Source organism: Stenotrophomonas sp. CFBP8994 (genome assembly GCF_034044835.1).
Lineage (GTDB): Bacteria > Pseudomonadota > Gammaproteobacteria > Xanthomonadales > Xanthomonadaceae > Stenotrophomonas > Stenotrophomonas rhizophila_A.
In genome coordinates this window covers 1-115,343 of the sequence record NZ_JAXCWT010000006.1, presented here as the reverse complement: position 1 = coordinate 115,343, position 115,343 = coordinate 1, and the positions used below count along the sequence as shown (strand labels likewise).

The window sequence follows — 115,343 nt, the reverse complement described above, 5'->3', positions numbered from 1 at the left end:
CACCAGCCACGCATCCGTTGGCTCCAGCCGCCGCAGGTGGTAGTGGCGGCCTTGGTCACCGGCGAACTCCCGGCGCCAGGGTTCCTCAACCAACCGCGCGCCGAGCCCTTCGGGCAGGCTTGCAGCAGTCTCATGCACCGACATGCCCGGCAATGCCGGTCGCGCCCATCCACCCTCGCTGGCGTGATGATGCAGCTGCACCTTGGCTTCCTGCTCCAGAAGCCCTTTGAACATCTCGTCCTCGACCAGATAGACGAACAGCACCACGTAGAAGCCGTACAGCACCGCCACCAGCAGCGCGAAGCCTGAGAAGGCCAGCATCAGGCGGCGGCGCAGGCGACGACGCGGACGCGGTGCGGCGCTCACGTGTCCGCCTCCAGGCGGAAGCCCACGCCATGCACGGTCTTGAGCAGGGGCACCGGGAACGGTTTGTCGAGCACCTGCCGCAGGGTGTACAGGTGCGTGCGCAGCGGATCGGACTCGGGCGGGCTGGCGCCCCACAACCGCTCGACAAGCTCGCTTCGGGTCAGCGTCCGTGGCCATGCTTCGGCCAGGAGCAGCAGGAGCTGCAGGGCGGTGTGGTGGAGTACCAGTGTCTGGCCGTGTCGCTGCACCAGGTTGCTGCGCCGGTCAATGCTGAGGGTGCCAACCGTCAGCAGGTGCGGGGTGCCTGCGCGGTGGCGCTGCGACAGGGCCACACACCGCGCCACCAGTTCGGCACCGGCAAACGGCTTGACCAGGTAGTCATCGGCACCACTTCGGAACCCGGCCAGCTTGTCCTCCAACGCATCACGCGCGGTCAGCATCAACACCGGCACGTGCCGGTCGCTGCGCGCGCGCAGCTGCTCGCACACGCGCATGCCATCCAGGCCGGGAAGGCCCAGGTCCAGCACCAGCACATCGGGCGGCTCGGCCAGTGCCTCCTGCAGTCCGGAAAGGCCATCGGCGGCGAAGCGGCTGTCGATGCCCTGGCCGGCGAACAGCAGTTCGAGGTTGGCGCGCAGCACCGGGTTGTCCTCGATCACCAATAGGCGCAGGGCAGGGCAGGTTGTCATGTCAGCTGTCGATCCGTTTCAGCAGGTCACCAGCCTGTTGCATGCCGGGCGAGGCGTCCAGTACCTCCAGCACCAGTGTCCGTGCCCGGCTGCGGTCGCCCAACCGCAGGTGCGCCTCGGCGATGCCCAGTTTCAGCTGCGGCTCGGCCATGTAAGGCATGGCCAGCTCCATGGTCTGCAATGCAGGGCGCAGTGCCGCGAGGTCCACATCCGCCGCCTTCGCCTGGTAGAAGCCCAGCATGCCGATCAGCTCGACGTGGTAGGACGCAGGATCCTGCTTCAGCGTGCGGGCCGCACCGGCCGCATCACCGCCGCGCAGGCGCTCGACCAGCGCCATCGAACGCTCGTCGCGCCCGGGCGTACGTGCCACCGGGGTCCGCCCCAGGCCGCGTACGATCGCCTCGGCCACGCCGACGGTGGAGTAGGGGTTCTGGCCCGTGACCAGGCGCCCATCGACCACCACGTGCGGCATCATCAGCGGCGCTTCGCTCCACTCACCGCCGCGTTGGCGAAGCGCGTCCTCCAGCAGCCACGGGAATTCCTTCGCCCATTTCTTGCCGAACAGAGCTTCCTCCTCGTTGGTGAAGCCGGTCAGCTGCCGGCCTGCGACCAACGGGCTGCCGTCCGCAAGCCGCACCTCGGCCAGTGCGGCAGGCCCGTGGCACACCGCCGCGATCACCGCGCCGCTGGCCCATGCGGCGCCGATCAACTGCTGCAGTGGCTGCGAGCGGGGCAGGTCGAACATGGCCCCTTTGCCGCCCACCACATAGACCGCGCGGTAATCGCTGGCACGCAGCCCGGCGATGGGCCGGGTGGCGGCAAGCTGCGCCATGGCAGCGCCATCGGCCAGCAGCTGTGCGTTGAACGGTTCGTCGGGATTGTATTTGTCGGGCTCGACCGGGCCACCCTGGGGGCTGGCCACCTCGACCGCCAGCCCGTTGGCCTTGAAGACCAGCCAGGCCTGCGAGAGCTCGTCGAATTCATACCCGGGCCGGGTCTTGCCGGCATCGCGGCCCTCGCCACTGAGGACGATCAGGACCTTGTCGGCCGCCAGTGCGGCGGGCGGGAAGAGCAGGGCAGCGCCCAGCAGCAGGGCAGGAAGGAAGCGGTGCATGGCAACTCCAGATCGGATGGTGATCTGGAGCATGCACCCCGCCCTTCAAGCAGACTTCAAGTCACGGTTGTCGCGTCAGTTGGCGCTGTCGCCATGGCGCACGGCAAAGATGATTTCCTTGCGGTGCATCTCCGCCAGCTCCGAGCGGGCCACCACGATTTCATCGTCCATATCCCACACGACCTCCTTGAGGTCGCCACGCAGCTCGCGCTTGGCCGACATTTCGTCATCCCAGGCGCTGCTGTCGGTGACCACGGTGACGGTGTCGGGCTCGACCTTGATGACCTTCAGCAGGCCGTAGGCCTTCTCGCCCGGCTGCTGGAATTCGGCAAACTCCGAAAGCACCGCTGCATACAGGTCACCGACCTTCGGGTCGTTCGTCTCAGCGGCCTTGTCGCCGCCACGGGCGCACGCAGTGAGAAGGCTAAGCGAGGTGAGCAGCAGGGCAAGGAAGGCAAGCTTCTTCATGGCTATCCATAATCTGAAGGGTAGAAAGTGGCGGCATTCTACCTCACCCGCTGTTGCGCACGACCCGCTTGCGGTACTCGCGCACGTTGTCGCCACGGATCCGCGTTTCCTGCGTGCCCGTGATGGTATCCACCTGCCGGTCCGAGCCGGTCACCGGCTTGGCCTCCACCGTGGTCTCACGCTCGAACGCATGCGACTTGTCGGTGTTGCGGTAGTACCGGTACAGGCCCCAGTACAAGGCGGTTGCGCTGGCGGGACCCGCCAACAGCAACCAGAGACCACTGTCATCGCTCATGAGGCAGCTACCAGGAACCAGAGGGTGATGGCTTCAACGATGGTGCCGGTGGTGAGCGCGGCCAGCAGCAGCTTCCACTGCTGCACTGGCACGCTGCCCATGGTTTCACCGGTACGGCCGTTGACCGCGATGTAATGCAGCATGCCGCCGTTGCGGCCAGGCTGGTGGTACGAATACAGCCACACCGGCAGGTACATGGAGACCCAGCGCGAGCCGTGCAGGTCCACGCGTTCCTGCTCCCAACGCACGCCGCGGTCGTAGCGGCGCACCGAACCTTCCACCTGCGCGCGGGCGATGGAGAGCAGCTGGTCTTCCAGCCGTGGCTTCATCTTTTCCACGTCCAGGTTGCGCTTCTCGGACGAGAAGCCCAGCAGGTACGAGGCGTTCCACTTCAGCGCATTCTTGGTATCGAACGGCAGGATCGCATTGATGATGTTGTTCGTGTTGGCTTTGGTATCCAGGTTGCCGCGCTCGGCCGACGATTCCAGCGGCAGGTCATCCACGGTGAAGTCCACCGCACGGTCCACCTGGTATACATCGGCGTCGTAGTAGGTCTTCTTCTTGTCACCTTCGCCGCGGGTGTACTGGCGGGTCTTGATTTCACCCTTGCCGGACACGCTGGCGCTGACGTTGCTGTCCACGATCATGTAGGGCATGTACACACCCACCACGTTCTCGGGCGTGAACTGGTCCTTGAAGGCCTTCAGCGCGAAAAGCCGGCGCTTGTCCACGAACTGGCGGATGCGCGCCACTGCATCGTCTTTCGTGATGCGGAAGGGCAGCACAGCATCGGGCACCGCACCGTTGGCGACCTGCTCGTTGACCCCGAACACATGGCGGCACCAGTGGCAGCGCGCGGTCATGGTGGTTTCGGTGTTGATGGTCACTTCGGCGCCGCAGCCGGTGCACTTGAAGCTCATCAGGCTGGCGGTGCCGGCCTCGATGTCGCGCGCGCCCGACGCGATGATGGTGCCGCGCAGCTGGTCCAGGCCTTCGCCCAGCCCGAACTCCTGCTCGACCAGCGCGCCATGCCATTCGTTCCGGCAGAACTGGCAGACCAGCACGTCGGTGCCCAGCTTCAGGCGCACATCGGTGGAGCCGCACTTGGGACAGCGGTTCAGGCCATCCTTCAGCTCCTCGGCACGGGTATCGAGCGCGACCGGATCGGGCGCCTCGATCTCGGCGCGGATCGGGTCGGGCAGGGTGGCCGGGTCAAGCGGGAAGCTGCCCGGCAGCGGCGGCACATCGCGCGGCGAGCCGGGGCCGGTCACGGCGTCCGGCAACGGCGGCGGGCCCCCGGGTAGCGGGGGCGGGGTTCGGGGGTCGGACATGGTTATCGTGTGTCCGCCTTACAGACCCAGTGCCTTGGCCTTGAGCGCGTTGTAGTCGTCCTGGGTGATCAGGCCGAGGTCCAGCATTTCCTTGGCCTTCTGCAGCCTGGCCACCGGGTCATCGGCCGCAGGGGCCGCCGGGGCGACCGGCTGCTGCATCGCGCCGGCGCCGAACATGCCGGTCGCCATGCCCACACCGACCAGGCCCGCCGCGCCGCCATTCTCACCGGCCGACTGGATGCCCTGGGCCACGCTGGCCTGCAGGTTGGAATTGCCACGCCCACCCGACAGCGCATCGGCGCGCTGCACCGTCTTGAGCAGTTCGCGGGTATTGGCGTCGTATTCAATGGAAACGATGGCGGTCTTGACGATGGCCAGGCCACGGTCGGACTTCCACTGGTAACCCTGCTCAACCGCCGCCGACAGGCTCTGGGCAAAGCCCAGCGAATCCTGCTGCAGCTTGGTGATGCGGTTGCCCTTGCCGGGATCGTTGGTATACAGGCTGAAAGCCGGCGCGAGCGAGCCAACGACTTCATTGAACAGCTGGCTGGCCGCGGCGTTGTCCAGGTCGGTGAAGTCGAACACCTTGCCCGGCTGCAGGTAGCTGGCCGGAACGAAATTCTTCACGAACAGGATCGGATCGACGATCTTCAGCGTGTACGAGCCACGCGTGACCGCGCCGACCTGGGTGTTGAGGAAGCCGTCGTCCCAGTAAATTTCCGACTGGGTACCGAAGCGGTTGTCGGGCAGTTCCTTCAGCGAGACAAAGAACGCCGCCTGCTGGCCACCCGGCTGGCCGCCGAACTTGAAGCGCTCCCAGCTCTGCTTGATGAGCGGGGTGACGATGCCGTCGCCGGCGAAGATCGACTGCGAGTTGAGGTCATCCGACCGCCACTCGTAGCCACCCGGTTCGGCGACGAAGCCGGTGATGGCGCCATCCTGGAACAGCAGCAGGCCGTAGCCTTCCGGCACCACGATCCTGGAGCCGTTGGTGATGATGTTGGACGAGCCGCTGGTGTTGGAACCGCGACCGGCATTGGTGCCCTGCGGCACGGCGGCGAACAGCGCCGCGGTGGCCGGCAGGCCCGCCGGCACGGTGTAGAAGTCCTTCCACTGGTCGGCCAGCACGCCGCCCACTGCACCTTTCACTGCCTGGATGAGACCCATGACCCGCTCCCTGAGATCCAACGACGGGCGGGGTGCCCGTCACGATGGAGGGACTATAGCAGCGGGGCATGGTCCGGGGATGGGCGTTTCCGGCAGTGGAGGCCTTACGGCAGGTCGCACTTCATCTTACCGTCGACGTAGTACGGCTTGGGTACGTTCGGGTTCTCGCTGGTCTTCTCGAAGACCACCTCAAAGGAGGCTGCATCCGGCGTGCCCTTGCGCTCGGTGCAGGCGTCCTGCAGCTTCTTCTTGACCGCGGCGATGCCCGCGTCGCGGTTGGCGCCGTCGGCGCTGTTGGTCAGGTTGGCGACCTCCGCGAAGGCGAGGGGACTCATGCCCAGCAGGCATCCGGCAAGAACGGCAGCGTGCAGCTTCTTCATTGCGACTCCTTTGCAGTGTTCGATTGCTTCCCTCGATCAAGCCGAGCGGAACGATTGATGCGCCGGGCGTTGTTCCTGCAGCGCGCTGCTAGGATAAGCAAGGCAGGTTAAGGCTTCGTGGTCGGTGCTGGACGGAAGGAGTAATGCAGGATGCTTATCAAGGTGATGGCGTGGTTGCTGGTGCTGGCGGCGGCATTCTTCGCGATGGTTGGAGCCGCGCCGTTCGGTGGCGGCGCGTTCTTCCCGGTCGTTTCACTGCCAGCCGCTTCGTTCATGGCGTGGCGGGGCCAGGTTGTGGCGCCGTTGCTGGTGGTGTGCTGGGCCGTTATCGGTTTCTGGATTTCGGTACTTCCGATGGAGCAGATATTTGATGGGTGGGGGATCGTGGGCTGGCTTGCGGTCTGGACTGCGGTATTGTTCGTTGGGGTTGTTCGGGGTCGGCCGGTAGATCACGACCAACGGTCGTGATCTACCGGGCGATGTGCGCGGAAGCGGGGCGGCGCCATCATAGAATGTCAGAATCGTGCGCCCATCAAGGCAGGGGTACTGGTATGGAGAAGGGCGTGGAGTTCTTCGTTGACACCATTACGTCGGGTCGCAATGGTGAGAGAAATTTCGTCGGCTACGTCAACGCGGGCGGATCCGTTTCGCTTGGGGACATGTTCCGCGTTGCCTACTTCATACCGCGGACAGTGGAGGACGTACGTATGGGCCGTCCGCTCTCAGCGCCCATCAATGTGAGGTCCGTCTCCCTGGAAGTAGCAAGCATTGAGGTGATGAGGCGTAGTCTCCAGCAGCTTAATCACGGTATTACGGCGATAGTGAGGCTTGTTGGTGAAGGCGGCGACCTCATCGTCGAGGGTGATCGCTTAGGCACTGGTGAGCCGTGACGAAGATCAGTTTCAGTAAACTCACTGCTGGTCGGTGGTAGGTTTTCGGCCTCGATTCACTCCGGTCGCTCGCGGCGGCGGCGCTCGTAAAGCTTCATGTCGGCGCGGTTGATGGTGTCGGCGACGGTTTCGGAGGGGCGGCTGATGGCACAGCCGCCTGAGAAGCGGACCGGTGCGAGGTGGGCGCGCGCCTGGTAGGTCTCTTCCAGTACCTGCAGCCGCTCCATCCTGGCGCCGGGTACGAACACCAGGAACTCATCGCCGCCCAGGCGAACCACCACCTCGTTTTCCTCCAGCGGGCTGGAAAGGAACGCCACGAACTCGACCAGCACCGAGTCGCCGTGCGCATGCCCCTGGGTGTCGTTGATTTCCTTGAAGTGGTCCAGGTCGAACACCAGGCAGCCCCACGCTTCCAGTTGCTGCTGCGCGAGTTCGGCCAGGTAGCGCCGGTTGAACGAGCGGGTCAGCGGATCGCGGATCGCCATTTCCAGCAGCTGGCGCTCCTGCAGGTGCTGGGTGGTGATGTCCTGCGCGTGGCCCAGCACGTACGGCGGGTCAGCTTCGGTGTCGAGTACGTTGTGGTACGCCCAGTAGCGGCGTGAGCCATCGTCGGCCACCAGCTCCATCAGGCCGGAGTCGCTCTGGTTCTCCGCGACGCGTTGCAGGTAGTACTGGAGCTGATCCTGGCGTTCCAGCGGAATGATCTCTGCCAGCGAACGACCCAACAGCTCGGCTTCGGGGCGGCCCAGTGACAGCGAGGCTGCAGGATTCACGGACGTGATCTCCCCGGACAGCGTGTGCGTGCAGATCAGGCCCAGGCTGTGCTGGAACAGGCGGCGGTAACGCGCTTCGCTCTGCGCCAGTGCATCGACGGCGGAGCGTTGTTCCGTGACGTCCTGGATGGCGCCGATCAAGCGTGCGCCGGTCGCGTCCTCAACGCGCTTTCCTACGATATGCAACCAGCTGCGTTCGCCAGTAGCGGTGATTGCGCGAAGCGTCAGGTCGATGGGCGAGCCATCGGCGGCACATGCGGCGATCGCTGCCTCCAGCTGCTCTTGGCCCGGTTGCGGGTAGAAAGACAGGGCGGCACCCACATTCGGATCGAAGTCCTCGGGTACGCCATGGATCAAATGGGTCTCACGGGTCCAGGACAGCGTATTGGTGTCCAGCGCCAGCTCCCAGCCGCCCACCTTGGCCAGTGTATTGGTCTGCTCCAGGAAGGCTTGGCTTCTCAGCAACTCCTGGTGCAGGCGTGCACGTTCGGTCATGGGTTCCTCCGCAGCATCTGCCGCCATCGTAGGCACCGGGCCGGAAGCGGTTGGTGAAGCTGCTGCAGAATTACGAGGATGTAATGTTATACTGTCACATTACGCGCCCAGGCCGGCATCAGGCCTCCCCTCCAGATCTGTGACGCCTTCCTCTAAATGAAACGCCTTGCCTTGGTGACGGCCGTCGCCGCCGTCGTTTTTGCCCCCGAATCCCGCGCCCAGTTGTCCGATTCCGCACTCACCCTCGGCAAGGTCGACGTGCACCAGCACACCGAAGGCCAGCTCACCGCCCACCAGGTGCTGACCTCCGTGGACGTGCTTGGCGCCGACCAGATCGAAGACAAGAACGTCTCGCACAGCTGGGAACTGCTCGGCCAGATGCCCGGCATCCAGCTCACCGAAACCCGCCAGGGCGCCGAATCGGGCAAGGTCAGCTTCCGCGCCTTCAATGGCGAGGGCTACCTCAATGCGATCAAGACGCTGATCGATGGCGTGCCCAGCAACGTCAACAGCGGCAACCAGCGCTTCATCGACATGCTGTTCCCGCTGGAAATCAGTTTCATCGAAGTGGTGCGTGGCACCAACGACCCGCGTTATGGCCTGCACAACATTGGCGGCAACGTGAACTTCGGCACGCGCCAGGGCGGCAACTACACAGATGGCCGGTTCGGCTACGGCAGCTACAACACCCGCGATGCGCAGTTGGCCATCGGCCGTGAGAGCAACGGGTTTGCGCAGAACTACTTCATCGGCACCCAGGCGTCGGACGGGTACCGTGACCATGACAGCTCACGCAAGTACGCCATCGGCGGCAAGTGGTTCTACGGTGACCTGGACGACGGCATGCGCATTGGCCTCACCGCACGCGCCTACCACCACGAAGCCGAGGAGCCGGGCTTCATGACGGCTGAAGAACTGCGGACTGACCGCCGCGGCTCACAGTTGCGAAACGCCAACGATGGCGACGACCGCGACATGCGCCAGATCGGCGTGCACATGGACCTCAAGCTGGCCGACACCCTGTTCCTGGGCAGCAAGCTCTACTACAACCGCTACGAAGACGATCGCCGGGTGACCTTCAGCGACCTGCCCACCGGCAATGCGCCGCGCCAACGCCGCGTGTGGGACGAAAAGCAGACGGGCATGCTCACCACGCTGACCTGGCAGCCCGGCGCCACGCTTACGCTGGAAGCCGGGGTAAATGTCGAGCACCAGGACAACGGCTACATCCGCGAGCGTTTCAGCTATGCCGAGCCCACCGATTTCAGCGTCGCCCCGGCACGCGTGCAGAACAACGACCGCCACACCTTCGACAACTACGGCGCGTATGTGCAGGGGATCTACCAGCCCATCGAGGCGCTGAAGATCGTGCCGGCCTACCGGGTGGACCGTTTTGATGGTGACACCCGCCTGCCGGGCGGCATCACCGGCCCGCTGCAGCGCTACGGCACCATCGAGCAGCCCAAGCTGAGCGTGGTCTATGCCTTCACCGACAGCACCAATGTCTACGCCAACTGGGGCCGGACCTTCCAGGTGCTGACCGGCTCCACGGCGCCGGCTTACCTCACGCCGGGGCAGGGCGCCATGAGCCCGTCCACCAACACCGGCATGGAGCTGGGCATGAAGTTCAGCCCGTTCGCCGGCAGCCAGGCGCGCATCGCGGTATGGCAGCAGGATGCGGCCAACGAGGTCTCCAACATGCCCGCCACCGGCACCACCGTGACCCTGGGCAAGACCCGCCGCCGTGGCGTGGATGCGCAGATCAGCGCGCAGGTGGGCGAGAAGTGGACGGTGTGGGCGTCCCACGCGTACCAGGAGGCGAAGATCGAGCGCGATGGTCGCGATGCCAGCGTGTCGCTGGAGGGCCGCGAAGTCGCCGCCACCCCACGTTACATCAGCAACATCGGCCTGGATTACCAGGCTACCGAAGCACTGCAGTTTGGGCTGCAGGGCAGGGCGCAGGGCGATTACTACCTCGAAGAGCGCAACGTGGCCGGCAAGTACGGCGGCTTTGCCGTGCTCGACCTGAGTGCCCGCTATGACATCAACCCCCGCTGGAGCGTGGATGTGCAGATGAAGAACGCCACCGACCGGAAGTACGACTATGCGTGGTACGACAGCTTCTTCTGGGAGCAACCGCAGCCGATGTTCTCACCGGCTGCGGGGCGTTCGCTCCATATCGCCTTCAACATGAAGCTCTGATGGATCAGAACCGCGCAGTAGCGCCGACGAAGAAGGTGCGCGCACCGCCGTCGTAGTTGTTGCCTTCGTCGATGGTGGAGACGTCGCCGGCGTTCAGCACGCCTGCGCGCAGGGTCAGGTTCTCGTTTACGTTGAACCCGGTCACCAGGTCCCACGTGGTGTAGGCCTTGGCGAACGTGGAGCTGGTGCTGGAGACCAGCTGTTCGCCGATGTGCTGCGCGCTCAGGTTCAATGACCACGCCTCGGTCACCTGCCAGTCCAGTGAGGTGTTGGCGGTGATCTTCGGCACCACCAGCAGGCTCGCGCCGGTGGTGCGGTTCTTCGATTCCAGCATGCGGGTGGCGTTGGTGGTCCAGCTCAGGCGCTCGTGCAGGGGCACGGTGAGGCTGGCTTCCACGCCGCGGGTGCGCGCCTTCTGGATGTTCTGCGCAACGGTCCACCAGAAACCGTTGACGAAGCTGGAGTCGTAGCCGGCAATCTCACGCAGCGGCACCTGCTCGATCTTGTCGTCGAAATCGGTGAGGAAGTAAGTGGCCGAGGCCGACCAGCCGCCGCGGTCGAAGCCGACGCCCAGCTCGTAGTTGGTGCTGGTTTCCGGTTCCAGATTCGGGTTGCCGGCCATGTAGCAGCCGGTGGTGCCATCGGCGCTGACCGAGCGGTTGGTCCAGCCTTCGACGGTGAGGCTGCGGCAGCCGTTGCCGCCGGACTGGGTGGCGGCACCGGCGCTGCCCTGCTTCAGGTTCGGCGCACGGAAGCCCTGCGATACGCCACCGCGCACGGTCCAGTCATCGGACGGGTGCCACACGCCGTAGATGCGCGGGCTCAGGTTGTCGTCATAGTTTTCGGTGTTGTCCCAGCGCAGGCCCAGGGTGAGCGTGAAGCGCTCATGCAGGGTGATGTGGTCTTCGGCGAACAGCGCCCACGAATCGGCCTCGTTGGTCGGGCTGATCCGACCGCTGCCGCTCCAGGTCACCGGCACGGTGCCGATGGTGTCGGTGTTCTGCAGTTCTTCGCGCTTCCACTGGCCACCCACGTTCAAGCGGTGCTCGAAGCCCAGGTGGAAACCGGTGGCGAAGGCGGTATCGAACACGGTTTCCTTGGCGTGGTTGCCCACCGGGCTGCCCTTGTCCTCGTAATCGTTCTGGGTCAGGGTGGATTTCGAGGTGCTGGCATCGCCATAGCGGCCGTCATGGGTCACGACGTAGCCGGTATGCACCAGCTTGGACAGGCCCCATGCGCCGACATCGCCGCCCCCACTGTTGCGCTGCACGCCATGGATGGCTTCGAAGCCCACGGTGTGGTCGCCGTTGATCGCCCAGTTGAGCAGCGCGTTGGCGTTCTCGCCCTTGGTGCCCGGGGTCTGGCCACGGCCACGATCGGATTCGCGATCGGTCACGTTGGCGCCGATGCGCAGGCCCAGGTTTTCCGTGAGCGGGCCGCTGAACAGCGCGCCCATCTGGGTGGTGTTTCCGCGCGTGGACGAATCGGGCTTGCTGTAGTTGAAGGTGACCGAGCCACCCCATTCCGGGGCGATCTTGCGGGTGATGATGTTGATCACCCCGCCCATGGCGTCGGAGCCGTACAGCGACGACATCGGGCCACGCACCACTTCGATGCGTTCGATCATGTCCGGCGACAGCCAGTTCAGATCCTGCGGGCCCAGGTCATCGCGGTAGTTCACGCCGGAGGAATTGCCCTGGCGGCGGCCGTCGATCAGGATCAGGGTGTACTGCTCGGGCAGGCCACGCAGGCGGATCTTCGACTGCGCACCAGACAGCGCGTAGCCACCGGTCACGCCCGGCACCGTGCTGAGCAGTTGGCCGATGCTGGTCACCGGCTTGCGCTCGATTTCCTGGCGGGTGATCACGCTGATGCTGGCCGGGGCGTCCTTGATCCACTGCTGGGCACCGGTGGCGGTGACCACGACGGTGTCGAGGTCTCTGGCGTCGGTCGCGGCGTCGCCGTGGGCGTGTACCTGTGCGGACAGGGCCAAGGCAATGGCCGCGGTCAGGGCGGCCAGCGAAGGGGCAAGCGTGGGGGGTGCAACGTGCATCGAGCAAACTCCTGGAAAAGAGGGTCCGCTGGCGATGGCTGGGACATCCGTGTGGTGCTTCTGAAATCGTTCACAATGCTATCACGAATCATTCGCATGTGACACATTCGGACACGTACGGGTAGCGCCGGCCGTTGGCCGGCCTGCGGGGGATCTGCATCGGGCGATGAAGTTCGTCTTGGGCCGGCCAACGGCCGGCGCTACCGCGCTCGCGGACTTTCCGCGGTCACCACGGGGTACTGCATCACCAATCGGTGGGCGCGTAGTCCTTCAGGAACTGGCCCCACACGTGCTCACCCGTGTTGAAGCCGTGGATGATCGGGTCGACGATGCGCGCGGCGCCATCAACGATGTCCAGCGGCGGGTGGAAGCGTTCTTCCTCCACCTTGCGCGCGGCGATCTCTGCCGGATCCTCATCGGTCACCCAGCCGGTATCCACGGAATTCATGTGGATGCCGTCGTTCTGGTAATCGGCCGCCGAGGTGCGCGTCATCATGTTCAACGCGGCCTTGGCCATGTTGGTGTGCGGGTGGCGGGTGGTCTTGAAGTTGCGGTAGAACTGCCCCTCCATCGCCGACACGTTGACGATGTGCTTGTCGCGCTCGGGCGAACGCAGCATCAGCGGCTTCAGGCGCGCGTTGATGATGAAGGGTGCGATGGCGTTGACCAGCTGGGTTTCCAGCAGCTCCACCGACGGCACTTCGGCCATCAGCAGGCGCCACGAATTGCGCCCACGCAGGTCGACCTGCTGCAGGTCCTGGTCCAGCCGGCCTTCGGGGAACAGGTGCTGCTGGCCCAGCAGTTCGTCGGCCAGCAACGGCACCTGCGAGAGTTCGGCGGCGCGGGTCAGGCCATCGGCCCCCACCAGCGCCTGCTCCTGCAGCGACGGCACGTTGGCATCCGAACCCAGGCCCAGCATCTCGGGGCTGCGCAGCCCTTCGTACTGGCCCACCAGCTTGCGGATCGTTTCCGGCAGGTCGTGCAGGGCGGCGGTTTCGCCGGCCATCATGTGCGCGTAGAACTGCGGCGGGCGGCGCACGGTCTGGCAGGCGTTGTTGATGATGAAGTCCAGCCGCGTACGGGTGGCCAGCAGTTCGTTGCAGAACGCTTCCACGCTGGGGGTGTGGCGCAGGTCCAGGCCGTACACCTGCAGGCGGTGGCCCCATTCGGCGAAGTCGGGCTCTTCGGCATAACGTGCCGCCGAATCGCGCGGGAAGCGCGTGGTCACGATCAACTCGGCGCCGGCGCGCAGCAGCTTCAGGCCCGCCTGGTAGCCGATCTTGACCCGGCCGCCGGTGAGCAGCGCCACGCGGCCGCGCAGGTCGGCGGTTTCGGTGCGCTTGATGAAATTCAGCTCGGCGCAGGCCGGGCACATCTGGTCGTAGAAGTGGTGCAGCTGGGTGAACTTCTGCTTGCACACATAGCAGTGGCGCAGTTCCGGCGAATGCACCGGCTCCGGCGTGGCTTCTGCGTTCTCACCGTTGTGCGCGTCGTGCAGGCCGGCCTTGTGCGGCGGGAAGTAGTTCGGCGTGCTGAACACCGGCTTGCGGCGCAGGGCGCGGATGCCGGTCTGTTCCAGCAGCGCTTCGGCCTTGCGGACCTTTTCCTGGTGGCGAACCTTGGCCTGCTGCTTGAGCATCGCCCGGCGTGCCTTGGGTTCTGGGTGGTAGACCTTGGCCACGACCTGGTGGAAACGCACGCGGTCGTCTTCCGGCAGCGTGTCCAGCACGGCGCGGTCGGCCTCGATCGCCTCCAGCAGGTCCAGCGCGGCGCGCAGGCGGTCGGTCAGGGGCAGCTCGTCCTGGGGCAGGGCGTCGGCGGGAGAAGAAGCGATGGCGTTCACGTTGGATCCGGAGGTAGCGGCGGGAGGGCGGCCGGCAAGGCCGTCAACCGCGGGGGAGCGGCCCCTGCCGTTGCAGGGCAGGGGCGCTCGGAGGGCCGCTATTCTCCCCGATCCGGGGGTTTCGTGCAGGCGGGGCCTGAACCGCCGGGTCATTCCGCGTCTTCGCCGCCCCGGGCCGCGGTTGGGTCGTGCGCGGCCTTGGCCGCCTTGGCCTCGTCCTGCAGGTGCTGGCGGACCTTTTTGGCCTGGTCAGCCGTTACCGCGCCGGCCTTGTTGCCGAAGTCCTGGCGGATGAAGGTGGCCAACTGCGCGATCTCGGTGTCCGACAGGCGTTCGGCGAACCCGGGCATGCCCAGGTTGGACGGACGCACGGCGGTGGAGGGCAGTTCGCTGCCGGCCAGCAGCAGGCGGATCACCGAGGTCGGGTCATCGGCCAGCACGGTCGGGTTGCCGGCGATGGCCGGGAACACATCCGTGTAGCCCTTGGCATCGGTCCGGTGGCAGGCCGCGCAGTTGTCGACGAAAAGCTCGGCGCCGCGGCTGTCGTTGATGCCGGTCTGCAGCTTGCGCGCGGTGGCATCGCTGGTGGTGTACGCAGAAGGATCATGCGCACTGGCCGGCAACTGCTTCAGGTACACGGCGATCGCCTTCAGGTCCTCGTCGGTGAGCTTCTGCGTGCTGTGCCGGACCACGTCGGCCATCGGCGTGCCCACCACCGCGCTGTGCGCATTGCGGGCGGTGCGCAGGGTGTCCACGATGTCCTGCTCGGACCAGCGGCCCAGGCCATCGGCCGCGTTGCCGCGCAGGTTCACCGCGTTCCAGCCGTCAATCACCTGGCCGCCGGAGAGATACGCCGTGCCCGATTCGTCCAGTGCCTTTTCCTGCAGCGCGAAGCCACGCGGCGTGTGGCAGCTGCCGCAGTGGCCCAGGCCCTGTACCAGGTAGGCACCGCGTGCTAGCTGCGGGTCGCTGTAGTGGCTCGGATCAAATGCCACCGCTTCCGCGTCGGGGGCGAAGGTCTTGCGCCAGATCGCCAGCGGCCAGCGCATCGACAACGGCCAGGTGATGTCCACGCCCCGGTTTTCCTGATGTACCGGCGCGATATCGCCGTGCAGGAAGTAGGCGTGCAGCGCCCGTACATCGTCATCGGTGATGCGCGCGTAGGAGGGGTACGGCATGGCCGGGTACAGCGTGCGGCCGTCGGGGGCGATGCCGTGCCGCACCGCGCGGTCGAAGTCGTCCAGCGAGTACGCGCCGATGCCGGTTTCCTTGTCCGGGGTGATGTTGGTGCTGTAGATGTTGCCCAGCGGCGAGGCCACCGGCAGCCCGCCGGCAAACGGCTTGCCGCCCGGCTTGGTGTGGCAGGCGGTGCAGTCACCGGCCGCGGCCAGGTAGCGCCCGCGCTCGATCAGCGCCGCATCGGCGGTCGGCCCGTCTGCCAGTACCCGGGTTTTGGTGGGAATGTAGGCATAGGCCAGCGCGGCCAGCAGCACGACCAGGCCGATCACCACGATCCAGAGAAGAAGCTTTTTCATGCGCGCCTCCTCAAGCCTGGACCAGGGGGCCCGGATCGGGCAGGTACTTCTCGCGGATGGCCTTGGCCGCCCAGTACGCCAGCCCGCCTACCAGACCGGTGGGGTTGTAGCCGTTGTTCTGCGGGAAGGCGTTGGCGCCGATCACGAACACATTCGGCACGTCCCAGCTCTGCAGGTAGCGGTTCAACGCCGAGGTCTTCGGGTCTGCGCCCATGATCGCGCCGCCGCAGGTGTGCGTGCTCTGGTACTTGGTGATGTTGTAGTGCTCGCCGTTCTTCTTGGCGTCACCACTCATCGACAGCGGATTGAGCGTGCGGCTCATCTGCATGGCCTGGTCCACGAAGAACTGCGATGCCTTGATCTCGTTGGGGTGCCAATCGAAGGTCATGCGCAGCAGCGGGCGGCCGAAGGAGTCCTTGTAGTTCGGGTCCAGGCTCAGGTAGTGCTGCCGGTAGGACATGCACGCACCCTGCACCTCGTAATAGAAGTTGTGGCGGAAGTTGTCGGCCGCGGCCTTCTTCCATGCCGCGCCCCAGTTCGGGGTGCCGGAGGGCACGTTGATGCCGCGCACCGGGCCGGCGCCGGGCTGGCGCGCCCAGACCAGGCCGCCGCCGACGAAGCCGGCCTTTGCGTTGTCCAGCTGGTTGCCGTTGAGGTCGTCCATGGTGGTGCCCGCGCCCCCGATGCCGATGAAACCGTTGGCCTGCACGTCCTTGTCGAAGAACAGCACCACCCGGTTGAGGTTCTGGTAGGAGTAGTTGCGCCCCACGGTGCCGGTGTTGGTCTGCGGGTCGTAGGCTTCACCGATGCCGGAGACCAGCATCAGGTGCACGTTGTAGAGCTGGAACGCGCACAGCAGCACCATATCGGCCGGCTGCTCCACTTCACGGCCCTGCGCATCCAGGTAGGTCACGCCGGTGGCCTTGGCCTTGGTGCTGTCCAGGTTCACCCGCAGCACCTGCGAATGCGTGCGCAGCTCGAACTTCGGGCGCTGGCGCAGTACCGGCAGGATGCAGGCGTTCGGGCTGGCCTTGGAGTAGTTGAGGCAGCCGTAGTCGCTGCAGAAACCACACGCATTGCACGGGCCCAGCTGGCAGCCGTACGGGTTCACATACGGCCCGGAGGCATTGGAAGCCGGAATCGGGTAGGGGTGCCAGCCCATTTCCTTGGCCGCCTTGTAGAACTGCTCGCCGCCGAGGTAGTTCGGGTTCGGGCCGAGCGGATACTCGCCCGAGCGTGAGCCTTCGAACGGATTGCCGCCTTGCTGCACCACGCCGTTGATCACGCCGGCCTTGCCGGAGGTGCCGCACACCAGCTCGAACATGTTCAGATGCGGCTCCAGTTCGGCGTAGGTGACCGGGAAATCCTGGATGGTCATGTCCGCCGGGATGAAGTTCTTGCCGTAGCGCTCTTCCACGTTGGTGCGCAGGATCAGGTCTTCCGGCAGCGGCCGGAAGTGCGCGCCGGACCAGTGGCTGCCCGCGCCGCCCACGCCGGTGCCGGGCTTGAACGAGCCCATCTGCCGGTAGGGCACGGCGGTATCGGCCAAGGTGTGCCGCACTGTCACCGTTTCCTGGTTCAGGCTCTGCAGGTACTTGCGGTGTACCGAGCCTTCCAGCTCGTCCACCACCTTCGGGTAGGCGAAATCAGGCTGGGTATCGCGGTCGCCACCGCGTTCCAGCGCCACCACGTGCAGGCCGGCATCGGTGAGTTCCTTGGCCAGGATCGCCCCGGTCCAGCCCATGCCGACGATGACCGCATCCACTTTCGGTTTCGTGATTGCCATGCCTCAGCCCCTCCGCCCGGACAGATCCACCGGCGGCAGGGGGTAGGCCTTGTCGCGGACGCTGATCCAGTCTATGTAGTCCGCGCGCATGCCTGGGTAACCGATCATTTTCCAGGCGGCCATATCCTTGTTGGCGCCGTACTTCGGATCAGCGAAGTAGCCGTTCTTCACTTCGCCCAGCAGGTTGGAGAAGAACAGCTTGCTGGAGATCGCCTCCAACTCCAGCTTGCCGCCCTCGGCCGCCTTGAGCAGGGTTTCCTGCTGTTCGTGGCTCAGCTGGGCGAAGGTCTTGCCATCGAACTGGCTGCGGCAGTGCGCATCGAAGGCATCAATGCCGACCTTCAGGATGTCACGCAGGGCCAGCTTGCCCTGGTAGCCGAACTCGCTGGGCGCTTCCAGGAAGGGGCCCTGCATGTACCAGATGGCGCCGGCCGCGTAGGGGGTCTGCATGTGGCGGTCGAGGAACTCGGGTACGCCCGATTCCACCGCGCCGGGGCCGGTTTCATCGGAGGGGATCAAGCGGTCGCAGGCGGCGGTGATGAACGCCCACTCGGCCGCGTTGAAGAATTCGGGGGTGTAGTCCTTGGCGGCCGGGGTAGCCGGGGTGCCGGTCCCGGTGGGGGTGCCGGGGGCGCAGCCGGGCAGGGCGGCGGCGACGGGGAGCAGGGTAAGACCCTGGAAGAAGCGGCGACGGGTCAGCGTCGGCCGGTTCTGGTCGGCATCATCTTTCATTGTGTGGCTACCTGGCGGGTGGCTGTGGCTGAGCATGGCGCGGGTCCTGTCGCGGCAGCGTGCTCGCCGAATGCGGCCGGCCCTTCCGCGGCTGGCATGAATGAGACCATTGTGTGGATGTGCGACTGTTTCCGTAATGGCAATATGGGAAAGGAACTCTTGCCAAACTGGAAACATCGGCGTGATCGACGACCTCAACGAGCTGCGCACCTTCGACCGCATCGTGCATGGCGGCAGCCTGTCCGCCGCCGCGCGCGACCTGGGCATCTCGCTAGCCGTGGTCAGCAAGCGGCTCACCGCACTGGAGCGTCGCGTGCAGGTGCGGCTGTTGAACCGCAGCACGCGACGCGCCTCGCTCACCGATGAGGGCAGCCTGTTCCACCTGCACTGCCGCCGCGTGCTGGATGCGGTGGAAGCGGCCGAGGCGGCGCTGGAGCAGCGCCAGGACGTGGTGGCCGGCGTGCTCAAGCTCACCGCGCCCAATGGATTCGGACGCCGTCATGTGGTGCCGGCGGTGCGCAGCTTCCAGCAGGCGCATCCCGGGGTGCGCGTGCACCTGTCGCTGCGCGATGAGCTGGTGGACCTGGTCGGCGAAGGCGTGGAGCTGGCGCTGCGCTATGGCGCGCTGGACGATTCCCGCCTGGTGGCGCGCGAGCTGGCGCCGAACCGGCGCATCCTCTGCGCCTCACCGGACTACCTGCAACGGCGTGGCACGCCGTCGAGCATCGACGACCTGCACGGCCACGATCTGATCGCTTCGGGCAGCCCGCCGGTATCGCAATGGGTGTTCGCGCAGCCCGGCGGCACCATCGCGTTTCCATTGGACGCCAGTACGCTCTGCGACGATGGCGAGGCGGCGCAGATACTGGCGGTGCAGGGCGCCGGCATCGCCCGCAAGTCGATCTGGGACGTGGCCGATGACCTCGACGCAGGGCGCCTGAAAGAAGTGCTGCCCAACTGCGCGCTGGCGACTTCGCCATTGAGTGCCGTGTACGCCCCCGGGAAGCAGGTCGCACCCCGGGTCCGTGCGTTCCTTGGCCACATGGTGCAGCAGCTGCAGCTGTCGGCCGGCTGGCGGCATGCCAACCGGACGATGCCCGCCATTGCACTGACCGGGACTTAATCGGCCTTGCGCTCAACCGGCGTCAATGCCGGTTTCTGCCAGCTGCGGTCCAGCACGGCCTGGCCAGGGCTGTAGTTGCGCAGGATCACGTAGAACGGTCCGGCCGGCGCCGGCAGCCAGTTGGATTCCTTGTCCTTGCCGGGCGACGCCTGCTGGATGTACAGGGTCAGGCCGCCATCGGCATCCCGCTTGAGCGTGGGCAGCATGGCCGAGTTGATCAGGTAGCGGTCCAGCGGGTTGTCCACCAGCAGCTTGCTCTTGCCGTCGTACAGGGTGACCGACCAGAACGCGTTGGTCGGCGGCAGCTGGTCCTTGGCGAAGCGCAGCACGTAGTCGTGCTGGCTTCCATCGGCGGGCCTGCCCTGCGCATCCACGAAGTAACTCTGGTAGTCGGCCTCTGAAGCGGAGTTGCCGTAGATGCCCAGCTTGGCGCCGGCAAAACGGTACAGGTAGTTGTCCTTCAGCGCCGCGCGGGTGCCGAACATATCCGCACTCGAGACCTTCTCGGTGTTTATTTCGGTGGCGATGAACTGTTCCAGTGCCTGGTTGGCATCTGCGATGCCTGCGGTGATGGCCTCGCGGTCGGCCGGCGGCAGCGCGGCTGCATCGAAGGGCTTGCCTGCCTCAATGCCGATTCCCGCGAACCGTTGGCGAAGCGCGGCTTCGCTGTCCACGGTGGGCGCGAACTGCAGCAGGAAGTTGAGGTAGGAGAAGAAGCCCAGGCCATTGGCCTGTTCCGGGTCATACGGCGGGAAGGTGATCGGCGGGGCCGGCGGCGGTGCCGGCGTGCCCAGGAACGCGCTCAGCGGCTGCACCTTGTACTGCGCCTGCAGGCGCTTGACGTTGTCCAGGTCCGACGGCGAAAACAACTGGGTGCGGAACAGGCCATAGGCCAGCTGGGTTTCGGCGCGGAACACTTCGCGCACGCCCTTGGGTGTTTCGCCCTTCCAGTCCGGCCCGGCGACCAGGAACACGCTGGCCTTGCCGTCGGTCGCGGCGCGGTTGATGTAGGCGAAGTTGTAGGTATACAGGTCGATCAGCTGCACGGAGAAGTAGCGCTTGGCATCGATCGCCGGCACGCTGATGACCAGCGGTTCGGCGCGCAGGTCCATCCACAGGAACGAATACGGCGTGTCCGAGTTGGGCGTGATGATCGAGGTGTCCTTCGGGGTGGCCACCTGGGCGACGTTGCCGATCTGGTTGAAGCCGGCGTGGAAGTTCGCACCCTTGGCATCCACGGCCTGCTGGTACATGGATTTGTAGCCTTCCACGATCGGGTAGCCCCAGATGTAGGCATCCTTGGCGGTCGCGCGCAGCTCGCTGACGCGGGTGGCATCAGCCGCGGCCGGGGCGGCGGGCTGCGCTGCCGAGGCAGGGTCGGGCGCTGGGGCGGCGCTTTCCGGTTCGCGCTTGCCGCAGGCGACCAGCGCGCAGAAGCTGATCAACAGGGCAGCCAGGTGGAGGCCGGCAAGGAACGGTGATCGCGTCTGGTTACGGGGCATGGCCATATCGTTCGCCTCCTGCGGCAAGGGATGCGGAGAGCATGACGGCGCGCTCATCCGCACTCCACCGAAATAGGTGCAGGCCGGCTGGGTAAAACTACTTAGCCCGGATCAGACCCGGGCAAGGCTGGCAATGGCGAGAATGACGGTCGCGGTGGTGACCACGGTGAAGTACAGCCATCCCAGCCCGACGAACTTGAGCGTGGTCACCAGCCGGGATTGTGCGTACACCCGCCGTTGCATGAGCCAGAGATACAGCGGCATCCACAGCAGCAGCGCCGTGATCAGCAGGCCGATGACAACCCCCGCGCCAGGCACGGCGGCAAGCTGCCCACCCAGCATCGACAGCAGCAGGATGCCCAGCAGTGCCACGCACAGGAACGCATGGCTGTACAACGCCACCACCAGGTGCTCCAGGTACAGCCTTCCACTGCCCAGGTAGAACACCTTCAGCAGCACGGCAAACAACGGCACCAGCACGAACAGCGCCGAAGGCACCGAGCCGAAGAACGCGTTGACCAGCAGCTGCGGCCGTTCGCTGATGCGGGGCAGGTTCTTGCGGATGATCTCGGCTTGGCCGGTCAGCCAGCGGTTGGCGAACCCGGGCAGGAAACCGATCTCGACCGGGTCTGACTTCTGTGTCGCCATGTCCTGCACGGTGAACGGTTTGGCCGCGACGGGCTTGCGCGCGGACGCGACCGGTGGATGCTCCTTCAGTTCGCGCTCGCGCTTTGCGGCCTGCCTGTCCACCTTGGCAATGGCACTGTCGATCGGCGCGCGAAGGGACTCGGGCATCGCCTCACGCGATTGCTGCAACGGCGCCAGCAGCGCGCGGCGGACCTGCTGGACCTCGTCGTGGGTGGTGGCATCACGGAACGCACCCGGCACTTCCGGCGGGCGGGGCGTCTGGCTTACCAGGGCACCTGCGTCCACATGCACCGCCAGCCGCGCCACGAAGAAGGTCAGCACGCTCAGGATCACGAACAGGCGGATCGGCGGGATGTAGCGGGTACGGTGCCCGGCCAGGTAGGCGGCCGCCAGGCGGCCGGGCAGCAGCAACTGGTGCAGGGTGCGGAAGATGCGCCCGTCCAGGTGCCAGAACGATTCGAACACCTCTTCCACCGCGTGCCCGAAACTGCGCACCGGGCTGTGGGCGGACTGGCCGCATTCATGGCAGAAATCGCCCTGCAGCGGGGTGCTGCAGTTCTCGCACGCGGCAGGGTGGGCAAGGGCGGAGTGCATCAGTGCGCGGAGCCGGGCAGGAAAGGCGCCTACGATAGTGGGGGCGGGGTGCCGGTGCCAGTGCCGGCATGCATCAATCACTGGGCGGGGGTCGGTAGAAGTACCGAAGCAGATCCGGGGGCCATCGGCCATCCTCAAACGCACGTTCGCGCACTGCGGATGCTGTTCCCGTTCGCCCTGTTCGCGGCGGGGTTGCTCGGTTACGAGCAGGTGCGCCAGCGCACTTCCATCACCTTGTTGCTGTTGGGGGTTTGCCATGCCTGTTTCACCACGTTGCACCCGCCCGCTGCGCCGGCGCCATGGTTTTGTGTCGCTGTTCCTGGCGGCAGCGCTGGCAGGACTGTGCCAACCGGCGTGGGCGCAGGATGCCGATGCCCTGGCCAAGAAACTGTCCAACCCCGTCGCGGCACTGATCAGCGTCCCGTTTCAGTACAACTACGACGACGGCTACGCCAATGGCGGTTATCGGCATACGCTCAACATCCAGCCGGTGGCGCCGTTTGCCATCTCCGAAGAATGGAATGTCATCTCGCGCACCATCCTGCCGGTGGCCTACCAGAAGGACGTGATTCCCGGTACCGACCAGGCCGGCCTGGGCGACGTGACCCAAAGCTTCTTCTTCTCGCCGAAGGAAACCGGCCCTTCCGGCGTGGTCTGGGGCATCGGGCCAGCGCTGCTGCTGCCAACCGGTACCGATGACCTGGGCGCCGATACCTGGGGTGCCGGTCCCACCTTCGTGCTGCTCAAGCAGGACAAGAGCTGGACCGTGGGCGCGCTGGTGAACCACATCTCGGACATCGCCGGCAGCGGCTCGCGCCGGCGCGACATCAGCAACACCTTTGTCCAGCCGTTCCTGGCCAAGGCCTTCCCGGGCGGCCGCACGCTGGCCTTCAACATCGAGTCCACCTACGACTGGAAGGCCAGCCAGTGGACCGTGCCGCTCAACATCCAGTACTCCAAGGTGAGCAAACTGGGCAGCCAGATGATCAGCTACCAGGGCGGCGTGCGCGCCTACCTGGATGGCCCACGTGGCGGGCCGGACTGGGGGGTCCGGTTCACGGTCACGTTGCTCTACCCGAAGTAGAGTCGGCTCACCCCCTTACGGAACGCCGACCATGCCACTGACCGACAAGCAACTTGCCATTCTTCGGGCCATCGAGGCGACCGATCCTGTGTCAGCCGACGATGCGACTTGGGCCGTCGCCGAAGGTCTGGCGGTGCAGGCCGAAGACAGCGATATCGACCTGACCCCTGCTGGCAAGGGCGCATTGGGCGAGGCGTAATACCGGCACGCCTTTCGCGCGCACTGCATCCCGGCTGCACGCGCGCTCCACACCGCGCTGCCTACAGTGACTGCCATTCCACCGACGGCGCCCATAGCGTGAACCTGCAGACCTCCATGCCCCTTCCGCTCCCGCGCCGCCCGCTGCCGGACAGCTGCCAGTTCGAACTACTGGATGTGAACGCGCTTCAGGACCCGTGCAGCGGGCGCATCGTGCACCTGTACTCGATGGTGGCGCGCTGCCTGTCGTGCGAGGTGGTGTTCAAGGCGCAGGAAGGCGAGGGCTTCGTCAGCACCTCGGCCGCACGCGTGCTGCGCTGCCCGTCCGGTTGCGGCCAGCAGTCGCTCAGGGGCGCCGCGCTTCGCCAGTGGGGCGCGCCGGCAACGAGCGGCTTTGGATCGACACCGCTTCCACAATCTGTTCGGGCGTAAACGCGCAATGTCCTTCGCCGCTGGGCGGTAGCGTCCTTGGCTGGGGCGTCGCGCCAGCCTTGGCGGCAAGTGCCGGGTAGACCGGCTCGAAGCGGGGCGTCACGGAAGGGTCGTGGAGGTTGTACTGCAGCAGCAGCGGCCGGCGCAGCGCACCGGTCAGGCGCAGGTCGCGGTCAAGCTTCGCGTTTGCCTCGGGATCCGCGGCAATGCGCCGGACGCCGGCGTTGAACGCTTTGTCGTCGCCAAAGCCGGCATATACCGTGTCCTTGTTGCTGACTGGAATGCCGCCGCTGATCTTGACCAGCTGCTGGAACACCAGGGCATGCAGGCTGACGGTGCCAGCCAGCTCATCCACCTTCAGCTCCAGGCGTTTTGCCAGTACTGCGGCTGCCTCCGGGCGGGACTGCACGGCAGCGGTGATGGCGTCGACCATCTCCCCCTGCGGCAACGTCGCAGTGGCAGGCGAGCTCAACCCACCCTCGGGCAGGCCTTTGGCGCCAGGGAAGAAGTACTCGAACGCCACCAGCGAGGTGAGCACTTCGGCGGCCAGCACATCGCCGGGCAGGTTGGCGCCGCACATCGAAATGCCACCGCTGTAGTGCTCCGGCATCCGCTCCAACGTACCGATCGCCACCGCGCCCCCCATCGAAAAGCCCAGGATCCAGCTGCGTTTCGTGTCTGGATGGCGGGCCACGAACTGCGCGCGCAGCCGCTCAAGGTCATCGATGGCCCCGCGCACGGCCCAGCCCTGGTCGGCGTACCCACTCTGCGCCACCGCATAGCCGGCCTTGACCAGCGCCTCGCTCCACGGGTTGCCCGGCCAGGGGTCCGGGCGCGGCGTCCCGACCGGCTCGAAGCCATGGGCGTACATCACCAGTTCGCCGTTCCAGTGGGCCGGCACGTCGATGCGCCAGGGGGCGCCCTGCAGCGTGCCCGTTTCGCTGTGGGTTTCCGGCGTTACCGGGGCCTTGGCCCAGCTCGGCGGAAGGAGCAGGGCGGTGCACAACCCCAGGCACAGCGAGACGGTCGCAGCAGTACGCATCCAGATCATCCTCGGTCAGGTGCCGGCGCAAGATCGACCAGCAGCGTGGGAATCAATTCGGAAACCGTGGGGTGGATCGGCACCGCCCAGCGCAGCTCATCCAGCGGCCGGTCGGCACTGATCATGTCGAGGATGCCGTGGATGGCCTCATCGCCGCCAGTGCCAAGGATCGCCGCGCCCAGGATCCGCCGTGTTTCGGCATCGGCCACCACCTTCATGAAGCCCTTGGACTCCCCCTTTTCCACCGCACGGCCGACGCGGGTCATGGGTCGCTTGGAAAACAGCAGGGGGCGGCCGGACTTCATCGCCTCGGCCTCGGACATGCCCGCCCGGCCCAGCGGCGGGTCGATGTACAGCGCGTAGCCGGGCACCCGGCTGCTGACCCGGCGGTCCTCGCCATCCAGCAGGTTGGCGGCGACGATCTCGAAGTCGTTGTAGGCGGTATGGGTGAACGCCCCACGGCCGTTGCAGTCACCCAGCGCCCAGACACCGGGGGCAGAGGTCTGCAGATGGTCATCCACCGTGATGTACCCACGTTCGTCGCGCTCGATGCCGGCGGTGTCCACGCCCAGATCGTCCGTATTGGGCCGGCGCCCGATGGCCATCAGGACGTGGCTGCCAACCACGCGCGCGTCCTTGCCGCCGGCCTGGAAGGAAACGGCGATGTCTTCTTCCACGCGCTCGAACGCGACCCTGTCCGCGCCGGTGTGAATTTCGATGCCCTCATCCTCCAGGATGCCGCGTACCGCCTCCGATACATCGGCGTCCTCGCGCGCGATCAAGCGATCACCCCGCTCGATGATCGTCACCTGCGCGCCGAAGCGCCGGTACATCTGTGCGAACTCCAGCCCGATGTAGCTGCCGCCCACCACCACCAGATGGGCGGGCAGGGCATCCAGCGCCACGATGCTGCTGTTGGTCAGGTACGGAACGTCCTGCAGGCCGGGCATCTCCGGCACCGCTGCACGCCCGCCCACGTTGATGAAGATCCGCGGCGCGGTAAGCCGCTCGCCGTTGACCACGATGGCGCCGGGCCCATCGAAGCGGGCGTGGCCACGGATCAGCTCCACGTTGGCCATCCCGGCAAGCCAGTCTTCATTGCCCTTGCGCGAATCCATGATCACTTTGCGGGCGCGGGCCTCGACCACGGCCATATCCACGCTGACCGGGCCGGCGCTGAAGCCGTACTCAGCGCCACGCCGCGCCATCTGCGCGGCATACGCGCTGGCCACCAGCGTCTTGGTCGGCTTGCAGCCGGTGTTGACGCAGGTGCCGCCCACCAGGTGACGCTCGATGATGGCCACGCGCATACCGGCCGCGTCCAGCCGCCCGGCCAGTGATGGTCCCGCCTGGCCTGTGCCGATGATGATGGCATCGAAGGCGCGGGCGGCAGCGGCGGGACCCTGCGCGGAAGAGGGGTTGGACATGGCAAGACCCTTGTTGTGTGTACCAATGGCCATTCAATACACTCGTTGGCGTGAGCGCCACGCAGATCATCCGCCAGTACACCGAAGCAGAGGCCAAGGAACTGGCCCGGGACTGGCTTGCCGTCTTCGGACGCGACCGCCAGGGGATCAACACCAAGGCCTTCATGTGGCATGTCTTCAGTTCGGGGCGCTATCCCAGCCTCGCTGATGCCGAGGCCGAGGCGGAGTACCAGCAACAGACCGGGGTGGCGTTCGTCGTGCTGTCCAACGACCGCAATGCCGCCTACCTGACCGGCGATCTTCCGGTGAAGCCAGCCTGGTCGGACTGTTACGTGTTCCCCCCCAATCTTGCCTGGACCATGGCATTCACCCACGAAGCGGGTTGGCTGGGTCCGTACTTTGCCCGCCACCACGATTTCGTGAGGCTGGAAGCGGACAACCAGGCCATGCTGCGCAAGGCGCAGGAACGCGCGGCGGCGCGCGCGAAGGGATGGTGCGATTAGGTGCACGTTGTATGATTTTCGTTCGATCACCACGGAGAGGTAGCGTTGAAAAAACTGGTTACAGGCGTGCTGCTTGCACTGATTCTCACCGGGTGTGCCAAGACGCCTGAGACCCCGGACTCCAAGCCGCTCGCCGAAGCGCCGTTGGCTGCCCCGCAGGTGACAACCAAGGCCTCGGCCCTGGGCGGCCAACGTGGCGACGGCGCGCCCTATGAAGTGGTGGGAAGCGAAGTCTGGAATGTTCCCGACCCGGTTTCCGGGCGGACGTACCAGGTTTTCGTTGCGCTGCCGGCCTCCTACGCGGACAGTCCGGCGCGCAGATACCCGGTCCTCTATGTCACCGATGCCGACTACGCGTTTCCGCTGGCGCGGCAGATCGGCCGGCGATTGAACGTGGAAGGCCCCAAGCTGGAAGAGTTCATCCTGGTGGGCCTGTCCTATTCGGTGGGTGACGAAGGCATGCCCAGCCGCCGCCGCGACTACACCCCGACACCCAACGGCCCCAGCAGCGCACCGGCCGACGCGGTGCATGGGGGCGCCGCGCCTTACATCGCCTACCTGCGCGAGCAGGCACTGCCGTTCGTCGCCAGCCGCTACCGCACCGACGAAAGCCGGCGCCTGCTGCTGGGCCATTCCTACGGCGCGTTGCTGGGCACCCAGATCCTGTTTACCGATCCAGGCATGTTTGCGGGCTACATCGTGGGTAGCCCATCGTTCTGGTACGACCGCAATGTCATGTCGCGGTTCGAGAAGGACTACGCAGGCAGCCACAACGATCTGAAGGCATCGGTGTACATGTATGTCGGCGAGCGCGAAACGCCGGCCTTCGGCAACGACGCGGACATGGTGGCCGATGCGAAGAACATGCAGGCCGCGCTGCGCGCGCACAACTACCCGTCACTGCGCCTGAAGCTGGATGTGCTCAACGACGAGGACCACCTGAGCGTGGCCCCGCGCGGGCTTACGCACGGGCTCAAGTACCTGCTTGGCAAGCAGCCGGGCGGCTGACGGGATTACGGCCTGTGCGAATGTGTTGCATGCGCCGGCGGGTGTCCATTCTGAAACCGACGTCCGCGCTTGGCCGCTCACTCGCGGTGAAGCTTGATGCCCACGTCGCGTGCCGTTTCAGAGATCAGCTACAGCTCGAAGTCGCCGGCGTTACATGCGTGTCAATTCGTACCCGGGCCGAGTAAATCTACGGAGAGCGGCCAGCATCAAGGCGCTGATTGCTGCCACGGGCAGCGAACAGGCACAGCCCGGTGCACACGCCCCACAGCGTGGCCAGCAGGACGATCGGGCCCAGTGCGTAATCGCTGCCGCGGTAGCCCACCACGATGCTCATGTCCCACGCCACCAGACCGGCAACGACCACGCTCAGCACCAACAGCACGCGCGGGATCCACAACGCCAACCCACCGCGCGGCTCCTGCCAGATCCGGCGGGCAGCCAGCACGAACAGGAGCGTCACCACCGGGATGCCAACCCACACCAGCTGCTGCATGAAAACGCAGAGGAATGCCAGTTGTGCCCACGCTGGCACCAGCAGCAGGAACGGTGCATGGCGCGCCACGGCGTTTCTCGGGGCGGTATGGCGGCGCAGCAGAATGAAGCCCGAGACCAGTCCTGCGAAGATCAGGAAAGGCGTGGCCATGAACATGGAGAAAAAGCCGGTGAAGTCGGAGGCGGCGGCAGGCCCTGAGGCCGTGGCCAGAGCAAGGGCAAATAATGCTCGTTTGGTTCGATCCATGAACGTGGTGTTCCCTGTTGCTTTCGGATTGGGGCAGGACGATACCAGATCGCCTCATCGAAGCCGATGCTGCCTGGCGTTCCGGTCAATCTTCCCCCATGGGCTGCAAGGCAATGCGCTCGCCGCGCCTGAGCCGTTGGGTGGCGGTGAGACGGGCTGCTAAGGTTGGACCGGCCGGTCAGGCTGGGCCCGGCCAAGTCAAGGCCGGGCCGGCCGGCCGGCCGGCGCCACCTGCGGCCTTGGAGGGTTAGGTGTATAGTGTCTAAAATATTGGACACCGAGGGAGTCCGGCATGATCAGTCATCTTGCTCAAGTGGGCGATTCCATCAAGGAGCGGCGGTCGGAGCTGGGGCTTTCCCAGGCGCTGCTTGCAAAGCTGTCCGGGCTGACCAGGCAGACAATCAACGGCTTGGAGAGTGGCAAGCTGAAGGACCTGGGTTTCAACCGGGTATGCCAGGTGATGAACGTGATTGGGCTCAGCCCGGGCGTGCCTTCAATTGGCCCCAGAAGCGCCAAGGAAGCCCTCTGGATGGCGGCCAACACCGCCAATGTGAGCTACAAACGCGAAATCAATCCTGAGCAGCTCGCACACATACTTGCCACCGGCGATCTGAAGCGCGAGTTCATTGCCCATGTTGCCACTTTGCTCGAGGAAGCCCCGATCCCGTTACTGGTAATGGCGGTGGAAGAGGCCGCGGCCAAAGAGCGCGTTGCTCCGCAAACAATCTGGAAGAACGTGGCATCGATGGCGGATAGTCTCGACCTGGTTCGCAACGGCCTATTCAAATGATTCCACCGCACGATCTTCCGGAAAAGACACTGCCTGATGGGCCATGGAAGGCGCTCTTCGCGAACGCCATGGTGCTGATCCAGGAAATTCAGGCGGTAGGGGGAGGCGATGGTCCTTTCTGGACTTTTGGAGGGGGCACCGTCCTGATGTTCCGATACGACCATCGGGCCAGCAAAGACATCGATATTTTTGTCCCGGACCCTCAGTACCTCGGATACGTAACACCCCGGCTAAATGACACCGCCGCCGCGATGACAGCCAACTACGTCGAGGATGCGAGCTCCTACGTGAAGCTTGAGTTCGCAGAGGGCGAGATTGACTTCGTGGCATCGCCCAACTTGATGGGCGATGCTTGGGAGTGGTGGAATATCGGTGGCCACGCGGTTCGAGTTGAGCGGCCTGCGGAGATCATCGCCAAAAAGATGTATCACCGGGGGCAACGAGCTACAGCACGTGACTTATTCGATCTTTGCACCGTGATTGAACGTGATGCAGAGGGTCTCAGCGCGGCCGCAGCATTCCTCTTGAGATATCGAGCAGAGTTCATTGAGCGCATAAACGCGCGATCAACGGTTCTTGAAGCTACCTTCGAGGGCATCGATATGCGCGGCTACAGACCTACGCTGCAGCATTGCATCAGCACGGCCACTGCGTTTCTCCGGTCGCTATGAAGCCCCGCCCACTGGTACATCGTCCTTGAACCGTGAGCGGACCGTCAACCCGTTCGCGCCAGAACAAGCCCCCAGTCATGGACCGCACCGTCCTGCCAGCTGAGGCTGTCATTCAGACGGCCGTACACGGCCCCGGGCGTATAGTCGATCCACACTACGTTTCCCCATGGCACCGAGCTCTCCGGAGTTCATCACCGCAAGGATCGACGCAATGCCCAAGGGCTCAGACCTGCTGGTCGCCGCACTCGAAAACGAGGGCGTGGACCGCATCTTCGGCGTTCCGGGCGAGGAAAACCTCGACTTCCTGGAATCCCTTCGCAACTCCAGCATCGAGCTGGTCCTCACCCGCCACGAACAGGCGGCCGCCTTCATGGCCGCCACCCACGGCCGCCTCACCGGCAGGCCGGGCATCTGCCTGGCCACCCTCGGCCCTGGGGCGCTGAACTTCTCCACGGGCGCGGCCTATGCCCACCTGGGCGCCTGGCCGATGATCCTGATCACCGGCCAGAAGGCGGTGATGAGCGCCAAGCAGGCCCGGTTCCAGATCGTGGACATCGTGGCCTCGATGAAGCCGCTCACGAAAATGACCCGGCAGATCGTCAGCGCGGCAGCCATCCCGGCCACCGTGCGGGATGCCTTCCGCGTGGCCATGGAAGAGCGGCCGGGACCGGTGCACCTTGAGCTCCCGGAGGATATTGCCGGCGAGGAAGTGGAAGACGTTCCAGTCATTCCGGTCCACCCGCTGGAGCGCCCCATCGCCCACGCCGCCGCGCTCGACCGGGCCGCGGAAGCGATCCTGGCCGCCAAGCGGCCGCTGGTGATGATCGGCGCGGCCTGCAGTCGCCCGTGGCTGACCGAATCGCTCTCCACGTTCGTGGCGCGCACCCGCCTGCCGTTCTTCAACACCCAGATGGGCAAGGGCGCGGTGACCGGCGGCTCCAACCTGTATATGGGTACCGCTGCGCTTTCCGAAGGCGACTACGTCCACGAGGCCGTGGCGCGCGCCGACCTGATCATCGCCATCGGCCACGACACCGTTGAGAAGCCGCCGTTCCTGATGAAAGGCAAGGGCGGGCCAAAGGTCATCCATGTCGGCTTCCAATCCGCCACGGTCGAACAGGTCTACCACCCGGATATCGAGGTGATTGGGGACATCGGCGCCACCGTGGATGGCCTCGCCGAGCGGCTGGAAGGCAAGGTGTCCGAAGACCAGGGCATGGTCGACCTGCGCCAGAAGATCCTGTCGCGCCTCAACGACCGTGCCGAGGAGGACCGCTTCCCGGTCACCCCGCAGCGGCTGGTGCACGACGTGCGTGAAGCCATGCCGGAAGACGGCATCGTCTGTCTCGACAACGGCATGTACAAGATCTGGTTCGCCCGCAATTACCGCACCCACGTGGCCAACACGCTGCTGCTGGATAACGCCCTGGCCACCATGGGCGCGGGCCTGCCGTCGGCGATGATGGCCTCGATGCTGTACCCCAACCGGCGCGTGCTGGCCGTGTGCGGCGATGGCGGCTTCATGATGAACTCGCAGGAGATGGAAACCGCCGTGCGGCTGGGCCTGAACCTGGTGGTGATCATCCTCAATGACAGCGCCTACGGCATGATCCGCTGGAAGCAGGCGGTGGATGGCTTTGAAGATTTCGGCATGCGCTTTGGCAACCCGGATTTCGTGCGCTACGCAGAAGCCTACGGTGCCAAGGGCAGTCGGGTCGCGTCCGTGGAAGAGCTCGTGCCCACGATCGAAGCCGCCTTTGCCGGCGGTGGCGTGCACCTGCTGGACGTGCCGATCGACTACTCCGAAAACACCCGCGTACTGGTCGACGAGCTGCGCAACCGCACCCCCGATGTGGGCTGCGCGTAACCGCCACCGTTGACCATTGAATACAAGGAACCCCACATGTTGACCGTAGTACAAGCCTTCGACCGCGCCCCCATCCAGGACGTTCCGTTCGATGACGCCGCCGCACTGGAGCGCAAGCTCGGCAATGCCGAACGCGTGTTCAAGGACCGCGACGGCTGGCTCAAGCCGCACCAGCGCATTGCCATCCTGCGCAGGCTGGCAGCGCTGATGGAGGCCAAGCGTGACCACCTGGCCATGCAGATCGCGCGCGAAGGCGGCAAGCCGCTGCCCGATGCCATTGTCGAAACCAACCGCGCCATCGATGGCGTGCACAACGCCGCCGATGAACTGCGCAACTTCGCCGGCCGCGAAATCCCGATGGGCCTGTCGGCAGCGGCGGAGAACCGCTGGGCGTTCACGACCAAAGAACCGCTCGGCATCGTCGCCGCCATCTCGGCGTTCAACCACCCGCTGAACCTCATCGTCCACCAGGTTGCCCCTGCCATCGCGGTGGGGTGCCCGGTCATCATCAAGCCGGCCTCGACCACGCCGCTGTCCTGCCTGGAGTTCGTGGCGATGGTCCACGAGGCCGGCCTGCCCGAGCCGTGGTGCCAGAGCTTCATTCCGAAAGGCAACGAACTGGCCGAAGCGCTGGCCACCGACAAGCGCGTGGCCTTCCTCAGTTTCATCGGCTCGGCGCGGGTGGGCTGGTCGCTGCACGCCAAGCTGGCCCATGGTGCACGCTCGGCGCTGGAACATGGCGGCGTGGCACCGGCCATCGTGGACCGCAGCGCGGACCTGTCCAGGATCATCGAGCCCATCGTCATGGGCGGCTACTACCACGCCGGCCAGGTCTGCGTGTCCACCCAGCGCATCTTCGTGCACAACGACATTGCCGAAGACTTCACCGAAGCCCTCATCGCTCGTGTGGGGAAGCTGCGCACCGGCGACCCCACCCTGAAGGACACCGAGGTAGGCCCGCTGATCCAGCCGCGCGAAGCCGACCGGGTGGGCGAATGGATCGACGAGGCGGTAAAGGGTGGGGCCACGCTCGCCACCGGTGGCAAGCGCCTTTCCGAAACCACGCTGCAGCCCACCGTGCTGCTCAATCCCGCCGATGATGCGAGAGTCACCACGCAGGAGGTCTTCGGGCCGGTGGTGGCGGTGTATCGCTACAGCGAGCTGGACGAGGCCATCGCACGCGCCAACTCGCTGCCCACCGCGTTCCAGGCCAGCATCTTCGCCCAGGATATCGACGTGGCCATGCGCGCGGCCAACCGCCTGGATGCCTCGGCCGTGATGATCAACGACCCCACTGCCTTCCGCACCGACTGGATGCCGTTTGCCGGCCGCCGGGAATCGGGCTATGGCACCGGCGGCATCCCGTACACGATGCGGGATATGTCGCAGGAAAAGATGATCCTGATGCGCAGGAGCTGAGCCCGCGCCCGGAAACGGTATGTTTTCTGGGCAGGGCACAGTAGTTGTACGGGGGCGCAGGGGTAGGGCAGCTGATGCAATAGCACTGCATCCGCCGCCCGCCCTGTTCTGGAGAGTCACATGCGCTTCCTGGCACTTTCGTCCTCCGTCACGCTTATCGTTGCAGCGCTCGCCACCAGCGGGTGCCAGAGCACTCCGCCGCCGGCTGAACCTTCAGCGCCTGCGCCCCGGGCGTTGCCGGGCCCCATGACAGCGGCTTCTGCCGGGGTGACGTTGCAGGGGCAGATCACCGCCATCGATACCCGCACCCGCGCGGTGACGGTCACCGGTGCCGACGGGGGCAGCCTGGACTTCATCGCCGGCGCCGACGTGCGCAACTTCAACCAGCTGAAGGTGGGCGACAAGGTCACCCTGGATTACCAGGCCGCCGTCGCCCTGGACCTGCAGCCGGCAGGCAGCGCGCCGGTCGGCGTGACCCAGTCTCAGGCCGGTACCGTGCCGATCCGCGGCGCCACGCCAGGCGGGGCGCGTTCGAACACCATCGAGATCGTCACCGAGGTGGCGGCCGTGGACCCGGTGGCCAACACCATTGCGCTGCGAGGGCCGCGCGGCAACACCCAGATCATTGCGGTGGAGCGCGAAGACCTGCGGGCCAAGCTCCCCAGCGTAAAGCGCGGCGACCTGCTCAAGATTTCCTATACCGAAGCCGTGGCGCTGGGCATCCGCCGCGACAGCCCCTGACACAACGGCGGGGGAGGCCCGGGGCAGGTGGGTGTACGCCTGCCCCGGCGGGGCACTTGACGGGCCAGTGGGGCAGCCTTGAAGATCGGCGTATTCAGCCTGCATCCAAGGATTGACCATGTCTGGCTTCATCGGTGACCTGTTGGAAGGCATTGTCGATTTCGTGACCGACATCTGGGTGCTTCGCCGGCAGCGGGCCGCGAATGGCCGGGCGGCGAACTCGTGGCGTGAGGATGCGGCGGATACGGCTGTGTTCAATGCCTGGGTGATCGGCCTGTCGATCCTGGCTTTGGCTGTCGGCAGCATCATGGTCTTCGTGCTCAAGCTGCCGCTGTGGATGAGCTTTGGGCCGGTCGTCGCGGTTGGCGTCTACGTGGGCTACCGCTGGATTGCGCTGACGCGCGCTTGATCGCGCACCGTGCGTCGAATGCGTCACGCGTTCGGAATCTCCGCGGCGCACGTCTTTGAATCGGCTAACGCCTCTCATGTGATCTGGTGCCGACGAAAACGAGCCGAACGGCACGGAATTGCGCGAAAACGGCCCATTCCTCGCCACGCATAGATGGCGCAGATCAAACACGGCTGATCGAAAGATCAAAACAACTTCCGCTATGCTCACGTCCGCGACATGGTTGTGGCTCGGAGCGTAAGAACTCCCGTGAAACGATGCAATCAAGACGTGCTATGTCGGGAGGGTGACGAAATAAAACACCTTCGCGGAAATACGTTGCGCCGGTTCACGCGGTTCTTAACCTCCCGACTCCCTCGCCATCCCGGCGGGGGACACTCCCCAACGGAGGTTCCACCATGTCCAGCCATTCCACCGACGCATCCTCCAGTGCAGCCGCCAGTCAAAAGCTCTGGTGGCGCAAGCCCAAGAGCGTCATGACCAACGCGCTGCACCACGACGGCCTTGTTACGTTTCCCGGCTGTCCACCCATTCCTTGCCTGAAGCTACGCGGGCTGTGGATTCACGCATTAGGCATCGAGCCTGGCACTCGGCTGTACGTGGAGACAAAGCCGGGCGTAATCGTGCTTTCCGTGGATGCGCCGGCCGCAGCCAGTGCAACTGTTGTTGCATATCGAAAGCTGGGGCGCGGCCACATCACACTCGATATGCAGTGAAGTTCCAGCAGCGCGAGTCGTTGGGTGTCCGCCTCTTGCCGGAGTCGGACATCGGGTGGAGACGAGCTTGGCCTGATGACGCCTGACTGCTTTGCTCATTGAGGATTGGTCGCCAGCAGTAGCTTGCGCGAGCAGCTATGTGCTCTCAGTGGCTCCCCGAGGGAGCATGAGCTCTAGTCCGTATTCGACGGAGGAAAGGAAGCTGACTTCGGCCACGGCCAGGTCAGCATCTCGAAATGAGCCGCTCGTGCACCTTGAGCGGAATAGCTCAAGCCAGCCTGACGGCGGACCATCAGTAGGGCCGTGACTTATCTGCAGGAGCAATACTCCGTCCGCGCCGCCACAAGTAAGCTGTAATTTCGCATTTCCAACTCTTACCGTGGTAGTGGAGCCCGTCGAGGTCATCGACGAAGGCTCGTCCGAAACGTCAAACTTCCTCGCTCCGGCAAGAGCGCGGAACTGGTCTAGCGCATCTTCGACGGTCACTATGTTCACAGTTCCCCTCCAGTGGCGACTTTCCACCATTGATTGGCAGATTGAGTATTCAAGCGTGTGCTAGGTAAGTAATGGAGTCAGACCGGTAGCCTGGCCACAGGAGATTGGAGTCTGCAAGATATGACAGTCAGGCCTGCGTAAGCTGTAACCACCATCACTAGAGCATCGCCTTGTAGCCCTCAAGGCACTTCACCGTCTGAGCGAGTTCTGCCTTAAGCAATACGTTGAAGAGCTCTTCTATAGTCAAGGGCGGGCTCTTGAGCGCGAGGCGCATGTTCCGCACCGCGCCTAATACCTGGGCTTGGTGCAGATCGAATACGTTCTCCACAAACTCGTCCGGGTGTTGTACTTCGAGCCCCCAGCGTTCCAACGCTGCTGCGGGAAAGTCCTTGAGGTTGTAGGTGACGATGACGCTGGCGCCGCAGCGAATGGCCGCCGCTACAACGTGCCGGTCGCCTGGATCAGGCAGACCCTCAATGCCGTCAATCAATGGCGCGTAGTCGGCCACCAGACAGTCTTCAACGGCATCATTCATTTGCTGTGCTGTACGGTCGAGCCGTTCCCGCGTGAGGTCGGGACGATTCGCCAAAAGGTTGCGTATCCATTCGTCATGGATGTCCCCGCTCCAGCGTGCGCGAAAGCAGCGGGTGCAGGCCAGCCGCATCAGCAGGTCGCGGACGTTCGCGGGGTATAGTACGCATGCGTCAAATACCGCCGTGAATGTAGAGCTGTTCACTCGTAACCCATTCGCAGTTCCTGGGCCTCGGCGGCCAGGTTGTCCAAGGCCGACTGACTTGCCTCATCGCGCGCCTGCTTATACGTCATCAGGTCATCGAAGCGAATACGGCGGTGCTTGCCTGTCTTGTGGAAGGCAAGCTTGCCGGTCTCCAGCAACTTGACCAGATAGGGGCGCGATACATTAAGAAGATCAGCCGCTTCCTGGGTAGTCAGCTCCGCATGTACGGGCACGATTTTCACGGCGTTGCCATCCGCCAGTTCCGATAGGATTTCGCTGAGCAGCTGCAGGGCCGCCATCGGCAGTTGGATCGGGTGGAGCCGGCCCTGAGAGTCGACCAGTTGGACCAGTTTGGTCTCAAATCCGGTGGCCAGATAAGCAGCCAGCTCACGCTGAGCGGTCGTGGCCGCTTCGATATCCTGGGTGCGAGGAAGGGTTACTTGTGGGGTCATGGTCTTCTCCGTCGCGGGCACAGCCAAAGGGTGCGACTTGGAACGCCATTCTATTCGAAATATTCGCAATTCGCAATATTCGAAACGTCGGGGGGGAGACGGTCACTGAATGTAGCGCCGCCGGGGGCTGTGGTTTCAGGCACTAGTCATCGCGCCACGCACTGGCTGAACGTGGAGAAAAAGCTGGGAGCACGCGTGCTTTCCGTCAATGCGCCCGCCGCAGCCAGAGCAACCCCGGTCGCAGAGCGAAAGCTGGGGTGCGGCCGCATTGCATTCGACATGCAGCGACGAAGCAGCCGGTGGACTATAGCCGCGTGGAGGCACTGCTGTGATAAGCGACTCCGCAAAGCGCGCGCGCAGACGCGAGCAGCACGTCTGTGGCCTCCTCCGGCCTGAGCAGGCCGCCGCTTACGAACGCGCCATTGACCAGCAACGCCAGTTGGCCACCTAGCTGCTGCGGGTGCTCAACTGCCATTCGCTGTGCCAGTGCATCCATCACTTTGCGCAGCGCCTGCATGTGCGCGCGCGCGACGCCCCGTGCCGGATGCTGCGGGTCTGCAAACTCTGCCGCTACGTTGATCTGCGGGCAGCCACGGTAGTTCTCACGTGCAAGCCGTGCGCCTATCCAGCGCATATGCGATTCGAGCTCGCCCATGGGGTCGTCCTCGTGGCGCCGGGCGACCGACGCCCACTCCGACCAGAATTCCATGTCCTCGCGTTTGAGGAACTCCACGATCAGGTCATCTTTGGTAGGGAAGTAGCGGTAAAGGCTGGTCTTGGCGACACCTGCTTCACGGATCACCAGGTCAACCCCCACCGCGCGCACGCCTTGGGCATAGAAAAGCGCCGAGGCGGTTTCAAGGATGTGCTCGCGCAGGTCCTTGGACGGCTCCGGTCGAGTGCGGGGCGTGGCGTCGGTTCGCTGAGAGATAGTCATGGGATGCTGGCTCCAGTTTGCTTGACATGATACAGACCTGTCCGTAGTCTTTAGAGAACAGACAGGTCTGTATCGCATAAGGCAGAGGGGCATGGAGCGTAAACAATCAAGCGTTGCGGTGTACGGGGCGGGCGGCCACACGGGCCGATTCGTCGTAGCCGAACTGCGTAGGCGTTCAATCCCGGTCGTTGCGGTGGGGCGGGATAGCACGCGCTTTCCACCCGGGGTTCTGGGTCGGGTAGCCGAATTGAACGATCAAACGACGCTGAAAATGGCCTTTGAAGGGTGCGCGGTGGTCATCAACTGTGCGGGGCCGTTCCTGGATTCCGCCGAGCCGGTAGTGACCGCGGCCCTTGGCGCGGGTTGCTCCTACCTGGACGTCACCGCTGAACAGGCCAGCGCGAAGGCTACGTTGGACATGTTCGACGGCGCTGCGGTGCAGGCGGGCGTGGTGGTGATCCCTGCAGCCGGGTTCTATGGCGGCCTTGCAGACGTGCTCGCCACAGCGCTGGTCGGCGATGGGACGGTGGAAGAGATCACAACTGCGGTGGCACTTGATCACTGGTGGCCCACGGAAGGCACGCGCAGGACCGGTGAACGCAACAACGTGCCGCGCGTCGTGGTTGAAGGGGGTGAGCTCGTACCTCTCCCGACACCCGCTTCCCGCATCGACTGGGTGTTCGCAAGCCCGCATGGGAGACAGGTTGTGGTGGAGTTGCCCTTCAGTGAGATCATCACGCTTTCCCGCCACCTTCCCGCCAGCAGGATCCGCAGCTACCTGGGAGAGAGTGCGCTGAACGACGTACGCAACGAAGGCACACCGGCGCCAACCGCAGTTGACCAGGCGGGACGCTCCGCGCAGCAGTTCGCGATGGAAGTTGTCGCCGTGGGAAAGTACGGCACGGGTCGTGCTGTTGCCCAAGGCCAGGACATCTACGCCGTATCTGCGCCTCTGGTGGCTGAGGCTGCCGCGCGTATTCTGTCCTCCTCTTTCAGTCGCTGCGGCGCGCTTACGCTGGGCCAGGCCTTCGACGCCCGGGATTTTCTGGCTGCGCTGAGCCCCACACCATTTGCTGTTTCGATTGAGTGACTGGCGCCCAGTAGGAACATCTCAGCCGCCTATCTCGCCAGCGCAATCGACCAGGTCAGAAATGCGGCCCAGGCCGGGAGGACAAGCAGCGTCCACCCGGCAAGCTCCCGGAACCTGAGGCGGCCGGACGCAGCGATCAGGAGCGCGAATACTGGACCCAGCACGCCGAGCTCGATCAACAGGTTCCGCCAGAGATAGAAGTTGTCGAACGCCAGCGATCCTGCACTTGGAAGAACGCCGGCCGGGATGTTGACTCCACCAGCGAGAGGCCAGAACAGCGGAACAGGATGCGCACCCACCAGTAGGTCGAGCAGCGTGTGGGAGATCCCGGCGGCCAGCAACCATTTGAGCTTGAGGTTCGCGGTGACAAACCGCGACAGGGTGAGTTTGACGAAAAGCGCGGCACCTACCGCCAAGGGCAGGCTGTGACTGAACCGGGGATCTGCCGCGTAGTCGAAAAACCAGACAGCGAAGTAGTCCAGATCTGGCCCCACAGCCAAGGCAACGAAAGGAACCGCCGCCCAGCGCGACGAACCGCGTTGCTGCGCGTTGCAGCACAGGTACATTGTGAGTCCTGCCGAAGCATGGGCCACGATGGAAGACATCGATTCAGTTGTTGGTGATCAGCAGCGAGCTTGACCCTCCCGCATGGGCGGCTGATGGTGCCTGTGTGTGGCGGGGGTGAAGCCTGAGCCGAGCGGGGCAGGGGATCAGGAGCGCCTGTTGGCGGGGCCAGTTGTGGGGAAACCGGCAACTGAACTAGGCTCGCAGCAGATGAACTTTGCGGCTCGGCTTGAATCCGGGGTTGGGCAGGGGATGAGGATGTTTCGCCGTCAGTTTTTCTATGTCCAGGTGCACCAAGACCACTTCACTGCCCGCGCCGTCGGTGGAGACAGAGCCATTCGTCGCCAGTGCTACGCCCTTGGCAATCGAACGGGTCCGACCAAGGAATTCTGCGCCATCCGGATTGAGCTGAAAGCAATCTTCTCGGAGCTCAAGACCGGCTTCTCATTCGTCAGGCCGTGGGCGCTTCTCCACTTTGATCCGGTCGAGTACCCGGTCACGAAGGAAGAGCTCGCTGCGTTCCAAACTGCCGCCATGCGCAGTGGGGTTAGCTTCTGCTGGCTGTCCACGTGGGCGCAGCCTCATGAAGACAAGGAATTGTTGGATATGTTGAAGTAGGATCCGGCCCAACGGGCGTTGAACCGGAGGATAGGTCCGGGAATGCGTTCAAGCTGATGCAGCTACGCGGAACTGGGTCAGCCAGATCTGCCGCAGTTTGGGACAGGGATGACGAACGGCTCGGCAGCCAGGAACGGCTCCAGTGATGCCATGAAGCGAGCGTGAGCTACCCGAGCGCACGGGAACTGGCGCCCACGGTTCTGGTCTTCATCGACTGGCTGGTGGAGCGTATTGGGCCTGAGCCCTATTGGGACCGGGGGTTGTTACGTTGATGTCGCCTGAGTAACGGCTTGAGAATGTCGCTTGGAGCGGGCGATCTGCGCTCGCTTGTTGGCCGGCCGCGCCTGCTCTAAGATCGGGCATCGGCCCGGGGGGATCCTGCCGCAGCGTGTTTCCTTGGTAGTTCATGAGAGTCGAAGCCGCGTCGCGGCTCGTCCTGTTTCAGTAACTTGACCGCGCAGGGGAAGTCAATGGAATTGATCGGTTTCGCTATCGTCCTTTTCGTATGCCTGGGTATTGGCAAGGTCATCAACATGATGGCGCGCCGATTGGTGTTCAACGGCGCAGGCCTCTACCTTGCACTGTTTGCAGCCTTCGCAATCTGGAGCATCTACACGTCGTGGAACTCCACCCTTGATTCATTCCAGATGGGATACGCCCTCGGTCGCAACATCACACCGCCGCTCATCATCGCCTTGGTTGCTACTTACTTCTTCTTCAAGTTCAGGACAGACAAGGCGCATCAACTTCGTGTCCAGAAGCTGCGCCAGAGCAGGGCAGAGCTCAGTGTGACCCCTGACAACTGAGTCAGGCAGTCGTTGCTGGTCGTCCGGAGCAAGGAGCGCACCCACGTGAACGGATACTGGTTCAGCTCCTCGTTGTTCGATATCGAGCCTGACGTGCAGGATACGTCCAGCCCGCAGAGAAACGGACGGCAACTCGCGCTCTGGCTCCAGTCACGGCTTGAGAAGCGCGGCTATGTCATTGAAAGGGTTGTCGCAGAGGATTGGGGCTGGTGCGTCATCTGCCAGACCAAGCCCTTCCTGTTGTGGGTGGGTTGCGGAAGCTTGGACGCTGATGAAGCCGAGCCTGAGGCGTTCCCGCCACAAACGGAGTCGCCCGTCTGGCACTGCTTCCCAGCTGCTGAGAGGCGGTGGCTGGCTCGCTTGTTTGGGCGGGTTGACGCCGCATCGTCCATACGGCGACTGGATGCTGATCTGCGGGAAATACTGTCGAGCGAACCCGGCGTTTCGTTACTGCACTAGAGTTGTCGCCAAGCATCCAAAGGCAAGGCTCGCAGCGAGTCGGCCGCAGGCGCGGTGTTGCTGGGCGTGCTGCTCTCCAGCTCCGCCGCTGCACACCTGCTGCTGTGGCCCGCGGGAATGTGGGTATTACGCCGTGCCCGCAGTCAATGAGTCGGAGCGGCCAGTCAGGCCGCTCCCTGGTGATGCACTACCGGTTCAGGCCGCCTGCGCGGCCTTGGCGTTGCCCCCGGACTTGGCGATCATCGTCAGCTTCTCATCAGTTGCCTTTTCTTCTGCAAGGGTTTCCAGCAGAAGCGGCAGCGCGTCCTTGTAGCCGAGCTGCTTTGCGAGCGCGGCGATCGTGCCGTAGGACGCGATCTCGTAGTGCTCAACCTTCTGGGCGCCGCCGATCAGGGCGGCATCGCGCACGGGGCCTTCCTCGATGCTGTCGATGGCCTCCTTGCCTTCCTCCACCAGCCCTTCCATGGCAGCACACTTGATGCGCTTGAGCCGGATGCCGAGCAGTTCCACCACCTTGTCGATGCGCTCGATCTGGCCCTGGGTTTCCTCCAGGTGGGTTTCGAACGCGGCCGCCAGGTCCGGATTCGTCGCTGCACGGGCCAAGCGCGGCAATGCCTTGGTTAGCTGCTTTTCGGCGCTGTAGATGTCCGACAGCTCGTGGATGAACAGGTCTTCTGCGGTTTTGATCGCCATCATGGTTCTCCGGGTGGGTGCTGAGTGAAGCACCGAACCTATGCCCCTTCCCGTGAGCTCCGCGCGCAGGTCTGTGAAGTGTTCTACACAGTGACCGGCGCGTCACTTTTCAGACGGCGGACCATCGACCCGTTCATGCCACGGCGGAAGCTCCAGTGCATGGCCCTTGAGCATGGCTTTGATGCGCGCGTACATCTCGCTTCTTTCCGTGTCCGCACACTGGTCGAGAATCTCCGCTGCAAGCTGTTCAAACTGCGGCCAGAACTGCGCCGGATGGCGCGTGTGCGCCAACCACTGCGCCAGCATCTCATCCAGCGCATCCAGCCGTTCCTGGATCTCGGGTCGCAGGCTCATCCCGACGGCGCCTCCAGATCAAGCGCCACACGGTAGTGGTGACCATCGTCGCGGAGCTGGACGGTCAGGTCCGGCTGCAGCACGTCATCCACATGCAGGGTGGGTTGCCCCCGCGCAGTGCGGGTCACCACGAACTCGTAGCGGCTGCGACCGAACCGGTAACTCAGCTCGAACGACGGCCAGTGGTCGGGGAGGCAGGGCGCCAGCGACAGCCGGTCGCCCTGGCGGCGGATGCCTAGCAGGGATTCGACCAGCAGGCGATACATCCAACCGGCCGAACCGGTGTACCAGGTCCATCCGCCTCGGCCCACGTGCGGCGATACCGCGTACACATCGGCGGCCAACACATAGGGTTCAACGCGGTAGGTCTGGACCGCCTCCGGGTCCAGCGCGTGGTTCAAGGGGTTGATCATGCCAGCCAACTCCCAGGCTCGGGCCGCATCGCCCTGGTGTGCAAAGGCCATCGCTGCCCACACGGCTGCGTGGGTGTACTGGCCGCCGTTCTCGCGCACGCCAGGTACGTAACCCCGAATGTATCCCGGGTCTTCCGACGTCTTGTCGAAGGGCGGATCCAGCAGCTGGATCAGCTGGGCGTCCTTTCGCACCAGGTGCGTATACAGCGAATCCAGCGCCTGCTGGGCACGCTCGGGCGCGGCAACGCCGGAGAGCACCGACCAGCTCTGGGAGATCGAATCGATGCGGCACTCCTCGCTCTGTTTCGAGCCCAACGGCGTGCCGTTGTCGAACCACGCGCGGCGATACCATTCCCCGTCCCAGGCATGCTGTTCGAGGTTCTGGCGCAGGGTGTCAGCCTGCTCCTGGCACCAGTGCGCACGGTGTTCATCGCCACGCGCATTGGCCAGGGCGATGAAGCGGCGAAGCGTGTCATGCAGGAAGAAGCCCAACCACACGCTCTCGCCGCGCTGCTGGTCGCCGACGCGGTTCATGCCGTCGTTCCAGTCGCCGCTGCCCATCAACGGAATGCCGCGTTCGCCGAGCAACCGGCAACCGCGCTCCAGCGCCAACACGCAGTGCGCATACATCGTGCCACGCAGTGCCGAAGGGGTCGGCATGTCGTAGTAGCTTTCCTCTTCCAGCGTGACTGCGCGGCCTTCGATGAAGCCGACCATTTCGTCCAGCACGGTGGCGTCGCCGGTGACCTCCAGGTAGCGGCATGCGCCCTGGGGTAGCCAGAGATAGTCGTCCGAGCACCGGGTGCGCACGCCACGCCCCTGCGGCGGGTGCCACCAGTGCATCACATCGCCTTCGGCGAACTGGTGGGCAGCGCACAGCAACAGGTGTTCGCGGGCCAGATCCGGCCGGGCGTGGATGAGTGCGAGCACATCCTGCAGCTGGTCACGGAAACCAAACGCGCCGCCGGACTGGTAGTAGCCACTGCGCGCCAGGTAGCGGCTGCCCAAGGTCTGGTAGACCAGCCAGCCATTGGCCAGCGCGTCCAGCGCCGGATCCGGGGTGCGCACCTGCACGCTGGCCAGCACATGGCGCCAGTGGATGCGCACGGCGTCCAGCGCATCGTTGGCTTCGTGGGCGCCTTGGCGGCCACGCACCAGCGCGAGCGTTTCGTCGCGGTCGCGGCCGGCGCCCAGGCGGAACGTGGTTTCACTGCGCTCGCCCGGCGCCAGTTCCAGCGGCACCTGCAGCGCCGCGCAGGGATCCAGGCCGGCGCCGGAACGCCCACCCAGGCGCTCGCGGCGCAACGCCGCCGGTGCATGCAGGCCGCCGTTGCGGCCGATGAACTCCAGGCGGTCGCAGGTCCAGCCGCAGCCCTCGGCATCGGTATCGAAGAAGGCCATGCGGCCGCCGAAATCGGTGCTGTAGGTATTGCGCGCCAGCAGCGCGCCGGTCTGCGGGTCGCGTTCGGTGACCACGTGCATGCGCGACTTCGCGCGCAGGTCACCCATCACCCATTCCACGTAACCGGTGGCCGACAGCCGCCTCGGCCTGCCCGACAGGTTGTGCAGCCGCAGCACCGAGTACTTCAGCGGCGCGGCGACGTCGACGAACACCCACAGCTCGCTGACGATGCCGTCCTCGAAGTGTTCGTACACCGTGTAGCCGAATCCGTGACGCGTACGGTACGCCCCGGTGCCCCGGCGCGGCAGCGGCATCGGCGACCAGACGCGACCGGTATCCTCGTCGCGCACGTAGAAGGCTTCGCCGCCGGTGTCGGACACCGGGTCATTGAGCCAAGGCGTCAAACGGAATTCGTGCGCGTTCTCGAACCATGTGTAGCCGGGCGCGCTCTCGCTGACCACCGTGCCCAGGCGGGCATTGGCGATCACGTTGGCCCACGGTGCCGGGGTCGGCGCGCCTTCGCGCAGCACCACCACGTATTCGCGGCCGTCCTCGCTGAAGCTGCCAGTGCCGTTGTCGAACTGGCCGGCGCCACGGTAGGGCAGGAACGGCCACGGGTCGTCCATGTCTTCGTCGTGCGCTGGGGGCGGGGGCAGGCCGGCCTCCGGGCCCAGCTCGGCGATGAGGGGCAACCCCGTCGTCTCCTCCATCGAGAGTTCCAGTTCCGCCTGCACCGCCTGCGGCACCAACGCCGGAATCCGTTTCGCGGGAGTGGATTGGCGCCCCACCTGCGCCACGAGGGTGCCATCCTCGTCGCTGATTACCGCACGCGCTACGGCCTGCAACAGGATGCGGTCTTCGTGGGTCATGTTCTGCACGGGCCGCACGAAAATGCCGCCGGGGCGGTCGAGCAGGCCCGTCTCCGAACTGGCGGCCACCATGCCCAGGATCTGGTCCTGCAGCTCCTGCCGGTAGCCCGCCTTGCTGTCGTTCCAGATCACCAGGTCGGTGTTGAGGCCCTTCTGGCGCCAATAGGCATGCGCCTGCACCAGCTGCCGGACCAGCTCCACGTTCTCTGCGTCGGTAACCTTGAGCAGCACGATGGGCAGGTCGCCCGAGATGGCATGGCCCCACAGCCCGGATTGTCCGCGCTGGTTCTGCTGGAGCACGCTTGCGCCCGCGCGCAGCAGTGGATTGGCATACAGCACGTGGCTGGCCAGGCGCTCATAGAGCTGCGCCTCGGCCTGGGTGGCATTGATCTGCCGGCGTACCACCTGGCTGTGTGTCCAGGCCAGGTCGAAGACGCGGTCGGCCAGGCGGCGGTCACGGTATTTGTCCAGCAAGGCCTCGCAACCGGGACGGTCGGCACCGATGCCATAGACCATGTCCAGCTGCACGGTCTGCTCGGGCTCCAGCACCACGCGCACACGGATGGCCACGATCGGGTCGAGCACCGAGCCGTCCGAACCGGAGAGGTCGGTGTCGGTGGTCAATGCCTGCGGCGTGCGCGGCGTGTTGCCGCGCCCGAGGAAGCGCGCCCGGTCGGTTTCGTAGGAGATCGACGCCACGTCGGCGTCATGCACGGCGACCAGATGGAACATCCACGGTGGCACTTCGTCGTGCGAGCGCGGCCGCCGCGTGCAGAGCACGGCCTGCTTGGCGGCCACGATCTCGCTCTGCACGAACAGGTTGCTGAAGGCCGGGTGCGCATCGTCAGCCGCCGCCGGTGCCAGCACCACTTCGGCATAGGTGGTGATTTCCACGGTGCGCGTGCGACGGCTGCGGTTGGTCAGGCGCAGGCGCCGGAGTTCGATGTCGTCCTCGGCGGAGATGGCCACCTGCAGGTGGCTCTCGCAGCCATGCAGCGCGCCACGGAATTCGGCCTTGGCGTCGGTGAAGATGGCCTCGTAGTTGTCCAGCGGCACGCAGGTGGGCTGGTAGGCGGCCGACCAGAACTCGCCGCTGTCCACGTCGCGCAGGTAGCAGAACGTGCCCCAGGCATCGGTGGTACCGTCCTCGCGCCAGCGCGTGAGCGACAGGTCGCCGTGGCGGCTGTAGCCGCCGCCGGCGTGGGTGAGCATGCCGTGGTAGCGACCATTGGACAGCAGCTGCACTTCGGGGCGCGGTCCGCCAGGTTTGCGCAGCACGCGCAGGGCAGTCTCGTGATGCGCCATGTCGGCGTGCTCGCCCAGCGCTTCGACCTCATGCGGATGGAACACGCCGATGCGCGGGATGCGCTCCTGCAGCAGCAGCAGCGTGGCCTGGAATTCAACATCGGCCACGAAGCGGCGCTGCATCGGCTGGTCGCGCAACAGGTAATCCAGCGACAGCAGGCCCATGCCCTGGTGGTGGGCCATGAACGACCGCAGCAGCACGTGGTCGTGCCCCGGCGGCACCCGGGCGGGGGTGTAGTCGATCGCTTCGTACATGCCGAAGCGCCCGGCGAAGCCCAATCCTTCCAGCGCCTGCAGGTTCTGGCAGGCCGCTTCCGGCGCCACCATCAGCGCCATCATGCTGGCGTAAGGCGCGATGACCCGATCCTGGCCCAGGCCACGCTTCAGCCCCAACCCCGGCACGCCGAACGCGCGGTACTGGTAGTTCAGGCGCGCATCGACGGCGTTGTAGCCGGACTCGGACACGCCCCATGGCAGGTTCAGGCTGCGGCCGTAGACGATCTGCGCTTCCACTGCATGCCGCGCGGTCTGGTCGAGCAGGGTGTCCGGGTAGCTGGGCATCACCAGCTGCGGCATGAGGTACTCGAATATCGAGCCACTCCACGACAGCAGCGTCGGCGTGCCGTTCACCTCGGTAAGCAGGCGGCCAAGGGCGAACCAGCTCTCCTGCGTCAGCTCCCCCTGGGCGATGGCCACGAAGGCGCACAGCCGCGCTTCGGAAGCGAGCAGGTCGTAGAAGCTGTTGTCGAGGCGGTGGTCGTCTACGTTGTAGCCAATGGAGAGCAGTTTGCGGGAGCGGTAGAACAGGAACCCGTATTCCATCAGCGAGAACTGCCCGGCGCGGTGCGCCAGGTCCTGCAGCTGCTCGATGCGTGCGCGTGCGTCCGCACCGGCCGTACCGGGCAGGGCGGCCAGCTGGCGCAGGCTGGGTACGGGCGCATCGGCATCCGCACTGGTATCGACCGGGATATCGGCGAGCGCCGCACAGGCGGCATGGCATTCGGCAGCGAACAGTGCCGGCCAGTGCAGGTCACCGTCCTGCGGCGATACCGGTGCCGGCCACTGCGCCAGCACGGTGTCGGCCAAACCGGCCAGCTCATGCAGGCGGGCGAGTGCTTCGGCAGCACCGCGCGGCAGGTCGGCACGCGTTGCCATCAGGCGATGACGCAGGTGGTTGAGCGCTTCGGCCAGCGGTGCGTCACCGGGGCGAAGGCGCTGCCGCTCCTCGTCCAGCACGCCGAGGGTATCGGCCAGGCCATCGAACGTGTGCGGCGCCAGTACCGGCGCGTCCACCAGTGCGAGCAGCCCCTGGCGCAGGGTAAGCAGGTGCCCGGCCAGGTTGCCGCTGTCCACGGTGGAGACGTAACGCGGCGGCAGCGGCGCCAGCGTTTCGGTGTCGTACCAGTTCAGGAAGTGGCCGCGATGACGCGGCAGCTGGTCCAGCGTGCCGAACGTGAGCGCCGTGCGTTCAGCGACCGCGCCCTGCTGCAGGTAACCGAAGTCCCACGCCGACAGGTTGGCCAGCAGGGACAGGCCGATGTTGGTCGGCGAGGTGCGGCGCGCCACCACCAGCGCCGGATGCTCCTGGATGTTGTCCGGCGGCAGCCAGTTATCCTGTTCGCGCACCCAGGCCTGGAAGAACGACCAGGTGCGCCGTGCCAGCCGGCCAAGGAACGCCCGCTGCGTGCCGGACAGTTCGGCGACGATCTCGGCCGGCGGCCGGCCCAGCCACGCCATCAACGCGGGCGCGAAGGTCCACGCCAGCAGGAAGGGCAGGGCGAGCGGCAGCGCCTGCGGACGCAGGACGGCCACTACCGCCACCAGCGCGAGCGCCAGCAGCGATCCCGGCGCCATCACCCGCCATTCTGCGCCACGGTCGCCGCCCAGGCGGCGCTCGACTTCGCTGGAGGGGTTCCACTGCAGCAGGTGGCGGCGTGTGATGCCCATGCGCCACAGCGTGCGCAGCACCGCGCCGCCGGCCAGCAGTGCTTCGAAGGGCAGGCAGGCAATCTGCGTGGCAGCGCGCAGCAACGACTGCAGCGTGCCGCGCCCGACCTTGATGTAATGCGCTTCCAGCGGCGTGTCGTCCGGCACGCTCAGGGCATCGCGCAGCATGCCGATCAGCGGCGGCGCGAACCACAGGGCCAGTACCCACGCGGTCCATGCGGCCGGGTTTTCGGCGTACAGCCAACCCGCTACCAGCAGGACCAGCGCGGCGGGGGGCACCAGGCTCCGGCGCAGGTTGTCCAGCAACTTGCCGCGCGACAGCAGGCTGAGCCGGTTGCGTTCCCAGCCTGATCCCGGGCGCGGGGTCCACGGCATCAGCCAGGGCAAAAGCTGCCAGTCGCCGCGGATCCAGCGCGCACGGCGCTTGGCGTCGGCGGCGTAGCGTTCGGGGTAGTCCTCGTACAGGCGCACGTCGCTGACCAGGCCTGCACGGGCATAGCAGCCTTCCAGCAGGTCGTGGCTGAGGATGCGGTTCTCGGGCAGGCGGCCCTCCAGCGCATGCTCGAAGGCGTCGACGTCATAGATGCCCTTGCCCACGAACGAGCCTTCGTCGAACAGGTCCTGGTAGACGTCCGAGACCATGCGGGTATACGGATCGATGCCGGGTTCGCTGCCGAACATCCGGGCAAACCGCGAGGTGCGGCGCCGGCCCAGGCTGGTGCCCACGCTGGGCTGCAGGATGCCGTAACCCTCCACCACGCGTTGCAGCGTTGGATCGAAACGCGGCCGGTTGAGCGGGTGGGCAAGGGTGGCGACGAACGCACGCGCCGCATCGCGCGGCAGCTGCGTATCCGAATCCAGGGTAATGACGTAGCGGACGCCGCGCAGCACTTCCGCGTCACCGACGATGCACATGAACGCGCTTCCATCGCCATGGCGGAGCAGGGCATTGAGCGCGGCCAGCTTGCCGCGCTTGCGCTCGTGCCCCATCCACACGCCTTCACTGGGGTTCCATTGCCGGGGCCGGTGCAGGAGGTAGAAGCGATCGCCACGTTCGGACGCGTAACGCTGGTTCAATCCCTCGATCCGTAGCACCGCGTGCGCGAGCAGGGCGTCGTCGGTCGGCAACTGCGCTTCTGCGGCGTCAAGGAAGTCGGTCAGCAGCACGAAGCGCAGCTGGGGATCGCGGTTGGCCAGGAAGCGGACCTCCAGCGCTTCGACCAGGACGTCGATGCCGTCGGTGCTGGACAGCATTGACGGCACCGCGACCACGGTGGCGCAGGCCGCAGGAATGCCCTCGCTGAAATCCAGCTTGGGCAACGGCTTGGGAGCAACCAGCACGGTCGCGGTCCAGTTCACCAGCACGATGCCCAGCTCGCTGAACACCAGCAGCCCGAGCAGGGCAGCCAGCCAGATGGGAACCTCGCCACTGCCGGTGGACAGCAGGCCCCACGTGGCCAGCACCGCCAGCAGGGTGATCGGCAGCAGGTACAGCGCAAGTGGCACGCGGTGCGCCAGTCGCCGCGCCTTGCGGTGGCGTGGCGCTGCGTCGGCCACCGCGTCAACGGTGGCATGCAGGCCTTCGCCGACCAGCCAGTAGCCCACATGCGTGCGTGGCCCGTCGGGCGGGGTAGCGGCCCGTGCCAGGTCCAGCGCGATGGTCGCAACGCGCTCTTCGGCGATGCGGCTGCCCCGGGCGATCTTCTCCACCACGTGGCGGTAGGCGTCGCGGGTACCGAAATCCATCTGCGGATAGACCGCCATGGGATCTTCCCGCAGTCGCTGCTCGACCACGCTCATGTCTTCGACAAAGGTGCGCCAATCCATGGTGGACAGGAATCGCAGGCTGCCGATGCTGTTGCTGATGGACACCTGGTCGGAGGCCTGCTGCTGCCCCTCGGCGGCCACCAGCTCTTCGATACGCTGCCCGGATGCCGCTGCCCACTGTTCGAGCCAGGCGATGGGCATGGCCCACGCGCCGCCGCGGCCCTGCAGCGAACGGGTCAGCTCGGCGATGAACGCGCCGGTCAAGGGCGGCTCGGAGCGCGCCATGTCGGCCACCACCAGCACCACGTCGGTGGGGGTGTCGGAGGCCGCGCGATTGAGGTCATCCGCCCATTGCGAGGCCAGGCGCCGGTCTTCCCCGTCGCGCATCACCCGCGCGGCCATGCGCCGCAGGTTCTCCAGCAGGGCCAGGCGCAGCATGATCGGGACGGCCCACAATTCGCCCAGGCTCAGCGGCGCGAGCGACTGGTAGGAGGCGATGAAGCGGCCCAGCGTATCGCCGTCTATCCGGCCATCCCCATGTGCGATCGCCTGCATCGACAGTTCATACACCCGCGGCAACCCGGCCGAAGGGCCGGTGGCAAGCGACGGCAACTGCCGGCTGTAGCCGCGCGGCAGGTGGCGCCGCGCAGTCTGGATCTGTTCTTCGACCAGGTAATAGTTGTCGAGCAGCCATTCCCCGGCGGGGGTGACCGGGCGCTGCTCGCGCACCACGCTGCTGAGCAGGGTGTTGGCATCCTGAAGGACGCGTTCGTTGGCCTGCAGACGTTCCAGCAGGCGCTCCGGGCTGGGCCGCATCCGCACGCGGTGCTGGCGCGCAAGCGCGCGGCCGTAGACCTCCATCTGTTCAACGCTGTAGAGCGCGGCCCGCAGCGGACCCTCGGTGGCTTCAATGGCCGGGGCCGAGGCCTGGCGCTCACGCCAGCGCCAACGAACAAGCCGCCGCAGGCGAAGCCAACGGCCAAAAAGACGGCGAAGGTGGGGCATAGGATACCGGGGAGGGGGAGGCAGGTTGCGCCTTGCATCGTTGCATTTGGGGGGACGTGCACGCTGTGAAGGTCATATATACCTCCCATGCATTAGTCATATGCCACTCCTGCGCTTTTTCCATCAATCCCCTGCACGTAGATTCTCCTGACCCCTTTGTCACGGAGTGGAACATGCAGACACGCACGATTCCCCCCACTGCGGTGGCGGGCCTGAGGACTGCATTCACCTGTGTTGTGGCCGTGCTCTTTGCCGCGACCGCCATGGCCAGCGAGCCACTGCAGATCCAATCACAGGGCAGCGTGATCGCCGGCGGCACGGTACAGCAGCAGCCGGGCACGTTCGATCCGCTGGCGCCGACCAAGCCGGATGGCCAGAGCTACCACGGCGATCATGTCTACGCCTTCTACCAGGTGCCGGTGAAGGCGCGGCCGTTGCCCATCGTGATGTGGCACGGCGCGGGCCAGTCGTCCAAGAGCTGGGAAACCACGGCCGACGGTCGCGAGGGCTTCCAGAACCTGTTCCTGCGTCGTCGCTTCACCACCTATCTGATCGATCAGCCGCGGCGCGGAAAAGCTGGCCGAAGCATGGTCGAGTCCACACTGAAGCCCGTGGCGGACGAGCAGATGTGGTTCAACCAGTTCCGCATTGGCCTGTGGCCCGAGTACTTTCGTGACAGCCAGTTCCCCAAGGGCGAGGCCGCGCTTGAGCAGTTCTTCCGCTCGGTCACGCCCAACACCGGCCCCTATGACATCGGGGTGGTCTCCGATGGGGTGGTCGCTCTGCTGGAAAGGACCGGGCCGGCGATCCTGTTCACCCATTCGCAGGCCGGCGGCCCAGGCTGGATGACGGCAATCAAGACCCCGAACGTGCGCGCCATCGTTGCCTTCGAGCCCGGCAGCAGCTTCGTCTTCGCCAAGGACGATGCACCGGCACCCATTCCGAGCGCCTTCGATACCGTCGCACCCGTGGTGGTCTCGCCCGAGGAGTTCAAGGCGCTGACGCGCATCCCCATCCTGGTGCTGTACGGCGACAACATTCCCGAAAAGCCGATGCGCATGCCCGCGCAGGACAGCTGGCGGGCGCGCCTGGAAATGGCACGCGCCTGGCGCGACGCCGTCAACCGTCAGGGTGGGAATGTCACCCTGATCCACCTGCCGGAGATCGGCATCCGTGGCAACAGCCATTTCCCGTTCTCGGACCTCAACAACGTGCAGATCGCCGACCTGGTGAGCGATTTCCTGCAGAAGCAACATCTGGACGGTACGAGCACGGAGCACCACGAATGAAGCACCTGATGCGCGCCTCGCTGCTGGCAATATCCCTCGGCCTGGCAGCAGGCACCGCCTCCGCTGCGGACTACCGGCTCAATCCGTTCAAACTGGCCTACGAAGGTGCGATCACGCAGAACGTGCCCGGCGAGGTCAATGTCCATCCGGTGACCTATCCGCTGAATGGAATCGAGATCGCGGCCAATTTCTACACGCCGCCCAACTTCGATGCCGCCCGGAAATACCCCACCATCGTGATCGCCCACCCCAATGGCGGGGTCAAAGAGCAGGTGGCTGGTCTGTATGCACAGCGTCTGGCCGAGCAGGGCTACATCACCATTACCGCCGATGCCGCCTATCAGGGGGCAAGTGGCGGCCAGCCCCGGAGCGTGGACAAACCTGCGCACCGCATCGAGGACATCCACGGCATGGCCGATTTCATCAGCCGATTCCCTTGGGTGGACACCAGACGCCTGGGCCTGCTGGGCATCTGTGGCGGCGGTGGCTACTCGCTGGCGGCCGCCCAGACCGACAAGCGTTTCAAGGCGGTGGCAACGATCAGCATGTTCAATTCCGGTCGCGTGCGCCGCAACGGCTATGCTGATTCGCAGCTGGACACCCTCCAGCAACGCCTGCAACAGGCCTCCCAGGCGCGTGCACAGGAGGCCGCTGGCGGCGAAGTACTTTACTCCGGTGACGCCAACCTGACCGACGAACAGATCGCCAAGCTCCCCTTCGACCTGTACCGGCAAGGCTACGAGTACTACTGGAAGACCCACGCGCACCCCAATTCCACGTTCCGCTATACCACCAGCAGCCTGCTCGACCTGATGCGCTGGGACGCGACCAACCAGATCGAACTGATCAACCAGCCGTTGCTGATGATCGCCGGCAGCAAGGCTGACAGCCTGTACATGACCCAGGACGCCTTCGCCAAGGCAACCGGCACCACCGACAAGGAGCTGGTGCTGCTCGATGGTGCCACCCATATCGAAACCTACTAGGTACCGCGCTACGTGGATGCCGCAGTGGCCAAGCTCGACACCTTCTACGCCCGGACACTGACCCAATGACCGATCAACGCACTTCCACCGGCCGCAACGCGGTGCTTGGCCTTGCCCTGAGCGTGGCCGCTCCGTTCGCCGGTGCGGCCGAATCTGCGACGCAGCAGATTGCCCGTGCCGGCACGCAGGCTTCGTTCGCAGGCCCAGCGAAAAACTTCATCGGCAAGGTCCGCGTAGACCCGCTGTTTGCCGCCGACGCAGAGGTTGAAGCCTCCTCCGCGTATGTAAGCTTCGAGCCAGGCGCGCATTCGGCCTGGCATACCCATCCTGCCGGGCAGCGCCTGGTGGTGACGTCGGGCGTTGGGCTCACGCAGGAATGGGGCAAACCGGCACAGCGGATCCACCCTGGTGATGTGGTGGTGTGCCCGGCCGGCGTGAAGCACTGGCACGGTGCGGCGCCGCACAGCGCGATGACCCATCTTGCGGTCACAGGCGTGGCCGAGGGCAAGACGGTCACGTGGATGGAACAGGTAAGTGACGCGCAATACAACGAGGCCGCCGCGATCTTCGATGTGCCGGTTACGGGTGCGTTGTCGGCGCGGCAGCAGGCGATTCCGCTGATCGCCGCTGCTGCGGCTACCAGCAACCTCCCGCAGCTCAATGCGGCCCTGAACCGCGGGCTGGACGCCGGGCTCAGCATCAGCGAGGCCAAGGAAATCCTGGTACAGATGTATGCCTACACCGGCTTCCCGAAAAGCCTCAACGCCCTCGGCGAGTTGATGGCGGTGGTGGAAGCGCGCAAAGGGAAGGGTATTACCGATGCGCCCGGCCAGCCACCCAGCGGCGAGATTCCGGTGGGCGCGGCGCTGCGTGCCGTGGGCACAGCCAACCAGACCCGCATTTCCGGCGCGCCGGTAAAGGGCCCGGTGATGGAGTTCGCCCCGGTCATTAACCAGTTCCTGCAATCGCACCTGTTTGGCGACATCTTCGAGCGCGACAACCTGGACTGGCAAGGCCGCGAACTGGCCACGGTGGGCGCGTTGGCGGCCATGCCCGGCGTGGAAGCCCAACTGCGTTCACACATGGCGGCCAGCCAGCGATTGGGGCTGAGCCGCGCACAGCTGGAGCACGTGGCCCGGCTGCTGGCCGATAGCGGCGACCCGGCCGCAGCTGCGCGAGCTGCGCAGGCGCTCGAAAAAACACCTGCGCCGTCGCCCTGATACCCACGCCAATCATCCCGGAGACCGTCATGAGCACACTGCCTGCAAGTCCACAACGCCGCTCCATGTTGATTGGCGCCGCTACGTTGGCGGCGCTGCCGCTGACCGGCACGATCGCCGCCGCGCCATCGGCGGAGGCTGCTGCCGTTCGCGGGGCTGTTGCTTCAGCGCAGGGTGCCGCAGCACCCGCGCTGACCGGTCGCCGAATGCTGGGCACGCTGGAAGTATCCAGCGTGGGCCTGGGCGTGCAGAACATGAGCCGCACCTACCAGACCACCATTCCCTCGCGCCCCGAGATGCTGCGCATCATCCGTACCGCGTTCGATCAGGGCCTTACCTTCTACGACGCGGCAGAAGCCTACGGCCCGCATGAGGTGGAAAGAATTCTGGGCGAGGGTGTGGCGCCCTTCCGCAATGATGTTGTCATTGCTACCAAATTCGGCTGGAACATCGACCTTGAGACCGGGGCGCGTGGCCCGGGCCTGATCAGCCGGCCGGCGCACATCAAGGCAGTGGTGGAAGGCATGCTCAAGCGCCTGCGCACCGACCGCATCGACCTGCTGTACCAACACCGGGTGGATCCGCAGGTGCCGATCGAGGATGTGGCCGGGGCGATCAAGGATCTGATGACCCAAGGCAAGGTCCTGCACTGGGGCCTGTGCGAGATGGGCCTGAAGACCCTGCGACGTGCGCATGCCACGCTGCCCCTTTCCGCTGTGCAGAGCGAGTACTCGATGCTGTGGCGCGGACCGGAGCGGGAGGTGCTTTCGGCGTGCGAGGAGCTTGGAATCGGCTTTGTCCCCTGGAGCCCGCTTGGCGTCGGGTTCCTCACCGGTGCCATTGATGGACGCACACGGTTTGCCGAGGGCGACATCCGGGCCAATGAAACGCGATTCACCCCTGCCAACATCGAACACAACCTGGCGTTGGTGAACATCCTCGCCGCCTGGGCTGAGCGCAAGCAGGCAACGCCTGCGCGCATTGCCCTGGCTTGGCTGATGGCCCAGAAGCCATGGATCGTTCCCATTCCCGGCACCACGCAGATGGCACATCTGCTGGACAACATAGGGGCAGCCGAGGTGCACTTCAGCGCCAGCGAGCTGCGGGAGCTGAACAGAGCCGTCGCTGCAGTAGCCGTGCAGGGCGAACGGCTTCCGCCCGCGGTGCAGGCCTACAGCGACGTGGAAGCGCCGCTGCGTTGACGATCACTCCCGGTAGCGCAGGGCGTCACGCAACACCGTGAACGCAGGCGAAGACTGCCGGCGGCTGGGGTAGTAAAGGTGGTAACCCGGGAACGACGGGCACCAGTCCTGCAGTACGTGCACCAGCGTGCCGGCCTGCACGTGCGGGCGCACCAGGTCTTCGGGCATGTAGGCCAGACCCAGCCCTTCCAGCGCTGCGCCCAAGCGCAGGGCGACATTGTTGAACACCAGCTGGCCTTCCACCCGGACCTTGAGCTCCTGGCCCTTCTTCTCGAATTCCCACGCGAAGATGCCGCCGTGCGTGGGCAGGCGGATGGTGATGCAGTTGTGCTGGGTGAGATCGTGCGGCGACTTCGGCTTGGCGTGACGCTGGAAGTAGGCCGGTGAGCCCACCACCGCCATCCGAAGGTCCGGACCGACGCGTACGGCGATCATGTCTTTGGCCACCTGCTCGCCCATCCGGATGCCGGCATCGAAGCCTTCGGCCACGATGTCGGTGAGGCCGTAGTCGACGATTACTTCGATATTGAGGTCCGGATGCTGGGGCAGCAGTTTGCCCAGCACCGGCTGCATGACCGTATGCGCTGCATGCTCGCCGGCGGTGATGCGCAGGCGCCCTGCAGGCTTGTCACGGAAGGCATTGAGCTGGGCCAGCTCGGCATCGATCTCCTCGAAACGCGGGGCGATCACCTGCAGCAGCTGCTCGCCCGCTTCGGTGGGGGAAACGCTTCGCGTCGTGCGGGCCAGCAGGCGCACGCCCAGCCGCTCCTCCAGTTGGCGCATGGACCGGCTGAGCGCCGGCTGGGACATGCCCAGCTGGGCAGCGGCCCGGGTAAAGCTGCGCTCACGCGCCACCAGGGCAAACATCGCCAACTGGTCGTAATTCTCGATGGCCATTGATGCGCTCCGGATATAAGCGATATCCGATTATGCCCATGCAAGTATGCGTTTGGGAGGCGTAGATTTCTCCCATGAGCATTTCATCTCCAAACCCTGGCCGCCGCGCGGTGGTGGCTGCACTGGCATCGCTCCCCTTGGGCTGCACTGCGGCAGACCCCGAACAGCAGACAGCATCGGCGTCCTCGACCCGGACGCTGGTGGCGTACTTCTCGCGTTCGGGAAACACCCGTGTGATTGCCGGGTTGATCCATCGCAGCCTGCCGAGCGATCTGTTCGAGATCCAGCCGGCAGAAGAATACCCGGCCGACTATCTGGAAACGGTAGCGAAGGCCAGACAGGAAAGGGACGACGGCGTTGAGCCTGCATTGCGCGCGTCCATCGACGACATGAGCCGCTACGACACCGTGTACCTGGGATTCCCGATCTGGGGTGAAACCGCGCCTCCGGTGATCCGCTCCTTCCTGTCACGGCACGACATGAGCGGCAAGACCATCGTGCCCTTCATTACCCATGGCGGTTATGGCGTAGGCAGCAGCCTTCGCGTGCTCGCACGCCATGCACCCGATGCTCGCATCCTGGAGGCCTTCACGATGGAAGCCGATCAGGAGCGCAGGACCATGCAGACGGTCAACGCCTGGTTGGCCACTCCCCCCACTGTTCGATGAGGACGCCACGATGAAAACCCGCATTCTTGGACAAGGCCTTGAAGTTTCCGCCCTCGGCCTGGGCTGCATGGGCATGAGTTCGGGCTACGGCCCGGCGGCAGACAAGCAGGAGATGATCGCGCTGATCCGCACGGCGGTGGAGCGGGGCATTACCCACTTCGATACGGCGGAGGCCTATGGCCCGTTCGCCAATGAAGAGTTGGTGGGCGAGGCGCTGGCGCCGGTGCGCGACCAGGTGGTGATCGCCACCAAGTTCGGTTTCGATATCGACCCGGTAACCGGTGCGCGTGGACCGGGCACCAACAGCCAGCCGGCGCATATCAAGGCGGCCGTCGAGGCGAGCCTGAAGCGGTTGCGTACCGAGCGCATCGACCTGCTGTACCAGCACCGGGTAGACCCGGCGGTGCCGATTGAGGACGTGGCCGGTGCGGTGAAGGAACTGATTGCGGAAGGGAAGGTAGGGCACTTCGGGCTGTCCGAAGCAGGGTTGCAGACCATCCGCCGGGCACATGCGGTGCAGCCGCTGACGGCCGTGCAGAGTGAGTACTCGCTGTTCTGGCGCGAGCCGGAAAACGAGCTGCTGCCCCTGCTGGAAGAACTGGACATCGGCTTCGTGCCCTTCAGCCCATTGGGCGCCGGGTTCCTCACCGGCAAGATCGATGAGAACACCCAGTTCGACGCCAGCGATTTCCGTAACGTGGTGCCGCGCTTCTCTGCAGAAGCCCGCAAGGCCAACATGGCATTGGTGGATGTGGTCAAGGCACTGGCCGTCGAGAAGGGTGCCACGCCTGCGCAGGTTGCCTTGGCTTGGCTGCTGGCACAGAAGCCGTGGATCTCACCCATTCCCGGCACGACAAAGCTGCACCGCCTTGACGAGAATCTGGGTGCGTTGGACCTGATTCTGCAGCCGGCCGACCTGCAACGGATCAATGGCGAACTGGCCCATATACGCATCAGCGGCGAGCGTTTGCCCGAAGCTGCGTTGAAGATGACGGGTAGGTAGGCGGGTAATTCGCTGGCATGATGCCGGAAGTCAGGATCAGGGAGTGCTGTCGTCCAATGGCGAGGTCATGCACACGGCTCGCGTACCGGATGCTGGCCTCGCCAGCGTTTCCTTCGCTTATCAGGTGTGCGCGGAAAGTGTTACTTACATGAGCCTTGCGCCAGCGGTCGTGCCTGCCTGCAGGGTGTCAGCGCGGCTCACTCGCTTACTGGCGCAGGGCGGGCTGCCGTTCGGGTCGGATGCACAGGGCAAGGTGATCCATACGCTGGCACCGGACGCAGCGCAGCGGTAACGCCATCCACTTCAATGGACTTCGCATGCACACTGAAATCCGGCAGCACGAGGAAGCCCTGCGCGTTGCGATGCTCACCAGCGACGTGGAGGCCCTGGAATCACTGATCGCAGACGACCTGATTTTTGTGGGGCCGTCAGGCGATGTTTTTCACAAGCAGGATGATCTGGCGCTGCATCGTTCCGGACGCCAGAAGCTCACCTTGGCAGAGTGGCGATCTGTAGAGATCTCCGCGCAAGGGCAGGCCGCTGTAACCTCGGTAACAGCCGAACTGGCAGGCACGTTCGACGGCGCTGCGTTCGCAGGGCACTTCAGGTACTGCCGCTTCTGGGTGAAAACGGCGAGCGGCTGGCAGGTGCTGGGAGGTTCGGTTATCGCGTTACCATCGGCCTGAACCCACTGCTGGAAGCACCTCATGATGAAATCTGGCCTGTTGCTGATTGCGCTGATGATGTCTGCCGGGCAGGCTCTGGCCACGCCGTCATGGGGCGCGCCCAGTTCCAGCCCGGCCAACACGTCGCCCGCCGCGCTCAAGCCGGGCGAGTGGGTGTGGGGCGGCGATTCAAAAGCGATGGGCCCGATGGCGGTGGTGGTGAGCATCACCGAGCAGCGCGCCTACGTTTACCGCAACGGACTGCTGGAAGCCGTGTCCACGGTGAGCACCGGCAAGCCCGGTCACGAAACGCCCACGGGTGTGTTCACCATCCTGCAGAAGGACAAGGACCACCATTCCAGCAAGTACAACGACGCCGCCATGCCGTACCAGGAACGTCTTACCTGGGATGGTATTGCCCTGCATGCCGGCGGATTGCCGGGGTACCCGGAATCTCATGGCTGCGTGCACCTGCCCACCGAGTTTGCCCGGCGGCTGTTCGGGGCGACCAACATGGGCATGGTGGTGGTGATCGCCAAGGAGGGCGTGTCCGATCCGACGCTGGTGCACCCCCACGTGGCCAGCCCGATCGATCCGGGCACGGGCAAGGAAGTGCTGGATGTTCCGCTGGGCACCCAGGAGCAATACCGCTGGCAGCCGGAGGTGGCGCCTACCGGCGTGGTGTCGCTGCTGCTCAGCACCAGCGACCGCCGGTTGTTCGCGTACCGGGACGGCAAGGAGATCGGCCGTTCGCGGGTGGATTTCCGCAACGGCGCAGCGCCGACCGGGACGCGTGCCTACATGGCCGCCAACAGCAAGGTGCCTGCCGGTGAGCCGTCATGGGTTGAGGTAGGCATCCCGGGGGAGGAAGCCGAAGGGGGCACGGCGCTCAGCCAGGCCGACGAGCAGCGGGTGCTGCTGCCAGACGGCTTCCGCACCGCGTTGAAGCCGATCCTGCAGCCGGGCGTCGTGTTGCTGGTAACAGACAAGCACGTGCTCCCCGAAACTACCGGGCCGGCGCTGCAGGTACTCAATGCAGACCAGCCCGCGCTGTGAGCGGACTGCCCGCCATTCGCTAGAGCGATGGATTCGGAAGGAAGTGGGCGACCGTTCTCACGACAGCGGCAATGGGCAGTGCGATCGCGACCGCATGCGTGAAACGGTTGCTGGGACCGCGCTGGAACGGGATCCAACCTGTCAGTGCAATCGTGCACAGTGAGAAGATCGCCACTGAGGCGCCGGTTGCCATTATCGCCAGGCAGAAGCTGATGAACGCGAAAAGTTCTACTGCAAGTTCAATATAGGTACGCTGCTTCATCGTTGCTCAACTATGCGGCCATCATCTTCCTTGACCGCTTCGAACAGCGGCGCCGCGATGGTATCACGACTCATTCGTATTTCAGAGGCTTCGGAATGTCAGTTCTCTATCCCGCCATGCAGCCCGTTCGCGCCGAACTGCGCCTTGATCTGGTTGATTCCTCTGGAAATCCGACGCATGAAATGCGCCCGGCGGACGCGCGCCCGTTGGCAGTTTCTGTTCGAAAGAACCATCCGTGGTTCTCGTTCTGCATCAACGACACTACGGTCGGCGCCGTTCTGCCAGGCACCGCTGTGACATGCAGCATATCCTTCATCAATCATGTTGAAGCGATGGAGGAATTTCCTCGGGGAGCCTCCGTCCTGTTCGGGGATGGCGCCGTGACCAAGGGCGTGCTGCGGCTGGAGTAGCACGCCGCGCTTTCGCGCAGTGTCCGTCCTGTCCGATTGCCGATATGATCCGCACATTGGGCCGATGGGGATCGGCACTCATCAAGGAAGAGATATGGTCATGAAGTCGTTCGTTCGCGCACTGACCTCGCTGCTGTTGTGCTTGCTGGCTTCGTGCAAGCTCGACTATTCGATGGTCCGGGTTGCGCCACCCGGTGTGCCTGTCGCGCATGTGGTGAGTGCGATCAACCACATGGGTGAACCTGGGGCGGTGATATCCAAGGTCAACGGAAAGGGTGTGCGCGGCCCCAATGGAATGGGCTACGAGATCCAGGTGCCCGCAGGGCGTAATACGCTGTTTCTCGCGTACTTCAACGGCATGCGCTACTCCCTGAGTGAACAGGTGATGGATTTCGAGGAAGGGGGCTACTACGTGCTTGCACCCACCCCCGATTTCGACAATTCGAGGGTGCGCTACACCATAACGCGCGTGACACCCGAGCAGTTCCAGATATCCATGTGCAGGGCGCAGCGCCAAGTCCACCAGGCCATGAAGAGCATCAATCCACAGAAAACACCGGCTTGCGATGTACTTCCAACGCAGTCCCGGCAGGGCTGACCGCAAAGACCGCCCCGCATTCAGCTACCTGTTTCATACATTCAGCTTCTTCACAATCCATGTACGTAGCGCAGCGCAATGATTGGTCCGGCAGAGGGGGCGCTATTTAACCAAGACCCAAGAAGGAGTGCTGGAATGATCATGAACAAGAAGAGTGTGGTGTTGACGCGTACGCTGGGCGTGGCGCTCGTCGCCGCTTTGGGCCTTGGCGGTTGCGCCACCTATAAGGATGAGTTCGCGACGATCAACTCGCGCCTCGATTCCCTTGATACCAAGGTGAACAGCGCAGCGCAGAGTGCTGAATCGGCCAATCAGTCGGCCCAGCAGGCAAACCAGCGCCTGGATCAGATTGAAAGCCGTGTGCAGCGTCTGGAAACTGTCCCGCCGAAGCGTCAGCCGCGCGGCTGATAGCTTCGTTGCAGATGCAGTATCGAAGTGCGTAAACCAGGACCCGGTGGCCTTTGATGGCCACCGGTTTCTTTGCTTTAGTCTGTCGTAGCTTCAAGGAATTCCCCCTACACCATGCACATGCATCCCGCTATCCGAGCCACGTGTGGCGCACTGGCCCTGACGCTGGCGTTCGCCGGCCCCGCTTTGGCCCGTGCACAGGACCCGGCCGAGCAGCAGCCTGCTGAACAGCCTGCATCGTCCAACGATCTATTGCCGCCGGAGCAGCCGGTATCCGACACGGTGCTTCAGCTGGCCGGGTGGGTCAAGGCAAGCAGGGATGCAGAAGGTTATCCGTTCGCTGTGATGGATAAAGCAGCGGCGCAGATCCTCGTGTTCGACGGTAGTGGCAAACTCATCGGCGCAGCGCCGGGCCTGTTTGGCTCTGCGGTGGGTGACCATTCCGCCCCAGGCATAGCCGGTCTCGCGCTCAAGGAAATTCCGGGCCGCGACCGCACCACGCCTGCTGGCCGCTTCATCGGCGGCTACGGCGACTCACTCGACGCCGGGCGCGTGCTCTGGGTGGACTACGACACCGCGATTTCCATCCATCCCACGGCAACCGGCGTACCTGCCGAACGGCGGGTCGAGCGCCTGGCGTCGCCTTCGCCGGACGACAACCGTGTTACCCACGGCTGCATCAACGTCAACCCGGATTTCTACGCGAAGATCATCAAGCCGACGTTCCAGAAGGGTGGCTTGTTCTACATCCTCCCGGACCAGCAGTCGCTTGCTGAGACGTTCCCTGACTTCGCGCGGAGCCAGGAGGCCACGGCGCAGCACGGCGAAGGTGGCGGCAAAGGCGCCGCCAGGTAAGGGTTTCGGGAAATCCCAGGCCATTCGGCCTGACGCTTGACGCAAACTGGTTTGCACGGCAAACTCACTCCGAGGCGATTCCCTTGGAGTGCGTCATGCAGCTGCCGTCTGTCACCGATCCCTACAGCCGCTTCCAGGCCATGACCCGCGAGTACTCACGGTACTCACGAAGCGCGGGCGGCCTTTCCGCCATCGCCGGTGGCGCTGCCTGCCTGGCCTCCTTTCTTGTCGGCGCCCTGTTGCCCGCCACTTTTGAGCTGCGCGCGTTGCTCATCGCTGTGCCGGTGCTGTGGCTAGCCGCCAAGCAATGGCTGGCGCATCGCTACTACCAGCGTTTCGGCCAGGTCGAGGAACAGATCACCGCGACCGAGCGCAACTTCCAACGCCTTTTCATCGCTTTTACTGCCCTGATCAGCGCGCTGATCGTCGGGTTCGTGCTGACCCGCATGGCACCGATGGGCAGATTGCCGTGGGACCTGCGCGCGATCGGGTACCTCATGGTGGCAGCGCTTCTGCCGCTGATTGTCTGGCGGTGGTTGCGCACGCCGCTGGAGTTCATCGTGGGCGTGTTCCTGCTGTGCCAGGCCGCGGTGGCATTCACCGGCCAGACCTATGCGTTCGGGCCTACTACCGTGGTGTTTCCGCTGGCCGCCATTGCCTTGGTGGTGGTCGGGTGGCGCGACCACCAGCGGTTCCTGCGCCTGCAGGCGGAAATGCGCGCGTTCGTGGCCACGCGAAAGCCCATCCCATGACCCAGCTTCCCGATTCCCGCAGCCTGTTGCAGCTGGATCGCCTGATCCACGAGCCGGCGCGCCTGTTGATCCTGTCGATCCTGGCCGGCGCCGAATCAGCTGAATTTGCGTTCGTCGAACATCTCAGCGGTTTGAGCAAGGGCAACCTGTCCAGCCATCTCAGCAAGCTCGAAGCCGCAGGGTTGGTCGCCATTGATAAATCGTTCCGGGGCAAGCGCCCGTTGACCACCCTGCAGCTGACGCCTGCGGGCCGCCAAGGGCTGGCCGAGTACCGCAAGCAGCTTGCGGCAGTCGTCGCAGGCATTCCTGATCCCCACAGCACGGATTCCTGATATGACACTGTTCGCGAAATTGACGGCGACGCTGGTTCTGTCGCTGGTGGCATCCAGCGGCCTTGCCGCCAGCCAGGACACGCGCGAGGAAGGCGCCAGCATGACCTCGCAGTTCTACAAGGGGAATGACGATGCACTGTGGGAGCGGATGACGCCGCAGATGCAGGCCGCATTGCAGTCGAAACAGAGCCTGGCGGCGCTCAGGGGACAAGTGCTCGCTGCAGGTGGAGAGGAAACCGACGTTGTCAGCGAAACGGTCAGCACCGATGGCGGATATGACATCTACGTGCGCCAGGCTCGATTCGCCAAGAATCCAGCCATCATCCAGATCACCTGGGCATTCGACGCCCAGCGCAAGATAGCAGGCTTCAACATCCGCCCACACCAGGCCAGTCCATCGCAACCCGCAGCCAGCGAGCGCCTTGACTACAAGAACCGTACGCCATTGCAGTTGCCATTCTCCGACGAGTTCTACGTGTTCTGGGGCGGGCGCAGCGTCGAACAGAACTACCATGCCGCGCATGCAGGCCAGCGTTTCGCCATGGACCTGCTGGTCCTGCAGGATGGCAGTTCGCACCGTGGGGAAGGCAGCCGCAACGAGGATTACTTCTGCTTCGGCAAGCCCATCCTGGCTCCGGCAGACGGCAGGGTGGTGGAGGTGATCGACGGCGTGGCCGACAACGTGCCGGGTGAGATGAATCCCAGCCAGCCCACCGGCAACCGCGTCGTCATCGATCATGGCAACGACGAATATTCGGTCCTGGCCCACCTGCGGCAGGGCAGTGTGCGGGTAACCAAAGGGCAGGCCGTGCGCACCGGCACGCAGCTGGCAGACTGCGGCAACAGTGGAAACTCTTCCGAAGCCCACCTGCATTATCAGTTGCAGGCCGGACCCGAGTTCGGCAAGGCCACCGCATTGCCCGCACAGTTCTCCAACTACCTGGCCGATGACAAGCCGGTCGCGCTGGGTGAGCCGGTGAAAGGCCAACGCATCCGCCAGGCCACCCCCGCGCCGTAGTGCGTGAGGCTAGGGGCGTTGCACCGGTTCTGATACGGAATCGCGCGTGATCAGCTGATACGCAAGCACCTGATTGACGGTGGCGCGCGCCGAAGCAGGCGCGCGCCGGATCTCCCGCAGCAGGATGTCGATGGCGGTGTCGGCCATGTCCGCCACGGGCTGGTGGATGGTGGTCAGTTCCGGCCACACCATGGTCGACGCTGACGTATCGTCGAAGCCCACCACAGAAAGATCGCGCGGCACGTCCAGCCCGCGCCGATGTGCCACGGAAACCACCGCAGACGCCATGTCATCGTTGCTGGCGAAGATCGCACTCGGTGGGTGGGGCAGGGCCAGAAGATGCTCGGCCGCCTCCAGTCCGGATCGATACGTAAAGAGCCCGGGGTGCACCAGCGCCTCGTCGTACCCGATGCCGGCCTCTGCCAATGCATCCCGATATCCCTGCCAGCGCTGCGCGCTGGCGGTCTGGTTCGGATCACCGGTGATGTAGCCGATGCGTGTGTGCCCGTGGCCGATCAGATGCGCGACCATTTGCTGGCTTGCATGGCGGTCATCAATGCGCACGCAGGAAACCCGGTCACTGAACTGGCTGGATGCGATGGAGACGACCGGGACCCCGGCATTGACGAAGATGTCGACGATCGCCTTGGATTCGCACAGCGGCGGCGGAAGAATCACCCCGGCCACGCTGTCGCACAGCTGCCGTGCCGCCTCCCGCCGTGCGGTGGCGCTCAACCCATCCCAGGTGGAGATCGCCAACTGCGCCGCAGACCGGGTAGACCCGCGCAGCGCGCCGACCAGCAGCTCACGCAGGTAGCTGGAGCTGGGGTTGGTGTAGATCAGCGCGATGCAGGTGTGCTGCGCCGCCGCCAGGGCGCTTGCCGCCAGGTTGGGCCGGTAGTCCAGTGCAAGCACGCTGCGCATGACCCGTTCGCGGTTTTCCTCGCGCACGCTGGAATGGCCATTGATTACGCGCGAAACCGTCATGGCCGATACGCCGGCATGCGCGGCGACCTCATCGATGGTGATGGCATTGCCTTTGCGACGCACCACTTTCTGGCTGTTTTTCAAGGAAGCGGTTCCTTTGCTGCGCTGCATGATGACAACCGTGTGACCGGGTGATTAGTCTGCGCCCTGACGCGATGGTAGCGCTACCACTAAGCCAAGGTAAGGCTCAGCGGGGACCCCCCATATACCAAACGCGTGTTCTGGCAAGCCTGAAAGCGAGTTTGAGTCGCAGTGCAGCGAAAACGCACTGCGATGTTCGGTGTGGAAGACGGGCATCGCCCGTGCGTGCCCCTTGGAGGGGCGGTACATCCATTCGATCGTATGTCAGAGGGGAGAGTCATGAGCGCTTGTGCTTTCCGTCGTACCCCAGACCTGAGGGCTCACGCATGAGCCGGAAGCTGGCGAAACTTACATCCCGGGCCATGTTCACCTTCGTGGGCGGCGTCCTGGTCATCAATCCCGCATTCGCCCAGGACGCCGCGTCGCCGGCGCCTGCCGCGCAACAGCAGTCGCAGTCCCAGTCCACCCCGACCCAGCTCGACACCGTGCAGGTAACGGGTATCCGCAACAGCCTCAGCCAGGCAATGGACATCAAGCGCGACTCGGCTGGCGTGGTGGATGCGATCAGTGCCGAGGACATCGGCAAGTTCCCCGATACCAACCTGGCCGAATCCCTGCAGCGCATCACCGGCATCTCGATCGAGCGCCGTGATGGTGAAGGCGCACAGGTCACCGCGCGTGGCTTTGGCCCGCAGTTCAACATGGTGACCCTCAACGGCCGCCAGATGCCCGGTGCCGACGCGTTCGGTGCGGCGGGGCAGGTCGCCATCGGCGGTGTGGACGGCGGTACCCGCGCGTTCAACTTCGCGCAGCTGGCGGCCGAAGCAGTCAACGGCATCGAGGTCTTCAAGACCAGCCAGGCCAACGTACCCAGCGGCGGTATCGGCGCCACCATCAACATCCTCACCGGGCGTCCGTTCGACCATGAGGGCACCGTGGCCAGCGCCGGGGCGAAGATCGTCTCCGACCAGAGCCAGCCGTTCGACAACGACATCACCCCGGAGCTTTCCGGCATCTTCAGCTACACCAACCCGGACAAGACCTGGGGTGTGGGTGTCAGCGCGAGCTACCAGAAGCGCAAGGGTGGCTCGGTGCAGGCCACCAACAACTACTGGAACATCCAGCCGTGGACCGGGACCATGCCCGGCAACCCGACCGTGACCAATGCACCGGCAATCGGCGCGCTGTACGGGCGCCCGAACGACCTGCGCTATGCCTTCGCTGATTTCGAGCGTGAGCGCATCAATGGCCAGGCGGTGCTGCAGTTCGCCCCGACCGATGCGGTGACCCTGACCCTGGACTACACCTATTCGACCAACGAGATCGAAGAGAATCGTGGCGAGCAGGGCATGTGGCTGCAGAACAGCAACTACACCGATGTGGTCTTCGACACCAGCGGTGCGGTGGCCACGCCGATCTACATCCGTGAAATCGCCGGCACCAAGGACTTCGGGCTTGAACAGCAGCGCAGCATGCAGAAGTACAAGCTGGGGTCGCTGGGCTTCAATGCCACCTGGAACATCACCGACCGCTTCAAGCTGAGCTTCGACGGCCACGATTCGAAGAACGAAAGCCGGCCGAACGATCCGCTCACCGGCGGCGGCTCCATCTTCTCCAGTATCGCCGGCACCAACAACTGCACCACCGGGCCGCAGTGCGGTGGCACCTACGTGCAGGAAATGGTCTGGAACAACGGTCTGCCGGTGGGCACCCAGGTCTGGTACCCGACCGCTGCCGATGCCATCGCCAAGACCAATGGCGTGGTCAACGGCGGGTTCGTGCCGGGTGAGATCGGCTCGCAGGTACTGCGCATCAATTCGCAGACCCAGATCAGCGAGATCAAGCAGGGCCGCGTGGACGGTGAGTGGGCATTCGACGCGGGCCGCTTCCAGTTCGGCGTGGACACCAGCAAGCAGACCACCCACCGCATCCAGGCCGCGGAAAACTACAACACCCTGGGCGACTGGGGCGTGGCCAACGTCAACGGCGATGTGGCCAACGGCCTGATGGACCTGCTGCAGCCGGTGAACATCGTCGGCATGTTCGACGATTTCAACATCAACAGCTTCAGCGCCTGGCGCGGCGACGCCGGCCGGCTGGCGCAGTGGGCGGGGCAGTACTACGGCGCCAACCTGGGCGTGAGCCCACAGAATGCTGCCGACAACCGGGTGGAAGAGAAGACGAACTCGGCGTACATGCAGATCGAGCTGGACGGTGACCTCGGCGGCCACCGCACCAATACTCGACTGGGCGTCCGCTACGAAACCACCGATGTGGTGTCCACCTCGATCATCGCCATTCCCGAAGGGATCCAGTGGCAGGCGAACAATGACTTCCGCGTGCTGTTGTCCGACGAGCAGCAGCCCTTCACCGAGAAGACCAGCTACAGCTACATCCTGCCGAACCTGGACTTCAGCATCGACCTGCTGGATGACCTGAAGGGCCGCATCTCGTTCGGCAAGAGCATCGCCCGTGCGCCGATCGGCAATCTGTACGCCGGCCCGACCGCGCAGCAGCCGTTCGGCTCGGTGCTGATCGACCCGTCCTCGCGGGCCAGCGGCACCGCCCAGAACCCGGCCCTGAAGCCGCTGGAATCAGACAACCTGGACCTGGCGCTGGAGTGGTACTTCGCCGATGCCAGCTATGTGTCGGTGACGTACTGGAACAAGCAGGTCGCCAACTTCATCGGCAACACCATCGTGCAGGAGAACCTGTACGGCCTGCGCGACCCCACCTCCGGACCGGACGCACAGGCGGCGCTGGGCTTCCTGACCAGTGGGGCCTGTATCGCCCAAGTTGGCCCGGCCAACGCGGCGGCCTGCTCGGCCAATGACACCTCGCTGTTCACCGCGTTGGCGCTGCTGCGCAACAACCCGGCCGGGCTGGGTGCCTACGACGGCACCGGCGCACAGGTGCTGGCCACCGAGGCGGCGTATGACCTGTATGGCACCGCGGCCGACCCGCTGTACCAGTTCAACGTCAACCGCCCCATCAACCAGAACGAGTCCAAGCTGCATGGCTGGGAACTGGGCGGGCAGTACTTCTTCGGCGACACCGGCTTCGGCGTGCTGGCCAACTACACCATCGTCAATGGCGACGTGGGCTACAACGACGCGGGCGACCCGAACGTCGACCAGTTCTCGCTTACTGGTCTCAGCGACACCGCCAATGCCATGCTGATGTACGAAAAGTACGGCTGGTCGGTGCGCCTGGCCTGGAACTGGCGCGACCAGTACCTGATCCTGGCCAACCAGGGGTCCAGCCGAAACCCGTACTATGTGGAAGAGTACGATCAGTGGGATCTCAGCGTGGGCTACACGCTGAATGACAACTGGTCGTTCAGCCTTGAAGCCATCAACCTGACCGGTGAGGACGTGCGTTGGCGTTCGCGTACCTCGCAGATGATGGTCAAACTGGCTGACCAGGATCCGCGTTACATGCTTGGCGTTCGTTACAGGTTCTGAACAGGCCACGGGTGCCGCTGTTCCGGCAGCGGCACCCGTGCAGGCTCCTGCAGGGATTGGACTACACATGCCGCGTTACGAAATGCTCAACAACATCGCCCACCGGGAGCTGCGTGTCGCGACCGGTTTCGGGCCCGAATTTGGCGACGCGGTAGGCATGGTGCCGGCCTACCCGAGCGAGTACGCCGAACTGCAGCGGGAATACCCGATTTTCCTGCGCAAAGACGCCTCCACCGGGGAGTGGCAGTCGGTGGTTCTGCTGGGCTTTGAACAGCACGAAAATCTATACTTGGACGACGGCCGTTGGAATGCGTCCTACCTTCCGGGGGCTGCGGCCAAGGGGCCGTTCCTGATCGGGTTCCAGGAAAACCGCATCGACGGAGCGCTTACCCGGGAACCGGTGCTGCACGTGGACCTGGACCACCCGCGCGTGAGCAGCAGCGCCGGCGAGCCGGTGTTCCTGCCACAGGGTGGCAACAGCCCCTATCTGGACCACATTGCCAACGTACTGCGCGGCATCCACGACGGCCATGCCTTTGGCGCCGAGATGTTTGCCATGCTCGATACGAAAGGCCTGATTCAACCGATCACGCTCGACGTGCAGATCGACCCACAGAACCGGGTGGGCGTGAACGGTCTGCACGCGATCGACCGCGACCGCCTGGCCCAGCTGGACGGCGCCGCGCTGGCCGAACTCAACGGCGCCGGTTACCTGGAAGGCGCGTACCTGATGCTGGCTTCACTGCACAACATGCGGCGCCTGATCGCTGAAAAGCAGCGTCGCCTGCGCGCGCAGGATGCTGCCACCGCGACGGGCAGGAACTGACCGATGCCGGATGGCGTTGCCATGCGCACCCTGGAAGGCCTGCAGCCCGATGCGCTGCCGTTGGCGGCGCTGGTGTCCGCCGGCGAGCCGGTGGTGCTGCGCGGCATCGCCCGCGACTGGGCACTGGTGCAGGCCGGGTTGCGTTCCCCCCAGGATGCGCTGGCGTACCTGCGCGGTTTCGATGCCGGGCTGGCGGTGCAGTATTCCTTTGGTGGCCCCGAGATCGAAGGGCGCCCGTTCTACAACGACGACTTCACCCAGTTGAACTTCGAGGTCCGGCGCGGACTGCTGACCCAGGTGCTGGACGAGATCGCCGACACCTTCGATGCCCCCAAGCCGCCTACCTATTACGTGGCCTCGCTGCTGATCGAGCGTGCGCTGCCCGGGTTCGCGCAGGCCAATGATGCCGGTCTGGCCGGGCAGGGCATCGACGCCTCGGCCAGCATCTGGATCGGCAACCGCGTTACCGCCTCCTGCCATTACGACACGCCGGACAACCTGGCCTGCTGCGCCGTGGGCCGGCGCCGGTTCACCCTGTTTCCGCCGGAGCAGATCGACAACCTCTATCCGGGTCCGCTGGAACCCACCCCGGGTGGGCAGGTGGTCAGCGTGGTCGATTTCGAGCGCCCGGATTTCGAGCGCCATCCCCGGTTCCGTGACGCGCTGGCCAGCGCGCAGACCGCGGAGCTGGAGCCGGGCGATGCCATCTTCATTCCCAGCATGTGGTGGCACCACGTGCGCAGCCTGGAACCGTTCAACGTGCTGGTGAACTACTGGTGGCGCAGCGTGCCCAGCTTCCTGTCCTCGCCGCTGCCGGCACTGCAGCATGCGATGTGGGCGCTGCGCGACCTGCCGGAGCGCGAAAAGAAAGCCTGGGCAAAGATCTTCGAGTACTACGTGTTCGGTCCCGGTGAGCGCGCAGGGCAGCACCTGCCCGACGCCGCCCGGGGAGAGCTTGCACCGTTCGACGAGATGCAGGCGCGCCGCACCCGCGCGCAGCTGCTCGGTCGACTGAACCGCTGATGGGAGCATCGCTTTGAACGCTGCGAACAAAACAGAAGGGCGAATCCGCAAGGTGGTCATCGCCGGCGGCGGTACCGCAGGCTGGCTGGCCGGCTGCGCACTGTCCCACCAGTTCCGCGAGCAGCTGGACATCACCCTGGTGGAGTCCGAGCAGATCGGCACCGTGGGCGTGGGCGAATCCACCGTGCCGCCGATCCGCACCTTCCACCGCTACCTGCAGATCGATGAGCAGGAGTTCCTGAAGGCGGTGGCCGGCACCTTCAAGCTCTCGATCTCGTTCGAGAACTGGCGCCGCCCGGGTGAGCGCTTCATCCACCCGTTCGGCAGCATCGGGCAAAGCACCTGGGCCACCCCGTTCCATCATTTCTGGCTGGACAGCCTGCGCCGCGGCATGCCCTCGGACCTGGGCGACTTCTGCCTGGAAAGCGTGGCCTCGCGCGGTGACCGGTTCTCGCTGCAGACCCAGCCTCAGGTCAACTACGCCTATCACTTCGACGCCGGGCTGTACGCGAAATTCCTGCGCCGCCGGGCCGAAGCGCAGGGCCTGCGCCGTGTGGAAGGCAAGATCCGCGAAGTGCGGCAGCACCCCCACGACGGTTCCGTTGCGGCGTTGGTACTGGAAGACGGGCAGGTGATCGAAGGTGACCTGTTCATCGATTGCACCGGCTTCCGCGGCCTGCTGACCGAGCAGACCCTGCACAGCGGCTACGAAGACTGGAACCAGTGGTTGCCCAGTGACCGCGCCGTGGCCGTGCAGACCGAGTCGGTCAAGCCGCCGGTGCCGTACACCCGAGCCATCGCGCACGAGGCCGGCTGGCGCTGGCACATCGCGCTGCAGCACCGGGTAGGGTGTGGGCTGGTGTTCTCCAGCCGCCATATGTCCGATGACGAGGCGCAGGCCAAGCTGCTGCGTGACGTCGAAGGCCAGCCGCTGCGTGATCCCTGGCTGGTGCCGTTCCGCAGTGGGCGCCGCTTGAAGGCCTGGAACAGGAACGTGGTGGCGCTGGGCCTGGCCAGCGGCTTCATCGAACCGCTGGAATCGACCAGCATCCACCTCACCATCAGCGCCGTGGTGCGGCTGATCCAGCTGTTCCCGTTCGATGGCATCACCCCGACGCTGACCGCGCTGTACAACGATGTCAGCCGCCAGGAAATGGAGCACGTGCGTGACTTCATCATCCTGCATTACCACGCCACCCAGCGCGACGAGCCGATGTGGAAGGCGTGCCGCGAGATGGAGTTGCCCGAATCGTTGGCGGTGCGGCTGCGCGCCTGGCGCGAACGCGCACACGCCTGGCAGGACCCCGGCGAACTGTTTCGCGTGGACTCCTGGACCAGCGTGCTGATGGGGCAGGGCATCCTGCCGGGGCCGCCGCACCCGCTGGCGCGGGCGCTCAGCGATGCCGACCTGCGCACGCTGCTGGCGCGGATCCAGCAGCCGATACAGCAGGCCGCGGCAGCCATGCCTTCGCAGGCAGAGTTCATTGAGCGCTACTGCAGGGCGCCGGCAGAAGTCTGGCCGCGGAGCCTGGTCACCGCCTAGCGGGGCCACGCTTTGCCGCACGAAATTGGTAGCGCTACCTTTCAAGAACACACGGGGTACATGGGATGGATCTGGTTGCGGGAATCGATGCAGGTACGCAGAGCCTGAAGGTGCTGGTCTACGACCCCACCAAGCGCAGCGTGGTGGCCAGCGCCAGCGCGGCGCTGGAACTGGACAGCGCCGCCGATGGCAGCCGCGAACAGCGCCCGGCCGATTGGGTGGCCGCATTGCACAGCTGCTTCGCTGCAATCACGCCGTCGGTGCGCTCGCGCATTGCTGCGCTGGCGGTGTCCGGCCAGCAGCACGGCTTCGTGCCGCTCGATGCCGCAGGGGAGGTGCTGGCACCGGCCAAGCTGTGGTGCGATACCAGCACCACAGCCGAGTGCACGCAGATCATGGACGCGGCCGGCGGAACAGCGCAGACCATTGCGCTGGCCGGCAACCCGATCCTGACCGGCTACACCGCCTCCAAGCTGCCCTGGACCAGGACGCACCGGCCGGACGCGTACGCACGCCTGGCCACCATCCTGCTGCCGCACGACTACCTCAACTTCGTGCTGACCGGCGAGCGTTTCTGCGAGTACGGCGATGCCTCGGGCACCGGCTGGCTGGACGTGCGCACCCGCACCTGGTCGCCCGAGCTGCTGCGCGCGACCGATCCGGAACGTGATCTGGCCGATTGCCTGCCGCCCATCGCGCCACCGGAAGCGTTGTTCGATATCGCACCGGCAGCCGCGAAATCGTTCGGCCTGCCTGCCACCGTGAAGGTGGCCGTTGGCGGTGGCGACAACATGATGGCGGCCATCGGTACCGGCTGCGTAGTGCCCGGTCGCCTGGCGATGAGCCTGGGCACCTCGGGCACGCTGTTTGCCTACTCCGACACCCCCGTGGTCGACCCCGACGGGGCCTGGGCCGCGTTCTGCTCGTCCACCGGCGGCTGGTTGCCGTTGATCTGCACCATGAACTGCACCGTGGTGACCGAGCAGGTCGCTGACGCGTTCGATTTCAGCACCCGATTCGGCGATGGCCACCTGCGGACCACGCCACCCGGTGCCGATGGCCTGGTGATGCTGCCGTTCCTCAATGGCGAGCGCACGCCCGACCTTCCCCACGGCAAAGGCGTGCTGGCGGGCCTGGACACCACCAACATGACCCCGGCCCACCTGTACCGCGCGGCCATGGAAGGGGCGACCTACAGCCTGAAATACGGCTACGACGCCTTCGTCCGCGCCGGCATGCAGTTCGACCGCATCGTGCTCACCGGCGGCGGCAGCAACAGCGCCGCCTGGCGGCAGCTGGTGGCCGATGTGTTCGGCCTGCCGGTGGACGTGCCGACCCAGTCCGAAGGCGCGGCGTTCGGCGCGGCCCTGCAGGCGCTGTGGGCGCTGGGCCACGCACGCGGCGATGAGGCCAGCATTGCCGATATCGCCGAGCGCCACGTGGCGCTCGACCCGCAGTTGTCAGCGCGCCCGGAGCCGGCGCGCGCACCTGCCTATGCCACCGCCTATGCGCGCTTCCTGCGCTATCTCGACGCCGTCACGCCGCTGCAGCGCGGCTGATTCCTCTACGCGACACCTCGCACAACGAAAGGAACTGCACCATGAGCACCCAACCCTACATTGGCGCCAAGGAATACTTCCCCGGGATCGGGCGTATCCCCTTCGAAGGCCGCGGTTCGGACAACCCGCTTGCGTTCAAGGTCTATGACGCCAACAAGGTGATCGGCGGCAAGACCATGCAGGAGCACCTGCGCTTCGCGGTCTGTTACTGGCACACCTTCTGCAACGCCGGGCACGACCCGTTCGGCCCGGGCACCCGCCATTTCCCGTGGGACGCCGGCTCGCCGCTGGCCAGCGCCGAAGCGAAGGTGGACGCTGCGTTCGAATTCTTCACCAAGCTGGGCGTGCCGTACTGGTGCTTCCACGATATCGACCTGTCGCCGGATGCCGAGGATGTGGGCGAGTACGAAAAGAACCTCAAGCACATGGTCGGCCTGGCCAAGGCGCGCCAGGACGCCACCGGGATCAAGCTGCTGTGGGGTACCGCCAACCTGTTCTCGCACCCGCGTTACATGAATGGTGCATCGACCAATCCGGATTTCGCCGTGGTGGCCCGCGCCGCCGTGCAGGTGAAGGCCGCGCTGGAAGCCACCGTGGAACTGGGCGGCGAACATTACGTGTTCTGGGGCGGTCGCGAAGGCTACGCCTCGCTGGTGAACACCCAGATGAAGCGCGAGGTGGACCACTTCGCGCGCTTCCTCACCATGGCGCGTGACTACGGCCGCAGCATCGGCCTGAAGGGCAACTTCCTGATCGAGCCCAAGCCGATGGAGCCGATGAAGCACCAGTACGACTTCGACAGCGCCACCGTGGCAGGCTTCCTCAAGGAACACGGCCTGGAGAAGGACTTCAAGCTCAACATCGAAGCCAACCACGCCACGCTGTCCGGCCACACCTTCGAACACGACCTGCAGGTCGCCTCCGACCACGGCCTGCTGGGCAGCATCGACGCCAACCGCGGCAATGCCCAGAACGGCTGGGATACCGACCAGTTCCCGAGCGACCTGTACGACACCGTGGGCGCGATGCTGGTGGTGCTGCGCCAGGGCGGCCTGGAAGGCGGCCTCAACTTCGACGCCAAGGTGCGCCGTGAATCCACCGATCTGGACGATCTGTTCATTGCCCATATCGGTGGCATGGACGCGTTCGCGCGCGGGCTGGAAGTGGCCCATGGGCTGCTGAACGACTCGCCGTGGGAACAGTGGCGCAAGGAGCGTTACGCCAGCTTTGACAGCGGCGCCGGCAAGGACTTCGAGCGCGGCGCGCTCAGCCTCACCGAGCTGGCGGCACTGGGCGCGAAGGGCGGCGAGCCGAAGCAGATCAGCGGCAAGCAGGAACGTTACGAAAACCTGATCAACCAGTACCTGCTGCGTTGAGCCCACCGGCAAGGATGAGCACCATGACCCACTACCACGCCACCCGCCGCACCGGCTTCCTCCTTGCCGCGCTGCTGCTTGCGCTTGCGGCCTGCAAGGGCGACGACACCCCGGCTGCACCCGCCCAGGCCGAGGCCAAGGTCGATGCCAACCCCTGGCCCCAGGTGACCTGGCCGTTGCCCGACGATCCCGCGATGGAAAAGCGGATCACCGAGCTGATGGCCGGCATGACGGTCGAGGAAAAGGTCGGCCAGCTGGTGCAGGGCGACATCGCCAGCATCACGCCGGATGACGTGCGCAGGTATCGATTGGGCTCCATCCTCGCTGGCGGCAACTCCGATCCGGGCGGCCGCTACGACGCCAAGCCCGCCGAATGGCTGGCGCTGGCCGATGCCTTCTACGAAGCCTCGATGGACACCGCGCAGGGCGGCAAGGCCATTCCGGTGCTGTTCGGCATCGACGCGGTGCACGGCCAGAGCAACATCGTCGGCGCTACCCTGTTCCCGCACAACATCGGGCTGGGCGCGGCACGCAACCCGGACCTGGTGCGGCAGATCGGCGAGATCACCGCACTGGAAACCCGCGCCACCGGTATGGAGTGGGCGTTCGCGCCCACCGTCGCGGTCCCGCAGGACGACCGCTGGGGACGCACCTACGAAGGCTATTCCGAATCGCCTGAAGTCGTGGCCAGCTACGCCGGCGCCGTGGTCGAGGGCCTGCAGGGCAAGGTGGGTTCGCCCAACTTCCTGGATGGCCGCCACGTGATCGCCTCGGTCAAGCACTTCCTCGGCGACGGCGGCACCACCGATGGCAAGGACCAGGGCGATACCCGGATCAGCGAAGCCGAGCTGGTGCGCATCCACGCCGCCGGTTACCCGACCGCGATCGCGGCGGGCGCGCAGACCGTCATGGCATCGTTCAACAGCGTCAACGGCGAGAAGATGCATGGCCACAAGGCCTACCTCACCGACGCGCTGAAGGGCCGCATGAACTTCGGCGGCTTCGTGGTGGGCGACTGGAACGGGCACGGCCAGGTCAAGGGCTGCACCACCACCGATTGTCCGGCCACCATCAATGCCGGCCTGGACATGGCCATGGCGTCGGACAGCTGGAAGGGCTTCTACGAGGCGACGCTGGCGGCGGCGAAGGCCGGCACCATCACCCAGGAACGCCTGGATGATGCGGTGCGCCGGATCCTGCGGGTGAAGATGCGGCTGGGCCTGTTCGAGGCGGGCAAGCCGTCATCGCGCGCGGTCGGCGGCCAGTTCGCGCTGATCGGCGCACCGGAGCATCGCGCCGTGGCACGCCAGGCCGTGCGCGAATCGCTGGTGCTGTTGAAGAACCAGGGCGGCGTGCTGCCGCTGGCGCCCAAGCAGCGCATCCTGGTGGCAGGTGATGGGGCCAACGATGTCGGCAAGCAGGCCGGCGGCTGGACGCTGAACTGGCAGGGCACCGGTACCACCCGCAAGGACTTCCCGAACGCGGACAGCATCTTCGAAGGCATCGCCCAGCAAGCCAAGGCCGCAGGCGGCGAAGCGCTGTTGGCCGTGGATGGGAAGTACACCGCCAAGCCGGACGTGGCCGTGGTGGTGTTCGGCGAAAACCCCTATGCCGAATTCCAGGGCGACCTGGCGACCCTGGCCTACAAGCCGGGCGACGACGCGGATCTTGAGCTGATCAGGAAGCTGAAGGCCGATGGCATTCCGGTGGTGGCGGTGTTCCTGAGCGGACGCCCGCTGTGGGTGAACCGCGAGATCAACGCGTCCGATGCCTTCGTGGCGGCGTGGCTGCCCGGTTCGGAAGGCGGCGGCATCGCCGATGTGCTGCTGCGCAAGCCCGATGGCAGCGTGCAGCACGACTTCAAGGGCAAGCTCAGTTTCAGCTGGCCGCGCACCGCGATCCAGTACGCCAACAACGTGGGACAGAAAGACTACGACCCGCAGTTTGCCTTCGGGTTCGGCCTGACCTACGCCGACAAGGGCGACCTGGCGCCGCTGCCGGAAGTTTCCGGCGTGACCGGCAACGAAGGGGCGGCCGGTGTGTTCTTCGCACGCGGTGACGCCGGCTCCGGCATGGCGCTGCGCCTGGAAGGCAGCACGGGGCAGGGCGTGACCGTCACCAAGGTGCCGGAAGCGCTCGATGGCGACCTGCTCAAGGTCACCGGCGTGGATCACCTGGTGCAGGAGGATGGCCGCCGCCTGGCATGGTCGGGCAAGGGTGAGGCAACGGTTGCCGTGCAGTCGCACGTTCCGCTGGACCTGCAGCGCGAGAGCAATGGCGACCTGATGCTGATCACCACGCTGCGGGTGGATGCTGCGCCCAAGGGCGACGCCTGGCTGTCGGTCGGTTGCGGCGCCGGGTGTACCGCCCGCGTTCCGCTCGCACCTGCGCTGGCCAAGCTGCCGGTGGGCGAATGGAAGCGCGTGGGTGTGCCGTTGAAGTGCCTTGCAGGCGCAGGGGCGGACGTGGGCAAGCTGGATCGGCCCTGGTCGATCGGCACCGCCGGCGCAATGACGCTCTCGGTGTCACGCGTCGCGCTGGGCGCACTGAACGAAGCGGACGCCACCGTCGCATGCCCAGGCGCGTAACCATGCGCCCGGTGCCATCACCGCTTGGGCGGGTGCGCGACCGAATCGCGCATCACCAGGCGGTGCGGCAGCACGTGGTCGGTCAGCACGCGGCTGTCATCGGTGCGCTGGCGGATGGTGCGCAGCAGGATGTCGATGGCCGCGTCGGCCATCGCGGCGATGGGTTGGTGCAGCGTGGTGAGTTCGGGCCACACCGTGGTAGCGGCGGAGGTGTCATCGAAACCCACCACCGACAGGTCACGCGGCACGTCGAGGCCCTGCCGGTGCGCCACGGAAATCGCGGCAGCCGCCATGTCGTCGTTGCTGGCGAAGATAGCGGTGGGCGGCTGGGGCTGGGACAACAGCTTCTCGGCGGCCTCCAGCCCCGAGCGGTAGGTGTAGTCCCCCTCTTGGACCAGGCTGGGTTCGACCTCCAGCCCGGCCTCGTGCAGGGCGGTGGCGAAGCCGTCGTAGCGCCGCGCGCTCGCGCTCAGGTCGTTGCGGCCGCGGATGAAGCCGATGCGGGTGTGGCCGTGCTGGATCAGGTGTTCGGCCATTTCCTTGCCGGCGTGGAAGTCATCGATGCGCACGCAGGAAACATCGTCACGCAGGTGCCCCGACGCAATCGCAACCACCGGAATGCCGGCCTGGACCAGCTCGGTCACGGCCACCGGCGATTCGCACAGCGGGGGCGGCAGGATCACCCCGTCCACGCGGCCGGCCAGGGCGCGTGCGGCCCTGCGCTCGGCAACGGGGTCCAGGTTGTCCCAGTAGTGGATGACCAGCTGGATGGCGGCGTTGGACGCGCCCCGCAGCAGGCCCACCAGCAGTTCACGGAGGTAGGCACCGCTGGGGTTGGTGTAGATCAGCGCAATGCGCGTGTGTTGCGCCGCGGCCAGCGTACTGGCGGCCAGGTTGGGCGTATAACCCAGGGCCTGCACCGCGCGCATCACGCGCTCGCGGGTGTCATCGCGCACCTTGCCCTGGTTGATCGCCCGCGACACCGTCATCGGCGACACCCCGGCCAGCGCCGCCACCTCGTCGATCGTCACGCCACTGGTTTTGCGGCGGACCGATTTCTTCGGTTTGTCCAATGCGCACTCCCGTTCTTCTTTGTGACGCTGTGGCGTACAAAGCACCGGCTGAGCTTACAAGGTTTGCCGGCCGCACTGGCACACCGCACGCGTGTCGAGCGGTGTCATCGGATGCTGCTTGCTGCGCTGGCATTGATGGCCTGCAGCGCGGGTGCGCGCGCGGAGGAGGGCTACAACCTCTGGTTGCGCTACGCCCCGCTGGAACCTGTGCTTGCTGCAGACTACGCCACACAGCTGGGCGAGGTTGTCGCCCCCGATCAGACACCCACCCTGCGTGCCGCGCGCGATGAGCTGGTCCGCGGCCTCACCGGTCTGTTGGGCACCGCACCCCGGATTCAAAACGAAAGTTCCGCTGGTCACGTACTTGCGCTTGGAACGCCCCAGTCGTCGGCGTTGATCGCGCCTTTCCGCGAAGAGGTCGAGTCGCTGGGGGAGGAGGGCTACCTGCTGAAGCGCACGCGGCGTGATGGGCGCGACATGCTGCTGGTGGCATCGCGCAGTGATATCGGCGTGCTGTACGGCACGTTCCATCTGCTCAGGTTGCTGCAGACCGGTGCTTCATTGGACCACCTTGATCTGCACGAGTCGCCCAAGGTGCGGCTGCGGGTGCTTGACCACTGGGACAACCTGGACGGGTATGTCGAACGCGGCTACGCCGGCCGCTCGCTGTGGGAGTGGCAGACGCTGCCGGAGTGGCGCGACCCGCGCTACACCGATTACGCACGGGCCAATGCCTCGCTGGGCATCAACGGCACGGTGCTGAACAACGTCAACGCCAACGCACAGAGCCTCGCGCCGCAGTACCTGGCCAAGGCGGCCGCGCTGGCGGACGTGTTCCGTCCCTATGGCATCCGCGTATACCTGAGCGCGCGCTTCAGCGCCCCCATCGAACTGGGCGGGCTCAAGACCGCCGATCCGCTCGACCCTGCGGTGCAGCGGTGGTGGCGCGACAAGGCCGACGAAATCTACCAGCGCATTCCCGATTTCGGCGGCTTCCTGGTCAAGGCCAACTCTGAAGGACAGCCCGGCCCACAGGACTACGGCCGCAGCCATGCCGACGGCGCCAACCTGCTCGCCGATGCATTGGCACCGCACGGCGGCGTGGTGATGTGGCGTGCCTTCGTCTATGCACACGACGTACCCGCCGACCGGGCCACCCAGGCCTACACCGAGTTCGCGGGGCTGGACGGTGCGTTCCGCCCGAACGTGGTGCTGCAGGTGAAGAACGGCCCCATCGACTTCCAACCGCGCGAACCCTTCCATCCACTGTTCGGTGCCATGCCGCGCACGCCGCTGATGATGGAGTTCCAGATCACCAAGGAGTACCTGGGCTTCGCCACGCACCTGGTGTACCTGGGGCCGTTGTTCGAAGAAGTGCTGCAGGCCGACACCCGCGCAGGCGGCAAGCGCTTCACCGTGGCGCAGTCACTGAGCGGCATCGCCGGCGTTGCCAACATCGGCACCGATCGCACCTGGAGTGGCTCGCATTTCGATCAGGCCAACTGGTATGCGTTCGGTCGCCTTGCCTGGAATCCTGATCAGTCCTCCCGTGACATCGCCGCGGACTGGGCGGCGATGACCTTCTCGCCAGACCCCGCAGTGGTGCAGCCGATCGTCGGCATGATGATGGCCTCACGCGAGGCCGCAGTGAACTACATGACCCCGCTGGGCCTGCACCACCTGATGGCGCGCGGGCACCACTACGGACCCGGACCCTGGGTGGACGGCGGCCCGCGTGCGGACTGGACCTCGGTCTATTACCACCGTGCCGACCGCAACGGCATCGGCGTCGACCGCACCGCGACGGGCAGCAACGCCGTAGTCCAGTACGCCCCGGAAGTGGCCGCGACCTATGCGGACCTGACCCAGGTTCCAGAGGCGCTGCTGCTGTGGTTCCACCATGTGCCATGGGATCACCGCATGGCCTCCGGGCGGCCGCTGTGGGACGAGCTGGTGGGTCGCTATTCGTTGGGCGTACGCCAGGTCCAGGCCATGCAGGACACCTGGGCGAACCTGCGTGGAAGGGTGGATGCACACCGGCACGAACAGGTCGCCGCCTTCCTGCAGATCCAGCTGCGCGAAGCGCAATGGTGGCGCGATGCCAGCGTTGCCTACTTCCAGTCCATCAGCGGCAGGCCACTGCCGGCAGGCGAAGCCACACCGCCGCACCCGCTGGCGTATTACCAAGCGCTGCAGTTTCCATCGGCACCAGGAGATGGGCGATGAACGGTAAACCGAGAATGGGATGGATGTTGGGCAGCCTTCTGGCGTGCTTCGCCGCACCGGTCATGGCGCAGGAATCCGTGACGCCACTGTTGAACCCGCTCTTCCAGGACCATGCCGTCCTGCAGCGCGATCAGCCGATTACCGTGTGGGGCCATGCCTCTCCGGACACCACCGTATCGGTGACGTTCGCACGCCAGACCGCCACGGCACAGGCGGATGCAGAGGGGCGCTGGCGCGTCACATTCAAGCCCCTTGCCGCCGGCGGCCCCTACGAAATGCGCGTACGGGCAGGGCAGGAGGTCCAGACCGTGAGCGACGTGCAGATGGGCGACGTCTGGCTGTGCTCCGGCCAATCGAACATGGAGCTGCCGGTGCGGCGCGCGCTCAACGCCGACAGTGAAATCGCCTCGGCAGCGCAGCCGGACATTCGCTTGTTCACCGTGCCCAAGGCCCCGGCCGTGACGCCTCGGGAGGGCTTCTCCGGCTCCGTGTCATGGCAGCCTGCATCACCGGAAAGCGTGCGCGACTTTTCCGCCGCCTGCTACTTCTTCGCGCGTGAACTGCGGAAGACCGTCAATGTGCCGATGGGACTGATCCAGTCGGCGTGGGGCGGTTCGCGGATAGAAGCCTGGACCAGCGCCGATGCGCTGCGCGCGCAGGGTGGCATGGAGGAAGCCTTGGATGTGTTCGCCATGTATGCCAGCGACCCCGTGGCGGCAAACGCAGCCTGGGGCAAGCACTGGCAGCAGTGGTGGGAGCAGCGCGAGGGCGCCACACCCGGCGATGCCCCCTGGCAGCCCGACGCCGACCGCACCGGGTGGCGCCAGGCCCCGGTTCAGCTCGGCGCATGGGAGCGCTGGGGCATCCCGGCGCTGTCCGCGTACAACGGCATGGTCTGGTACCGCACTCAGGTGAAGCTGAGCGCCGCACAGGCCGGGCAGGGCGCGCGCCTTGAGCTGGGGCCTGCCGACGAAACCGACGTGACCTGGGTCAATGGCGTGGCGGTGGGCAGCCAGAACGCCCCGGGCGATCCGCGATCCTATCCGCTGCCGCCCGGCCTGCTGAAAGCCGGCATCAACAGCGTGGTCGTCAACGTGCTGGACACCTGGGGCGACGGTGGGCTGGCCGGCCCCGCGCAGGCCCACGCCCTGCAGCTGGACGATGGCACCCGGATCGTTCTGGATGCTCCCTGGTGGTACCGCGCAGCGCCCGGCGACCCGTCATCGCCACTGGCCCCCTGGCATGCCGCCAGCGGCCTTTCGACGCTGTACAACGGCATGATCGCGCCGCTGGGCAGCTATGGCCTGCGCGGCATGCTCTGGTACCAGGGCGAATCCAACACCGGCGATGGCGCTGGCTACGCGGACAGGCTGCGCGTGTTGCGCGATGACTGGCGCCGGCAGTTCGGCGCGGAAATGCCGCTGCTGGTGGTGCAGCTGGCCGGCTACGGGCAGCCGCCCGTGGCCCCGGTGGAAAGCGGCTGGGCGCAGGTGCGCGAAGCGCAGCGGCGCGTTACCGCAGAGGACCCGCATTCCGGGCTGGCACTCGCCATCGACATCGGCGATGCCTACGACATCCATCCGCCGAACAAACAGGAACTGGGCCGGCGCCTGGCCCGCGTGGCGCGCCATGTGGTCCATGGCGAACAGGCGCTGGCAGCCTCCGGCCCGACGGCAGGCAAGGTCTCCCGCACGAGGGTTGAGGTGCGCATCAGTTTCGACGATGTCACGGGAACGCTGGTCGCAACGGGTGCGAACGGCCCCATCGGCTTCGAACTATGCGATGCCGAAGCCAAGCACTGCACCTACGCCGACGCCACGCTGGACGGCAACGCGGTAGTGCTTAACAGCCTGCAGGCAGCATCCGCCGCCAGCGTCCGCTACTGCTGGGCAGACGGCCCAATCTGCACGCTGCGCGACAGCAGCGGCGCGCCCGCCGGTCCGTTCGAGCTCTCCCTCACCCCTTCAGGGACGCCCTGATGCGCCTGCTGCTTGCCACGGTACTGTTGCTGTCGGCCGCGCTTCGGGTGCAGGCGGCCACGCCCGCAGCCCCGGTCTACTTCGACTGGTTCGAATACGCCGGCAATGACGCCGCGTTTGAACCGCCGCTGCCCGCCGGGCATTACCGCAACCCGATCCTGGCCGGTTTCCACGCAGACCCCAGCATCACCCACGCCAACGGGAAGTTCTACCTGGTCAATTCCAGCTTTACGTACTTCCCGGGGATCCCGGTATTCGAGAGCGTGGACCTGGTGCACTGGAAGCAGATCGGCAACGTCATTGACCGCCCAACGCAGCTGGACTTCGATGGCCTCAGCGTGTCACGCGGCATCTTCGCGCCAGCCATCTCGTTCCACGACGGCGTCTTCTACGTGGTCACCACGGCGGTCGACAGCGGCGGCAATTTCATCGCCACCGCCCGCGATCCGGCCGGCCCCTGGTCCGACCCGCACTGGCTGCCGGGCATCGAGGGCATCGATCCATCGCTGTTCTTCGACGAGGACGGCAAGGTCTACCTGCTCAATAACGACGTGCCGCCCGGCCCGCCGCGCTACGAAGGCCACCGCGCCATCTGGATGCAGCAGATCGACCTGGCGTCGTTCAAGCCGGTAGGCCCACGCAAGGTGCTCATCGACGGCGGCGTGGAACCGGCCAAAAACCCGATCTGGATCGAGGGGCCGCACATCTACAAGCGCGATGGCTGGTACTACCTCTCCGACGCCGAAGGCGGCACCGGCCCGCAGCATTCGCAGGTGGTGCTGCGCAGCCGCGATGTGTGGGGACCGTACGTACCGTATGCGGGCAACCCGATCCTCACCCAGCGCGACCTGCCGCAGGACAGGCCACTGCCGATCACCAACGCCGGCCACGCCGACCTGGTGGAAGGCCCGGACGGATCCTGGTGGGCGGTATTCCTGGCCAGCCGCAACTACGACACACGCCACTACAACACCGGGCGCGAAACCTACCTGCTGCCGGTGGAATGGCGTGAAGGCTGGCCGGTGATCCTGCCGGCGGGCGAAACCATTCCGTACATCGTCAAAGCGCCATCGTGGATGCAGGGCACAGCGAAGCAGGCCCCTTCGACCGGCAATTTCATGGAGCGCAACGAGTTCGACACCCCCACGCTCGGCAATGACTGGCTGCGCGTACGCGTCCCCAAACAGCCGTGGGCCGACCTGCGCGAACGCCCCGGTTCCCTTGCGGTACACCCACTCGCGGAAGACCTCGACACGCTGCGTAACCCCGCGTTCCTGGGTCGCCGCCAGCAGCACCTGCGCTTCGAGGCCAGCACCCAGATGACGCAGCCCGCAGAAGGCGTCGCGGCAGGATTGGCCGCCTTCCAGAGCGAAGCCTACTGGTACTTCCTCGGCGTCCGCAGCGTTGGCGAAGATCGCGCGGTGATCTTCCTTGAAGCGCGCGACGGCGGCGGAGCAACAAAAACACTCGCATCGCGCGAAGTGGCAGCGGCAGCCCCGCTGCGCCTGCAGATAAAAGGGGACGGAGGACGTTATGCCTTCGCCTTCGACACACGCGATGGGCAAGGCTGGCAGACCCTCGCCGATGACGTGGACGGAACGGTATTGAGTACGGATCGTGCAGGCGGCTTCGTCGGCGCCCTGCTGGGACCATTCGCGCGCGACGAGCGCGCCCTGAGGAGCAAATGATGACGCGCAGGCCCCTGTTCCGCACGCTGGCGCTCTGCGCCGCCATCAGCCTGGCGACGGTCGGCCACGCCGCCGCGCCGCAGCCGTGGCTCGATACCTCGGCAAGCTTCGAGACCCGCGCCGCCGCGCTGGTCGCCCAGATGACCCTCGAGGAAAAGGCTGCCCAGATGCAGAATGCCGCGCCCGCCATCGAACGGCTGGGCGTTCCTGCGTACGACTGGTGGAACGAAGGCCTGCACGGCGTGGCCCGGGCAGGGCAGGCCACCGTGTTCCCCCAGGCCATCGGCCTGGCCGCCACCTTCGACGTGCCGCTGATGGGGCAGGTGGCCACCACCATCAGCGATGAAGCGCGCGCCAAGCACCACCAGTTCATCCGCGAGGGCTCGCATGGCCGCTATCAGGGGCTGACCTTCTGGTCGCCCAACATCAACATCTTCCGCGACCCGCGCTGGGGCCGGGGCCAGGAAACCTACGGCGAAGACCCGTACCTCACCGCGCGCATGGGCGTGGCCTTCGTGCACGGCCTGCAGGGCGACGACCCGGTCTACCGCAAGCTGGACGCCACCGCCAAGCACCTGGCCGTGCACAGCGGCCCCGAGGCCGATCGCCACCACTTCGACGCCCGGCCCAGCAAGCGCGACCTGTACGACACCTACCTGCCGGCGTTCGAGGCGCTGGTGAAGGAAGGCAAGGTGGACGCGGTGATGGGCGCCTACAACCGGGTCTACGGCGAATCCGCCAGCGCCAGCCACTTCCTGCTGCGTGACGTGCTGCGCCGCGACTGGGGTTTCAAGGGCTACGTGGTCTCCGACTGCTGGGCCATCGTCGATATCTGGAAGCATCACAAAATCGTACCGACCCGCGAAGCCGCCGCCGCGCTGGCGGTGAAGAACGGCACCGAGCTGGAGTGTGGCCAGGAATACGCCACATTGCCCGCAGCAGTGAAGCAGGGCCTGATCAGCGAAGCGGAGATCAACGAGGCGGTCACCCAGCTGTTCACCGCGCGGATGCGGCTGGGCATGTTCGATCCACCGGAACGCGTGAAGTGGGCACAGATCCCGGCATCGGTGAACCAGGCCCCCGCACACGACGCGCTGGCCCTGAAAGCGGCACAGGAATCGCTGGTGCTGTTGAAGAACGATGGCGTGCTGCCGCTGTCACGCAATTTCAAACGTATCGCCGTGGTGGGCCCCACCGCCGATGACACCATGGCGCTGCTGGGCAACTACTTCGGTACCCCGGCCGCACCGGTGACGATCCTGCAGGGCATCCGCGATGCCGCGAAGGGGGTCGAGGTGCGCTACGCACGCGGCGTGGACCTGGTGGAAGGGCGCGATGATCCCAGCGCGACGCCCCTGATCGAAGCCACTTACCTGCGTCCTTCCGTGGATTCCCCCGAGCGCGGCCTGCGTGGTGAGTACTTCCGCACAGCCGATCTTTCCGGCACGCCGGCCCTGGTGCGCACCGACGCCCAGATCGGCTTCCGCTGGGACCGCGGCTCGCCGACCGACAACCTGCTGGCCCGCGGCGAAGCCGCACCGGGGCAGGGCATCCCCAACGACAACTTCAGCATCCGTTGGAGCGGTCAGTTGCTCCCGCCGGTGTCGGGCCGCTACCGCATCGAGGCCGCCGCCGACGACGGCTACCGCCTGTACGTGGACGGTAAGCGCGTCCTTGACCATTGGACCACCAGCGACCGCCTGCATGGCGATGGCGTGGACCTGGACCTGGAGGCCGGGCGCGCGTACGAAGTGAAGCTGGAATACTTCGATGCCGAGCGCGATGCCGGCGTGCGGCTTGGCTGGCGCATGCCCGGCGCGAAGCCGCCGTTCGAGGAGGCCCTGGATGCCGCGCGCAATGCCGATGTGGTGGTGTTTGTCGGCGGCCTGACCGGCGACGTCGAAGGCGAGGAGATGAAGGTCAACTACCCGGGCTTCGCCGGTGGCGACCGCACCGACCTGCGCCTGCCCGCGCCGCAGCGTGCCCTGCTCGAAGCGCTGCACGCCACCGGCAAGCCGGTGGTGATGGTCCTCACCGGGGGCTCGGCCATGGCGGTTGAATGGGCGCAGGCGAACCTGCCGGCGATCCTGATGAGCTGGTACCCCGGGCAACGCGGCGGCACCGCCGTGGGCCAGGCGCTGTTCGGCGATACCAACCCCGGCGGGCGGCTGCCGGTAACGTTCTACAAGGCAGACCAGGCGATGCCGGCCTTTGACGACTACACCATGGAAGGCCGTACCTACCGTTACTTCCGGGGCACGCCGCTGTACCCGTTCGGGCACGGCTTGTCTTACACAACCTTCGACTACGGCAAACTGCGCCTGGATGCGCCCCGCATTCCCGCAGACGGGCAACTCAAGGTGCAGGTGGACGTGGCCAACACCGGCAAGCGCGCAGGCGATGAAGTGGTGCAGCTGTATGTGCGCCGGGTGGATGCGGCGCCGGGTGATGCGCAGCAGGCGCTGCGCGGCTTCCAGCGTGTGCAGCTGGCCCCGGGTGAGCGACGTACCGTGGCGTTCGATCTGGATGCAACGCAGGCCCTGCGCCAGTACGACGAAGCGCGGGCGGCCTATGTCGTGCCGCCGGGCGCGTACGAGGTCAGGGTAGGCAGCTCCAGCGCCGACGCCCGCGTGCAGGCCCGCTTCACCGTGGAGGCTGCCCGTGACTGAGCACGTCCTGTCGGTACGGGAAAAGCTGGGCTACAGCCTGGGCGACCTCGCTGCGAACCTGATCTTCCAGACGCTGATCACCTACCTCGCGTTCTTCTATACCGATGTGTACCGGCTGCCCCCTGCCACGGCCGCGACGATCATCTTCGTGATCGGCCTGCTGGGCGCGTTCGTGTTCACCCCGCTGATCGGCATCGCCGCCGACCGCACCGCAACGCGCTGGGGCAAGTTCCGGCCGTGGATCCTGTGGACGGCGGTACCGTTCGGCGTGCTCTCGCTGCTGGCCTTCAGCACCCCGCAGCTGGGTGCGCAGGGCAAGATCATCTACGCCCTGGGCACCTATGGCCTGCTGATGCTGGTCTACGCAGCCAACAACCTGCCGTATTCCGCGCTCAGTGGTGTGCTCACCGGCAGCATGGCCCAGCGCAACAGCCTCTCGGCCTACCGCTTCGTGGCAGTGATGATCGCGCAGTTCATCATCCAGGTGCTGCTGTTGCCGCTGGTGCTGATCCTCGGTGACGGTGACCGCGTGCTGGGCTTCGAACGGGTCATGACCGTGTTCGCGGTGGTAGGCACGGTATTCTTCCTGATCACCTTCGCCACCACCCGCGAGCGCATCGTGCCGGCCAAGGAGCAGACCGGCGGCGTGCTGCAGGACCTGGCTGACCTGCTGCGCAACCGCCCATGGCAGGTGATGCTGGCCCTGACGATCCTGGTCTTCATCAACCTGGCGCTGAAGGGCGGCACCTACATCTACTACTTCCAGTACTACATGAGCGGGCCCGCTCTCGCAGGCTTCCTCGACAACACCGGCTTCAACCGCTTCATTGGCGGATTGAACGCCACGCTCAGTGGCATGGGGCTGTCCGGCTTCGCGTGGCCGGAGGATCCGGCAACCTCGGCGTTCAGCCTGTTCAACGCGTGCGGCATCATCTGCATGATCCTGGGCATCGGGGTCTCGCGCCGGCTGGCCGACCGTTTCGGCAAGCGCGATGTATTCGGTGGCGCGTTGCTGGTCTCCACTGTGTTCCTGCTGGTGTTCTACTTCTTCCCGCCCACCGCCGTGGCCGTGGCGTTCGTGTCCTTCATGCTGCACGGCTTCTTCTACGGCATCACCATTCCGTTGCTGTGGGCGATGATCGCCGACGTCGCCGACTACTCCGAATGGAAGAACAACCGCCGCGCCACCGCCATCATTTTCTCCGCGATGCTGTGCGGCCTGAAGATCGGCCTCAGCATTGGTGGCGCACTGGTCGCTGGCATCCTGGCGTACTACGGCTACCAGGCCGGCGCAGACCAGCAGCCGGAGGGCGTAGTCAACGGCATCCGCCTGACGGTGAGCGTGTACTGCTCCCTACCGTTCCTGATCGCCGTGGCGATGCTGTTCCTCTACAAGATCGACAAGCGCATGGAAACCCGCATCGAGCAGGAGCTGCAGCAGCGCCGCGAAGGCACCACCCTGGGGCACCTGGCGGCACGTGCCATCTCCCAGCCGCTGGTGACCCACATCTACACGGCCGATCCGTCGGCCCATGTGTTCGAGGGGCGGCTGTACATCTATCCCTCGCACGACATCGATGCCGGCGCGCCGTTCGACGATGATGGCGGGCACTTCGGCATGGAGGACTACCACGTGCTGCGGATGGACAGCCCCACCGGCGAGGCCACCGACTGCGGCATGGCGCTGCATGTGCGTGATGTGCCCTGGGCCGCAAAGCAGATGTGGGCTCCAGACGCGGCCCACCGTGACGGCCGCTATTACCTGTACTTCCCGGCCAAGGACGGGGAGGGGAGGTTCCGCATCGGCGTCGCCGGTGCCGATCGCCCCGAGGGTCCGTTCACCGCCGAACCGGAGCCGATGGCCGGCACGTACTCGATCGACCCGGCCGTATACGAGGACGACGACGGCGCGCACTACCTCTACTTCGGCGGCATCTGGGGCGGCCAGCTGCAGACGTACCGCGACAACCGCTACGACGCCGCGCACGCAGAGCCCACCGGCGATGCGCCGGCACTGGGCCCGCGCGTCGGCCGACTGGACGCAGGCATGACCCAGCTGGCCGAGCCCACGCGGGAAGTCATCATCCTGGACGAGCACGGCCAGCCACTGCGCGCCGACGACCATGAGCGGCGGTTCTTCGAGGGTCCGTGGCTGCACAAGTACCAAGGCAGGTATTACCTGTCGTACTCCACCGGCAACACCCATCTACTCTGCTACGCCACCGGGAACAGCCCGTACGGCCCGTTCACTTATGCCGGCGTGATCCTCAAGCCTGTAGTGGGCTGGACCACGCATCACTCCATCTGCGAGGTCGAAGGGCAGTGGTACCTGTTCTATCACGACTCCCTGCTGTCGGGCGGGGTCACCCACCTGCGTTCGGTCAAGTGCACCCCGCTGCACATGGAGGCGGACGGCAGCATCCGGACCATTGATCCCTATGGCAACTGAAAGTCCGTTGCCCATCGACGACGCGCAGGCGCCACTGCCTGCTGGCCAGCTGCACTGGTTGCGGGCGGGGGAGCTGGAGGTGGCACTTGGCCCTGAGGCCGGCGGGCGTATCGCCCGCATCCGCCATGAAGGGGTGGAGTGGCTGGTGGACGATCAGGAGGGCGGCGCAGCCGCCATCGCCTGGGGCTGCTACCCCATGGTGCCGTGGGCCGGCCGGATCCGCCACGGCCGCTTCAACTTCGATGGGAGGGCGTACGCATTGCCAACGAACTTCGGCGAACACGCCATCCACGGGGTAGGGTTCGCACTGCCCTGGCAGATCGACAGCATCGCAGCAGACAGCGCCACGCTGTCGCTGGAACTTCCCGAGGACGACTACTGGCCCTTCGGCGGCACCGCAACGCAGGTCATCCAGCTAACGCCAACCAGCCTGGAACTGCGCCTGGCAGTGCAGGCTGGCACCCAGCCGATGCCGGTCGTACTCGGCTGGCACCCATGGTTCCGCAAACCGGATGAGTTACTGTTCGAGCCAGAGGCCATGTACCCGCGAGACGAGGAGGGCATAGCCAGGCTGCCACTGGAAAGCGCATCCCCCGGCCCATGGGACGACTGCTTCATCAACCAGAGGGACATAACCCTGGTATACGGAGGCCAGCGCCTGACGCTGCGTGCCAACACCGACCACTGGGTGGTCTACGACGCGGCCCTACACGCCACCTGCGTAGAACCCCAAACCGGCCCGCCCGACGGCTTCACCCTCGCACCCAACCGCCTCAACCCGGGCGAACAACTAGAGCTGACCTTCAATCTCGCCTGGAACCCGAAACGGTAGGGTCGGTTCCCAAACGACCGCCGATAACAGTGATCGGCACGGCAACGCATGACCTAAAATCGAAAACACGCCTCTTCCGTTCGGCAATTGGGGGATCGGCTATCCTGAGCCCCCTCTCCACCTTGCCTTCGAGCCCCACGCATGCCCGCGACTTCGATGGTTGTTCGACCCAGGCGGTGGCTCACCTACCTCGTAATCTCCGCCGTGCTCCTGGCCGCAGGCTGTGCAGACGAACCGGCCCCTTCCAAGGATCTGGGGACGGAGATCGACGAGGTCGCCGCCACGCTGATCGAGCAGCCCTTGCTCCACTCGACCTCGATCGGGGTCGTATACCGAGGCAAGGAATACATCCGCCATCGCGGCGACATGCAGGCAGGCAAGCGAGGCGCTCCTACCGATGCGACGCTCTACGAAATCGGCTCGTTGAGCAAGACGCTGGCGGGCACCTTGATGGCCAGCGCTGTGTTGGATGGCAAGGTGACGCTGGACGACGACGTCAGGATGTACCTGCAGGGGGCCTACCCGAACCTGCAGTACAAGGGCGAACCCATCCGCCTCCGCCACCTGCTGTCGCATACCAGCGGCCTGCCGAACATGCTTCCGGAACGCGCGAACACCGTGCTTGATGAGTTCACCGACCACGGCACACCGCCCGAACTCAATGCCATCTACGCGCACTACGGTAAACCCGATTTCTTCAACGACCTGCACACTGTGGAAATCCCGCGCGCGCCCGGAAAGGTCTACGCCTACTCAAGCACCGGCACGGAACTGACCGCGCACATTCTGGAACAGGTCTACAAGCGGGACTACGAGTCACTGCTGCGTGGATTCCTCAGCGAGACCGCAGGGATGAGCGGCATCAGGATCCGCCTGGCTGACACCGAGGTGCAGCAGCTTGCGATTGGCTACCACAGCGACAACCCCATACCGACCACCCCGATGCCGCAGCTTCCCTGGGGGGCATCCGGGAACGTAAAGGCCACCGTCCCGGAGATGGTGAAGTACCTCAGGTTCCAATTGGCCAACGGCCCTGTCGTAACGGAATCCCATCGCCCGCTGGTCAAATTCGATTCCGACTTCAGCATCGGCTACTTCTGGAACATCGTCAGCGGCGACCGCCAGAAGGGCCGCTACTACGCCCACCATGGCGGCGTGCCCCGCTCGCAATGCTACATCTACATCATCCCCAAGTACGACCTGGGCATCTTCATCATCACCAACCAGAGCGGCGACCATACCGCGAACGCAATGGAAGCGGCGGTGGATTCGCTGGTTGAGAAGGTTGCCGCGCGGGACAGGGAGCAATGAAACTCTTCACCCGTCCACCAGACCGCCCCTATTGGAATATGTTCGTCGCCGCGTTGATCGGGGTTCCCGTCGGAAGCCTGCTGATATCGCTTCACGTCGCGCTGGCCGGAGCCACCACGTCTGCTGAAGCCTTGACGCTCATCGGCGATGCTGTGTTCGTTTCCTTCTTCGGCTACGTCATGATGGCGTTGCTGCTTCTTGTATATGGGCTTCCTGCACTTTGGCTGGCGTTGAGGTTTCGCCTTGCGGGTCCGGCCATAGCGCTCACGATTGCCACGCTTCCTGGTCTTTCCGTGCTGCTCAGCGAAGGCGCACTTCAGAACAGCATCCTATTGATACCGGCGGCCATGTCCTTGGCCACGGGCGTGGCATTTGTCACGCTGGCCTACTGGGGCCCCGGCGGGAATTCGGGGACGGGTAGGGTCGGTTCCCAAACGACCGCCGATAACGGTGATCGGCACAGTAACGCATGACCCAAAATCGAAACCGCGCCGCCTGCGTTCGAGGTCATGCCCTAGAGGAGTAATCACCACCCCGGCGGTCGATTGGCATGCAACCCTACCGCGAGCCGGCATACAGCAGCGCGGCAGGCACAAACCGGCCAGGCCCGACGCTACTCCTCAGCCGGTCACCTGCAGGTCTTCGTCCGTCGCCGCCCGGCGCCAGGCGGCCACGTACCGGAGGTACTTACCGATGAAGATGCCGGTGAAACCGCCCGACAGCAGCAGATAGGCAGCCCGGAAACCAACATCCCCCGCAAGCGTCGGCGACATCGCCAGCGCGGATTCAAACCCGTACTTCACCGCGAATGTCACCAGCAGCAGCGGCAGCAGGCTGTAATCCGCGCTGCGCCACAGCTTCCCGGTTGCCCGGTTCGCGGTCAGCACTGCACGACGCAGCATCATCCAGCCGATGCCCGTCCCCGCGCCGATGCCGACCAGCCACAGCGCCCACGCCTGCCAGGACGTGCCATAACGCGCACTGATCGACCACAGGCCCCACGCGGTAAACAGGGCAGGCACCACCGCCAGCCGCCCCAGCGTGATCTCACCCGGCTTCATCGCGGCGACGCCGCGCGTGATCAGGAAGATCAGAAGCGCCCAGACCCAGATGGGGGTGTGGGAAGCGAACTGCTGCAACATGTTCATGGAGGGTCCTTGGCTTTGGGTGGATGCCGGCCGTGTAGTGCCGTGCGGGAATGGGGTAATTCTCGCTTTGGGCCGAATCGGAACAAGTGACAGCTGTCAGCCATCGGGGAGTACAGGTTGGCGGCTACCATAGGCGCCTTCCAGTACGCTCAAGATGGACGGATGACAAAGCACGACACGGACGCCGCGGAACCATTCGACGCCACTGGCATCGGCCCCTTCAGACGTATCCAGAGCATCGCCCAGCCGGCGCTCCTGGCACTCGCTCTAGGCATCGCGCCGGCATGGGCGGAGGCGCCCCAGACATTCGCCCTGCAGGCCAGCGGGTTCGAAAGCGGCTTGGTCGCCAACGGTCAGGGCCGGCTGATCCAAGAGTGGCCGGGGCGGCCGCAGCAGATCGCCCCAGATCGCTGGCTCGTCGTGGATTTCGAGAGAAGCAGCAGCGTGTGGTTCGATGACACTGGCCGGGTCTCATTAAAGGGCCCGTATGTCGAGCTCCGATCCGATGCGGCATTCGAACGTCACCCGAACGATCCGGACCCAACCCCACTGTTCAGCACATGGTCCAGGGCAGGGACCGCCCTGTTGCGCGCCGATGGAAGCACCTTCGTCGACTGGCAGCCCGGCAGCGGCGAGTGGGCCATCACGGCGCACCCGCAACGCTATAGCTGGCGCTCGCGGGAAACGGGGGAGCGCATCTTCGATGCACGTGGGCAGCTGCGCATGCAGCTGGCCAAGGGGGAACTCCGGGCTGCCGGTCCGTTCCCGGAACGCACTCAATACCTGGTCTGCGACCTCGATCCGGGCACTCCCTGCGCGCTGCGCGATGAGGCAGGAAAGACGCTGTGGAGCGAGCGCATCGACAACCTGATCCCGCTCAACAACGGCGGCTGGCTGGGACTGCAGGGCAGGGCATGGCGCCGGCTGGATGCGGGCGGCCAACTGACCGGAGATCGCGCGCTCATCTACGTGGTGGGCTACTCATCGGCGCGGTCGCGTAGCCCCGCCTCTGAAGACGTGGGCACTTGGCCGCGCTGGGCAACCGAATACCATGTCATCCGCGAAGACGCAGAAGGCATTTTTGCGGATGAAGCCGACGCCGTGGGCGGTCTCATGTACCCGGATGGGCGCTTTCTCGCGATCGCAGGGGCGACTTCCGGCGAGGAGGTCTGCCAAGGCATATGGCGCGCGCGCATGGTCGACGCCGGTGACAAGTTGGTTGATGCGAATGGACAGATTCTGGGGCCATTCAACGCCTACGCGTGGAAGGAGGTTGAGGGGCGTCCCGAGCTTCGCCAGGCGATAGCGGAAGACGGGCAGGAAACCTTGGTGGACTGCAGGGGAAAGCTACTGGTCCAGACACCGCCGCTTAGCCAACTAAGCGCAGAGGCCACAGGCTTTTTCGGCACGCTGGACGGCGAATCCCAGCCCCGGCTGTGGCTCGACGCCGCGCTTGGCCAGCACCTGCTGCCCAACGGCAGCTGGATCGACCAGGTCAGTGTTGATGGCGCATTGCTCCTCGTACGCAGCGACGCGGACGGGTCCCGCATGTATCACGTAAAGCAAGGCCGCTTCGTGGGCGGCACCATCGAATCTGCACATGCGCTACTGCCGGGCGGCGTCGTGTTCCTGCGCGAAGGCTATTACGGATTCATGGATGCTGATGGGGTCGAGCGGCTGCCGGCACGCTACACCGCGATCACCCCTTGGGGCGAAGATCGCTTGTGGACGTCGCGCTACCTCGACAATGACGCGCCGGGCAGGATCACGACCCTGCATCGCATGGACGGCTCGGTCGTCGCCAGCTGGCTCAATGCCTCAATGAACGACAGCCCGATCCTCCGAAGCCTACCCAATCAAGGATCGCTGACCGAACTGATCGGCCCAACCTTCGAAAGGCCGGACGGGGAGTACCTCGGCCAGCAATGGGTGGACCGCAACGGCCGCACCCTGTTCCTGTCACTCCACTGCCAACGCGGCTCGCGGGAGATCGATGGCGGTGTGATTGAACCACTCACAGGGTCAGCACGACGCCAGGGCACTGATTGCACGATCCCGGATGACATCCGGGCTGCAATGAGGCCGACCGCCAACGATTGACCAACGGAATGACAGGGAACTCGATGGAATCGCGCTTCCCCGAAACGTCTGAGACACCGTAGGGTCGGTTCCCAAACGACCGCCGATAACGATAATCGGCATGGTAACGCATGACCCAAAATCGAAGCGCGCTGCCTGCGTTCCAGATAATGCCCTAATGGGTAATCACCACCCCGGCGGTTGATTGGGATGCAACCCTACCGAAGTGCGGTCTGGACCGTTTGCAGCGGCAGATGCACACCCGCCCAATAATGTGCACAATCCCCCCGGGACCGGGCATGACGCCAGGTAAGCTCCGTGCCACGTCCGGGGGGACAGCACGGAGCAGGACAACAGGGGGATATACATAATGGATTCGCTCTATCCGGCGGGGCCTTCGGCCGTGCCCGCGCAGCTCACCGCACCCAGCTCCGCCTACCGTCGCCATGCATGGCTGGCCGTAGCCGGCCTGCTCGGTTTCGCCACCGCCTACTTCGCCCTGATGGGCTGGTTCGGCTGGACCGCCTACCGCGTATTCCGCACCCTGCTGGCAGGGGAGGGCGGCAATACGCTGCTCAACATCATCGTCGGCACCTTCGCGTTGTTCCTTGCCGTCTTCATGGCCAAGGGGCTGGTGTTCCTCAAGCGTGGGCAGGCTTCCAGGGAACTGGAGCTCAAGCAGGCCGAGCAGCCCGAGCTGTTCGCCTTCCTCCACCGCCTGGCTGACGAAGCCGGCGCGCCGCGCCCCAAGCGGGTCTACCTGTCGGCGCGGGTCAATGCCAGCGTCTTCTACGACCTCTCGCTGTTCAACCTGCTGTTTCCCTCGCGCAAGAACCTGGACATCGGCCTGCCGCTGGTCAACGCACTGAACCTGGGCGAGTTCAAGGCCGTACTGGCCCACGAATTCGGCCACTTCGCGCAGCGCACCATGGCCGTCGGCCGTTGGGTGTACGTGGCCCACCAGATCGCCAGCCAGCTGGTCGCCCGCCGCGATGCGCTCGATGCCCTGCTGGCCACCGTGTCGCGCCTGGACCTGCGCATTGCCTGGGTGGGCTGGCTTCTGTCACTCATCGTCTGGGCCATCCGCTCGCTGGTGGACACCGCCTTCAGCGTGGTCGCCCTGTCCGAGCGCGCCCTGTCGCGTGAGATGGAATACCAGGCCGATCTGGTGGCCGCTTCGCTCGCCGGCAGCGACGCCCTCGTGCACGCCTTGCACCGCCTCGGCGCGGCCGACGATGCCTGGGACAGGTCACTCGGCTTTGCCTCCCGCGAATTCGAAGCCGGCCATGCCGTGGCCGACCTGTTCGCGGTACAGACGCGCATGCTGGCCAACCTGCGCCGCGTGTCGCCGGATCCGCTGTATGCCGATCCGCCGCAGCTGCCCGAACGCGAGCGCGAGCAGCACCGGGTGTTCCGCCGCGACATGGTGCGCGTGCCGCAGATGTGGTCCACCCACCCGGCCAACGCCGACCGCGAGAACAACCTCAAGCGGCGCTATGTGGAAGCGGCGATCGACGAGCGCCCGGCCATGCTGCTGTTCCGTGACGCGGACGGACTCCGGCACGAGCTCACCCGTGACATGCTGCGCGAAACCCCGCCGGCCTTCGCCGACGTCGATACCTCGCTGACCCGGCTCGACGCCGAATTCGCCATCCGTGCCATGCACCAGCGCTACCAGGGCACCTACCTGCGGCGCTCGTTCGTGCGCGGCGTGGCCACCCCGGCCGAGCTGTTCCTGCACACCCTGGCGCCGCTGAGCGACGCCCAGATCCGCGAGCGCATCACCGGCCTGTATGCACCCGCGCATGGCAAGGCCCTGCAGCAGCTGCAGCTGCTGGAAGATGAGCGCGCCACGCTGGACGCCGCCCGCGCCGGCCACCTGCGCGCCACCCGCAATCGCGTGCATTGGCGTGACCAGGTGCTGGACACCCGCCGCCTCGGCCCGGTCATCGCAACGCTGGATGACGAAATCGCACCGCTGCGCCAGGCTGTGTTCCAGCACGACCAGCAATGCCGCAGCCTGCACCGCCTGGCCGCGCGCCGCAGCGGGGCAGGGTGGGAGAACCTGCTGGAAGGGCAGGTGACCCTGCTGCACTACTGTGAGCACGTCGAAGCCGACCTGCGCGATGCCTACGGGCTGTTCCTCAACACCCTGCATGTGGTGACGGCCGACAAGCGCGTCTCCGACAAGGAACTGCGCCGCCTGCTGGGCACCGCCGAGAAGGTACGGCAGGCGCTTGGCGTCATCTACGACTACGCCCACAACTGCGTGATCGATGAAACCGTGGTCGAACACGGCGGCAAGCCGCTGAAAGAGACGCTGGGCGAGCTGGGCCTGCCCATGCCGGTACAGGCGAACATCGACAACTGGATCAAGCATTCCAGCGGCTGGGTCAACCACACCTGCGCCGCGCTCTCGCAGCTGCGCGCCGCGACGCTGGAAGCCCTGCTGGCCAATGAAGATGCCGTGGCAGCGCGCCTGGGCTCGGACGAAGTAGCGCCGCCCGCGCCGACGCCTTCCAAGGTTCCCACGCCCTATCCGGTGCTGCTGCCCGGCCAGGAGCGCAAGCTGCAGACCAAACTGGGCTGGTGGGATCGCTTCCAGACCGCCGACGGCTGGGCTGCCAGCACCGCGCGTGCCTCTGCTGCTGCGGCGATTGTCGTGGGCGTGCTGGCGTTCGGCATGCACACCGGCGCCGCCACCGTCTCGCTGTACAACGGCCTGGCCACCCCGGTGCGGGTCACCATCGACGGCAACACCGTCGAACTGGCACCGCTTCAGAGCGCCAGCATGGACGTCGCCCCGGGCGCTGCCCACCAGGTGACCACCCAAAGCGCGGGCGGGGAGCTCATCGAATCCTTCGAAACCGAGCGCATGACAGGCCGTTCGCACTTCACCTACAACGTCGCCGGCGCCACGCCCATGGTGCAGTGGTCGGCCGTCTACGGTGGTGCCAAGCCCGATGAAGACCGTAACCTGGGCGCGGAGCGCTGGTCGGCCACGAGCGCCGACTACGTGCTGGAGGAGCCGCCGAGCTCCATCCAGACCAAGAGCAACGACGGCGGCAAGCGCTCGGTGGTATCGGCCGTGGGTGAGCTGGCACCGCATCGACAGCTGGGGCTGGTGACCGATGAAGCCCAGCGGCAGGCCATGATCCTCGCGCACGCCCGCTGGGACGCGCCGGAATCGCGCCATCTGACGACATGGCTGGCCATGGCCTCGCAGAACCCGGCCACCCTGCAGGGCATCATTGCAGAACGGCTGACGCGCCATCCTGAAGATGTCGCGGCACTGCGCGTCGAGCAGCAGCTTGACAAGGGCCAAGGGCTGAACGCCGCCTGCGAGCGCCAGCAGAAGATGGCAACAGGCAAGCCCGCATCGCCGGCACTGGCGTATCTCTCCATCCGTTGCATGCCCCAGGGCCAAGCGCAGGATGAGGCCTTCCTCGCCGGCCAACAGCGCTGGCCGCAGGATCCGTGGTTCGCGCTGGCCTCTGGTTACGTGCTTGCCTCCCGCGGCGACTGGACCGCAGCCAACGAGGTGTGGTCCAAGGCGGCAATGGGACCGCAGACCGCAGAGTTCACCGCACCGGAGCTGGCACGCGTCAAGCGCATGCTGGGCGCCAGCGACCAGGAGCTGCAGCCGCTGGCCGCCGAGTCAGCGCACCTGACCAGCCTGCTGGCCCTGGACAGCACCGAAGTGATGGGTTCGCAGTATGAGGCCTACATCCACCTCCACCGGGGTGAGTACCAGGGGGCAGTGGCCATGGCGGAGTTGGACGCTGAATTGTTCCCGCAAGTACTTCGCCTGGCAGGCGCCTCCGATGGCGCACCGGAGGACCTGGTCAAGAAGGCCCTGGACCTGCCGGCGGAGGAGGGCATATCGCCGGATTCCGCCTGGAGCATGTGGGCACTGGCGCTGCGGCAGGGCAGGAACGAAGCCGTGTGGCGGGAAAAGGTACTGGCCACCGACGCGGAAGAAGCCGCGCGCGTGGTGGCGTTCGTAGATGCCGTGCGCGCCAATGCCTCCGAGCAGCAGGCCGAAGCCGTGCTGGGCAACGTAAGGCCAGCTAATCGCGGCTATGCCTACACCGTCGCCGCCGTGGTGCGCGGGCAGTCGTGCCCACAGGCGTGGCGCGAAGGTGCCAAGAGGCTGCTGTTCGGCACCGAACGCCCGCACTTGATGTAAGGCACGAGGCACGGCGGGGAGAAAACACCCGCCGCGCAGTCCCGCAGTCCAGCGACCACCGGCAGGGTCGGTCGCCTGGCGACTGCGTTCAATCCGCAAACCTCCATTGAGGTATCACTGATGCTTGGATGGCTGTTCGGGACTTGGAGAAGAGCTTCCCCCGCAGCGCTGCAGAATCGATTGAACAGCGACTTGGCGGCGTACGTACACACATTCGGGATGCCGGAGCGTCTGCGCGAACACCTTGCATCGCAGGGACGCTCCGGGGAGCTCGCTTCTGTTCAGTCCAAGTTGGACCAGGTGCTCGCGGACACGAGCGATTTCCTGTACGCACAGCGCGATCCCATTCGTTGGGGGAGCGAATTTGAGCAAGAACTGTTCCTCTATCTCTCGGCGCGTCACGGGTGGCTCAACCGCGATGGGTTCCGCCCGATCAGGTCCTTCGCAGGCTGGCTTTCCTGGCACGAAGGGCTGAGCGCGCCCTAGCGCGGCCGTTGTTAGAAGCCATCACGTTGAGGCTCCAAGTGGACCACTGGATCACCCAGTGAATCCCAGGTGATGCGCCCTGCTCAAGACTTCACTACGTGGGAACCGTGACGGTGCAACGCTCTTCCGTCCCCTTCTTCCCCCACGAAGTGCAGGTTCTCCATGACCAACAAGCAGCTCACGACGATCAATCCATTGACCGAAGAGGTGATTGCCACCTATTCGTACATGTCTGACGACGAAGCGGCAGCCGTAGTCGAATCCAGCCACAAGGCCTTCCTGGAATGGCGCCTGCGCTCTCTGGACGAGCGCGCGAAGGTGGTCGCCGCCATCGCCAAGGCGCTTCGCGAGCGCAAGGAAGAGTTCGCCCAGCTGATGACCCGCGAGGTCGGCAAGCTCATCGAAGACAGCCGCACGGAGGTGGAACTGTGTGCGGCCATCTGTGACTACACCGCCAAGCAGGGGCCTGCCGCATTGGCCGACGAGGAGCGCGATGTCGAGGGCGCCACCGGCATCGTCACCCATTCGCCGATCGGCGTCGTGTACGGCATCCAGCCCTGGAACTTCCCGGCCTACCAGGCGATCCGCTACTCCATCGCCAGCCTGATGGCAGGCAACGGCGTTCTGCTCAAGCATGCGGAGAGCTGCACCGGCAGCGGACTGCTGCTTCGTGACATCTACGAAAGTGCCGGACTGCCCAAGGGGTTGTTCGGCGTGCTGTTGATCACTCATGACCAGTCCAACGCCATCGTGGAGAACGATCTGGTGCGGGCCGTGACGTTGACCGGCAGCGAGACCGCCGGCCGTACCGTGGCTGCGAAGGCCGGCGCGGCGCTCAAGAAGACGGTGCTGGAGCTGGGCTCCAACGATGCCTATCTTGTGCTTGACGATGCCGACCTCGATCTGGCCGTCGAGACCTGCGTCAAGGGCCGCCTGTTCAACAACGGGCAGACCTGCGTCAATGCCAAACGCTTCATCGTGACGCAGAAAAACTACGACGCCTTCGTCGCTGCCTACGCCAGCAAGTTTGAAGCGATCAAGATGGGCGACCCGAACGCCGCCGATACCCAGCTGGGCCCACTGGTCTCCGAGGCGCAGCGTGACAAACTGCACGAGCAGGTGACAAAGAGTGTCTCGCAGGGCGCCCGCCTGTTGGTGGGCGGTGAAGTCCCCGACCGTACCGGCTGGTTCTATCCCGCGACCGTGCTGGCCGATGTGTCACCGGGACAGGTGGCGTATGAAGACGAGCTGTTTGGCCCTGCGGCCGCCATCATCCGCGCCAAAGACGATGAAGATGCGCTGCGCATCGCCAACGACAGCCGCTACGGCCTGGGCGGCGGCATCTTCAGCCGCGACGTCAAGCGCGCCCGTGAGCTGGCCACCAGGTACTTTGATACCGGGATGGTCTTCATCAACACGTTCGACGTTGCCTCTCCGTCGCTGCCCTTCGGTGGAGTGAAGGCGTCGGGCTACGGCCGAGAGCACGGCCCGGAAGGACTCAAGGAATTCGTGAACGTGAAGTCCATCAAGATCCCTGCGCTCCACTGACCTGCGGCGATTCGGCACAGACCGCCCGCACTTGATGTGAGGTATCACGCACGGCGGGAAGCTCTCTCGCCGTGCCTTCCGCAGACCATTGGGCCTATCGGTCGAGTCGGTCGCAAGACGACCGCCTTGAAACCCTCAACACCTGCGCCTAGTCCAGCCAGGGAGGACTCTCCGCGAACATCTCACGTATCAGGTCCTTGACCACGGGGATGTAGCGCGAGCCGTCGTTGATCCGATGGTTCAGAATAACCGGAGAGGTCGCCCTTTCGCCGGCAATCAGGCGGTAGTGCAGGTCGGACCGTGACTGGCGCGACGCACTTGGAATGACACAGACGCCGCTCTCCGCCGCAACAAGCCCAAGCGCCGTTTGAAGATCACGCGCTTCAATGACCTCGCTTACCACGACGTCATGGTCGTGCAGCAGGCTCAGTACCTGGTCGGCAAACCCCGGCCTTGCTTCCTTCGGGTAGACAATGAGCGGGCGGCCACTGAGTACGGACACTGTCACTTCGCTCGCCTCGGTCGCCAATGGAGTGTCCCTGGGGATCGCCAGCGCCAGCCGCTCCTCTCTGAGCAGCGTTCCGGCCACGGCAGGCGCACGGCTCGAGCTCATGCCGGATTTCCGCGCCGCGGAGTTGGGCATTTTTGCGGTCTATCCAACGGCAAACAGCTGCCGCTCAAAGTCCGACGACTGGTGGACTTCTTGGTCCAAGCCTTCCGCAAACCCGTTTGGCACACAGCCTCTGGTTCCGTCGGCCCAGATAAAACAGCACTACGCCGTCCACCGCCATCGGCTACATAACTGCGGAGCACATCACAATTGCAAGAAGGGGTTCAGTCGTTCAATCAGTTATCGCGACTTTTTCACAAGTCAGAAGGCAGCCTGAATATCGACACCCCCCAAGAGACGCCCCTGATGTCAATCCCGGTCCGCCATGTGCGTGGTTCGATGGTCGCGCTTCTATTTCTGACCTGCATGTTGTGGCTGCCCACCGCGTACGCACAGACGCCGGCGCTGACGGTGCCCAATGTCACCGTTCAAGAAGGGAATTCGACGGGCGTGGCCAATGTCCAGGTCGTCCTGGATATCCCGGCCCCCAGTGACGTCACATTCGAGTACTTCACCGTGGATGCAGGCGCCGTCGCCGGCACGGATTACACCGGAATACCGTCAACGGTAGGAACGATCCCGGCAGGCGGGCAGCAATTGACCATTCCGGTGACGATCCTCGGCAATACACTTGCCGAATCAGATAAATCGTTCGCGATGCAGCTGATCAATATTGCGGGAGCGTCTCCAGGCAGCATCTTCGGCACAGTGACGCTGCTCAATGATGATGCAGCTTTAACCCTGTCTCCTGCCGCAGGGGCGCTGCCGGCAGCGGCCTACGCAACGCCTTACAGCGCAACATTCACTGGCGGAGGGGGTACCGGCAGCTTCAGCTACGCGTCCACGGGGACGCTTCCCCCCGGCCTGACCCTGTCTCCCGCGGGCGTTCTCTCCGGCACACCCAGCGCTCCCGGATCCTATGCGTTCGATGTGACGGCAACCGACGTCAACAGCGCCGGGCCCGGGGCACCGTACACCGTCGTGCAGAGCTACACCCTGCAGGTCACCGCGGCGGCGATAGCCGTTACGCCGGCTACCTTGCCGAACGGCACGGCTGGCGTGGCCTACAGTCAGACCGGCAGTGCCACTGGCGGCGTGGCGCCGTACACCTTCACCGTGACGGCTGGGACGCTTCCGGCCGGGCTGTCGCTGGCGCCGGGTGGGGCGCTCACGGGCGCACCGTCGTCCGTAGGCACCTTCAGTTTCACCGTGACTGCGACCGATACAAATGGACAAACCGGGAGCGCTGCCTACAGCATCACGATAACGGCGCCGACCATCGTCCTTGCGCCCGCCGCAGGACCGCTGCCTCAAGCAACCTATGCAGCACCCTACAGCCAGAGTTTCACTGCAAACGGTGGTGTGGGGCCCTACAGCTACGTCATCTCCTCGGGTGCGCTGCCGGCCGGGCTGGCGCTGGACAGCAGTGGTGCGCTGAGCGGCACGCCAACCGCCCCAGGCACCTACAACTTCGCGGTGGATGTCACGGATACCGGCCTGGCAGGTCCAGGAGCACCCTACGGCACGTCCGCGGCCTACGTGCTGACGGTTTCCACGCCCACGATCACCGTGAGCCCGAGCACGCTACCCACGCCAGTGGTCGGCGTTGCCTACAGCCAGACGGTCACCGCGAATGGGGGCGTTCCTGGCTACACCTTCAGCGTTTCCGGTGGGACGCTGCCGCCGGGGCTGTCGCTATCGCCCGGTGGAACGCTTTCCGGCACGCCACTGGCGGCCGGTGGCTACAGCTTCAGTATCCAGGCCATCGACAGCAACGGTCAGTCGGGCGCCCAGCTCTACGGATTCACCATCAATGCGCCTGCCATCGATATCCAACCCGCTGCGGTGCCGGCGGGAACGGTAGGGGCTGCTTACAGCGAGACGTTGAGTGCAAGTGGCGGGACAGCGCCCTACACCTTCAGCCTGGTCAGCGGCGCGCTGCCACCAGGCATGACGCTCTCGGGTGCTGGAGCACTCGAAGGTACACCTACGAGCGCAGGCACGTTTACCTTTACGGCGCGGGTCACTGACTCGTCCAGCGGCGGCCCGTACACCGCGGATCGCAGCTACAGCCTGGTCATCGGCAGCCCGACGATCAACGTGGATCCGACGGTTGCTCCGGCGGGCGCAGTGGGTGTGGCCTACGCGCTGCAGCTCTCCGCCAGTGGCGGCACCGCACCGTATCAGTTCACGGTGGCCGGAGGTGCACTGCCGCAGGGCGTGGGCCTTGCAGCGAACGGTAGTCTGTCCGGCACTCCCGTGCAGGCCGGTACATTCAATGTGACCGTCGCAGCAACGGATGCGAATGCACAGGTGGGGACGGGCAACTACACCATCGCAGTAACAGCGCCGGCCCTGTCGCTCACGCCGGGTTCCGGTGCGTTTAACGCCACCTATGGCGTTGCCTTCGCCGAAACCCTGGCCGCCACCGGGGGCGTGGGGCCGTATACCTACGCCATCGCCGCAGGGCAGTTGCCCGCCGGTATCAGCCTGACCGGTGACCAGCTGAGCGGTACGCCGACCGCACCAGGCACCTATGCATTCACCATCACGGCCACCGATACCGGCAGCACCGGTGCCGGGGCGCCGTTCACCGCGTCGGCCAGCTACAGCCTCACCGTCTCGGCACCGGCCATCACCATCACCACTGCGTCGCTGCCTGACGGAACGGTGGGCGCGGCTTACAGCCAGCAGCTCGTGGCAGAGGGCGGGCTCGCCCCGTACGCGTACACCATTGCCACTGGCCAGCTGCCCAGCGGCCTGCAATTGTCCTCCAGTGGCCAGTTGACGGGAACTGCCACGAGCAGTGGCAGCTACGCCTTCACCGCTACTGCCACCGATGCAAACGGACAGCAGGGAACGCGGGCTTACACGCTCCAGGTCGGGGATGCAGCGCCGGTGGCTGCCGCGGATACCGCCACCGTACTTGCTGGAAGCGCGCTGCCCATCGCGGTAACTGCCAATGACAGCGGCGCGATTACTGCAGTAACTGTTGTACAGCCGCCGCAGCACGGCACCGTGACCGTGACCGATCAGGTGGTCACTTACACCGCGGCGTCGGACTACGAAGGCCAGGACAGCTTCCAGTACACCGCATCCGGTCCCGGGGGCGTCTCCGCGCCGGCCCAGGTGACCATCACGGTCAACCCTGCACCCGTTGCCGTGTCCCGCACCGTCAGCGCTGCTGTCGCGGCCGAAACCCGCGTGGAGTTGACCGAGGGCGCACGAGGCGGCCCGTTCACCGGCGCTACGCTGGTGTCGCTGGCACCTGCAGCTGCCGGCGTCGCAACGATCGTGTCCGGGCCGGGGGGCACACAGGAGCTGCGCTTCCGTGCCAGCAACACTTTCGCTGGCGAAGCGGTGGCGACCTTCACCCTCAGCAATGCCTATGCCACCTCCGCCCAGGCCAGCGTGCGCTTCCAGGTCCAGGCGCGCCCTGATCCCACCCTGGATGCAGACGTCCGCGGGCTGGCCAATGCGCAGCTGGAATCGGCCCGCCGCTTTGCCCACACGCAGATCGACAACTTCCAGTCCCGGCTGGAGCGTCTGCACGGAAATGCACCGCGTGGACGCAGGCTGGACAACCAGCTCAGCTTTGCTACCCGCGAGCGCTGCGTGGCAGGCGTGCAGGGGAACACAGCACAATCCTGTGCAGATGAAGCGCTCCAGGCTGCTGCGCCTTGGGACGGCGACGCAGGCCGCCATCCTCCGACCCCCGGCGCGGTCGGGGAGGGCGCCACGCAGCAGCTCCACTCCGGTGCCTGGATAAGCGGGAGCCTGCGCTCGGGCGGCTATCGAGGCGTTGCCAGCACATCCAGCGTCGGGTTCGAAACCAGCGGCGTCAGTGCAGGCTATGACGCGGACATCACCCAGGACCTGAGTCTCGGTGCGGGTCTGGGGTATGGGCGGGATTCCAGTGATGTTGGCCAGGCAGGCTCCCGTGCGAAGGCTGAAGCGTTCTCAGTCGTCGGCTACGCCAGCTACCACCCAGGGGCCTTCTTCATCGACGGGTTGGTGGGCTACCAGACGCTCAGCTACGACCTCCGCCGTCATCTGACGCAGACCGGCTACTTCGTCCAGGGCGACCGCGACGGCAAGCAGTGGTTCGGCTCCGTTTCCGTGGGTGCCGACCTGCTGGCTGGCGCCACCCAGGTCACCCCCTACATCCGCTACGACCTGGCCCGCGGCAACCTGGACCCCTACCAGGAGGCGGGTAGCGACCTGTGGGCATTGACCTACGGACGCACCAATGTCGCCAGCACGCGCGGCAGCGCCGGCGTCCGTCTGGACTTCCGCCGCGAGTTCGACTGGGGCGCGGTGACCCCGCTGCTTCGTGTCGAGTATCAACGCGAGCTTGAGGGCAATGACTCGGCCACGGTCCGCTACGCCGATACCGCCACGGGGCCCTTCTACGATCTCCGCCCGGTGAACTACGACCGGTCACGGTTCGTACTGGGGGTCGGGGCGTCGTTCAACTGGAACAGCGGATGGAGCACGCGGGTGGAATACCGCTCCGATGCGTCCACGAGCAACCAGCACGAGAATGCCTACCTGCTGAACCTGGAGAAGGAGTTCTGATGTGAATGAGGGGACCACGCGCATCAATCAGCCTGCGGCCAGCGATTCGAACCACATGCCAATCGCATACGTGCTTCCCATTGCAATGGCGCCCCAGATCATCATGCGTACGGTCCCGCGCAGCTGTGATGCTCCGCCAAGCTTTGCTGCAAGTGCGCCCAAGATGCCCAAGATGAGCAGTGTCATGATCACAACCGCAGCAGCCAAACCGCTGTCGTTCAGGAGTGCGATCAAAAGAACAGGCGGGAGCGCTCCGAGCACGAATGAAGCCGCAGAGGCGGCCGCGGCTTGCAGCGGCCTGGCCTTGGTGAGCTCATGTATCCCAAGCTCATCCCGCAGGTGGGCGGACAGGGGATCATGTGCAGTGAGCTCGCGCGCCACCTGTGCGGCCGATTCGGGGCTGAGCCCTCGCTTTTCGTAGATGGTGGTCAGTTCAAGCAACTCTGCATCGGGCTGGTTGGTCAGCTCGCCACGCTCTTTCTCGGTATCTGCGGTCTCCGCGTCTGCCTGCGAGCTGACGGAGACATATTCGCCAGCAGCCATTGAAAGCGCGCCGGCAAGGAGTCCCGACAGTCCAGTGATGAGAACGGTGTGCGTTGCCGCCCCGGCCCCGACCATCGCGACGATCAGGCTGCTGGTCGAAAGAAGCCCGTCATTCGCTCCCAGAACGCCGGCGCGCAGCCATCCGCCGCGCTGGCTTCGGTGAAGTTCTCTGTGCATCATCACGTATCCGTTCAGGGGTGGCGGGAGGTTGAATCGCTCGCGATGAGGATGCCTGCCAGCTTGGCGGCTGGGCCCGGGGGGGCAGTTCAACCGTCACCTTGAGCCCGTTAAGAAATTGCGAAGTGCCAGGCGTGATCGTTCCGTCGTGTGCTTCCATTGTCTCATGGACGATGGACAAGCCTGATCCGCCGCCCTCCGCGCCACGTTCGAATCGACGTGGGGATCCAGGACACGGCAGGCATGCAGGCCGGCCTGGATCAAGGCTGAATTAGGCGGTGGTCAGGTAGCCATTAGAGTTTTGAAATGCTTTCGTGGAGGTTGGGACGCGAGCCGGCCGTCAACCGGACGGCCGGCAGCACCCGCGCACGCTTATTTGGGCATCAACACGCCATCAATCACGTGCACCACCCCGTTGGACTGCCCCACGTCCGCAGTCGTCACAGCCGCCTTGCCGCCCTTGGCATCCACGACCCACACCTTGCCGTCGGCAAGCTTCACCGTAAGCTTCTCGCCTTCAACAGTAGTCAGCATGCTGGAGTCACCCCCTTTCTTGGCCGCTGCTGTGAGCTGCGCCGCGGTGTGAGTGCCGGGAACCACGTGATACGTCAGGATCTGGGTCAACTTGGCCTTGTTCTCCGGCTTCAGCAGCGTATCAACCGTGCCTTTGGGCAGCTTGGCGAAGGCGTCGTTGGTAGGTGCGAAGACAGTGAACGGCCCCGTGCCCGACAAGGTATCAACCAGCCCAGCCGCCTTGACGGCCGCAACCAGCGTGGAGAGATTCTTTGCAGCCGACGCATTCTCGACAATGGTCTTGGTGGGGTACATGGCCGCGCCGCCCACGGTCGGATTGGTGGCAGCCGACACACTGGCGGTTGCGAAAACTGCTGCGATGCACGAAGCGATAGCGAGACGCCGAATGGAGTTGTACATGGGTAGGTCCTCTGATCTTGGCGCACAACGTTGTGCCTCTATACCTACGCAGCGGGACGGCGTTCGGATGCAGTCCCTGGCCTTTGCAGAACGCCTCGAAAGCAAACACGTTCAGCCAGGCACTCACGGCGCTTTCACCACGTTCTAGAATGGGCGCACGCCTCCACCTCAGCGAGTTCCGGAATGCCGTGGATTGACCTGCGCAGCGACACCGTCACCCAACCCACCCCCGCGATGCGCCAGGCCATGGCCACCGCCGAAGTAGGGGATGACGTCTATCAGGACGACCCGACCGTCATCGAGCTCGAGCGCCTCGCCGCCGACATGCTGGGCAAGGAAGACGCGCTGTTCGTGCCAACGGGGGTGTTCGGCAACCAGCTGGCCGTATTCACCCATTGCCGCCGCGGCGATGAAGTGATCGCCGGCGATGACTCCCACCTGGTCTGGCACGAAAACGGCGCCGCGGCGGTGATCAGTGGCGTCCAGCTGCGCACGATCGCCAGCAGGCAGGGCCTGCTGGAGCCCAGCGAGATCGCGTCACGTATCCGGGTGGGGGAGGACATCCACATTCCCCGCACCGGGCTGATCTGCCTGGAGAACGCGCACGGCAACGGTCGCGTCATCCCGCTGGCCACGATGGAGGCCACGGCAGCCATCGCCAGGAAGCACGGCGTTCCCATCCACCTCGACGGTGCGCGCGTGTTCAATGCCGCCACCTACCTGGGGTGCGACGTCAAAGCCATCACCCAGCACGTGGACACGGTGATGTGCTGCCTCTCCAAGGGCCTGGCCGCACCTGTCGGCTCGATCCTCGCGGGGCCGGCGGCCTTCATCAAGCGCGCCCGTTACAACCGCAAGCTGCTGGGAGGAGGGTGGCGGCAAGCGGGGGTCATCGCAGCCCCGGGCATTCTCGCGCTCACCGAGATGACGCGGCGGCTGGATGTGGACCATGACAATGCAACGTACCTGGCGCAGCAGTTGGCCGAAGTGCCGGGCATCGCGGTCGACATGGAAGACGTCCACATCAACATGGTGTGGTTCGCGCTGCCCGATGGGGTGGATATGCCTCGACTGATGCAGGCCTTTGAAGCAGCAGGCATACGAGCCAACGGTGCCTACGGCGGAAAGATGCGATTAGTTACCCATTGGCAGATCGATCGGGAAGCCATCGACAGGACCGTCGCGGTAATCCGCAGCGTAGTGGCTGGGTGATCCAGCAGCTCGCAGGTACGGACCGGCACGGACCCGGTAGGGTCGGTCGCAAGACGACCGCCCTCAAACCTGCAACACCCGGTAACGCATGACCTGAAAACGAAGACGTACAAAGAAGCTCACGAACTTCCACCGCTTCTTACCAGGGTAGGCGCACGTAACGTTCGCTCAGCGCCGCAGCGGCGACGTCGTCCTTGGTCGCGAAGTAGCGGCAGATGCTTTTGCGGGCAACAGGTGCGGCAGCCGAGCCTACCGCTGGGTCCGGGTATAACCTGGCTTGTTTGCCGGACCCAGCCACCCTAAGATCGAGCTGTATCAGGGGAAAAGCCCGCCATACGGTGCTTTGTGGATAAGTCGTGCACCCGGACCCACGGGTCCGTCTACCAGGTAGTTGGACCGCTAAGGATTGCTCAGTGAACTCTTTAGTCTTTGCTTTTCAGATTGAGATTTTCGTGGGAGCGCTATGTGCATTTGTAATTTTTTACATGCAGGTTCGTGGCTATCGCAGGCACAGGAAGCAGTTCTTCGTTACTTTGGCAATCTCAACTGTATTTGCGGTAGCCGCTACCCTTATGAGGGCGCTCCCATACTTCGTTCAAGTGCCTGAAAGCCAATCGGTCATGGTGTACTGGCTATCTATCCCGCTAGCTATTCTTGCCACTGCACTTGCCACATGGGGCAGCGTCCAATTCTTCCAGGCATTCGATGATAAATAGCACGCTGGCATCGCGGTCTAACAAACGCTCTTGAACTACCTTCGTAGCGCCATCGAAGCTGGATACAAGGGACGCCTATCTCGCTTTGGAGTACGGCCGGCGCGCCACCCAGCCCCGGAAGCTGAGCGCGGCGTAGAACAGCTCCACGTCTGCGAACCCGGCCGCTTCCATCAGCGCAACCTCATCCGCTTCGGAAATGGCCGGGAGCTTGTCCGCCATGACCGCAACCGACGCTTCGTCGCGCTCGTCCAGAACACCGTTTATCGACGCGAACGCGGCTGAGCGGCGCAACCAACGCATGCGGGCTTCAGGTGCATAGCTGTGCTGGGCTACCACGAGCACGCCACCAGGCCGAAGGCGCAGGAACAGCCCTCGCAGGGTCTGCAGCCGCGTATCAGGGTCAAGAAAGTGAAGCGTCAGGAGGCAAGCGGCTCCATCGAACTCCCGCACCGGCGCATTCTCGATGAGGCCCTCCACCAGCAATGCGCGCGAGGCGTTCGCACCCAGCGTCTCCCGTGCAAGCTCGAGCATCGGAAGTGAGGGGTCTACACCGACGAATCGCCAGCCTGGCTGCGCCTTGGCAAAGGCATCGAGCTCCAACCCGCCGCCGGCACCCAGCACCAGCACCTCGCCCGTGGGCGGAACGGATTCGGCCAGCAGGATGTGGGTCATGCGGTGGAGTGCCGCCATGCCAGGCACCTTGGCCTGGGCGGTTTGCTGATAGCTGCTGACTGCGGAGGGGTCCTTGAACGTCGACATGGATACTCAGCCCGGGTGGTCGCTTGATATGTAATCGAAATTGTTACATATAACGAACACGCAGCGCGGCCGGGTAGGGTCGGTCGCCAGACGACCGCCCGGAGCCCATCAACACCCGTCAACGCATGACCCCGAACGAAGCCCGAGCTCAACCGAGAAGTGTCAGGTAACGGTGCCCTGGCATTTCTGCGCCTACCGAAGCGCGGAATCAAACAGCTCCGTGGCCTGCCGGATCGCCGCCTGATGCGTAGGGCCCTTGTCAGCGACCACCTCGCACAGCGGGCCCACCCGCTCACGGCCCAACGCCGTGCAATCGGCCAGGAAGTCGTAGTGGCCCACTGAAGGCAACGCCTGCAGCCGCACCTTCCCATTCGCTTCCGCAATGACCCTGCTGTTGGTGGCAGGCGAGGCAATCGAATCGGCCTCACCCACAACCACCGACACCGGAACCTGCAACCGCCCCAGATCACCCGGCTCGAACGCCTGGACAATCGCCGGCGCCATCACGAATACCGCGCGAACGTTGGGAATGCGGCGATCCTGCGCTGACTTGGCGACCCACGGCGCCAGCTCCGGCGTAGCGACCGCCGCCATTCGCCGCTCAAAGGTCATCTCCGGGTTTTCGGCCTGCGGCACGCAGACCCCATCCTTCGGCGAGGCCTTGCAGAAGGCGACCAGCCTGCCCATGTCCGGACGCGCACCGGCAGCCACCAGCGCCGTGAACCCACCAGCCGAATACCCCACCAGGCCCAACCGGTCCGCATCCACATGCGGAGACAGCACAGGATCGGCCTGCACCGCCGCCAGCGCGGCGGCGAGATCGTCCGCCCGATTCCACATCAGAATGCTGCCCGCGTCCGTCATCGGGTCCACCCCGTTGTTGCCGGGATGGTCCACCGCCACCACCACATACCCCGCACGTGCCATGGCGGTACCGAACCAGCCCATCATGCGGGCACTGCCGCCGTTGCCATGCGACACCAGCAGCAGCGGCCAGCGGCCCGGCGCAACCGGGGCATCCACGGCAGAAGCTCCCTCCTCGAACAGCGGCGCGCCCGGCGGCCCTATCGTGAGAGGCTGCTCCTTCGCACCTGGCTGCGCCGGGTACCACACCGTAAAGCGCACGCGGTCGCTGTGGCCGGCATCTCGCACCGCTGCGCTGGCCGTGTGCGCTATGCCATGGGTTTCCCCAACAGCAGGGGAGGGCTGAGCCGACCATGCCACTGGCGCGAACAGACAAGACAACAGGACGAAGGCGTGTGGCAGTACTCGCACGGAAGAATCTCCTTGGGTCAACTCGGGTTGGACAGCGGCAGCCAGATCTCAACGCCACCGTGTCCGGTGCGGTCGTCGAAGCGGGCGTCATAGCGTTCGAAATCAGGTGCGTCTGCCAACGTCAGGCCGGAGCCGGGCAGGTGGTCGTTCAGCAGCCAGAACCAGGTGGAGCGGATCGTCGAGATGTGGCCCGCATGCCACGCCACCAGGTAGTCCCCGGCCGGGATGGAAACGGCATGCCAGGCCGACGGCACGGCGGCGCTCGCACCGATCTCCATGCCGGCAATGTAGTCGAAGGCACCCTCGCCATCGCGGTTGCAACAGACGCCGAAGGCGATGTCCTTGCCCAGCTCCCGGGTCAGCGCCAGCTGCTGCCATTGCGAGGGAATGGACGCCACGGTGGCGGCGGTATGACGGGCGCGGATGCCGGCCACGCGCAGCTGGCCCAGCCGCCGGCGTTCCGGCTCCACCTCGCAGGGCAGGGGTGGGGCGTCGAGCTTGATGGCCTCCACCAGCGCCAGTCCGTGCAGCCCTTCCCGGCGCACCTGCTCCGGTGCCTGCTTGAACTGCTCCGTGAAGGCGTGGGTAAACGCCGCATGCGAGGCATAGCCAGCCGCCAGGGCGACATCCAGGATGGGTACGTTGCCTGCGGCCAAGGTGCGAGCCGCCTCGGTAAGGCGGCGCGCGCGAAGGTAGCGCGCCATCGAGGTGCCGGTACTGACCTGGAACAGGCGTGAGAGGTGGAACGGCGAGAGCTCAACCGCCTCCGCGATCTGCGCCAGCGACGGGTTCTCGGCGAAGTGGCTCTCGATGTACCACAACGCCTTACGTGCCGCTCCCATGACGCCTGCTCCGTGCCAGTGACTGGGTGGCAGCGTAGCGCAGGGCGGGGGAGGGCGTTTGCGGGATCTTGCTGTTGGTGCGCGGTGTGGGTTGGGAGCGACAGTGGTGTGGGTTGTTCGGGGAAGATTTTTGCTAGCGCCAGTACTACCGGAAGTGGGACCTGGTCCCTTGGTAAATGCGTGACTGCGCACGGAATCTCACGAAATGATTTGCCCGGCACATGCCGTTTCGCGGTTCCATTGATGCCGTAAACCGCGACCGGACGACCTCGAGTTCCAGTACCCTCACGTCTGTCGCATGGTGTGTCTTGGGTGTCAGAACCCGACAATCAGTAGCAAGTTTGACGACCTGTGTCGGGAGGGTGGCGAAATAGAACACCCTCGCGGAAATACGTCGCACCGTCTCGATTGTCACGGTTCTGAACCTCCCGACTCCCTCGCCATCCCGGCGAGGGAGAACACAGAGGAGAACCATCATGCACGACGACTGGACGAACTTGACCCCCGAACAACGCGCCCTTCTCAGGGGATTCTGGCGCGCGCCGAAGAGCGTAATGATCAACGCACTTCATCACGACGGGCTTGAAACCTATCCCGGCTGCCCAACCATTCCTTGCCTGAAGGCGAGGGGGCTGTGGATGCGCGGGCTGGGCATTGAGCCTGGGACGCGGATGTACCTGGGCATTGGGCGCGAGCTGTTCGTCCTCGCGAAAGACCCGTCGCCTGAAGCGCTGTCCAAGGCGATGGTGCGGTTTGAGAAGACGGGTGGCAGCTGGAAGCTGGGGCCGGTTGGATAGGTGAGCGTCGAGGCGGGGTGGCGGCAGCGTCGCCCCGGACCCGCAAGGGCGCAAGCAAGCGGGATGTCGCTTTGCAGATAATCGAACCGGGCACGTGGCTGCAGTGGCCCGAACCCGGCCCATAGGGGACGTTGCATTAATCAACTATAGAAACTCGCTGCTTGCGTTCAAGGTCATGCCCCAAAGGGATGATCACCAGCCCGGCGGTTGATCGGGATACAACCCCACCGCTGGCCGACCCCGGCACAGATGGCTATAGTCGACCGCGGGGATCCGCCCAATCGACGCATGGAAGCCCGATGAACCTGTTATCCCGTCCGCCGAATCGCCCTTATCGCAACCTGTTCGTCGCAGCATTGGTTGGTGTCCCCGCCGGATATCTCATGGGGTCACTTCCAATCGTCCTGATCGACCTGTTCGAGTACGCCTCACTTTCGCGGACATTGGCGCTCATCGCCAGTTCTTTGAAATTCTCATTAATCGGTTACATAGTCATGGTGCCGCTGCTCCTGGTGTATGGACTTCCTGCACTCTGGCTGGCCCTGAAAGTCCGCCTCGCCGGGCCGGCGACAGCGTTCGCAATCTCGATGCTACCTGGGCTGTACATATGGTTCAGCGACTGGCCCGACTCGAGTGTCTACATGATACCGTTGGCCGTATCTGCAGCCACGGGCCTGGCATTTGTAGCATTGGCCTATCGGGGCGCTGAAGACGTAAAGATGCCTGACCGGGCGCCAGGCTTTCGCGAGCACGGCGAATCCAAGGCAACCAAGAGCAATCCTGAGCGTCCCCGTTAGCAGGATGAGCGCCATGAAGGAGTATCTGATCTTCGCGGCAGTGTGTCTGCTGGCCGGCTGGGTCCACGTTTTGCGCCTGATCCTGCTGTGCATGCCGGTGGTAACGATGGTCGGCTGCAATGGCATGAGTGAATCGTGGAAAGAGGAAGTGCGGCTGTCCGACGGCCGGCTGATCGTGGTGAAGCGTATCGCGAAGGGCAGCATCACGCGCGATATCGCAATGCGTGCGACCGGCTGGAAACCCACGGAGATCACGTTGCGGCCCCCGCAGGCAGACGGGACGGCCACGCCGCCGGTGTGGCGATCGGTGCTGGTCCCGCTCGTCATGGACTACGACCCGGCTTCATCGACGTGGTCGGTCGTAGCCACTTACATGTGGTGCAGCACTTGGTACGACATGGGCCGCCCAACCTCG

At 65.2% G+C, this 115,343-nt stretch carries 98 protein-coding genes and 2 pseudogenes (1 of these 100 running past the window's edge); 63 read left to right on the top strand and 37 right to left on the bottom strand.

The window, feature by feature from the left end:
• From SOM39_RS16700 to SOM39_RS16665, 8 genes are all read right to left on the bottom strand, one after another.
• Nucleotides 1-366 carry the beginning of a HAMP domain-containing sensor histidine kinase gene (locus tag SOM39_RS16700; RefSeq protein ID WP_320458995.1) on the bottom strand. 915 nt of this gene lie to the left of the window's left edge, so 366 of the gene's 1,281 nt are visible here — the first part of the coding sequence; it begins with the start codon at nucleotides 364-366; its stop codon lies off the left edge, out of view.
• Nucleotides 363-1,037 carry a response regulator transcription factor gene (locus SOM39_RS16695; RefSeq protein WP_320459092.1) on the bottom strand — a complete coding sequence of 225 codons (675 nt, stop codon included), beginning with the start codon at nucleotides 1,035-1,037 and terminating at the stop codon, nucleotides 363-365. The genes SOM39_RS16700 and SOM39_RS16695 overlap by 4 nt, the downstream gene beginning before the upstream one ends.
• A gap of 19 nt (nucleotides 1,038-1,056) precedes the next feature.
• A complete protein-coding gene (locus SOM39_RS16690; RefSeq protein ID WP_320458994.1) occupies nucleotides 1,057-2,169 on the bottom strand; it encodes a DJ-1/PfpI family protein in 1,113 nt (370 codons plus the stop codon).
• A 75-nt stretch (nucleotides 2,170-2,244) separates the two neighbouring features.
• Nucleotides 2,245-2,637, bottom strand: a complete 393-nt coding sequence (locus SOM39_RS16685) for a hypothetical protein (protein WP_068852234.1) — start codon at nucleotides 2,635-2,637, stop codon at nucleotides 2,245-2,247.
• 43 nt (nucleotides 2,638-2,680) lie between these two features.
• Nucleotides 2,681-2,932 (bottom strand): hypothetical protein, encoded by a 252-nt coding sequence (locus SOM39_RS16680; protein ID WP_093535649.1) that lies wholly within the window; start codon nucleotides 2,930-2,932, stop codon nucleotides 2,681-2,683.
• On the bottom strand, nucleotides 2,929-4,263 hold the full coding sequence (locus SOM39_RS16675; protein ID WP_184123450.1) for a TFIIB-type zinc ribbon-containing protein: 1,335 nt from the start codon (nucleotides 4,261-4,263) through the stop codon (nucleotides 2,929-2,931). Before SOM39_RS16675 ends, SOM39_RS16680 begins: the two co-directional genes overlap by 4 nt.
• An 18-nt stretch (nucleotides 4,264-4,281) precedes the next feature.
• Nucleotides 4,282-5,430 (bottom strand): SPFH domain-containing protein, encoded by a 1,149-nt coding sequence (locus SOM39_RS16670; RefSeq protein ID WP_320458993.1) that lies wholly within the window; start codon nucleotides 5,428-5,430, stop codon nucleotides 4,282-4,284.
• A gap of 104 nt (nucleotides 5,431-5,534) precedes the next feature.
• Nucleotides 5,535-5,810 carry a hypothetical protein gene (locus SOM39_RS16665; protein ID WP_068852224.1) on the bottom strand — a complete coding sequence of 92 codons (276 nt, stop codon included), beginning with the start codon at nucleotides 5,808-5,810 and terminating at the stop codon, nucleotides 5,535-5,537.
• Nucleotides 5,811-5,960: 150 nt separating this feature from the next.
• Between SOM39_RS16665 and SOM39_RS16660 the strand changes: the two genes are divergently transcribed.
• Nucleotides 5,961-6,278: a hypothetical protein gene (locus SOM39_RS16660; RefSeq protein WP_320458992.1), complete on the top strand. Its 318-nt coding sequence runs from the start codon at nucleotides 5,961-5,963 to the stop codon at nucleotides 6,276-6,278.
• Nucleotides 6,279-6,373: 95 nt separating this feature from the next.
• A complete protein-coding gene (locus tag SOM39_RS16655; protein WP_320458991.1) occupies nucleotides 6,374-6,700 on the top strand; it encodes a hypothetical protein in 327 nt (108 codons plus the stop codon).
• A 56-nt stretch (nucleotides 6,701-6,756) separates the two neighbouring features.
• Here SOM39_RS16655 and SOM39_RS16650 read toward each other — a convergent pair whose 3' ends face one another.
• Nucleotides 6,757-7,968 carry a diguanylate cyclase gene (locus SOM39_RS16650; RefSeq protein WP_320458990.1) on the bottom strand — a complete coding sequence of 404 codons (1,212 nt, stop codon included), beginning with the start codon at nucleotides 7,966-7,968 and terminating at the stop codon, nucleotides 6,757-6,759.
• Between the two features lie 156 nt (nucleotides 7,969-8,124).
• Here SOM39_RS16650 and SOM39_RS16645 point away from each other — a divergent pair, with 156 nt between their 5' ends.
• Nucleotides 8,125-10,170, top strand: coding sequence for a TonB-dependent receptor (locus SOM39_RS16645; protein ID WP_320458989.1), 2,046 nt, complete (start codon nucleotides 8,125-8,127; stop codon nucleotides 10,168-10,170).
• A 4-nt stretch (nucleotides 10,171-10,174) separates the two neighbouring features.
• On the opposite strand, the gene SOM39_RS16640 is transcribed toward SOM39_RS16645, so the two are convergent.
• From SOM39_RS16640 to SOM39_RS16620, 5 genes are all read right to left on the bottom strand, one after another.
• Nucleotides 10,175-12,223 (bottom strand): TonB-dependent receptor domain-containing protein, encoded by a 2,049-nt coding sequence (locus SOM39_RS16640; RefSeq protein WP_320458988.1) that lies wholly within the window; start codon nucleotides 12,221-12,223, stop codon nucleotides 10,175-10,177.
• A gap of 244 nt (nucleotides 12,224-12,467) precedes the next feature.
• Nucleotides 12,468-14,033 (bottom strand): SDR family NAD(P)-dependent oxidoreductase, encoded by a 1,566-nt coding sequence (locus SOM39_RS16635; RefSeq protein ID WP_210132814.1) that lies wholly within the window; start codon nucleotides 14,031-14,033, stop codon nucleotides 12,468-12,470.
• Nucleotides 14,034-14,215: 182 nt separating this feature from the next.
• Complete coding sequence (locus SOM39_RS16630) at nucleotides 14,216-15,601, bottom strand: cytochrome c (RefSeq protein WP_320458987.1); 1,386 nt, start codon at nucleotides 15,599-15,601, stop codon at nucleotides 14,216-14,218.
• A gap of 10 nt (nucleotides 15,602-15,611) precedes the next feature.
• A complete protein-coding gene (locus tag SOM39_RS16625; RefSeq protein WP_210132603.1) occupies nucleotides 15,612-17,387 on the bottom strand; it encodes a GMC family oxidoreductase in 1,776 nt (591 codons plus the stop codon).
• A 3-nt stretch (nucleotides 17,388-17,390) separates the two neighbouring features.
• On the bottom strand, nucleotides 17,391-18,119 hold the full coding sequence (locus SOM39_RS16620; protein WP_217538493.1) for a gluconate 2-dehydrogenase subunit 3 family protein: 729 nt from the start codon (nucleotides 18,117-18,119) through the stop codon (nucleotides 17,391-17,393).
• A 181-nt stretch (nucleotides 18,120-18,300) separates the two neighbouring features.
• On the opposite strand from SOM39_RS16620, the gene SOM39_RS16615 reads away from it, so the two are divergent.
• On the top strand, nucleotides 18,301-19,242 hold the full coding sequence (locus SOM39_RS16615; RefSeq protein ID WP_320458986.1) for a LysR family transcriptional regulator: 942 nt from the start codon (nucleotides 18,301-18,303) through the stop codon (nucleotides 19,240-19,242).
• Here the strand turns inward: SOM39_RS16615 and SOM39_RS16610 are convergent.
• Entirely contained in the window at nucleotides 19,239-20,744 is a 1,506-nt protein-coding gene (locus tag SOM39_RS16610) for a DUF1254 domain-containing protein (protein WP_320458985.1), read from the bottom strand. The genes SOM39_RS16615 and SOM39_RS16610 overlap by 4 nt on opposite strands.
• A gap of 111 nt (nucleotides 20,745-20,855) precedes the next feature.
• Nucleotides 20,856-21,986 carry a DUF3667 domain-containing protein gene (locus SOM39_RS16605; RefSeq protein ID WP_068852202.1) on the bottom strand — a complete coding sequence of 377 codons (1,131 nt, stop codon included), beginning with the start codon at nucleotides 21,984-21,986 and terminating at the stop codon, nucleotides 20,856-20,858.
• Between the two features lie 256 nt (nucleotides 21,987-22,242).
• Here SOM39_RS16605 and SOM39_RS16600 point away from each other — a divergent pair, with 256 nt between their 5' ends.
• The 3 genes from SOM39_RS16600 (at nucleotide 22,243) to SOM39_RS16590 (ending at nucleotide 23,700) form a co-directional block, all read left to right on the top strand.
• Nucleotides 22,243-23,070 carry a transporter gene (locus SOM39_RS16600; RefSeq protein ID WP_320458984.1) on the top strand — a complete coding sequence of 276 codons (828 nt, stop codon included), beginning with the start codon at nucleotides 22,243-22,245 and terminating at the stop codon, nucleotides 23,068-23,070.
• A 31-nt stretch (nucleotides 23,071-23,101) separates the two neighbouring features.
• Nucleotides 23,102-23,269 carry a hypothetical protein gene (locus SOM39_RS16595; protein ID WP_320458983.1) on the top strand — a complete coding sequence of 56 codons (168 nt, stop codon included), beginning with the start codon at nucleotides 23,102-23,104 and terminating at the stop codon, nucleotides 23,267-23,269.
• A 98-nt stretch (nucleotides 23,270-23,367) separates the two neighbouring features.
• Nucleotides 23,368-23,700, top strand: coding sequence for a hypothetical protein (locus SOM39_RS16590; protein ID WP_320458982.1), 333 nt, complete (start codon nucleotides 23,368-23,370; stop codon nucleotides 23,698-23,700).
• Here the strand turns inward: SOM39_RS16590 and SOM39_RS16585 are convergent.
• Both SOM39_RS16585 and SOM39_RS16580 read right to left on the bottom strand, forming a co-directional pair.
• Nucleotides 23,615-24,742, bottom strand: coding sequence for a hypothetical protein (locus tag SOM39_RS16585; protein WP_320458981.1), 1,128 nt, complete (start codon nucleotides 24,740-24,742; stop codon nucleotides 23,615-23,617). The two genes, SOM39_RS16590 and SOM39_RS16585, sit on opposite strands and share 86 nt — an antisense overlap.
• 5 nt (nucleotides 24,743-24,747) lie before the next feature.
• On the bottom strand, nucleotides 24,748-26,169 hold the full coding sequence (locus tag SOM39_RS16580; RefSeq protein ID WP_320458980.1) for an FAD-containing oxidoreductase: 1,422 nt from the start codon (nucleotides 26,167-26,169) through the stop codon (nucleotides 24,748-24,750).
• Nucleotides 26,170-26,219: 50 nt separating this feature from the next.
• Between SOM39_RS16580 and SOM39_RS16575 the strand changes: the two genes are divergently transcribed.
• Entirely contained in the window at nucleotides 26,220-26,672 is a 453-nt protein-coding gene (locus SOM39_RS16575; RefSeq protein ID WP_320458979.1) for a DUF4275 family protein, read from the top strand.
• A gap of 66 nt (nucleotides 26,673-26,738) precedes the next feature.
• Nucleotides 26,739-27,680 (top strand): alpha/beta hydrolase, encoded by a 942-nt coding sequence (locus SOM39_RS16570; RefSeq protein WP_320458978.1) that lies wholly within the window; start codon nucleotides 26,739-26,741, stop codon nucleotides 27,678-27,680.
• Nucleotides 27,681-27,867: 187 nt separating this feature from the next.
• On the opposite strand, the gene SOM39_RS16565 is transcribed toward SOM39_RS16570, so the two are convergent.
• Nucleotides 27,868-28,419 carry a hypothetical protein gene (locus tag SOM39_RS16565; protein WP_320458977.1) on the bottom strand — a complete coding sequence of 184 codons (552 nt, stop codon included), beginning with the start codon at nucleotides 28,417-28,419 and terminating at the stop codon, nucleotides 27,868-27,870.
• Between the two features lie 292 nt (nucleotides 28,420-28,711).
• Between SOM39_RS16565 and SOM39_RS16560 the strand changes: the two genes are divergently transcribed.
• From SOM39_RS16560 to SOM39_RS16530, 7 genes are all read left to right on the top strand, one after another.
• Complete coding sequence (locus SOM39_RS16560; RefSeq protein WP_320458976.1) at nucleotides 28,712-29,209, top strand: helix-turn-helix transcriptional regulator; 498 nt, start codon at nucleotides 28,712-28,714, stop codon at nucleotides 29,207-29,209.
• Nucleotides 29,206-29,880 carry a nucleotidyl transferase AbiEii/AbiGii toxin family protein gene (locus SOM39_RS16555; RefSeq protein ID WP_320458975.1) on the top strand — a complete coding sequence of 225 codons (675 nt, stop codon included), beginning with the start codon at nucleotides 29,206-29,208 and terminating at the stop codon, nucleotides 29,878-29,880. Before SOM39_RS16560 ends, SOM39_RS16555 begins: the two co-directional genes overlap by 4 nt.
• 211 nt (nucleotides 29,881-30,091) lie before the next feature.
• Nucleotides 30,092-31,747: an acetolactate synthase large subunit gene (locus SOM39_RS16550; protein ID WP_320458974.1), complete on the top strand. Its 1,656-nt coding sequence runs from the start codon at nucleotides 30,092-30,094 to the stop codon at nucleotides 31,745-31,747.
• A gap of 36 nt (nucleotides 31,748-31,783) precedes the next feature.
• A complete protein-coding gene (locus SOM39_RS16545; RefSeq protein ID WP_320458973.1) occupies nucleotides 31,784-33,166 on the top strand; it encodes an aldehyde dehydrogenase family protein in 1,383 nt (460 codons plus the stop codon).
• A 246-nt stretch (nucleotides 33,167-33,412) separates the two neighbouring features.
• The gene (locus tag SOM39_RS16540) at nucleotides 33,413-33,907 is read left to right on the top strand and encodes a hypothetical protein (protein WP_141236270.1); all 495 of its coding nucleotides are present in this window, start codon (nucleotides 33,413-33,415) and stop codon (nucleotides 33,905-33,907) included.
• A 118-nt stretch (nucleotides 33,908-34,025) separates the two neighbouring features.
• A complete protein-coding gene (locus SOM39_RS16535) occupies nucleotides 34,026-34,316 on the top strand; it encodes a hypothetical protein (protein ID WP_068852178.1) in 291 nt (96 codons plus the stop codon).
• A 398-nt stretch (nucleotides 34,317-34,714) separates the two neighbouring features.
• Nucleotides 34,715-35,032 (top strand): hypothetical protein, encoded by a 318-nt coding sequence (locus tag SOM39_RS16530; protein ID WP_320458972.1) that lies wholly within the window; start codon nucleotides 34,715-34,717, stop codon nucleotides 35,030-35,032.
• A gap of 652 nt (nucleotides 35,033-35,684) precedes the next feature.
• On the opposite strand, the gene SOM39_RS16525 is transcribed toward SOM39_RS16530, so the two are convergent.
• The 3 genes from SOM39_RS16525 to SOM39_RS16515 all read right to left on the bottom strand — a co-directional run bounded on the left by SOM39_RS16525 (nucleotide 35,685) and on the right by SOM39_RS16515 (nucleotide 37,652).
• A complete protein-coding gene (locus SOM39_RS16525; protein WP_093536471.1) occupies nucleotides 35,685-36,263 on the bottom strand; it encodes a PIN domain-containing protein in 579 nt (192 codons plus the stop codon).
• Nucleotides 36,260-36,715 (bottom strand): helix-turn-helix domain-containing protein, encoded by a 456-nt coding sequence (locus SOM39_RS16520; protein WP_093536731.1) that lies wholly within the window; start codon nucleotides 36,713-36,715, stop codon nucleotides 36,260-36,262. The genes SOM39_RS16525 and SOM39_RS16520 overlap by 4 nt, the downstream gene beginning before the upstream one ends.
• Before the next feature lie 304 nt (nucleotides 36,716-37,019).
• On the bottom strand, nucleotides 37,020-37,652 hold the full coding sequence (locus tag SOM39_RS16515; protein ID WP_320458971.1) for a TetR/AcrR family transcriptional regulator: 633 nt from the start codon (nucleotides 37,650-37,652) through the stop codon (nucleotides 37,020-37,022).
• Nucleotides 37,653-37,743: 91 nt separating this feature from the next.
• Here SOM39_RS16515 and SOM39_RS16510 point away from each other — a divergent pair, with 91 nt between their 5' ends.
• Complete coding sequence (locus SOM39_RS16510; RefSeq protein WP_320458970.1) at nucleotides 37,744-38,742, top strand: NAD(P)H-binding protein; 999 nt, start codon at nucleotides 37,744-37,746, stop codon at nucleotides 38,740-38,742.
• 29 nt (nucleotides 38,743-38,771) lie between these two features.
• On the opposite strand, the gene SOM39_RS16505 is transcribed toward SOM39_RS16510, so the two are convergent.
• A complete protein-coding gene (locus SOM39_RS16505) occupies nucleotides 38,772-39,347 on the bottom strand; it encodes a metal-dependent hydrolase (protein ID WP_320458969.1) in 576 nt (191 codons plus the stop codon).
• A 217-nt stretch (nucleotides 39,348-39,564) separates the two neighbouring features.
• Here SOM39_RS16505 and SOM39_RS16500 point away from each other — a divergent pair, with 217 nt between their 5' ends.
• The 3 genes from SOM39_RS16500 (at nucleotide 39,565) to SOM39_RS16490 (ending at nucleotide 41,189) form a co-directional block, all read left to right on the top strand.
• Nucleotides 39,565-39,924, top strand: a complete 360-nt coding sequence (locus tag SOM39_RS16500) for a hypothetical protein (protein WP_320458968.1) — start codon at nucleotides 39,565-39,567, stop codon at nucleotides 39,922-39,924.
• Nucleotides 39,925-40,394: 470 nt separating this feature from the next.
• Nucleotides 40,395-40,730 carry a hypothetical protein gene (locus SOM39_RS16495; RefSeq protein WP_320458967.1) on the top strand — a complete coding sequence of 112 codons (336 nt, stop codon included), beginning with the start codon at nucleotides 40,395-40,397 and terminating at the stop codon, nucleotides 40,728-40,730.
• A gap of 45 nt (nucleotides 40,731-40,775) precedes the next feature.
• Entirely contained in the window at nucleotides 40,776-41,189 is a 414-nt protein-coding gene (locus SOM39_RS16490; protein WP_320458966.1) for a hypothetical protein, read from the top strand.
• Between the two features lie 195 nt (nucleotides 41,190-41,384).
• Here SOM39_RS16490 and SOM39_RS16485 read toward each other — a convergent pair whose 3' ends face one another.
• From SOM39_RS16485 to SOM39_RS16475, 3 genes are all read right to left on the bottom strand, one after another.
• On the bottom strand, nucleotides 41,385-41,882 hold the full coding sequence (locus tag SOM39_RS16485; protein WP_095364086.1) for a ferritin-like domain-containing protein: 498 nt from the start codon (nucleotides 41,880-41,882) through the stop codon (nucleotides 41,385-41,387).
• A gap of 102 nt (nucleotides 41,883-41,984) precedes the next feature.
• A complete protein-coding gene (locus SOM39_RS16480; protein ID WP_320458965.1) occupies nucleotides 41,985-42,236 on the bottom strand; it encodes a hypothetical protein in 252 nt (83 codons plus the stop codon).
• Nucleotides 42,233-50,944, bottom strand: a complete 8,712-nt coding sequence (locus tag SOM39_RS16475; protein WP_320458964.1) for a GH36-type glycosyl hydrolase domain-containing protein — start codon at nucleotides 50,942-50,944, stop codon at nucleotides 42,233-42,235. The genes SOM39_RS16480 and SOM39_RS16475 overlap by 4 nt, the downstream gene beginning before the upstream one ends.
• A gap of 173 nt (nucleotides 50,945-51,117) precedes the next feature.
• Here SOM39_RS16475 and SOM39_RS16470 point away from each other — a divergent pair, with 173 nt between their 5' ends.
• From SOM39_RS16470 to SOM39_RS16455, 5 genes and pseudogenes are all read left to right on the top strand, one after another.
• Entirely contained in the window at nucleotides 51,118-52,233 is a 1,116-nt protein-coding gene (locus SOM39_RS16470; RefSeq protein ID WP_320458963.1) for an alpha/beta fold hydrolase, read from the top strand.
• A complete protein-coding gene (locus SOM39_RS16465; RefSeq protein WP_320458962.1) occupies nucleotides 52,230-53,219 on the top strand; it encodes an alpha/beta hydrolase in 990 nt (329 codons plus the stop codon). The genes SOM39_RS16470 and SOM39_RS16465 overlap by 4 nt, the downstream gene beginning before the upstream one ends.
• 65 nt (nucleotides 53,220-53,284) lie before the next feature.
• Nucleotides 53,285-53,767, top strand: a pseudogene (locus SOM39_RS19310) ((R)-mandelonitrile lyase); the annotation flags it as partial.
• Nucleotides 53,741-54,439 carry a carboxymuconolactone decarboxylase family protein gene (locus SOM39_RS19305; RefSeq protein ID WP_414715892.1) on the top strand — a complete coding sequence of 233 codons (699 nt, stop codon included), beginning with the start codon at nucleotides 53,741-53,743 and terminating at the stop codon, nucleotides 54,437-54,439. The pseudogene SOM39_RS19310 and the gene SOM39_RS19305, both read left to right, overlap by 27 nt.
• A 206-nt stretch (nucleotides 54,440-54,645) precedes the next feature.
• The gene (locus SOM39_RS16455; protein WP_414715891.1) at nucleotides 54,646-55,641 is read left to right on the top strand and encodes an aldo/keto reductase; all 996 of its coding nucleotides are present in this window, start codon (nucleotides 54,646-54,648) and stop codon (nucleotides 55,639-55,641) included.
• A 3-nt stretch (nucleotides 55,642-55,644) separates the two neighbouring features.
• Here the strand turns inward: SOM39_RS16455 and SOM39_RS16450 are convergent, their stop codons facing one another.
• Nucleotides 55,645-56,538, bottom strand: a complete 894-nt coding sequence (locus tag SOM39_RS16450; protein ID WP_320458959.1) for a LysR family transcriptional regulator — start codon at nucleotides 56,536-56,538, stop codon at nucleotides 55,645-55,647.
• A 74-nt stretch (nucleotides 56,539-56,612) separates the two neighbouring features.
• On the opposite strand from SOM39_RS16450, the gene SOM39_RS16445 reads away from it, so the two are divergent.
• From SOM39_RS16445 to SOM39_RS16425, 5 genes are read left to right on the top strand one after another with little or no spacing between them, the layout of a single operon-like run.
• The gene (locus SOM39_RS16445; RefSeq protein ID WP_320458958.1) at nucleotides 56,613-57,206 is read left to right on the top strand and encodes a flavodoxin; all 594 of its coding nucleotides are present in this window, start codon (nucleotides 56,613-56,615) and stop codon (nucleotides 57,204-57,206) included.
• 10 nt (nucleotides 57,207-57,216) lie between these two features.
• On the top strand, nucleotides 57,217-58,209 hold the full coding sequence (locus tag SOM39_RS16440; RefSeq protein WP_320458957.1) for an aldo/keto reductase: 993 nt from the start codon (nucleotides 57,217-57,219) through the stop codon (nucleotides 58,207-58,209).
• A 43-nt stretch (nucleotides 58,210-58,252) separates the two neighbouring features.
• A complete protein-coding gene (locus tag SOM39_RS16435) occupies nucleotides 58,253-58,501 on the top strand; it encodes a hypothetical protein (RefSeq protein WP_320458956.1) in 249 nt (82 codons plus the stop codon).
• A gap of 25 nt (nucleotides 58,502-58,526) precedes the next feature.
• The gene (locus tag SOM39_RS16430) at nucleotides 58,527-58,895 is read left to right on the top strand and encodes a nuclear transport factor 2 family protein (RefSeq protein WP_320458955.1); all 369 of its coding nucleotides are present in this window, start codon (nucleotides 58,527-58,529) and stop codon (nucleotides 58,893-58,895) included.
• Nucleotides 58,896-58,919: 24 nt separating this feature from the next.
• On the top strand, nucleotides 58,920-59,930 hold the full coding sequence (locus SOM39_RS16425; protein WP_320458954.1) for a L,D-transpeptidase: 1,011 nt from the start codon (nucleotides 58,920-58,922) through the stop codon (nucleotides 59,928-59,930).
• A 19-nt stretch (nucleotides 59,931-59,949) separates the two neighbouring features.
• Here SOM39_RS16425 and SOM39_RS16420 read toward each other — a convergent pair whose 3' ends face one another.
• A complete protein-coding gene (locus tag SOM39_RS16420; RefSeq protein ID WP_320458953.1) occupies nucleotides 59,950-60,192 on the bottom strand; it encodes a hypothetical protein in 243 nt (80 codons plus the stop codon).
• Between the two features lie 2 nt (nucleotides 60,193-60,194).
• On the opposite strand from SOM39_RS16420, the gene SOM39_RS16415 reads away from it, so the two are divergent.
• The 7 genes from SOM39_RS16415 to SOM39_RS16385 all read left to right on the top strand — a co-directional run bounded on the left by SOM39_RS16415 (nucleotide 60,195) and on the right by SOM39_RS16385 (nucleotide 64,565).
• Nucleotides 60,195-60,602, top strand: a complete 408-nt coding sequence (locus SOM39_RS16415) for a hypothetical protein (RefSeq protein ID WP_320458952.1) — start codon at nucleotides 60,195-60,197, stop codon at nucleotides 60,600-60,602.
• A gap of 100 nt (nucleotides 60,603-60,702) precedes the next feature.
• The gene (locus tag SOM39_RS16410) at nucleotides 60,703-61,200 is read left to right on the top strand and encodes a hypothetical protein (RefSeq protein ID WP_320458951.1); all 498 of its coding nucleotides are present in this window, start codon (nucleotides 60,703-60,705) and stop codon (nucleotides 61,198-61,200) included.
• A gap of 135 nt (nucleotides 61,201-61,335) precedes the next feature.
• Entirely contained in the window at nucleotides 61,336-61,608 is a 273-nt protein-coding gene (locus SOM39_RS16405; RefSeq protein WP_210132571.1) for a hypothetical protein, read from the top strand.
• Between the two features lie 153 nt (nucleotides 61,609-61,761).
• Entirely contained in the window at nucleotides 61,762-62,463 is a 702-nt protein-coding gene (locus SOM39_RS16400; protein WP_320459091.1) for a hypothetical protein, read from the top strand.
• A gap of 140 nt (nucleotides 62,464-62,603) precedes the next feature.
• Nucleotides 62,604-63,215, top strand: a complete 612-nt coding sequence (locus SOM39_RS16395) for a hypothetical protein (protein WP_320458950.1) — start codon at nucleotides 62,604-62,606, stop codon at nucleotides 63,213-63,215.
• Nucleotides 63,212-63,547 (top strand): transcriptional regulator, encoded by a 336-nt coding sequence (locus SOM39_RS16390; RefSeq protein WP_320458949.1) that lies wholly within the window; start codon nucleotides 63,212-63,214, stop codon nucleotides 63,545-63,547. Before SOM39_RS16395 ends, SOM39_RS16390 begins: the two co-directional genes overlap by 4 nt.
• Before the next feature lies 1 nt (nucleotide 63,548).
• Entirely contained in the window at nucleotides 63,549-64,565 is a 1,017-nt protein-coding gene (locus SOM39_RS16385; protein WP_320458948.1) for a peptidoglycan DD-metalloendopeptidase family protein, read from the top strand.
• A 9-nt stretch (nucleotides 64,566-64,574) separates the two neighbouring features.
• Here SOM39_RS16385 and SOM39_RS16380 read toward each other — a convergent pair whose 3' ends face one another.
• Entirely contained in the window at nucleotides 64,575-65,552 is a 978-nt protein-coding gene (locus SOM39_RS16380; RefSeq protein ID WP_414715890.1) for a LacI family DNA-binding transcriptional regulator, read from the bottom strand.
• 407 nt (nucleotides 65,553-65,959) lie between these two features.
• Here SOM39_RS16380 and SOM39_RS16375 point away from each other — a divergent pair, with 407 nt between their 5' ends.
• The 7 genes from SOM39_RS16375 (at nucleotide 65,960) to SOM39_RS16345 (ending at nucleotide 78,012) form a co-directional block, all read left to right on the top strand.
• Entirely contained in the window at nucleotides 65,960-69,097 is a 3,138-nt protein-coding gene (locus tag SOM39_RS16375; protein ID WP_093536516.1) for a TonB-dependent receptor, read from the top strand.
• 67 nt (nucleotides 69,098-69,164) lie between these two features.
• Complete coding sequence (locus tag SOM39_RS16370) at nucleotides 69,165-69,923, top strand: SapC family protein (RefSeq protein WP_320458946.1); 759 nt, start codon at nucleotides 69,165-69,167, stop codon at nucleotides 69,921-69,923.
• 3 nt (nucleotides 69,924-69,926) lie between these two features.
• On the top strand, nucleotides 69,927-70,946 hold the full coding sequence (locus SOM39_RS16365) for a cupin-like domain-containing protein (protein WP_320458945.1): 1,020 nt from the start codon (nucleotides 69,927-69,929) through the stop codon (nucleotides 70,944-70,946).
• Nucleotides 70,947-70,959: 13 nt separating this feature from the next.
• Nucleotides 70,960-72,489, top strand: a complete 1,530-nt coding sequence (locus SOM39_RS16360; RefSeq protein ID WP_320458944.1) for a tryptophan halogenase family protein — start codon at nucleotides 70,960-70,962, stop codon at nucleotides 72,487-72,489.
• 65 nt (nucleotides 72,490-72,554) lie between these two features.
• Nucleotides 72,555-74,048: a xylulokinase gene (gene xylB, locus SOM39_RS16355; protein ID WP_320458943.1), complete on the top strand. Its 1,494-nt coding sequence runs from the start codon at nucleotides 72,555-72,557 to the stop codon at nucleotides 74,046-74,048.
• Nucleotides 74,049-74,089: 41 nt separating this feature from the next.
• Nucleotides 74,090-75,424 (top strand): xylose isomerase, encoded by a 1,335-nt coding sequence (gene xylA, locus SOM39_RS16350; protein ID WP_320458942.1) that lies wholly within the window; start codon nucleotides 74,090-74,092, stop codon nucleotides 75,422-75,424.
• Nucleotides 75,425-75,447: 23 nt separating this feature from the next.
• On the top strand, nucleotides 75,448-78,012 hold the full coding sequence (locus SOM39_RS16345; RefSeq protein ID WP_320458941.1) for an exo 1,3/1,4-beta-D-glucan glucohydrolase: 2,565 nt from the start codon (nucleotides 75,448-75,450) through the stop codon (nucleotides 78,010-78,012).
• A 17-nt stretch (nucleotides 78,013-78,029) separates the two neighbouring features.
• Here the strand turns inward: SOM39_RS16345 and SOM39_RS16340 are convergent, their stop codons facing one another.
• A complete protein-coding gene (locus SOM39_RS16340; RefSeq protein ID WP_210132561.1) occupies nucleotides 78,030-79,085 on the bottom strand; it encodes a LacI family DNA-binding transcriptional regulator in 1,056 nt (351 codons plus the stop codon).
• A gap of 111 nt (nucleotides 79,086-79,196) precedes the next feature.
• Here SOM39_RS16340 and SOM39_RS16335 point away from each other — a divergent pair, with 111 nt between their 5' ends.
• The 9 genes and pseudogenes from SOM39_RS16335 (at nucleotide 79,197) to SOM39_RS16295 (ending at nucleotide 92,712) form a co-directional block, all read left to right on the top strand.
• The gene (locus tag SOM39_RS16335) at nucleotides 79,197-81,311 is read left to right on the top strand and encodes an alpha-glucuronidase family glycosyl hydrolase (RefSeq protein ID WP_320458940.1); all 2,115 of its coding nucleotides are present in this window, start codon (nucleotides 79,197-79,199) and stop codon (nucleotides 81,309-81,311) included.
• A 23-nt stretch (nucleotides 81,312-81,334) separates the two neighbouring features.
• Nucleotides 81,335-83,290 (top strand): sialate O-acetylesterase, encoded by a 1,956-nt coding sequence (locus SOM39_RS16330; RefSeq protein WP_320458939.1) that lies wholly within the window; start codon nucleotides 81,335-81,337, stop codon nucleotides 83,288-83,290.
• Nucleotides 83,290-84,978 carry a glycoside hydrolase family 43 protein gene (locus tag SOM39_RS16325; protein WP_320458938.1) on the top strand — a complete coding sequence of 563 codons (1,689 nt, stop codon included), beginning with the start codon at nucleotides 83,290-83,292 and terminating at the stop codon, nucleotides 84,976-84,978. The genes SOM39_RS16330 and SOM39_RS16325 overlap by 1 nt, the downstream gene beginning before the upstream one ends.
• Nucleotides 84,978-87,647: a glycoside hydrolase family 3 protein gene (locus tag SOM39_RS16320; RefSeq protein WP_341849678.1), complete on the top strand. Its 2,670-nt coding sequence runs from the start codon at nucleotides 84,978-84,980 to the stop codon at nucleotides 87,645-87,647. The genes SOM39_RS16325 and SOM39_RS16320 overlap by 1 nt, the downstream gene beginning before the upstream one ends.
• Nucleotides 87,634-89,094, top strand: a pseudogene (locus SOM39_RS16315) (MFS transporter); the annotation flags it as partial. The gene SOM39_RS16320 and the pseudogene SOM39_RS16315, both read left to right, overlap by 14 nt.
• Nucleotides 89,080-90,096 (top strand): glycoside hydrolase family 43 protein, encoded by a 1,017-nt coding sequence (locus tag SOM39_RS16310; protein WP_414715889.1) that lies wholly within the window; start codon nucleotides 89,080-89,082, stop codon nucleotides 90,094-90,096. The pseudogene SOM39_RS16315 and the gene SOM39_RS16310, both read left to right, overlap by 15 nt.
• Nucleotides 90,086-90,928: an aldose 1-epimerase gene (locus tag SOM39_RS16305; protein ID WP_414715888.1), complete on the top strand. Its 843-nt coding sequence runs from the start codon at nucleotides 90,086-90,088 to the stop codon at nucleotides 90,926-90,928. The genes SOM39_RS16310 and SOM39_RS16305 overlap by 11 nt, the downstream gene beginning before the upstream one ends.
• Before the next feature lie 141 nt (nucleotides 90,929-91,069).
• A complete protein-coding gene (locus SOM39_RS16300; protein WP_320458935.1) occupies nucleotides 91,070-92,239 on the top strand; it encodes a serine hydrolase domain-containing protein in 1,170 nt (389 codons plus the stop codon).
• Nucleotides 92,236-92,712, top strand: coding sequence for a hypothetical protein (locus SOM39_RS16295; protein ID WP_320458934.1), 477 nt, complete (start codon nucleotides 92,236-92,238; stop codon nucleotides 92,710-92,712). The genes SOM39_RS16300 and SOM39_RS16295 overlap by 4 nt, the downstream gene beginning before the upstream one ends.
• A 147-nt stretch (nucleotides 92,713-92,859) precedes the next feature.
• On the opposite strand, the gene SOM39_RS16290 is transcribed toward SOM39_RS16295, so the two are convergent.
• A complete protein-coding gene (locus SOM39_RS16290) occupies nucleotides 92,860-93,387 on the bottom strand; it encodes a DUF6622 family protein (RefSeq protein ID WP_320458933.1) in 528 nt (175 codons plus the stop codon).
• 162 nt (nucleotides 93,388-93,549) lie between these two features.
• On the opposite strand from SOM39_RS16290, the gene SOM39_RS16285 reads away from it, so the two are divergent.
• The 4 genes from SOM39_RS16285 (at nucleotide 93,550) to SOM39_RS16270 (ending at nucleotide 101,689) form a co-directional block, all read left to right on the top strand.
• Entirely contained in the window at nucleotides 93,550-95,487 is a 1,938-nt protein-coding gene (locus SOM39_RS16285; RefSeq protein ID WP_320458932.1) for a hypothetical protein, read from the top strand.
• 349 nt (nucleotides 95,488-95,836) lie between these two features.
• Nucleotides 95,837-99,655: a M48 family metallopeptidase gene (locus tag SOM39_RS16280; protein WP_320458931.1), complete on the top strand. Its 3,819-nt coding sequence runs from the start codon at nucleotides 95,837-95,839 to the stop codon at nucleotides 99,653-99,655.
• Nucleotides 99,656-99,835: 180 nt separating this feature from the next.
• Nucleotides 99,836-100,141 carry a hypothetical protein gene (locus tag SOM39_RS16275; protein ID WP_320458930.1) on the top strand — a complete coding sequence of 102 codons (306 nt, stop codon included), beginning with the start codon at nucleotides 99,836-99,838 and terminating at the stop codon, nucleotides 100,139-100,141.
• A 162-nt stretch (nucleotides 100,142-100,303) separates the two neighbouring features.
• Complete coding sequence (locus tag SOM39_RS16270; protein ID WP_320458929.1) at nucleotides 100,304-101,689, top strand: aldehyde dehydrogenase family protein; 1,386 nt, start codon at nucleotides 100,304-100,306, stop codon at nucleotides 101,687-101,689.
• Nucleotides 101,690-101,837: 148 nt separating this feature from the next.
• On the opposite strand, the gene SOM39_RS16265 is transcribed toward SOM39_RS16270, so the two are convergent.
• Nucleotides 101,838-102,302: a LysR substrate-binding domain-containing protein gene (locus tag SOM39_RS16265; protein ID WP_320458928.1), complete on the bottom strand. Its 465-nt coding sequence runs from the start codon at nucleotides 102,300-102,302 to the stop codon at nucleotides 101,838-101,840.
• Nucleotides 102,303-102,605: 303 nt separating this feature from the next.
• Here SOM39_RS16265 and SOM39_RS16260 point away from each other — a divergent pair, with 303 nt between their 5' ends.
• The gene (locus SOM39_RS16260; RefSeq protein ID WP_320458927.1) at nucleotides 102,606-106,877 is read left to right on the top strand and encodes a putative Ig domain-containing protein; all 4,272 of its coding nucleotides are present in this window, start codon (nucleotides 102,606-102,608) and stop codon (nucleotides 106,875-106,877) included.
• Between the two features lie 27 nt (nucleotides 106,878-106,904).
• Here SOM39_RS16260 and SOM39_RS16255 read toward each other — a convergent pair whose 3' ends face one another.
• Both SOM39_RS16255 and SOM39_RS16250 read right to left on the bottom strand, forming a co-directional pair.
• Complete coding sequence (locus tag SOM39_RS16255; protein WP_320458926.1) at nucleotides 106,905-107,597, bottom strand: VIT family protein; 693 nt, start codon at nucleotides 107,595-107,597, stop codon at nucleotides 106,905-106,907.
• A gap of 372 nt (nucleotides 107,598-107,969) precedes the next feature.
• A complete protein-coding gene (locus SOM39_RS16250) occupies nucleotides 107,970-108,530 on the bottom strand; it encodes a fasciclin domain-containing protein (RefSeq protein WP_320458925.1) in 561 nt (186 codons plus the stop codon).
• Nucleotides 108,531-108,713: 183 nt separating this feature from the next.
• Between SOM39_RS16250 and ltaE the strand changes: the two genes are divergently transcribed.
• A complete protein-coding gene (gene ltaE / locus SOM39_RS16245; protein WP_320458924.1) occupies nucleotides 108,714-109,742 on the top strand; it encodes a low-specificity L-threonine aldolase in 1,029 nt (342 codons plus the stop codon).
• A gap of 413 nt (nucleotides 109,743-110,155) precedes the next feature.
• Nucleotides 110,156-110,458, top strand: coding sequence for a hypothetical protein (locus SOM39_RS16240; RefSeq protein WP_320458923.1), 303 nt, complete (start codon nucleotides 110,156-110,158; stop codon nucleotides 110,456-110,458).
• Nucleotides 110,459-110,533: 75 nt separating this feature from the next.
• On the opposite strand, the gene SOM39_RS16235 is transcribed toward SOM39_RS16240, so the two are convergent.
• The 3 genes from SOM39_RS16235 to SOM39_RS16225 form a co-directional block, all read right to left on the bottom strand.
• Complete coding sequence (locus SOM39_RS16235; RefSeq protein ID WP_320458922.1) at nucleotides 110,534-111,217, bottom strand: class I SAM-dependent methyltransferase; 684 nt, start codon at nucleotides 111,215-111,217, stop codon at nucleotides 110,534-110,536.
• 192 nt (nucleotides 111,218-111,409) lie between these two features.
• Complete coding sequence (locus tag SOM39_RS16230) at nucleotides 111,410-112,240, bottom strand: alpha/beta hydrolase family protein (RefSeq protein WP_320458921.1); 831 nt, start codon at nucleotides 112,238-112,240, stop codon at nucleotides 111,410-111,412.
• A gap of 269 nt (nucleotides 112,241-112,509) precedes the next feature.
• Complete coding sequence (locus tag SOM39_RS16225) at nucleotides 112,510-113,334, bottom strand: AraC family transcriptional regulator (protein WP_320458920.1); 825 nt, start codon at nucleotides 113,332-113,334, stop codon at nucleotides 112,510-112,512.
• 476 nt (nucleotides 113,335-113,810) lie between these two features.
• Between SOM39_RS16225 and SOM39_RS16220 the strand changes: the two genes are divergently transcribed.
• The 3 genes from SOM39_RS16220 to SOM39_RS16210 all read left to right on the top strand — a co-directional run.
• Nucleotides 113,811-114,131 (top strand): hypothetical protein, encoded by a 321-nt coding sequence (locus SOM39_RS16220; protein ID WP_095364137.1) that lies wholly within the window; start codon nucleotides 113,811-113,813, stop codon nucleotides 114,129-114,131.
• A gap of 299 nt (nucleotides 114,132-114,430) precedes the next feature.
• Nucleotides 114,431-114,928, top strand: coding sequence for a hypothetical protein (locus SOM39_RS16215; protein WP_320458919.1), 498 nt, complete (start codon nucleotides 114,431-114,433; stop codon nucleotides 114,926-114,928).
• A gap of 13 nt (nucleotides 114,929-114,941) precedes the next feature.
• A partial coding sequence (locus SOM39_RS16210; protein WP_320458918.1) for a hypothetical protein occupies nucleotides 114,942-115,343 on the top strand: 402 nt, incomplete at its 3' end.

Excerpts from the sequence above, each read along its gene's own strand:
- SOM39_RS16265 (WP_320458928.1), bottom strand. The coding sequence starts at position 102,302 with ATGAGCTCGAGCCGTGCGCCTGCCGTGGCCGGAACGCTGCTCAGAGAG.
- SOM39_RS16225 (WP_320458920.1), bottom strand. The coding sequence starts at position 113,334 with ATGGGAGCGGCACGTAAGGCGTTGTGGTACATCGAGAGCCACTTCGCC.
- SOM39_RS16455 (WP_414715891.1), top strand. The coding sequence starts at position 54,646 with ATGCTGGGCACGCTGGAAGTATCCAGCGTGGGCCTGGGCGTGCAGAAC.
- SOM39_RS16550 (WP_320458974.1), top strand. The coding sequence starts at position 30,092 with ATGCCCAAGGGCTCAGACCTGCTGGTCGCCGCACTCGAAAACGAGGGC.
- SOM39_RS16665 (WP_068852224.1), bottom strand. The coding sequence starts at position 5,810 with ATGAAGAAGCTGCACGCTGCCGTTCTTGCCGGATGCCTGCTGGGCATG.
- SOM39_RS19305 (WP_414715892.1), top strand. The coding sequence starts at position 53,741 with ATGGAACAGGTAAGTGACGCGCAATACAACGAGGCCGCCGCGATCTTC.
- SOM39_RS16625 (WP_210132603.1), bottom strand. The coding sequence starts at position 17,387 with ATGGCAATCACGAAACCGAAAGTGGATGCGGTCATCGTCGGCATGGGC.
- SOM39_RS16670 (WP_320458993.1), bottom strand. The coding sequence starts at position 5,430 with ATGGGTCTCATCCAGGCAGTGAAAGGTGCAGTGGGCGGCGTGCTGGCC.
- SOM39_RS16235 (WP_320458922.1), bottom strand. The coding sequence starts at position 111,217 with ATGTCGACGTTCAAGGACCCCTCCGCAGTCAGCAGCTATCAGCAAACC.
- SOM39_RS16485 (WP_095364086.1), bottom strand. The coding sequence starts at position 41,882 with ATGGCGATCAAAACCGCAGAAGACCTGTTCATCCACGAGCTGTCGGAC.
- SOM39_RS16450 (WP_320458959.1), bottom strand. The coding sequence starts at position 56,538 with ATGGCCATCGAGAATTACGACCAGTTGGCGATGTTTGCCCTGGTGGCG.
- SOM39_RS16555 (WP_320458975.1), top strand. The coding sequence starts at position 29,206 with ATGATTCCACCGCACGATCTTCCGGAAAAGACACTGCCTGATGGGCCA.
- SOM39_RS16580 (WP_320458980.1), bottom strand. The coding sequence starts at position 26,169 with ATGTCCAACCCCTCTTCCGCGCAGGGTCCCGCCGCTGCCGCCCGCGCC.
- SOM39_RS16410 (WP_320458951.1), top strand. The coding sequence starts at position 60,703 with ATGAAGTCGTTCGTTCGCGCACTGACCTCGCTGCTGTTGTGCTTGCTG.
- SOM39_RS16335 (WP_320458940.1), top strand. The coding sequence starts at position 79,197 with ATGCTGCTTGCTGCGCTGGCATTGATGGCCTGCAGCGCGGGTGCGCGC.
- SOM39_RS16600 (WP_320458984.1), top strand. The coding sequence starts at position 22,243 with ATGCCTGTTTCACCACGTTGCACCCGCCCGCTGCGCCGGCGCCATGGT.
- SOM39_RS16505 (WP_320458969.1), bottom strand. The coding sequence starts at position 39,347 with ATGTCTTCCATCGTGGCCCATGCTTCGGCAGGACTCACAATGTACCTG.
- SOM39_RS16300 (WP_320458935.1), top strand. The coding sequence starts at position 91,070 with ATGCCCGCGACTTCGATGGTTGTTCGACCCAGGCGGTGGCTCACCTAC.
- SOM39_RS16585 (WP_320458981.1), bottom strand. The coding sequence starts at position 24,742 with ATGCGTACTGCTGCGACCGTCTCGCTGTGCCTGGGGTTGTGCACCGCC.
- SOM39_RS16675 (WP_184123450.1), bottom strand. The coding sequence starts at position 4,263 with ATGTCCGACCCCCGAACCCCGCCCCCGCTACCCGGGGGCCCGCCGCCG.
- SOM39_RS16285 (WP_320458932.1), top strand. The coding sequence starts at position 93,550 with ATGACAAAGCACGACACGGACGCCGCGGAACCATTCGACGCCACTGGC.
- SOM39_RS16380 (WP_414715890.1), bottom strand. The coding sequence starts at position 65,552 with ATGACGGTTTCGCGCGTAATCAATGGCCATTCCAGCGTGCGCGAGGAA.
- SOM39_RS16445 (WP_320458958.1), top strand. The coding sequence starts at position 56,613 with ATGAGCATTTCATCTCCAAACCCTGGCCGCCGCGCGGTGGTGGCTGCA.
- SOM39_RS16640 (WP_320458988.1), bottom strand. The coding sequence starts at position 12,223 with ATGCACGTTGCACCCCCCACGCTTGCCCCTTCGCTGGCCGCCCTGACC.
- SOM39_RS16270 (WP_320458929.1), top strand. The coding sequence starts at position 100,304 with ATGACCAACAAGCAGCTCACGACGATCAATCCATTGACCGAAGAGGTG.
- SOM39_RS16330 (WP_320458939.1), top strand. The coding sequence starts at position 81,335 with ATGTTGGGCAGCCTTCTGGCGTGCTTCGCCGCACCGGTCATGGCGCAG.
- SOM39_RS16255 (WP_320458926.1), bottom strand. The coding sequence starts at position 107,597 with ATGCACAGAGAACTTCACCGAAGCCAGCGCGGCGGATGGCTGCGCGCC.
- SOM39_RS16320 (WP_341849678.1), top strand. The coding sequence starts at position 84,978 with ATGACGCGCAGGCCCCTGTTCCGCACGCTGGCGCTCTGCGCCGCCATC.
- SOM39_RS16405 (WP_210132571.1), top strand. The coding sequence starts at position 61,336 with ATGATCATGAACAAGAAGAGTGTGGTGTTGACGCGTACGCTGGGCGTG.
- SOM39_RS16220 (WP_095364137.1), top strand. The coding sequence starts at position 113,811 with ATGCACGACGACTGGACGAACTTGACCCCCGAACAACGCGCCCTTCTC.
- SOM39_RS16215 (WP_320458919.1), top strand. The coding sequence starts at position 114,431 with ATGAACCTGTTATCCCGTCCGCCGAATCGCCCTTATCGCAACCTGTTC.
- SOM39_RS16290 (WP_320458933.1), bottom strand. The coding sequence starts at position 93,387 with ATGAACATGTTGCAGCAGTTCGCTTCCCACACCCCCATCTGGGTCTGG.
- SOM39_RS16510 (WP_320458970.1), top strand. The coding sequence starts at position 37,744 with ATGGAGCGTAAACAATCAAGCGTTGCGGTGTACGGGGCGGGCGGCCAC.
- SOM39_RS16390 (WP_320458949.1), top strand. The coding sequence starts at position 63,212 with ATGACCCAGCTTCCCGATTCCCGCAGCCTGTTGCAGCTGGATCGCCTG.
- SOM39_RS16250 (WP_320458925.1), bottom strand. The coding sequence starts at position 108,530 with ATGTACAACTCCATTCGGCGTCTCGCTATCGCTTCGTGCATCGCAGCA.
- SOM39_RS16520 (WP_093536731.1), bottom strand. The coding sequence starts at position 36,715 with ATGACCCCACAAGTAACCCTTCCTCGCACCCAGGATATCGAAGCGGCC.
- SOM39_RS16260 (WP_320458927.1), top strand. The coding sequence starts at position 102,606 with ATGTCAATCCCGGTCCGCCATGTGCGTGGTTCGATGGTCGCGCTTCTA.
- SOM39_RS16280 (WP_320458931.1), top strand. The coding sequence starts at position 95,837 with ATGGATTCGCTCTATCCGGCGGGGCCTTCGGCCGTGCCCGCGCAGCTC.
- SOM39_RS16660 (WP_320458992.1), top strand. The coding sequence starts at position 5,961 with ATGCTTATCAAGGTGATGGCGTGGTTGCTGGTGCTGGCGGCGGCATTC.
- SOM39_RS16385 (WP_320458948.1), top strand. The coding sequence starts at position 63,549 with ATGACACTGTTCGCGAAATTGACGGCGACGCTGGTTCTGTCGCTGGTG.
- SOM39_RS16365 (WP_320458945.1), top strand. The coding sequence starts at position 69,927 with ATGCCGGATGGCGTTGCCATGCGCACCCTGGAAGGCCTGCAGCCCGAT.
- SOM39_RS16535 (WP_068852178.1), top strand. The coding sequence starts at position 34,026 with ATGTCTGGCTTCATCGGTGACCTGTTGGAAGGCATTGTCGATTTCGTG.
- SOM39_RS16540 (WP_141236270.1), top strand. The coding sequence starts at position 33,413 with ATGACAGCGGCTTCTGCCGGGGTGACGTTGCAGGGGCAGATCACCGCC.
- SOM39_RS16690 (WP_320458994.1), bottom strand. The coding sequence starts at position 2,169 with ATGCACCGCTTCCTTCCTGCCCTGCTGCTGGGCGCTGCCCTGCTCTTC.
- SOM39_RS16495 (WP_320458967.1), top strand. The coding sequence starts at position 40,395 with ATGGAATTGATCGGTTTCGCTATCGTCCTTTTCGTATGCCTGGGTATT.
- SOM39_RS16560 (WP_320458976.1), top strand. The coding sequence starts at position 28,712 with ATGATCAGTCATCTTGCTCAAGTGGGCGATTCCATCAAGGAGCGGCGG.
- SOM39_RS16630 (WP_320458987.1), bottom strand. The coding sequence starts at position 15,601 with ATGAAAAAGCTTCTTCTCTGGATCGTGGTGATCGGCCTGGTCGTGCTG.
- SOM39_RS16430 (WP_320458955.1), top strand. The coding sequence starts at position 58,527 with ATGCACACTGAAATCCGGCAGCACGAGGAAGCCCTGCGCGTTGCGATG.
- SOM39_RS16395 (WP_320458950.1), top strand. The coding sequence starts at position 62,604 with ATGACCCGCGAGTACTCACGGTACTCACGAAGCGCGGGCGGCCTTTCC.
- SOM39_RS16465 (WP_320458962.1), top strand. The coding sequence starts at position 52,230 with ATGAAGCACCTGATGCGCGCCTCGCTGCTGGCAATATCCCTCGGCCTG.
- SOM39_RS16325 (WP_320458938.1), top strand. The coding sequence starts at position 83,290 with ATGCGCCTGCTGCTTGCCACGGTACTGTTGCTGTCGGCCGCGCTTCGG.
- ltaE (WP_320458924.1), top strand. The coding sequence starts at position 108,714 with ATGCCGTGGATTGACCTGCGCAGCGACACCGTCACCCAACCCACCCCC.
- xylB (WP_320458943.1), top strand. The coding sequence starts at position 72,555 with ATGGATCTGGTTGCGGGAATCGATGCAGGTACGCAGAGCCTGAAGGTG.
- SOM39_RS16500 (WP_320458968.1), top strand. The coding sequence starts at position 39,565 with ATGTTTCGCCGTCAGTTTTTCTATGTCCAGGTGCACCAAGACCACTTC.
- SOM39_RS16680 (WP_093535649.1), bottom strand. The coding sequence starts at position 2,932 with ATGAGCGATGACAGTGGTCTCTGGTTGCTGTTGGCGGGTCCCGCCAGC.
- SOM39_RS16620 (WP_217538493.1), bottom strand. The coding sequence starts at position 18,119 with ATGAAAGATGATGCCGACCAGAACCGGCCGACGCTGACCCGTCGCCGC.
- SOM39_RS16595 (WP_320458983.1), top strand. The coding sequence starts at position 23,102 with ATGCCACTGACCGACAAGCAACTTGCCATTCTTCGGGCCATCGAGGCG.
- SOM39_RS16305 (WP_414715888.1), top strand. The coding sequence starts at position 90,086 with ATGGCAACTGAAAGTCCGTTGCCCATCGACGACGCGCAGGCGCCACTG.
- xylA (WP_320458942.1), top strand. The coding sequence starts at position 74,090 with ATGAGCACCCAACCCTACATTGGCGCCAAGGAATACTTCCCCGGGATC.
- SOM39_RS16475 (WP_320458964.1), bottom strand. The coding sequence starts at position 50,944 with ATGCCCCACCTTCGCCGTCTTTTTGGCCGTTGGCTTCGCCTGCGGCGG.
- SOM39_RS16295 (WP_320458934.1), top strand. The coding sequence starts at position 92,236 with ATGAAACTCTTCACCCGTCCACCAGACCGCCCCTATTGGAATATGTTC.
- SOM39_RS16610 (WP_320458985.1), bottom strand. The coding sequence starts at position 20,744 with ATGCCCCGTAACCAGACGCGATCACCGTTCCTTGCCGGCCTCCACCTG.
- SOM39_RS16685 (WP_068852234.1), bottom strand. The coding sequence starts at position 2,637 with ATGAAGAAGCTTGCCTTCCTTGCCCTGCTGCTCACCTCGCTTAGCCTT.
- SOM39_RS16480 (WP_320458965.1), bottom strand. The coding sequence starts at position 42,236 with ATGAGCCTGCGACCCGAGATCCAGGAACGGCTGGATGCGCTGGATGAG.
- SOM39_RS16420 (WP_320458953.1), bottom strand. The coding sequence starts at position 60,192 with ATGAAGCAGCGTACCTATATTGAACTTGCAGTAGAACTTTTCGCGTTC.
- SOM39_RS16605 (WP_068852202.1), bottom strand. The coding sequence starts at position 21,986 with ATGCACTCCGCCCTTGCCCACCCTGCCGCGTGCGAGAACTGCAGCACC.
- SOM39_RS16375 (WP_093536516.1), top strand. The coding sequence starts at position 65,960 with ATGAGCCGGAAGCTGGCGAAACTTACATCCCGGGCCATGTTCACCTTC.
- SOM39_RS16530 (WP_320458972.1), top strand. The coding sequence starts at position 34,715 with ATGTCCAGCCATTCCACCGACGCATCCTCCAGTGCAGCCGCCAGTCAA.
- SOM39_RS16545 (WP_320458973.1), top strand. The coding sequence starts at position 31,784 with ATGTTGACCGTAGTACAAGCCTTCGACCGCGCCCCCATCCAGGACGTT.
- SOM39_RS16470 (WP_320458963.1), top strand. The coding sequence starts at position 51,118 with ATGCAGACACGCACGATTCCCCCCACTGCGGTGGCGGGCCTGAGGACT.
- SOM39_RS16440 (WP_320458957.1), top strand. The coding sequence starts at position 57,217 with ATGAAAACCCGCATTCTTGGACAAGGCCTTGAAGTTTCCGCCCTCGGC.
- SOM39_RS16345 (WP_320458941.1), top strand. The coding sequence starts at position 75,448 with ATGACCCACTACCACGCCACCCGCCGCACCGGCTTCCTCCTTGCCGCG.
- SOM39_RS16565 (WP_320458977.1), bottom strand. The coding sequence starts at position 28,419 with ATGGATCGAACCAAACGAGCATTATTTGCCCTTGCTCTGGCCACGGCC.
- SOM39_RS16515 (WP_320458971.1), bottom strand. The coding sequence starts at position 37,652 with ATGACTATCTCTCAGCGAACCGACGCCACGCCCCGCACTCGACCGGAG.
- SOM39_RS16370 (WP_320458946.1), top strand. The coding sequence starts at position 69,165 with ATGCCGCGTTACGAAATGCTCAACAACATCGCCCACCGGGAGCTGCGT.
- SOM39_RS16425 (WP_320458954.1), top strand. The coding sequence starts at position 58,920 with ATGAAATCTGGCCTGTTGCTGATTGCGCTGATGATGTCTGCCGGGCAG.
- SOM39_RS16645 (WP_320458989.1), top strand. The coding sequence starts at position 8,125 with ATGAAACGCCTTGCCTTGGTGACGGCCGTCGCCGCCGTCGTTTTTGCC.
- SOM39_RS16650 (WP_320458990.1), bottom strand. The coding sequence starts at position 7,968 with ATGACCGAACGTGCACGCCTGCACCAGGAGTTGCTGAGAAGCCAAGCC.